At 36.6% G+C, this 115343-nt stretch carries 120 protein-coding genes and 1 pseudogene (2 of these 121 only partly in view); 49 read left to right on the plus strand and 72 right to left on the minus strand.

The features are described from left to right. The 28 genes from rplQ to rplC form a co-directional block, all read right to left on the minus strand. Positions 1 to 477: the 5' portion of a 50S ribosomal protein L17 gene (rplQ, locus tag NG809_RS07785; protein WP_262149512.1), read on the minus strand. The gene continues 42 nt to the left of window position 1, outside the view; only the first 477 of its 519 coding nucleotides appear in the window; the start codon lies at positions 475 to 477; the stop codon falls past the left edge of the window. Between the two features lie 6 nt (positions 478 to 483). Next, a complete protein-coding gene (locus NG809_RS07790; RefSeq protein WP_262149514.1) occupies positions 484 to 1479 on the minus strand; it encodes a DNA-directed RNA polymerase subunit alpha in 996 nt (331 codons plus the stop codon). A 33-nt stretch (positions 1480 to 1512) separates the two neighbouring features. Then, positions 1513 to 2121, minus strand: coding sequence for a 30S ribosomal protein S4 (rpsD, locus tag NG809_RS07795; RefSeq protein WP_262149516.1), 609 nt, complete (start codon positions 2119 to 2121; stop codon positions 1513 to 1515). 19 nt (positions 2122 to 2140) lie between these two features. After that, entirely contained in the window at positions 2141 to 2530 is a 390-nt protein-coding gene (rpsK, locus tag NG809_RS07800) for a 30S ribosomal protein S11 (RefSeq protein WP_034694697.1), read from the minus strand. 12 nt (positions 2531 to 2542) lie between these two features. Continuing rightward, positions 2543 to 2920: a 30S ribosomal protein S13 gene (gene rpsM, locus NG809_RS07805; protein WP_056026795.1), complete on the minus strand. Its 378-nt coding sequence runs from the start codon at positions 2918 to 2920 to the stop codon at positions 2543 to 2545. A gap of 9 nt (positions 2921 to 2929) precedes the next feature. Beyond that, the gene (gene rpmJ / locus NG809_RS07810) at positions 2930 to 3046 is read right to left on the minus strand and encodes a 50S ribosomal protein L36 (protein ID WP_007839480.1); all 117 of its coding nucleotides are present in this window, start codon (positions 3044 to 3046) and stop codon (positions 2930 to 2932) included. 109 nt (positions 3047 to 3155) lie between these two features. Next, entirely contained in the window at positions 3156 to 3371 is a 216-nt protein-coding gene (infA, locus tag NG809_RS07815) for a translation initiation factor IF-1 (protein ID WP_027387199.1), read from the minus strand. A 3-nt stretch (positions 3372 to 3374) separates the two neighbouring features. Beyond that, positions 3375 to 4754 (minus strand): preprotein translocase subunit SecY, encoded by a 1380-nt coding sequence (gene secY / locus NG809_RS07820; protein WP_262149531.1) that lies wholly within the window; start codon positions 4752 to 4754, stop codon positions 3375 to 3377. 8 nt (positions 4755 to 4762) lie between these two features. After that, on the minus strand, positions 4763 to 5212 hold the full coding sequence (gene rplO, locus NG809_RS07825; protein WP_056075989.1) for a 50S ribosomal protein L15: 450 nt from the start codon (positions 5210 to 5212) through the stop codon (positions 4763 to 4765). A 118-nt stretch (positions 5213 to 5330) separates the two neighbouring features. Beyond that, positions 5331 to 5507 (minus strand): 50S ribosomal protein L30, encoded by a 177-nt coding sequence (rpmD, locus tag NG809_RS07830; protein WP_007839493.1) that lies wholly within the window; start codon positions 5505 to 5507, stop codon positions 5331 to 5333. A gap of 10 nt (positions 5508 to 5517) precedes the next feature. Continuing rightward, positions 5518 to 6039, minus strand: a complete 522-nt coding sequence (gene rpsE / locus NG809_RS07835) for a 30S ribosomal protein S5 (RefSeq protein WP_056075986.1) — start codon at positions 6037 to 6039, stop codon at positions 5518 to 5520. A gap of 18 nt (positions 6040 to 6057) precedes the next feature. Continuing rightward, on the minus strand, positions 6058 to 6408 hold the full coding sequence (rplR, locus tag NG809_RS07840; RefSeq protein WP_056075982.1) for a 50S ribosomal protein L18: 351 nt from the start codon (positions 6406 to 6408) through the stop codon (positions 6058 to 6060). A gap of 14 nt (positions 6409 to 6422) precedes the next feature. Further along, positions 6423 to 6968 (minus strand): 50S ribosomal protein L6, encoded by a 546-nt coding sequence (gene rplF / locus NG809_RS07845; RefSeq protein ID WP_262149537.1) that lies wholly within the window; start codon positions 6966 to 6968, stop codon positions 6423 to 6425. A 17-nt stretch (positions 6969 to 6985) separates the two neighbouring features. Further along, the gene (rpsH, locus tag NG809_RS07850) at positions 6986 to 7384 is read right to left on the minus strand and encodes a 30S ribosomal protein S8 (RefSeq protein ID WP_056026813.1); all 399 of its coding nucleotides are present in this window, start codon (positions 7382 to 7384) and stop codon (positions 6986 to 6988) included. Between the two features lie 352 nt (positions 7385 to 7736). Beyond that, positions 7737 to 8006: a 30S ribosomal protein S14 gene (gene rpsN, locus NG809_RS07855; RefSeq protein WP_047442254.1), complete on the minus strand. Its 270-nt coding sequence runs from the start codon at positions 8004 to 8006 to the stop codon at positions 7737 to 7739. A 3-nt stretch (positions 8007 to 8009) separates the two neighbouring features. Continuing rightward, on the minus strand, positions 8010 to 8561 hold the full coding sequence (gene rplE, locus NG809_RS07860) for a 50S ribosomal protein L5 (protein ID WP_262149541.1): 552 nt from the start codon (positions 8559 to 8561) through the stop codon (positions 8010 to 8012). Between the two features lie 13 nt (positions 8562 to 8574). Then, entirely contained in the window at positions 8575 to 8901 is a 327-nt protein-coding gene (rplX, locus tag NG809_RS07865) for a 50S ribosomal protein L24 (protein ID WP_262149543.1), read from the minus strand. A 21-nt stretch (positions 8902 to 8922) separates the two neighbouring features. Then, positions 8923 to 9291 (minus strand): 50S ribosomal protein L14, encoded by a 369-nt coding sequence (gene rplN / locus NG809_RS07870; protein WP_002983226.1) that lies wholly within the window; start codon positions 9289 to 9291, stop codon positions 8923 to 8925. A gap of 2 nt (positions 9292 to 9293) precedes the next feature. After that, the gene (gene rpsQ / locus NG809_RS07875) at positions 9294 to 9548 is read right to left on the minus strand and encodes a 30S ribosomal protein S17 (RefSeq protein ID WP_034678021.1); all 255 of its coding nucleotides are present in this window, start codon (positions 9546 to 9548) and stop codon (positions 9294 to 9296) included. 11 nt (positions 9549 to 9559) lie between these two features. Continuing rightward, the gene (rpmC, locus tag NG809_RS07880) at positions 9560 to 9745 is read right to left on the minus strand and encodes a 50S ribosomal protein L29 (protein WP_262149547.1); all 186 of its coding nucleotides are present in this window, start codon (positions 9743 to 9745) and stop codon (positions 9560 to 9562) included. 12 nt (positions 9746 to 9757) lie between these two features. Beyond that, positions 9758 to 10183: a 50S ribosomal protein L16 gene (rplP, locus tag NG809_RS07885; protein WP_056075973.1), complete on the minus strand. Its 426-nt coding sequence runs from the start codon at positions 10181 to 10183 to the stop codon at positions 9758 to 9760. 97 nt (positions 10184 to 10280) lie between these two features. Continuing rightward, positions 10281 to 11048 (minus strand): 30S ribosomal protein S3, encoded by a 768-nt coding sequence (rpsC, locus tag NG809_RS07890; RefSeq protein ID WP_056026828.1) that lies wholly within the window; start codon positions 11046 to 11048, stop codon positions 10281 to 10283. Positions 11049 to 11056: 8 nt separating this feature from the next. Next, a complete protein-coding gene (gene rplV, locus NG809_RS07895) occupies positions 11057 to 11455 on the minus strand; it encodes a 50S ribosomal protein L22 (RefSeq protein ID WP_056075966.1) in 399 nt (132 codons plus the stop codon). A gap of 2 nt (positions 11456 to 11457) precedes the next feature. Further along, positions 11458 to 11736: a 30S ribosomal protein S19 gene (gene rpsS, locus NG809_RS07900; RefSeq protein WP_262149549.1), complete on the minus strand. Its 279-nt coding sequence runs from the start codon at positions 11734 to 11736 to the stop codon at positions 11458 to 11460. A gap of 2 nt (positions 11737 to 11738) precedes the next feature. Then, entirely contained in the window at positions 11739 to 12560 is an 822-nt protein-coding gene (gene rplB, locus NG809_RS07905; RefSeq protein ID WP_262149551.1) for a 50S ribosomal protein L2, read from the minus strand. Between the two features lie 22 nt (positions 12561 to 12582). Continuing rightward, positions 12583 to 12873 carry a 50S ribosomal protein L23 gene (gene rplW / locus NG809_RS07910; RefSeq protein WP_056026836.1) on the minus strand — a complete coding sequence of 97 codons (291 nt, stop codon included), beginning with the start codon at positions 12871 to 12873 and terminating at the stop codon, positions 12583 to 12585. 3 nt (positions 12874 to 12876) lie between these two features. Continuing rightward, positions 12877 to 13506, minus strand: coding sequence for a 50S ribosomal protein L4 (gene rplD / locus NG809_RS07915; RefSeq protein WP_262149553.1), 630 nt, complete (start codon positions 13504 to 13506; stop codon positions 12877 to 12879). Beyond that, positions 13497 to 14123, minus strand: coding sequence for a 50S ribosomal protein L3 (gene rplC / locus NG809_RS07920; protein ID WP_262149554.1), 627 nt, complete (start codon positions 14121 to 14123; stop codon positions 13497 to 13499). The genes rplD and rplC overlap by 10 nt, the downstream gene beginning before the upstream one ends. 700 nt (positions 14124 to 14823) lie before the next feature. Here rplC and NG809_RS07925 point away from each other — a divergent pair. After that, positions 14824 to 16557: a tetratricopeptide repeat protein gene (locus NG809_RS07925; protein WP_262149555.1), complete on the plus strand. Its 1734-nt coding sequence runs from the start codon at positions 14824 to 14826 to the stop codon at positions 16555 to 16557. Between the two features lie 68 nt (positions 16558 to 16625). Here NG809_RS07925 and NG809_RS07930 read toward each other — a convergent pair whose 3' ends face one another. The 15 genes from NG809_RS07930 to NG809_RS08000 all read right to left on the minus strand — a co-directional run bounded on the left by NG809_RS07930 (position 16626) and on the right by NG809_RS08000 (position 33740). Continuing rightward, complete coding sequence (locus NG809_RS07930) at positions 16626 to 17300, minus strand: hypothetical protein (RefSeq protein ID WP_262149557.1); 675 nt, start codon at positions 17298 to 17300, stop codon at positions 16626 to 16628. 9 nt (positions 17301 to 17309) lie between these two features. After that, on the minus strand, positions 17310 to 18170 hold the full coding sequence (gene rfbD, locus NG809_RS07935; protein ID WP_262149559.1) for a dTDP-4-dehydrorhamnose reductase: 861 nt from the start codon (positions 18168 to 18170) through the stop codon (positions 17310 to 17312). A 1-nt stretch (position 18171) separates the two neighbouring features. Continuing rightward, positions 18172 to 18657 carry an acyl-CoA thioesterase gene (locus tag NG809_RS07940; protein WP_262149560.1) on the minus strand — a complete coding sequence of 162 codons (486 nt, stop codon included), beginning with the start codon at positions 18655 to 18657 and terminating at the stop codon, positions 18172 to 18174. Between the two features lie 68 nt (positions 18658 to 18725). After that, positions 18726 to 19229 carry an OmpH family outer membrane protein gene (locus NG809_RS07945; protein WP_262149562.1) on the minus strand — a complete coding sequence of 168 codons (504 nt, stop codon included), beginning with the start codon at positions 19227 to 19229 and terminating at the stop codon, positions 18726 to 18728. Between the two features lie 73 nt (positions 19230 to 19302). After that, positions 19303 to 19842, minus strand: coding sequence for an OmpH family outer membrane protein (locus tag NG809_RS07950; RefSeq protein ID WP_262149563.1), 540 nt, complete (start codon positions 19840 to 19842; stop codon positions 19303 to 19305). Between the two features lie 2 nt (positions 19843 to 19844). Beyond that, entirely contained in the window at positions 19845 to 22382 is a 2538-nt protein-coding gene (gene bamA, locus NG809_RS07955; RefSeq protein WP_262149565.1) for an outer membrane protein assembly factor BamA, read from the minus strand. Between the two features lie 29 nt (positions 22383 to 22411). After that, positions 22412 to 23161: a polyprenyl diphosphate synthase gene (gene uppS, locus NG809_RS07960; RefSeq protein WP_262149566.1), complete on the minus strand. Its 750-nt coding sequence runs from the start codon at positions 23159 to 23161 to the stop codon at positions 22412 to 22414. 5 nt (positions 23162 to 23166) lie between these two features. Next, positions 23167 to 24060 carry a DUF6089 family protein gene (locus tag NG809_RS07965; protein WP_262149567.1) on the minus strand — a complete coding sequence of 298 codons (894 nt, stop codon included), beginning with the start codon at positions 24058 to 24060 and terminating at the stop codon, positions 23167 to 23169. 308 nt (positions 24061 to 24368) lie between these two features. Further along, complete coding sequence (locus NG809_RS07970) at positions 24369 to 26858, minus strand: exopolysaccharide transport family protein (RefSeq protein WP_262149568.1); 2490 nt, start codon at positions 26856 to 26858, stop codon at positions 24369 to 24371. 1 nt (position 26859) lies between these two features. Beyond that, complete coding sequence (locus NG809_RS07975) at positions 26860 to 27696, minus strand: polysaccharide biosynthesis/export family protein (RefSeq protein ID WP_262149570.1); 837 nt, start codon at positions 27694 to 27696, stop codon at positions 26860 to 26862. A 39-nt stretch (positions 27697 to 27735) separates the two neighbouring features. After that, entirely contained in the window at positions 27736 to 28860 is a 1125-nt protein-coding gene (locus tag NG809_RS07980) for a glycosyltransferase family 4 protein (protein ID WP_262149571.1), read from the minus strand. Between the two features lie 37 nt (positions 28861 to 28897). Further along, complete coding sequence (locus NG809_RS07985) at positions 28898 to 29905, minus strand: glycosyltransferase family 2 protein (protein ID WP_262149573.1); 1008 nt, start codon at positions 29903 to 29905, stop codon at positions 28898 to 28900. A 113-nt stretch (positions 29906 to 30018) separates the two neighbouring features. Beyond that, positions 30019 to 31089 (minus strand): formimidoylglutamase, encoded by a 1071-nt coding sequence (locus tag NG809_RS07990; protein ID WP_262149574.1) that lies wholly within the window; start codon positions 31087 to 31089, stop codon positions 30019 to 30021. 126 nt (positions 31090 to 31215) lie between these two features. Next, positions 31216 to 32304, minus strand: a complete 1089-nt coding sequence (locus tag NG809_RS07995; RefSeq protein ID WP_262149576.1) for a glycoside hydrolase family protein — start codon at positions 32302 to 32304, stop codon at positions 31216 to 31218. 287 nt (positions 32305 to 32591) lie between these two features. Next, a complete protein-coding gene (locus NG809_RS08000; RefSeq protein ID WP_262149578.1) occupies positions 32592 to 33740 on the minus strand; it encodes an alpha/beta hydrolase in 1149 nt (382 codons plus the stop codon). Positions 33741 to 34067: 327 nt separating this feature from the next. Here NG809_RS08000 and NG809_RS08005 point away from each other — a divergent pair. Beyond that, a pseudogene (locus NG809_RS08005) lies at positions 34068 to 34618 on the plus strand (REP-associated tyrosine transposase). Positions 34619 to 34740: 122 nt separating this feature from the next. Beyond that, on the plus strand, positions 34741 to 35418 hold the full coding sequence (locus NG809_RS08010) for a hypothetical protein (RefSeq protein WP_262149580.1): 678 nt from the start codon (positions 34741 to 34743) through the stop codon (positions 35416 to 35418). A gap of 300 nt (positions 35419 to 35718) precedes the next feature. Here the strand turns inward: NG809_RS08010 and topA are convergent, their stop codons facing one another. The 5 genes from topA to NG809_RS08035 all read right to left on the minus strand — a co-directional run bounded on the left by topA (position 35719) and on the right by NG809_RS08035 (position 45425). Then, the gene (gene topA, locus NG809_RS08015) at positions 35719 to 38292 is read right to left on the minus strand and encodes a type I DNA topoisomerase (RefSeq protein ID WP_262149581.1); all 2574 of its coding nucleotides are present in this window, start codon (positions 38290 to 38292) and stop codon (positions 35719 to 35721) included. Between the two features lie 45 nt (positions 38293 to 38337). Beyond that, positions 38338 to 39483, minus strand: coding sequence for a hypothetical protein (locus tag NG809_RS08020; RefSeq protein ID WP_262149582.1), 1146 nt, complete (start codon positions 39481 to 39483; stop codon positions 38338 to 38340). Between the two features lie 140 nt (positions 39484 to 39623). Then, positions 39624 to 43064: a T9SS type A sorting domain-containing protein gene (locus NG809_RS08025; RefSeq protein WP_262149584.1), complete on the minus strand. Its 3441-nt coding sequence runs from the start codon at positions 43062 to 43064 to the stop codon at positions 39624 to 39626. Positions 43065 to 43286: 222 nt separating this feature from the next. Beyond that, positions 43287 to 44426 carry an EpsG family protein gene (locus NG809_RS08030; protein ID WP_262149585.1) on the minus strand — a complete coding sequence of 380 codons (1140 nt, stop codon included), beginning with the start codon at positions 44424 to 44426 and terminating at the stop codon, positions 43287 to 43289. Then, positions 44427 to 45425 (minus strand): hypothetical protein, encoded by a 999-nt coding sequence (locus tag NG809_RS08035; protein WP_262149587.1) that lies wholly within the window; start codon positions 45423 to 45425, stop codon positions 44427 to 44429. Positions 45426 to 45572: 147 nt separating this feature from the next. On the opposite strand from NG809_RS08035, the gene NG809_RS08040 reads away from it, so the two are divergent. The 29 genes from NG809_RS08040 to NG809_RS08180 all read left to right on the plus strand — a co-directional run bounded on the left by NG809_RS08040 (position 45573) and on the right by NG809_RS08180 (position 70195). After that, a complete protein-coding gene (locus NG809_RS08040) occupies positions 45573 to 49226 on the plus strand; it encodes an MMPL family transporter (RefSeq protein ID WP_262149589.1) in 3654 nt (1217 codons plus the stop codon). Positions 49227 to 49268: 42 nt separating this feature from the next. Continuing rightward, a complete protein-coding gene (locus tag NG809_RS08045; protein WP_262149591.1) occupies positions 49269 to 50183 on the plus strand; it encodes a dialkylrecorsinol condensing enzyme DarA in 915 nt (304 codons plus the stop codon). Positions 50184 to 50185: 2 nt separating this feature from the next. Next, positions 50186 to 51325 carry a beta-ketoacyl-ACP synthase III gene (locus NG809_RS08050; protein WP_262149593.1) on the plus strand — a complete coding sequence of 380 codons (1140 nt, stop codon included), beginning with the start codon at positions 50186 to 50188 and terminating at the stop codon, positions 51323 to 51325. Continuing rightward, positions 51325 to 51756 carry a hypothetical protein gene (locus tag NG809_RS08055; RefSeq protein ID WP_262149595.1) on the plus strand — a complete coding sequence of 144 codons (432 nt, stop codon included), beginning with the start codon at positions 51325 to 51327 and terminating at the stop codon, positions 51754 to 51756. The genes NG809_RS08050 and NG809_RS08055 overlap by 1 nt, the downstream gene beginning before the upstream one ends. A gap of 166 nt (positions 51757 to 51922) precedes the next feature. Next, positions 51923 to 52366 (plus strand): ABC transporter permease, encoded by a 444-nt coding sequence (locus NG809_RS08060; RefSeq protein ID WP_262149597.1) that lies wholly within the window; start codon positions 51923 to 51925, stop codon positions 52364 to 52366. A gap of 86 nt (positions 52367 to 52452) precedes the next feature. After that, a complete protein-coding gene (locus NG809_RS08065; RefSeq protein WP_262149598.1) occupies positions 52453 to 52722 on the plus strand; it encodes a hypothetical protein in 270 nt (89 codons plus the stop codon). A 212-nt stretch (positions 52723 to 52934) separates the two neighbouring features. Further along, positions 52935 to 53339 carry a hypothetical protein gene (locus NG809_RS08070; RefSeq protein WP_262149600.1) on the plus strand — a complete coding sequence of 135 codons (405 nt, stop codon included), beginning with the start codon at positions 52935 to 52937 and terminating at the stop codon, positions 53337 to 53339. Between the two features lie 48 nt (positions 53340 to 53387). Then, positions 53388 to 54383 carry a BtrH N-terminal domain-containing protein gene (locus NG809_RS08075; RefSeq protein ID WP_262149601.1) on the plus strand — a complete coding sequence of 332 codons (996 nt, stop codon included), beginning with the start codon at positions 53388 to 53390 and terminating at the stop codon, positions 54381 to 54383. Between the two features lie 48 nt (positions 54384 to 54431). Then, entirely contained in the window at positions 54432 to 54641 is a 210-nt protein-coding gene (locus NG809_RS08080; RefSeq protein ID WP_262149603.1) for a DUF2683 family protein, read from the plus strand. Positions 54642 to 54712: 71 nt separating this feature from the next. Continuing rightward, entirely contained in the window at positions 54713 to 54904 is a 192-nt protein-coding gene (locus tag NG809_RS08085) for a type II toxin-antitoxin system YoeB family toxin (protein WP_262149604.1), read from the plus strand. A gap of 45 nt (positions 54905 to 54949) precedes the next feature. Then, on the plus strand, positions 54950 to 55705 hold the full coding sequence (locus NG809_RS08090) for an ABC transporter ATP-binding protein (protein WP_262149605.1): 756 nt from the start codon (positions 54950 to 54952) through the stop codon (positions 55703 to 55705). Continuing rightward, positions 55695 to 56957 (plus strand): ABC transporter permease, encoded by a 1263-nt coding sequence (locus NG809_RS08095; protein WP_262149607.1) that lies wholly within the window; start codon positions 55695 to 55697, stop codon positions 56955 to 56957. Before NG809_RS08090 ends, NG809_RS08095 begins: the two co-directional genes overlap by 11 nt. A 139-nt stretch (positions 56958 to 57096) precedes the next feature. Continuing rightward, positions 57097 to 57477: a GxxExxY protein gene (locus tag NG809_RS08100; protein WP_262149609.1), complete on the plus strand. Its 381-nt coding sequence runs from the start codon at positions 57097 to 57099 to the stop codon at positions 57475 to 57477. Positions 57478 to 57567: 90 nt separating this feature from the next. Further along, positions 57568 to 57987 carry an acyl-CoA thioesterase gene (locus tag NG809_RS08105; RefSeq protein WP_262149611.1) on the plus strand — a complete coding sequence of 140 codons (420 nt, stop codon included), beginning with the start codon at positions 57568 to 57570 and terminating at the stop codon, positions 57985 to 57987. A gap of 46 nt (positions 57988 to 58033) precedes the next feature. After that, entirely contained in the window at positions 58034 to 59185 is a 1152-nt protein-coding gene (locus tag NG809_RS08110; protein ID WP_262149613.1) for a beta-ketoacyl synthase N-terminal-like domain-containing protein, read from the plus strand. A gap of 43 nt (positions 59186 to 59228) precedes the next feature. After that, a complete protein-coding gene (locus NG809_RS08115; protein WP_262149616.1) occupies positions 59229 to 59828 on the plus strand; it encodes a Uma2 family endonuclease in 600 nt (199 codons plus the stop codon). Positions 59829 to 59881: 53 nt separating this feature from the next. Then, positions 59882 to 60124, plus strand: a complete 243-nt coding sequence (locus NG809_RS08120) for a hypothetical protein (RefSeq protein WP_262149618.1) — start codon at positions 59882 to 59884, stop codon at positions 60122 to 60124. Further along, on the plus strand, positions 60121 to 60660 hold the full coding sequence (locus NG809_RS08125) for a 3-oxoacyl-ACP synthase (protein WP_262149620.1): 540 nt from the start codon (positions 60121 to 60123) through the stop codon (positions 60658 to 60660). The genes NG809_RS08120 and NG809_RS08125 overlap by 4 nt, the downstream gene beginning before the upstream one ends. Positions 60661 to 60705: 45 nt before the next feature. Then, on the plus strand, positions 60706 to 61518 hold the full coding sequence (locus NG809_RS08130; protein ID WP_262149621.1) for a KilA-N domain-containing protein: 813 nt from the start codon (positions 60706 to 60708) through the stop codon (positions 61516 to 61518). A 54-nt stretch (positions 61519 to 61572) separates the two neighbouring features. Continuing rightward, entirely contained in the window at positions 61573 to 61830 is a 258-nt protein-coding gene (locus NG809_RS08135) for a phosphopantetheine-binding protein (RefSeq protein WP_034963026.1), read from the plus strand. An 81-nt stretch (positions 61831 to 61911) separates the two neighbouring features. Then, positions 61912 to 63108, plus strand: coding sequence for a beta-ketoacyl-[acyl-carrier-protein] synthase family protein (locus tag NG809_RS08140; RefSeq protein ID WP_262149624.1), 1197 nt, complete (start codon positions 61912 to 61914; stop codon positions 63106 to 63108). Continuing rightward, positions 63108 to 64169: a beta-ketoacyl synthase N-terminal-like domain-containing protein gene (locus tag NG809_RS08145; protein ID WP_262149626.1), complete on the plus strand. Its 1062-nt coding sequence runs from the start codon at positions 63108 to 63110 to the stop codon at positions 64167 to 64169. Before NG809_RS08140 ends, NG809_RS08145 begins: the two co-directional genes overlap by 1 nt. Positions 64170 to 64215: 46 nt before the next feature. Next, positions 64216 to 65982, plus strand: a complete 1767-nt coding sequence (locus tag NG809_RS08150; RefSeq protein WP_262149627.1) for a WG repeat-containing protein — start codon at positions 64216 to 64218, stop codon at positions 65980 to 65982. A 14-nt stretch (positions 65983 to 65996) separates the two neighbouring features. Beyond that, positions 65997 to 66773, plus strand: a complete 777-nt coding sequence (locus NG809_RS08155; RefSeq protein WP_262149629.1) for a polysaccharide deacetylase family protein — start codon at positions 65997 to 65999, stop codon at positions 66771 to 66773. Positions 66774 to 66930: 157 nt separating this feature from the next. Then, complete coding sequence (locus NG809_RS08160; protein WP_262149631.1) at positions 66931 to 67557, plus strand: LolA family protein; 627 nt, start codon at positions 66931 to 66933, stop codon at positions 67555 to 67557. Further along, positions 67523 to 68158: a hypothetical protein gene (locus NG809_RS08165; protein WP_262149633.1), complete on the plus strand. Its 636-nt coding sequence runs from the start codon at positions 67523 to 67525 to the stop codon at positions 68156 to 68158. The genes NG809_RS08160 and NG809_RS08165 overlap by 35 nt, the downstream gene beginning before the upstream one ends. Before the next feature lies 1 nt (position 68159). After that, positions 68160 to 68534, plus strand: coding sequence for a 3-hydroxyacyl-ACP dehydratase (locus NG809_RS08170; protein ID WP_262149635.1), 375 nt, complete (start codon positions 68160 to 68162; stop codon positions 68532 to 68534). Between the two features lie 2 nt (positions 68535 to 68536). Next, positions 68537 to 69022: a hypothetical protein gene (locus tag NG809_RS08175; protein ID WP_262149636.1), complete on the plus strand. Its 486-nt coding sequence runs from the start codon at positions 68537 to 68539 to the stop codon at positions 69020 to 69022. Further along, complete coding sequence (locus NG809_RS08180; protein ID WP_262149637.1) at positions 69023 to 70195, plus strand: DUF2062 domain-containing protein; 1173 nt, start codon at positions 69023 to 69025, stop codon at positions 70193 to 70195. A 457-nt stretch (positions 70196 to 70652) separates the two neighbouring features. Here NG809_RS08180 and NG809_RS08185 read toward each other — a convergent pair whose 3' ends face one another. The 7 genes from NG809_RS08185 to NG809_RS08215 all read right to left on the minus strand — a co-directional run bounded on the left by NG809_RS08185 (position 70653) and on the right by NG809_RS08215 (position 79116). After that, on the minus strand, positions 70653 to 72314 hold the full coding sequence (locus NG809_RS08185; protein ID WP_262149639.1) for a C45 family autoproteolytic acyltransferase/hydolase: 1662 nt from the start codon (positions 72312 to 72314) through the stop codon (positions 70653 to 70655). Beyond that, on the minus strand, positions 72304 to 73839 hold the full coding sequence (locus tag NG809_RS08190; RefSeq protein WP_262149641.1) for a phytoene desaturase family protein: 1536 nt from the start codon (positions 73837 to 73839) through the stop codon (positions 72304 to 72306). Before NG809_RS08190 ends, NG809_RS08185 begins: the two co-directional genes overlap by 11 nt. A gap of 318 nt (positions 73840 to 74157) precedes the next feature. Then, positions 74158 to 75042, minus strand: coding sequence for an LpxL/LpxP family acyltransferase (locus NG809_RS08195; RefSeq protein WP_262149642.1), 885 nt, complete (start codon positions 75040 to 75042; stop codon positions 74158 to 74160). A gap of 77 nt (positions 75043 to 75119) precedes the next feature. After that, the gene (locus tag NG809_RS08200; protein ID WP_262149644.1) at positions 75120 to 75371 is read right to left on the minus strand and encodes an acyl carrier protein; all 252 of its coding nucleotides are present in this window, start codon (positions 75369 to 75371) and stop codon (positions 75120 to 75122) included. A 6-nt stretch (positions 75372 to 75377) separates the two neighbouring features. After that, entirely contained in the window at positions 75378 to 76598 is a 1221-nt protein-coding gene (locus tag NG809_RS08205) for a beta-ketoacyl-[acyl-carrier-protein] synthase family protein (protein ID WP_262149646.1), read from the minus strand. Positions 76599 to 76649: 51 nt separating this feature from the next. Then, positions 76650 to 77381: a 3-oxoacyl-ACP reductase FabG gene (gene fabG / locus NG809_RS08210; protein WP_262149648.1), complete on the minus strand. Its 732-nt coding sequence runs from the start codon at positions 77379 to 77381 to the stop codon at positions 76650 to 76652. A 220-nt stretch (positions 77382 to 77601) separates the two neighbouring features. Beyond that, the gene (locus NG809_RS08215) at positions 77602 to 79116 is read right to left on the minus strand and encodes an HAL/PAL/TAL family ammonia-lyase (RefSeq protein WP_262149649.1); all 1515 of its coding nucleotides are present in this window, start codon (positions 79114 to 79116) and stop codon (positions 77602 to 77604) included. A gap of 93 nt (positions 79117 to 79209) precedes the next feature. Here NG809_RS08215 and NG809_RS08220 point away from each other — a divergent pair, with 93 nt between their 5' ends. Continuing rightward, entirely contained in the window at positions 79210 to 80451 is a 1242-nt protein-coding gene (locus NG809_RS08220; RefSeq protein ID WP_262149651.1) for an NAD(P)/FAD-dependent oxidoreductase, read from the plus strand. Between the two features lie 33 nt (positions 80452 to 80484). Here the strand turns inward: NG809_RS08220 and NG809_RS08225 are convergent, their stop codons facing one another. Both NG809_RS08225 and NG809_RS08230 read right to left on the minus strand, forming a co-directional pair. Next, the gene (locus tag NG809_RS08225) at positions 80485 to 81081 is read right to left on the minus strand and encodes a hypothetical protein (RefSeq protein WP_262149653.1); all 597 of its coding nucleotides are present in this window, start codon (positions 81079 to 81081) and stop codon (positions 80485 to 80487) included. A 95-nt stretch (positions 81082 to 81176) separates the two neighbouring features. Next, positions 81177 to 82469 (minus strand): phenylacetate--CoA ligase family protein, encoded by a 1293-nt coding sequence (locus NG809_RS08230; RefSeq protein ID WP_262149655.1) that lies wholly within the window; start codon positions 82467 to 82469, stop codon positions 81177 to 81179. Positions 82470 to 82866: 397 nt separating this feature from the next. Here NG809_RS08230 and ileS point away from each other — a divergent pair, with 397 nt between their 5' ends. The 8 genes from ileS (at position 82867) to NG809_RS08270 (ending at position 90313) form a co-directional block, all read left to right on the plus strand. Beyond that, complete coding sequence (gene ileS / locus NG809_RS08235; RefSeq protein WP_262149657.1) at positions 82867 to 86265, plus strand: isoleucine--tRNA ligase; 3399 nt, start codon at positions 82867 to 82869, stop codon at positions 86263 to 86265. 59 nt (positions 86266 to 86324) lie between these two features. After that, on the plus strand, positions 86325 to 86705 hold the full coding sequence (locus NG809_RS08240; protein WP_056027007.1) for a TraR/DksA family transcriptional regulator: 381 nt from the start codon (positions 86325 to 86327) through the stop codon (positions 86703 to 86705). An 87-nt stretch (positions 86706 to 86792) separates the two neighbouring features. Beyond that, positions 86793 to 87038: a DUF6576 domain-containing protein gene (locus NG809_RS08245; protein WP_262149660.1), complete on the plus strand. Its 246-nt coding sequence runs from the start codon at positions 86793 to 86795 to the stop codon at positions 87036 to 87038. A 64-nt stretch (positions 87039 to 87102) separates the two neighbouring features. Next, positions 87103 to 87300, plus strand: coding sequence for a DUF2683 family protein (locus NG809_RS08250; RefSeq protein WP_262149662.1), 198 nt, complete (start codon positions 87103 to 87105; stop codon positions 87298 to 87300). Next, complete coding sequence (locus NG809_RS08255) at positions 87300 to 87938, plus strand: lipoprotein signal peptidase (RefSeq protein ID WP_262149664.1); 639 nt, start codon at positions 87300 to 87302, stop codon at positions 87936 to 87938. The genes NG809_RS08250 and NG809_RS08255 overlap by 1 nt, the downstream gene beginning before the upstream one ends. A gap of 129 nt (positions 87939 to 88067) precedes the next feature. Continuing rightward, positions 88068 to 88712, plus strand: a complete 645-nt coding sequence (locus NG809_RS08260; protein ID WP_262149666.1) for a SanA/YdcF family protein — start codon at positions 88068 to 88070, stop codon at positions 88710 to 88712. A gap of 26 nt (positions 88713 to 88738) precedes the next feature. Continuing rightward, a complete protein-coding gene (locus tag NG809_RS08265; protein ID WP_262149668.1) occupies positions 88739 to 89449 on the plus strand; it encodes a hypothetical protein in 711 nt (236 codons plus the stop codon). Continuing rightward, complete coding sequence (locus NG809_RS08270) at positions 89450 to 90313, plus strand: hypothetical protein (RefSeq protein ID WP_262149670.1); 864 nt, start codon at positions 89450 to 89452, stop codon at positions 90311 to 90313. Here the strand turns inward: NG809_RS08270 and NG809_RS08275 are convergent. After that, complete coding sequence (locus NG809_RS08275) at positions 90310 to 91227, minus strand: helix-turn-helix domain-containing protein (protein WP_262149672.1); 918 nt, start codon at positions 91225 to 91227, stop codon at positions 90310 to 90312. The two genes, NG809_RS08270 and NG809_RS08275, sit on opposite strands and share 4 nt — an antisense overlap. Positions 91228 to 91320: 93 nt before the next feature. Further along, positions 91321 to 92676 (minus strand): hypothetical protein, encoded by a 1356-nt coding sequence (locus tag NG809_RS08280; RefSeq protein WP_262149674.1) that lies wholly within the window; start codon positions 92674 to 92676, stop codon positions 91321 to 91323. A 153-nt stretch (positions 92677 to 92829) separates the two neighbouring features. Between NG809_RS08280 and trpS the strand changes: the two genes are divergently transcribed. Continuing rightward, entirely contained in the window at positions 92830 to 93798 is a 969-nt protein-coding gene (gene trpS / locus NG809_RS08285) for a tryptophan--tRNA ligase (protein WP_262149677.1), read from the plus strand. Positions 93799 to 93855: 57 nt separating this feature from the next. Here trpS and NG809_RS08290 read toward each other — a convergent pair whose 3' ends face one another. From NG809_RS08290 to NG809_RS08310, 5 genes are all read right to left on the minus strand, one after another. Beyond that, the gene (locus tag NG809_RS08290) at positions 93856 to 94551 is read right to left on the minus strand and encodes a YjjG family noncanonical pyrimidine nucleotidase (protein ID WP_262149679.1); all 696 of its coding nucleotides are present in this window, start codon (positions 94549 to 94551) and stop codon (positions 93856 to 93858) included. A gap of 201 nt (positions 94552 to 94752) precedes the next feature. Further along, the gene (locus NG809_RS08295) at positions 94753 to 95340 is read right to left on the minus strand and encodes an RNA polymerase sigma factor (RefSeq protein WP_262149682.1); all 588 of its coding nucleotides are present in this window, start codon (positions 95338 to 95340) and stop codon (positions 94753 to 94755) included. Between the two features lie 191 nt (positions 95341 to 95531). Then, on the minus strand, positions 95532 to 96014 hold the full coding sequence (locus NG809_RS08300; RefSeq protein ID WP_396124838.1) for a hypothetical protein: 483 nt from the start codon (positions 96012 to 96014) through the stop codon (positions 95532 to 95534). Between the two features lie 87 nt (positions 96015 to 96101). Then, positions 96102 to 97382, minus strand: a complete 1281-nt coding sequence (gene metK / locus NG809_RS08305; protein ID WP_262149686.1) for a methionine adenosyltransferase — start codon at positions 97380 to 97382, stop codon at positions 96102 to 96104. 229 nt (positions 97383 to 97611) lie between these two features. Beyond that, the gene (locus NG809_RS08310) at positions 97612 to 98562 is read right to left on the minus strand and encodes a LysR substrate-binding domain-containing protein (protein WP_262149689.1); all 951 of its coding nucleotides are present in this window, start codon (positions 98560 to 98562) and stop codon (positions 97612 to 97614) included. Between the two features lie 109 nt (positions 98563 to 98671). On the opposite strand from NG809_RS08310, the gene NG809_RS08315 reads away from it, so the two are divergent. The 5 genes from NG809_RS08315 to NG809_RS08335 all read left to right on the plus strand — a co-directional run bounded on the left by NG809_RS08315 (position 98672) and on the right by NG809_RS08335 (position 102942). Then, complete coding sequence (locus NG809_RS08315) at positions 98672 to 100159, plus strand: catalase (RefSeq protein WP_262149691.1); 1488 nt, start codon at positions 98672 to 98674, stop codon at positions 100157 to 100159. 104 nt (positions 100160 to 100263) lie between these two features. Next, a complete protein-coding gene (locus tag NG809_RS08320; RefSeq protein WP_262149693.1) occupies positions 100264 to 101031 on the plus strand; it encodes an enoyl-CoA hydratase-related protein in 768 nt (255 codons plus the stop codon). Between the two features lie 31 nt (positions 101032 to 101062). Next, positions 101063 to 101491 (plus strand): deoxycytidylate deaminase, encoded by a 429-nt coding sequence (locus tag NG809_RS08325; RefSeq protein ID WP_262149695.1) that lies wholly within the window; start codon positions 101063 to 101065, stop codon positions 101489 to 101491. A 24-nt stretch (positions 101492 to 101515) separates the two neighbouring features. Beyond that, entirely contained in the window at positions 101516 to 102430 is a 915-nt protein-coding gene (gene xerD, locus NG809_RS08330) for a site-specific tyrosine recombinase XerD (RefSeq protein WP_262149697.1), read from the plus strand. Beyond that, positions 102427 to 102942, plus strand: a complete 516-nt coding sequence (locus tag NG809_RS08335; protein ID WP_262149699.1) for an NUDIX hydrolase — start codon at positions 102427 to 102429, stop codon at positions 102940 to 102942. The genes xerD and NG809_RS08335 overlap by 4 nt, the downstream gene beginning before the upstream one ends. On the opposite strand, the gene NG809_RS08340 is transcribed toward NG809_RS08335, so the two are convergent. Genes NG809_RS08340 through NG809_RS08350 form a run of 3 tightly spaced genes read right to left on the minus strand, consistent with a single transcriptional unit; the run spans position 102943 to position 106443 of the window. Next, positions 102943 to 103401: a heme-binding domain-containing protein gene (locus NG809_RS08340; protein WP_262149700.1), complete on the minus strand. Its 459-nt coding sequence runs from the start codon at positions 103399 to 103401 to the stop codon at positions 102943 to 102945. After that, entirely contained in the window at positions 103401 to 105158 is a 1758-nt protein-coding gene (locus NG809_RS08345) for an Ig-like domain-containing protein (protein WP_262149702.1), read from the minus strand. The genes NG809_RS08340 and NG809_RS08345 overlap by 1 nt, the downstream gene beginning before the upstream one ends. Before the next feature lie 25 nt (positions 105159 to 105183). Further along, entirely contained in the window at positions 105184 to 106443 is a 1260-nt protein-coding gene (locus tag NG809_RS08350; RefSeq protein ID WP_262149705.1) for a serine hydrolase domain-containing protein, read from the minus strand. Positions 106444 to 106834: 391 nt separating this feature from the next. Between NG809_RS08350 and NG809_RS08355 the strand changes: the two genes are divergently transcribed. Beyond that, on the plus strand, positions 106835 to 107287 hold the full coding sequence (locus tag NG809_RS08355; RefSeq protein ID WP_262149706.1) for a hypothetical protein: 453 nt from the start codon (positions 106835 to 106837) through the stop codon (positions 107285 to 107287). Between the two features lie 197 nt (positions 107288 to 107484). Here the strand turns inward: NG809_RS08355 and NG809_RS08360 are convergent, their stop codons facing one another. From NG809_RS08360 to NG809_RS08380, 5 genes are all read right to left on the minus strand, one after another. Further along, the gene (locus tag NG809_RS08360) at positions 107485 to 108417 is read right to left on the minus strand and encodes a 2-hydroxyacid dehydrogenase (protein ID WP_262149708.1); all 933 of its coding nucleotides are present in this window, start codon (positions 108415 to 108417) and stop codon (positions 107485 to 107487) included. Between the two features lie 52 nt (positions 108418 to 108469). Next, positions 108470 to 108997 carry an acyl-CoA thioesterase gene (locus NG809_RS08365; RefSeq protein WP_262149710.1) on the minus strand — a complete coding sequence of 176 codons (528 nt, stop codon included), beginning with the start codon at positions 108995 to 108997 and terminating at the stop codon, positions 108470 to 108472. Further along, on the minus strand, positions 108985 to 109764 hold the full coding sequence (locus NG809_RS08370; protein ID WP_262149712.1) for an HU domain-containing protein: 780 nt from the start codon (positions 109762 to 109764) through the stop codon (positions 108985 to 108987). The genes NG809_RS08365 and NG809_RS08370 overlap by 13 nt, the downstream gene beginning before the upstream one ends. A 126-nt stretch (positions 109765 to 109890) precedes the next feature. Next, positions 109891 to 111990: a TonB-dependent receptor gene (locus tag NG809_RS08375; protein ID WP_262149714.1), complete on the minus strand. Its 2100-nt coding sequence runs from the start codon at positions 111988 to 111990 to the stop codon at positions 109891 to 109893. Positions 111991 to 112244: 254 nt separating this feature from the next. After that, a complete protein-coding gene (locus NG809_RS08380; protein WP_262149716.1) occupies positions 112245 to 113039 on the minus strand; it encodes a WG repeat-containing protein in 795 nt (264 codons plus the stop codon). A 369-nt stretch (positions 113040 to 113408) separates the two neighbouring features. Here NG809_RS08380 and NG809_RS08385 point away from each other — a divergent pair, with 369 nt between their 5' ends. Further along, positions 113409 to 115343 carry the 5' portion of a bifunctional aconitate hydratase 2/2-methylisocitrate dehydratase gene (locus tag NG809_RS08385; RefSeq protein WP_262149718.1) on the plus strand. 846 nt of this gene lie beyond the right edge of the window, so 1935 of the gene's 2781 nt are visible here — the first part of the coding sequence; the start codon lies at positions 113409 to 113411; its stop codon lies off the right edge, out of view.

The raw sequence follows: 115343 nt of genomic DNA on the forward strand, positions 1-115343 counted from the left end.
CTTAGGCTCTTCAACTTTCTCTTCAACTGCTGGTGCAGCTTCAACAGCTACTTTTGCAGTATTTGATCTTCTACTTCTTCTTGTTGTCTTTTTCTCCTCAGCATTAGGATTGTAAAGTTCGTTGAAATCAACAAGCTCGATAAGAGCCATGTCAGCAGCATCACCTTTTCTGAAACCAGTTTTGATGATTCTTGTGTAACCTCCGTTTCTTTCTGCGATTTTAGGAGCTACTGATCTGAAAAGTTCAGTAACAGCCTCTTTACTTTGAAGATATGAAAAAACAATTCTTCTATTGTGTGTAGTATCTTCTTTTGCCTTTGTTAATAGAGGCTCAACATATACTCTTAAAGCTTTCGCTTTAGCTACAGTAGTGTTGATTCTCTTATGCTCAATTAGAGAACAAGCCATATTAGAAAGTAAAGCGCTTCTGTGTGAAGACGTTCTTCCTAAGTGATTGAATTTTTTACCGTGTCTCATTATTATTTAATTATCAGCGTCTAATTTATATTTTGCAACGTCAAAACCGAAGTTAAGACCTTTTGAATGCACCAATTCTTCTAGTTCTGTCAAAGATTTTTTACCAAAATTTCTGAATTTCATCAAATCAGACTTACTGTAAGAAACCAATTCTCCAAGAGTTTCTACTTCAGCTGCTTTCAGACAGTTTAGGGCTCTTACAGAAAGATCCATATCTGCTAATTTAGACTTAAGTAACTGTCTTGTGTGAAGTGTTTCTTCATCGTACTGAATAGATGCTTTTACAGCTTCAGTCTCCAGAGTGATTCTCTCATCAGAGAACAACATGAAGTGATAAATTAATATCTTAGAAGCTTCAGTTAAAGCATTCTGAGGGCTGATAGAGCCATCAGTTTCTATATCTAGTACAAGTTTTTCGTAGTCTGTTTTTTGCTCTACACGGTAATTTTCAATACTATACTGTACTTTTTTGATTGGCGTAAAGATAGAATCAATAGCAATAGTACCAATTGGTGCATTGTTTGATTTGTTTTGCTCTGAAGGAACATAACCTCTACCTTTATCAACATTGAAAGTAATTTCGAAAGAAACATCAGCGTTTAAGTTACAAATTACCAATTCCGGGTTTAAAACCTCGAAACCGCTCATTGATTTACCTAAATCTCCTGCTGTAATAACCGTTTGCCCCGAAACTTTAGCAACTACCTGCTCATTAGCCTGGCCATCTGCTGAAGCTTTCAATCTTACCTGCTTAAGGTTAAGAATAATTTCGGTAACATCTTCGATTACTCCCGGAATAGTTGAAAATTCGTGCTCTACACCTTCTATTTTGATAGATGAAATAGCGTATCCTTCCAGAGAAGAAAGCAACACTCTTCTCAAAGCATTACCGATTGTAAGCCCGAAACCTGGTTCTAAAGGACGAAATTCGAATTGACCTTTAAATTCATCAGAGTTTAGTAGGATTACTTTATCGGGTTTTATGAATTGTAAAATTGCCATATTGTTGGGTTGAGCAAAAATTTGATTAAAAAATTATTTAGAGTAAAGTTCGACGATAAGCTGTTCCTTGATGTCTTCCGGAATCTGGATTCTTTCAGGAGCAGCGATGAAGGTACCTTCTTTCTTCTCATCGTTGAATTGTAACCACTCGTAGTTTGATTTAGCTGCCAAAGCGTCAGCTACAACTTCAAGAGATTTAGATTTTTCTCTAATAGCGATTACATCACCAGCTTTTACCAAATAAGATGGAATGTTTAAGATTTCACCATTCACAGTTACGTGTCTGTGTGAAGTCAATTGTCTTGCACCAGATCTTGTTTTAGCAAAACCTAATCTGTAAACAACGTTATCCAGTCTTGATTCGCAAAGTTGCAATAGAACTTCACCTGTTACACCTTTACTTCTGTGTGCTTTTTCGAAAAGGTTAGCAAATTGTCTTTCTAAAATACCGTAAGTATATTTAGCTTTTTGCTTTTCCATTAACTGAACAGCATATTCAGATTTTTTTGCGCCTCTTCTTTTGTTAGGACCGTGTTGTCCTGGCGGTTGGTTTTTTCTTTTCTCGAAGTTTTTATCATCTCCGTAGATTGCAGCACCAAACTTTCTAGCAATCTTAGTTTTAGGTCCAATATATCTTGCCATAATGGGTAAATTCTAAAAATTAAACTCTTCTTCTTTTTGGTGGTCTGCATCCGTTGTGTGGCATAGGCGTCACATCAACGATTTCTGAAACTTCAATTCCTGAATTGTGAATAGATCTGATAGCAGATTCTCTACCTGCACCCGGACCTTTCACAAACACCTTTACTCTTCTTAAACCAGCTTCGTGAGCTACAGCAGAGCAATTTTCAGCTGCCATCTGAGCAGCAAAAGGAGTATTCTTTTTAGAACCTCTGAAACCCATTTTACCGGCAGAAGCCCAAGAGATTACCTCTCCGTTTTTATTTGTTAAAGAAATGATGATGTTATTGAAAGACGCCTGAATGTGCGCTTCACCAATAGCCTCAACTTTTACTTTTCTTTTTTTAACTACTTTAGTTTGTTTTGCCATAATTCCTAACGATTATTTACTAGCTTTTTTCTTGTTAGCAACAGTTTTTCTCTTTCCTTTACGTGTTCTAGAGTTGTTTTTCGTTCTCTGGCCTCTTAAAGGTAATCCAAGTCTGTGACGTATTCCTCGTTGGCATCCTATGTCCATTAATCGCTTAATGTTCAATTGCACTTCAGATCTTAGCTCTCCCTCCACTTTGATGTTTTCTGAGATATAATTTCTGATTGCAGCCAATTCATCGTCATTCCATTCGTTGACTTTTTTGTCTTCGCTGATACCGGCGTTCTTAAGGATTTCAGAAGATGTACTTCTTCCCACTCCGTAGATGTAAGTTAAACCGATAACTCCTCTTTTGTTTTTTGGTAAATCAATACCGGAAATTCTCGCCATAATTTAATGTTAACCTTGTCTTTGTTTAAATTTTGGGTTTTTCTTGTTGATTACAAACAGTACACCTTTTCTGCGTACTATTTTGCAATCAGCACTTCTTTTTTTAATTGATGCTCTAACTTTCATTTTGAAAATTTTTGTTTTTCTTTATTACCAAACGAAATCAACGACTTCACTTGTATATCTATTCTTTAACAATAGCCAAACGGAGTATTGCATCCGTCTGGCGTTTGTTTTAGTATCTAAATGTAATTCTCCCTTTCGAAAGATCGTAAGGAGACATTTCAAGTTTTACCTTATCACCAGGTAACAGTTTAATATAATGCATTCTCATCTTCCCTGAAATATGAGCGATAAGCATATGCCCGTTTTCCAGTTCTACACGAAACTGTGCGTTGGAAAGCGCTTCTGTAATCACGCCGTCCTGTTCAATATGTTTTTGTTTTGCCATAAATTAATATCCGGTTGTTCTTGACAATTTTGACTGCATCAAGCCATCATAATGATGATTTAGCAGATAAGTATTGATCTGTTGAACAGTATCTAATATTACTCCCACCATGATCAACAGCGATGTACCACCGAAAAACAGGGCAAAAGCATCTGTCTGAACAAAGCTTCCATGCACAATTGCCGGAAGGACTGCAAAGATAGCTAAAAATATTGAACCTGGCAAAGTAATTTTTGACAATATATCATCCAGATAATCAGCAGTCTCTTTCCCTGGTCTTACCTTTGGTACCAAACCACCTTGTCTCTTAAGGTCATCGGCCATTTGGTTTACAGGAATAGTGATTGCTGTATAAAAGAATGAAAAGATAATAATCAATAAGGCAAACAAAACATTGTACTGCCAGCTGAATACATTTTTAAAACCTGCAAGGAACGTGTTAGATTCGTCTACTTTTGTAAGCAAGCCAGGTACGAACATCAATGCCTGAGCAAAGATAATCGGCATTACACCAGCTGCGTTTACTTTCAACGGAATCCACTGTCTTGCACCCTGCATTAGATTTTTATTTACACCTCCTCTTGCCTGAGCTCTGCTTACATACTGAATAGGAATTTTTCTTACAGCCACCGATAATACAACAGCTAAAAGAACTACTACCATCCAGAATAGAACTTCAACCATGATCATGATAGAACCTAAACCTCCTTTACCATTCTGAACTGCGATTTCCTGTACGAATGCTTCCGGTAATCTTGAAAGGATTCCCACCATAATAAGGATAGAAATACCGTTCCCGATACCTTTGTCGGTGATCTTCTCACCCAGCCACATTGCGAATACGGAACCGCCTACCAGGATTACAATACTTGGTAACCAGAACATAATTGAATTAGGATCTACGAAATACGCAGACTGGAACTGAGCGTAAGGTAAGAACAGCTGAGTGATCGAAGTTAAATAAGAAGGTGCCTGTACAAGACAAACCCCAATTGTTAACCATCTTGTGATCTGATTCAGTGTGTTTCTACCAGACTCTCCGTCTTTCTGTAGTTTCTGAAGATAAGGAATTGCCATCCCCATCAGCTGAACAATGATTGATGCAGAAATATAAGGCATGATACCTAACGCCATCACAGAAGCGTGGCTGAACGCCCCTCCCGTAAATGACGAAAGCAAGCCAAGGAGTCCTGCTCCCTGCTTGTTTCCGCCTTGATTTTTATAATGCTCTAAGAGATCTCCCACTTCTGCAAGGTTAATCGCAGGGAGAGAGATGAAAGATGCGAATCTATACACAAGGATGATAAATAAAGTAAAGAGAATTTTTTCTCTCAGCTCTTTTAAGCTCCAAATATTTTTGAGGGTCTGTATAAATTCTTTCATTAGTATTATTATAAGGTAATTGCTTTTCCTCCTGCTTTAGAGATCAACTCTTCAGCAGATTTAGTAAACTTATCAGCAGAGATTGAAACCGCAGATTTCAATTCTCCTCTACCCATAATTTTCACTAATTCGTTTTTAGTAATCAAACCGTTCTCAATCAATACTTCTCTCGTGATCTCTCCAGTGATAGATTTGTTCTCGATTAAAGTCTGAATAGTATCAAGGTTGATTCCTCTAAACTCTTTTCTGTTTACATTTTTGAAACCGAATTTCGGTAATCTTCTTTGTAAAGGCATCTGTCCACCTTCGAAACCGATTTTCTGAGAATAACCAGCTCTAGCTTTCTGACCTTTGTGACCTTTTGTAGAAGTACCTCCTTTTCCAGTACCCTGACCTCTACCAATTCTTTTTGAATTGAAAGTAGATCCTGCAGCTGGTTTTATGTTGTTTAAATTCATTGTATTAAAATTTGATATTTGAAATTTGATATTTGAAATTTTAAAATTTCAAGTGAAAATAAGAAATTTGAAAAGAGATTACGAATCTCAAATTTCAAACTTCTAATTTCAAATCAATTTATTTTTGAACTTCAAGTAAGTGACTTACAGCAGCGATCATTCCTAAGATAGAAGGCGTAGCTTCGTGCTCTACAACTTGGTGAAGTTTCTTAAATCCTAATGCTTCAAGCGTTCTCTTTTGGGTTTTTGTTCTGCCAATAGCGCTTCTTACTTGCTTTACTTTAATTGTTGCCATTGTTTATTTATTAACCGTTAAACACTTTAGTTAGAGAAACTCCTCTCATTCTTGCGATTTCTTCTGGTCTTCTGATGTCTAACAATGCTTTGAAAGTTGCCTTTACCACATTGTGAGGGTTTGAAGATCCTTTAGATTTTGAAAGGATATCATGAATACCAGCAGACTCCAATACCGCTCTTACCGCACCACCGGCGATAAGTCCTGTACCGTGAGAAGCAGGTCTCATGAAGATATCAGCACCACCGTATCTTGCAGAAGTCTGGTGAGGGATTGTGTGATTCATTACAGGAACTTTTACCAAGTTTTTCTTAGCATCTTCTACCGCCTTAGCGATAGCAGAAGCAACTTCCTTAGATTTTCCTAAACCAAAACCGATAGTTCCAGCTTCGTCACCTACTACAACAATTGCAGAAAATCCGAAAGCTCTACCTCCTTTGGTTACTTTTGTTACTCTATTTACAGCAACGAGACGATCTTTAAGTTCTAATCCTCCCGGTTTTACTCTTTCTATATTATCTAGTCCTAACATATTTCCGAAATTTAATGATTAGAATTTAAGTCCTCCTTCTCTCGCACCGTCAGCCAGAGCTTTCACTCTACCGTGGTATACGAAACCGTTTCTGTCAAATACAATATTTTCAATTCCTGCAGCGATTGCTTTAGCAGCGATAGCTTTACCTACAGCAGCAGAAATTTCACTTTTTGTTCCGGTAGCAGCGCCCTTCTCTCTTGAAGAGGCAGATGCTAAAGTTTTTCCGTCTTTATCGTCGATTAACTGTGCGTAAATTTCCTTATTACTTTTGTATACAGATAATCTTGGCAAATCAGCAGATCCAGAGATTTTTCCTCTTACTCTTCTTTTGATTCTTATTCTTTTTTCTAATTTACTTAGTGCCATTTTCTTAATTTTTATTAAGCAGATTTACCAGCTTTACGTCTAACAATTTCTCCTACGAATCTTACACCTTTTCCTTTGTACGGTTCAGGTTTTCTGAAAGATCTGATCTTTGCAGCAACCATTCCTAAAAGTTGATTGTCGTGAGACGTTAAAGTAATAATTGGGTTTTTACCTTTTTCAGTCAATGTATCGATGATTACTTCCTTTGGAACTTCTAAAACGATACCGTGAGAGAATCCTAAAGCTAACTCAAGTTTTTGACCTGCGTGTGAAGCTCTGTATCCTACCCCTACCAGTTCTAATTTTTTTGTGAAACCTTCTGTAGTTCCCACAACCATGTTGTTGATCAACGCGCGGTACAAACCGTGTAGCGCTCTGTGTTGTTTAGCATCAGATGGTCTGCTTACAGTAAGCTGACCGTCGTTTTGCTCAATACTAACTCCACCAGTAAGCTCCTGAGAAAGTTCTCCCTTTGGACCTTTTACAGTTACTACACCTTCTTTTTCAGTGATTGTAACTCCTGCTGGAACTGTTATAATTGCTTTACCAATTCTTGACATTTTCCTTTGATTAAAAATTAATAAACATAGCAGATTACTTCACCGCCTACTTTCTCTTCTCTAGCTTTCTTATCTGTCATTACTCCTTTAGAAGTAGAGATGATAGAAATACCCAAACCGTTTAGTACCCTTGGAAGTTCACCTGAACCTTTGTACTGTCTCAAACCTGGTCTTGAAGCTCTTTGAATGCTCTTGATTGCCGGTTTGCTGGTTTGCTTGTCGTACTTCAAAGCGATTTTGATCGTACCCTGAACAGCGCTCTCCTCAAACTTGTAGTTTAAGATATAACCCTGATCAAATAAGATCTTAGTAATCTCCTTTTTGATTTTCGATGCAGGAATTTCCACCACTTTGTGGCCTGCGCTTTGTGCGTTCCTTACTCTAGTCAGGAAATCTGAAATTGGATCTGTTACCATTTCTTTGTTTTAAATTATTGGTTAATGACAGTCAGTATTGAAAAGACTTGAAGATTAAAGAATATATGGTTCCGAATGTTTCTTCACCTAATCTCTTTACCTTCAGTATCTCAACAACTTAATTGTCACTTTGATTTTTTTAATTTCATTTTATTCTAATAAACACAGACAAAATGAAGATTAGTCTCCCAGGGAAATAATAATTTTCCTGAGCGGGTGCAAAAGTACAAAAAAAATTTTAATAATATTATTTTTTTCTCTGTCTATGAGCTGACCTAATTCTGTGCTCTATTTATTAAAATACAGCTGACTTATAAAAATATAGAAGTCAGCTGTAAAAAAAAATTATTGCTTACCAACTCGCTTTTTTAACGCCTGGGATAAGACCGTTGTTTGCCATTTCTCTGAAAGTTACTCTGGAAATACCGAACGTTCTCATGTATCCTCTTGGTCTGCCTGTCAGTTTACATCTGTTGTGTAATCTTACAGGAGAAGCATTTTTAGGCAATTTCTGAAGTCCTTCGTAATCACCAGCTTCTTTAAGAGCTTTTCTCTTTTCAGCGTATTTAGCTACAGTAGCTTCTCTTTTGCGCTCACGCGCTTTCATTGATTCTTTAGCCATTTCTTAGTTCTTTTTGAACGGTAAACCGAAGTGAGTTAATAATGCTTTAGCTTCTTTATCTGTTTTCGCTGTAGTAACGAAAGTGATGTCCATCCCCTGGATTTTTTTCACTTTGTCGATTACGATTTCAGGGAAGATAATTTGCTCAGTGATTCCTAAGTTATAGTTTCCTCTACCATCGAAACCTTCAGCTTTGATACCAGAGAAATCTCTGATACGTGGCAAAGCAGAAGAAGTAAGTCTGTCTAAGAATTCGTACATTCTTGTAGCTCTAAGAGTAACCTTAGCACCTACAGGCATCCCTTTTCTTAATTTGAAAGCAGCCTCATCTTTCTTAGAGATAGTGCCAACAGCTTTCTGACCTGTGATGTTTGTAAGTTCTTCCACAGCATAATCGATAATTTTCTTATCTGCTGTAGCATCACCTAAACCTTGAGAGATAACAATTTTCTCTAATTTAGGTACCTGCATTACTGATTTGTAGCCAAATTCTTCCATCATTGCAGGAACAATTTTCTCTTTATAAGCTACTATGGGTCTTGCTATATATTCCATGTGTTATTTAAAATTATAAAGTTTCACCCGTTTGCTTGTTGATTCTCACTTTCTTATCTCCTTCGATTTTGTAACCGATTTTGATAGCTTTACCGTCTTTACCAACTAAAGCTACGTTTGAGATATGAATAGAAGCTTCTTTCTCAGTAATTCCTCCTTGCGGATTAGAAGCTGAAGGCTTAACGTGTTTTTTAACGATGTTAAGACCTGCAACGATAACTCTAGGGTCTCTTCCTTCTTTTTTGATCACTTCAATAACTTCACCTGTCTTACCTTTAAGATCTTTCTTACCGGTAGTTACGATTACGTTATCTCCTCTTTTTATTTTTAACTTTGACATTTTTTTTAAAAATTTTAAATATTAAAGTACTTCAGGAGCTAATGAAATGATTTTCATATATTCTTTGTCTCTCAACTCACGGGCAACCGGTCCGAAAACACGTGTACCTCTCATTTCTCCTGCTGCGTTTAGCAATACACAAGCATTGTCGTCGAATTTGATGTATGAACCATCTTTTCTTCTTACTGCTTTTTTAGTTCTTACTACTACAGCTTTAGATACCTGACCTTTCTTTGCGTTTCCTGATGGTGTAGAATCTTTGATTGTAACAACGATTTTATCACCAACTGAAGCATATCTTCTTCTGGTTCCTCCCAGAACTCTGATAACGAGTACTTCTTTTGCACCTGTGTTATCAGCAACTTTTAATCTTGATTCTGTTTGTAACATTATTACTTAGCTTTTTCAATGATTCTTACTAATCTCCATCTCTTGCTCTTGCTTAAAGGTCTAGTTTCAGAAATTAGAACTGTATCTCCTTCGTTGCATTCGTTGTTTTCGTCGTGTGCAGTATATTTTTTCGTCTTAAGAACGAATTTACCGTACATCGGGTGCTTTACTCTTGTAGTTTCGCTAACAACAATAGTTTTTTCCATTTTATTGCTGGAAACCACTCCGATTCTTTCTTTTCTTAAATTTCTATCCATTGTAAAAAGGATTATTGTTTGTTAGTTAACTCAGTATTTAGTCTGGCGATTGTCTTTCTCAAATCTTTGATTTGAATCGGGTTTTCAATCGGGCTGATAGCATGAGCCAATTTCAGTTTTGAATATTGAGCTTTTGCTTCAGTTAATTGATTTTGAAGATCACCCGCGCTTAAATTTTTAATATCAGCTTTTTTCATTGTATACAAAGATTAAAGAGGTTTAACAAAATCGTTAGCAACGATAAATTTAGTAACGATAGGTAATTTCTGAGCTGCAAGTCTAAGAGCTTCCTTAGCGATATCGTAAGGTACACCTCCAACTTCGAACATAATTTTACCTGGTTTTACTACAGCTACCCAATATTCCACGGCACCTTTACCTTTACCCATACGTACTTCGGCTGGTTTTTTGGTAATTGGTTTATCCGGGAAGATTTTGATCCATAGTTGACCTTCTCTCTTCATATATCTTGTAGCAGCGATACGCGCAGCTTCAATCTGTCTTGCCGTGATCCAAGCGCCTTCTGTAGCCTTGATCCCGAAAGTTCCATAAGCAAGTTGATTACCTCTCTGAGCAATCCCCTTCATTTTCATCTTATGTACTCTACGGAACTTGGTTCTTTTTGGTTGTAACATAATTTCTAAATTTTAGATTTTAGATTTTAGATTTTAGATGTTTTTTATTTTAAAAAAGTAACGGTAATTTAAAATGCAAAATTTCTAATCTAAAATTTTAATTATTATTGTTATTATTATTGTTCTTTCTAGGTCCTCTGTTGTTGTCTCTTCTGTCTCCTCCTCTATTATCTCTTCTATCTCTGTCTCCAGAAGGTCCTCCTTTTTTCTGCTGTCCTACTAATGGCATCAAGTCACGTTTTCCGTAAACTTCACCTTTCATAATCCAAACTTTCACACCTAATTTTCCGTACTGAGTCAATGCTTCACCGATGTGGTAATCGATATCTGCTCTGAAAGTAGACAATGGAATTCTTCCGTCTTTGAAAGATTCTGATCTTGCCATTTCAGCACCGTTCAATCTACCAGAGATCTGAACTTTGATACCTTCTGCACCCATTCTCATTGTACCTGCGATAGCCATCTTAACTGCTCTTCTGTAAGAGATTCTGTTTTCGATCTGCTTTGCAATGCTGTCTGCAACTAATACTGCGTCAAGCTCAGGTCTTTTGATTTCGAAGATGTTGATTTGAATATCCTTTTTAGTCAATTTCTTCAACTCTTCTTTCAGTTTATCAACCTCCTGTCCGCCTTTCCCGATAATTAAACCTGGTCTTGCAGTAGTGATTGTAACTGTAACTAACTTTAATGTTCTTTCAATATAAATTCTTGAAATACCACCTTTAGATAATCTAGCTTCAAGGTATCTTCTGATTTTGTAATCTTCAGCGATTCTGTCACCGTAGTTTTTACCACCAAACCAGTTAGAATCCCATCCTCTGATGATACCTAATCTGTTACCAATTGGATTTGTCTTCTGTCCCATACCTTGAATTAATTTTCTTTTGTACCTAAGATTAGCGTAATGTGGTTTGATCTCTTTCTGATTCTGTAACCTCTACCTTGTGGTGCCGGTCTCAGTCTCTTCAATTGTCTTGCACTGTCTACAAAAATTTCTTTAACGATAAGGTTTGCCTCTTCAATATCAGCACCTTCGTTTTTAGACTGCCAGTTTGCCATTGCAGAAAGAAGAACTTTCTCCAATTTATTAGATGCGTCTTTTTTAGAATATTTTAGAATGCTTAAAGCTTTTTCAACTTCTACTCCTCTGATGATATCAGCTACTAATCTCATTTTTCTTGGAGAAGAAGGGCAATCGTTGTGTAACGCTTTCGCTACATCCTGATTAGTTAATTTACGTGCTAATGCACTTTCTCTTTTTCTTGATCCCATGATTATCTGCTACCTTTGTTTTTGTTACCACCATGACCTCTGAAAGATCTTGTTGGAGAAAATTCGCCTAACTTGTGACCTACCATGTTTTCTGTAACGTAAACCGGGATAAATGCTTTCCCGTTGTGCACAGCGATAGTCTGTCCTACGAAGTCCGGAGAGATCATCGATGCTCTAGACCAAGTTTTGATAACTGTTTTCTTATTAGCTTCTATATTTGCCTGAACCTTCTTATCTAAAGTATGATGAATGAACGGTCCTTTTTTAAGTGATCTTGCCATAATTATTTTCTTTTAGATACGATGTAACGGTTAGACACTTTGTTTTTCTTTCTGGTTTTGTAACCTTTAGCAGGCATACCGTTTCTAGATCTTGGGTGACCTCCAGAAGAACGTCCTTCACCACCTCCCATTGGGTGATCTACTGGGTTCATTACTACCGGTCTTGTTCTTGGTCTTCTACCTAACCATCTGCTTCTACCAGCCTTACCTGATACAGTTAACTGATGATCTCCGTTTGAAACAGATCCAACCATTGCATAACATTCAGTAAGGATCATTCTGGATTCTCCTGAAGGCAATTTTACGATGGCGTATTTACCGTCTCTTGAAGTTAATTGAGCTGAAGAACCAGCACTTCTTGCCAAAATTGCACCTTGGCCAGGCTTCATCTCGATACAAGAAATCACAGTTCCCAAAGGAATGTTTTTCAGTTTCATTGCGTTACCGATGTTTGGTTCAACGCTTTCTCCTGATATGATTTTCTGATCTACTTTGATCCCGTTTGGAGCGATGATATATCTCTTCTCTCCGTCTGCATATTCAACTAAAGCGATGAAAGCAGTTCTGTTTGGATCGTACTCTACAGTTTTTACCGTTGCTTCAACATCATGTTTGTTTCTTTTGAAGTCGATAATTCTGTATTTCTTTTTGTGTCCACCTCCGGTGTAACGCATGGTCATTTTACCAGTTTGGTTACGTCCACCTGACTTACTAATACCAACTGTAAGAGATTTCTCTGGTTTGTTGGTAGTAATTTCCTCAAAATTGTTTACAACTCTGAATCTCTGTCCTGGGGTGATAGGTTTTAATTTTCTAACAGACATTACTATTATTTATAATTAATAATTAATTTACAGCGAAAATATCGATAACGTCACCTTCTACAAGTTTGATTACCGCTTTTTTCAATTTGTTGGTCTTTCCTACTTGAAGACCTTTTTTAGTGTATTTCGAAGAAACCTTCGGAGCATAAATCATTGTATTAATGTCTGCTACTTTTACACCGTAAGCCGCTTCCACAGCTTTTTTTATCTGGATCTTATTCGCCTTAGGATTAACCAAGAAAGAATAAGTACCTCTTAAATCTGTAAGGTAATTAGCCTTTTCTGAGATAACTGGTTTAATAATTAGTGACATGATTTATTTCTTTAAATTTTCCTGGAATTTTTCTACTGCACCTTCTAAGAAAACAATCTCACCTGCGTTGATAAGGTCATAAGAAGAAATTTCGTTGAATTTCATCACCTTAGTCTTAGGCAAGTTTCTTGAAGATAAATACACATTCTTGTTTGTATCAGGAAGAATGAATAAAGATTTTGTATCGTTTAATGACAATGCATTTAAGATTGTAACGAAATCTTTAGTTTTAGGAGCTGAAATGCTCAATCCTTCAACAATTTTGATGCTGTTGTCTCTCATTTTCTGAGAAAGAACAGATTTTTTAGCCAATCTCTTAAGAGCTTTGTTCAATTTGAATCTGTAGTCTCTTGGTTTAGGACCGAATACTCTACCCCCACCTCTGAAAGTTGGAGATTTAATATCACCGTATCTTGCAGAACCAGATCCTTTTTGCTTCTTAAGTTTCTTGGTAGAAGCAGTAATTTCGCTTCTTTCCTTTGATTTATGAGTACCTTGACGCTGTGCAGCAAGATATTGTTTCACTTCTAAGTAAACCGCGTGCTTGTTTGGCTCAATTCCGAATACTGTTTCGTCTAGAGTTACTTTCTTTCCGGTTTCTTTTCCTGATGTATTTAATACTACTAGTTCCATTTTCTGATAATTACATAAGAATTTTTAGCTCCCGGAACAGCACCTTTTACTACTAAAAGATTTTGTTCTTGATCCACTTTTAATACCTGAAGGTTTTGTACAGTTACCTGCTTACCTCCCATTCTTCCAGCCATTCTCATCCCTTTGAATACTCTTGAAGGATCTGATCCGGCACCGATAGAACCTGGAGCTCTAAGTCTGTTGTGCTGACCATGAGTTGCCTGCATTACACCTCCAAAGCCATGTCTTTTAACAACACCCTGGAAACCTTTACCTTTTGAAGTTCCTGTTACGTCAACAAATTCACCTTCTGTGAACAAATCAACTTTTACTTCTTCTCCTACTTTTACTTCGTCTACGAATTCTCTGTAGAATTCTACCAACTTAGCTTTAGGAGCAGAACCAGCCTTTTTAAAATGGCCAGCTAACGCTTTACCAACGTTCTTCTCACTCTTGTCATCGAAACCTAACTGAACAGATTTGTATCCGTCCTTTTCAATGGTTCTGACCTGTAAAACCGAGCATGGACCTGCCTGAATAACTGTACAAGGAATATTTTTCCCTGCTTCGTCAAACAAAGACGTCATACCGATTTTTTTACCAATAATACCTGACATTGTTTATGTTATAATAAAATTTATCCTTTGTTTATGCTCATTTTCGGGAAGTCTGAAGTAATTTCTACGTTTGATATAGGCATACTACGCTCCTAAAATGAGTGTGCAAATTTAGGAATATTTTTCAAATCACCAAACATTTACTACAAAATATTTTGATTTTTAGTGATTTACGGAATTTTGGGGGAAATCAGAAAGTAAACAACCTGACCGGTACGAATGATTCTAACAATTACTTTAGAAAAAATTCTTAAAAGTAAACCAGTTTTGTCCAGATATATTTTACCAAACTTCGAATAAACTTTGTGCATTATGTTAAGTAATAATGTCAGATTTAAAAATAAAAAAAACACTTACCCGGGAACGAATAAGTGCTGCAATTTCCATCATTTGTATTAGTAGAATCTACATGCGTAAAAAATAAACGTGGTTACTAGTTCATTATTTTTAGCAGGATTAACATCTTTTATTAAATTAAATTTCGTAAAATTAAATTTTAAAAGAAAGATATTCTACTCCTTTAAGCTGTTCCAAAATTATGTTAACTTTGCCACGAGCGCAAAAGTAGCGGGTGGACAAATGGGTGGACATTTTTTACAACATTGATTTTCACAATATTATAGATTTAAAATTTTAAAAATATTTTATTCTAAAACTTTAACCAGCGATATAAAACGACATCAGTAGATAAAATAATGGCATGAGTAAACTTGTAACTGTTCTGTTTTTTGTTTTTATTGGAATTTTTGCCAGCGCAGGCGTAACCGCGCGCAATAATTATTCGCTTTCAGACAAAAAAGCGATAGAGAAAATTGCAGAAAACAAGACAGCTTTTACAGATAAAACTACAAAGGAGTTTAAACTTTATCTCCATTCAGCAATAAAGAGAAACCGGTTTTCAAACAAAAACACCGAAATTGTAGTCAGTAATGTTTTTTCTGCTCTGAAATATGCACAGGAAAAAGATATGCTAAATAATACAAGTACAAAACTTTTTGAAAACGCACTCACTATTTCCAAAGCCGAAAAAAGATCAGACCTCACCATCTGGGTTTCTCTTAACTATGCATTTTATTTTTACACATACAGAAGATATGAGAAATGCTTTCCACTGTTTATGTACTGCATCGAAGCTCTGGATGAAAATACTGATGAACAGATCATTCAAATCAGCGAGACCTACAAGAAGATTGCTTACTTTCTGACTACTACAAATGACAATGCCAAAGCAGAAGAGTTCCTGAAAAAAGCTTTTCATTACGCCAATCCCAAAGCAAATGATGCTGCCGGCATTCTTAATAATCTTGGATTCTGCAGTCTGGAAAAGAAAAATTATGCAGAAGCTGAAATGTATTTTAAAAAAGCTCTTTCAACCGCTCTGAAATCCGGCGACCATGTGCGCTATGCCAAAGCATTGGGAAGTCTTGCAGATCTTGAACTGAGGAAGAAAAATTACGATAAAGCGATCTCCCTGCTTCAGAAGGATATTGAAATCTCCGAAAAACAGGAAAGTGATCAGAATACAATGTTTGCCTTAAACTTATTGAGTAATGTTTACTTTGAAAAAGGAGATCTTCAAAGTGCAGAAAAGTATCTTGAGGAAGCGAAAAAATATGCAAAATCAAAAAGTCATTTCAGAAGTTTTGAATATCAGATCATGGAAACAGTTCTGAAAATTGCCAAAATGAAAGGTGACGATCAGCAGGAACTCACCGCGAGACGAAGACTTGAAAAACTGAAAGATTCCCTGATGGATTTTGATGCGAAAGAAACTGTACTGCGCGTCGGATGGGAAGCGCAGAAAAAACAGCTCCAGCTGAAACTTGCCAAAGACAAAGCCGAACTTGAAAAAGAATCATATTTAAAAATCTCTGCAATCATCGTGGCTTGCATGCTTCTTATTCTGATGGTATTTATCATTCGGTCTTACCGTCATAAAATGCGGAGTAAAAAAGGTGAATACGACAAAAAAGTGCTCACGCTGATGATTGAAAAAATAAAATCTGAAAGCAAACTTAATAATACACACAAAACCCTTCAGTCTTATCAAACTTATCTTTCAGAAAAAAACAGACAGATCGAGGAACTTGAAATGGAAATGCAGAAGGTCAAAAACTCTTCGTTTTCTGAACTGGAGGAAAAAGCAGGCGACTTACAGAAACTGCTGGAATCTCATTTGATGACAGACGAAAACTGGAAAAACTTTAGAAATGCTTTCATCCAGAAATATCCAACACATTATAAAGAGCTGACCAGTCAGTTTCCTGACCTTACGGATTCAAACCTCAGAATTATTATTCTTACCAAATTAAATATGAATAATACCGAAATTTCGCGCCTTCTCGGTGTTACGATTGATGCTGTGAAAAAAGCCAAGCACAGACTGAGGAAAAAATACGAAAACGACCACGAAAGTCTTTTCGAACAGATTTAAAAAGACGATTTTTTACTTTGAGAAAAGTTTACAAAAAAACCCGAGGAAAATTCTTCGGGTTTGAGTTTTTATTTTCGGGTATAAATTAATCTTAAAAAATCTCCGTAAGAACTTTCGAGACCAACGATGTCTCCGGATTTTAAATTCAAACCGCCCACTCCCGATTCATCGGCTTTCACTTTTGAGGATGATGCCTGAAAATAATAGGATGAGCTTTGATCTTTCACCTGAAATTTCAAAGTGGAACCTAACAGTTTTTTAGTGGAGATTGTATAAACTTCCGCAGCGATCGCAGGAATTGTGAGATAGGATCTCGGTTCCAAAATATAATCTTTTCTGTTTACACTGATCTTCTGGTCTTTTTCTGAAGATGCAAATATGAAAATCGACCCATCCTTTTTTGGAAGGCTTGTTTTATTTACATAATATAAATTCAGTCTGTAATGCGCAGCATCAAATTTTGAAGGCGAACCGTCAACGGTTTCAAAAGGCTTTAATGAAAAACTGTTGGCACCGATTTCTTTTGCTTTTCTGTAGACAGAAGAAAATACAGCTGCATCATCATTAGAAAAACCTCTGACTTCCAGTTCGCCCAAATACTCGGCTTTTTCACTGTTTTCTGACAGAAATACAAGTGACTTGTCCGTATTGTCATTAACCTTTTCAACCTTGTTCAGAAGAACATCCTGTGAAAAGATGATTTGTGAAATCAAAACGAAAATCAGAATATGAATTTTATTCATTTATTGGAATTAATTTTTAAGAATTGTAACTGCATCCTGAAGACTGTTTTCCCAATGTTTAGGTTCGATCTTATATACTTTTTCGATTTTGTCTAAATTCATGGTGCTTCTTTTTGGTCTTTTTGCCGGAGTTGGATATTGCTCGGTTGTTAAAGGGTTCAATTTTACTGAAGATCCTGAAAATTCAGCAATTTTTTTGGCAAACTCAAACCATGTCGTTTCGGGATAGTTCGAAAAATGGAAAATTCCAAAGGTTTTTGGTTCGGTATCAATGATTTTTAAAATTGCCTCTGCCAAATCGTTTGCATTGGTTGGCTGGCCAAACTGATCGCCCACAATTCCCAATTCATCTTTTTGTGAAAACAGGTTAAGCATCGTTTTCACAAAATTCTTATTGAACTCAGAGTAAAGCCATGAAGTCCTGAGAATAACTGTTTTTGGATTATTCTCCAATGCCAGCTCCTCACCTTCTCTTTTAGAAGCTCCGTAAACTCCAATCGGGCTTGTGAAATCGTCTTCGGAATAATCTAAATTGGTTTCACCATCAAAAACGTAATCTGTAGAAACGTGAATTAATGTTGTTTTGTATTCTTTACAGACTTCTGCCAGATTTCCAACTGCAACAGCATTTACAGCAAATGCTTTCTCTTCTTCTTTTTCGGCCAGATCAACTGCGGTGTAGGCCGATGCGTTGATGCAGAATTCCGGTTTATTGTCGTAGAAAAAATCATCAATCTGATCTTTGTCTGTAATATCTAAAGTTTTTGAATCTGTAAAAATAAATTCATATCTGCTTTCAAAATCGAAAGCAAGTTTTCTGATACAGTTTCCTAACTGTCCGTTTCCGCCAATAACTGCGATTTTTTTCATATTAAGAATTTTTTGCGTTTTGTGATCTTAAAAATTTTACTCTCGACTGGAAATCTTTCTGCTCAAGGTCAACAAAGAATTTACCGAAAGTTTCGATGATTTCCGGAGGATGCGTTTCTGATCTTCTGGTTTTCATATTAAAATAAATAACGGTAACCCACATCACGGCGTGAATGGTTTTTTCGTCAGGACTTTTCATCAGAATCTCAACTTTTGCAGTACGCTCATTGATCTCTATGGTTTTACTGCTGATCACCACCTCATGATTGTAACGGACTTCTCTGAGATAAGCAATTTCGTTCTGAACCGTAATCCATGTACATCCTGTTTTTTTGGTATATTCTTCATAGGTAAAGCCATAGTAGGTTTCTACATGATCTTCTCTGGCATTGAACATATAATCCAGATATTTCACATTATTCAGATGACCTATCGGATCACAGTCACTGAATCTGACTTTTACCGTTGTTGCAACTTCTTTTTCCATGGCACAAAAATAAAAAAACCACCTTTAATAAAGAATAAAGGTGGTGATTATTATTTGGAATTAAAAAATTATTTAATAGCCAGTTCTTTTTTTACAGCATCTGTAATGTCCGGTCCGTTTTTATAAACCAGTGAAGTAGAGTTACCATCCATTACAAATTCGTAACCTCCAGCTTTAGAAACTTTTTCAATTGCAGCGTTTAGTTTTGCTTCAATTGGGTTGAAAGCTGCATTTTGTTTTGTATCAAGATCTTTTCTAGCTTTCTCTTGCATAGCAGTGATTTCGTCCTGAAGCTTCTTCATTTCGTCACCTCTCGCTTTGTTTTCAGCTTCAGTCTTAGTTTGAGCTTCCTTCATGTAAAGGTCATACTTTGTTTGAGCTGCTTCCATTTTTTTCTTGATTTCAGCTTCTTTAGTATCTGCAAAAGCTTTAAGATCTGTATCCGCCTTCTTTTTTTCCGGCATTGCATTCAATACTCCGAATACATCCAAAGTAGCAACTTTTTGCGCTTTAGCCATTCCGAAAGAGGCCATCATCAATATCGCTGCAAATAATACACTTAATTTTTTCATAATAGGTAAATAGATAATTTTGTTTTTTCTTTGATTGCAAAAATAGTAAAAAGTTAATTACTGCAACCGGAATTTATTTTTTGCTCTTTTTTTCTTTGTCTGTTCCTTTTAAAAGTATGTCTAAAACCTTATCGGTGTAATCATATCTCTTCTGAAGGAAAATTACATTGTTGTCTGTTTTATCAAGAACCATGCCCAGCCCGTTTTTTTCAGACATCCTTTGGATTGCTGCCCAGATCTGATCCTGAAAAGGCGTCATCAAATTGGCTCTAAGCTTACTGATTTCTCCGGTAGAACCAAATCTTAAACTTGTTGTGGTCTTGATATTTTTTTCTAAATCCAAAACTTCCTTTTCGCGAAGTCTCAGCTGATCGCCAATCAATAAAACTTTTTCGTTTTCAAAAGCTGCTCTTTTCCTTTCATATTCAGACTGCTGGTTTTGCAGGTCATTCTGCCAGGTATCAATCTGAGAATTCAATCTTGCCTCGGCTTCTTTGTATTGAGGAAGCATTCCCAAAATATATTCTGTATCAACGACACCTATTTTCTGAGCATTCACAAATGAAAATGCGGAAAATACGAATAGAAAAATAAAAGCTTTTAAAGTTTGCATAATTATAAAGATTGGTTCATTAAGAAGTGCGTCTTCCAACCTGCAGGTTCTGTTCCTAATACTGTTTTGTCGAAACCGTATGCGAAGTCGAAACCAATTAAACCAAAGGCTCCCATGTATACTCTAACACCCACACCTACTGATCTTTTCAGTGTAAACGGATTATAATTTGACCATGAGTTCCAAACGTTACCACCTTCTGCAAAAGTTAATGCATAAATTTTGGCCGTCTGATTCATTGAGATTGGATATCTTAACTCTAACGTAAATCTGTTGTAAATAGTACCTCCACCTGTAGGAGTAATATCATCTAACTGTCCGCCGTAAGTGGAAGCATTTTCATAACCTCTTAACGGAATAAGCTCTCTACCGTCAAATCTACCTCCGAAAAGACCGGTTCCACCAACGTAGAATCTTTCAAATGGCGGAGCTCCCAATGCTTTGTCATATCCATCCATAAAACCCATTTCTGCGGAAGATCTTAAGACAAGTTTGCCTAAAACTTCGTTGTAAACATCAGCTTTAAATTTAATTTTATAAAATTCCATCCACTTATATTTCTCTACAGGTGTCATAGAAGAATAGTTTCTGGACTTAAACAATGAATATGGAGGAGTAAATTTACCTGACAATTCAATATTTGAACCCATTGTAGGGAAGATAGGATCGATTCCGGCCGAGTTTCTGCTTAAACCTATATTTAAACTTAAGTTATTTGCCGTACCGTACAATTCTGTAGACGTACCAAATTCAAAAGGATAATTGCTGAAATTATACTTCTGGAACTGAAGACCTGTGTACAGTGAGAAATAATCATCCGGCCATCTTAAAAGTCTGTTAAGACCTACTGATGCCGAGAAAATATTCAATCTCTGATCCGGACCGTTGAACTGGCTGTAATTTACTCTTGAGTTGTTTAGACTTACAGAAAGTGCTGTAGGTTTTGTACCGAACAACCATGGCTCTGTAAATGAAATCCCGTAATTCTGGAAATACTGCCCCGCCTGAGCCTGAATAGACAAGGTCTGCCCATCACCCTGAGGTACAGGTCTAAAGTCTTTAAATTTAAGGAAATTTCTCAGTGAGAAGTTATTGAATGTAAGACCTAAAGTACCGATAAAACTGTTACCACCGTAACCTGCCTGAAGCTGAACCTGTGAAGATCCTTTTTCAACAAGCTTCCAGTTTAAGTCTACTGTATTGTCCTGCTGATTTGGGTTGATATCCTGCCCGATCTGCTGAGGATCGAAGAATGACATCCCTGCCAAATCGAAATAGGTTCTTTTGATTTCAGATTTTTTGAATAGCTCACCCGGTTTTGTTCTCAACGAACGGAGAATTACGTGGTCATGAGTGGTGGTGTTTCCTTCCCATGTAACACGGTTCCAGGTAGCCTGCTCTCCTTCATTAATACGGATTTCCAGGTTTACGGCATCTCCGCTTACTGATTTTTCTACCGGCGTAACGTTTGAGAAAAGGTAACCGTTATTCATGTACATCGATTTGATGTCTGAATCATCTTCTTTACCTCCGTCTTCACCAACTTTTTTGTTGAAACCTACCGCATCGTAGATATCACCTTTCTTGTACCCCAGAATTCTCTGAAGATATTCTGTAGGATACACTGTATTTCCGGTAAAAGTAATATCACCGATGTAATATTTTTTACCTTCAGACAATTTTACGTTGATTTCGTAATTATTCTTTTTATTTCTCCAGACAGAATCTGAAACAATTTTAGCATCTCTGTACCCCAAAGAATTGTAATAGTTCACAAGGCTCTGTTTGTCTTCAGTATACTTTTCTTCAATGAATTTAGACGATTTCAAAATTCCTCCAATCCCGAATCTCTTCTGTTTGGTTTCTTTGAATGCTTTTTTTCTAAGTTTAGCATCGGTCACGTTTTCGTTCCCTTCAAACTCGATATGGCTTATTTTGATTCTTTTGCCTTTGTCTACATTGATCGTCCAGTCTACCATATTCGGATCATTGGCATTCACCTTATCCTGAATGCTGATGCTGGCGTCTGCAAAACCTTTCTTCACATAATCTTTGGGAAGATTGGTTTTAAGACTTGAAACAAGGTTCTGAGTAATCTTCGTTCCAGGCTTCAGATTATTATCTTTTGCCAGTTTTTCGTTTTTAGATTTCCCGATACCCTTTCCTGTAAATTTAACTTCTCCAAGTTCCTTAAGATCCTGAAGATAAAATTTTAAAACTACAGTTTGTCCTTCAATGCTCTCTACATACACTTCAACTTCAGAAAAAGACTGCGTGTCCCAAAGCTTTTTGATCCCATTACTGATCTTCTGCCCCGGAATATCTACAATCTCTCCTTTCGACAGACCTGTGAATCTCAGAACCTGAGCAGGTGTGTATTTTTTTACCCCATCCACAACAATATCTTTAAGGGTGTAAGTTCCCGCTTGATTTTCTGCCAGTATGCTTGTATTCACAGCGGTACTGTCTTGTGGTGTTACTTGTCCATAAAAATGTGCAGAAGCTGCAAACATGATGATGGGTAATAATCTAAACTTCATTTTATCGTAGTCTTTCTTTTCTAAAAAATTTACTGGATTTTGATTTGCTCTCCCGTGAGGCCATATCTTCTTTCTTTGTTCTGATAATCTACAATACATTGAAAGAAAACATCTTTTGTAAAATCTGGCCAAAGAATATCGAGAAACTGCAGCTCGGCATACGCAATCTGCCAAAGCAGAAAATTGCTGATGCGTACTTCACCGCTTGTTCTTATCAACAGATCTACAGGAGGGAAATTTTTTGTATATAAGTAATTTTCGAATAGTTGTTCGTTAATATTTTCAACTTCAATTTTTCCTTCTTTCACATCGGTACCGATTTTCTTCACCGCATTCAGGATTTCTTCCTGAGAACCGTAGCTGATTGCCAGAATCAGGTTGCCTTTGGTATTATCTTTGGTAAGATCTACTACATGCAGCAATTGATCTCTTACCAATGATGAAAGCTTATCTACGTTTCCAATAACATGCAGACGCAGGCCTTTGGTGAAAATCTCTTCAGCTTCCAGAAGCAGTGTTTCGGTAAGCAGATTCATCAGTGTGCTAACTTCCTCTTCAGGACGCTTCCAGTTTTCTGATGAAAATGTGTACAGAGTAAGGTAAGGAATCTGAACTTCATTACATGCGTTAATAGCATTTCTTACAGCATCAATGGCATTTTTGTGGCCAAACGTTCTTTCTTCACCCCTCGATTTTGCCCATCTACCATTACCATCCATGATGATTGCAACGTGCTGTGGTAATTTTTCGGGGTCTATTTTATCTTTAATCAACGACATAATAATTAATCACAATAACAAGGCGGTCTTCCGAATGAATAGGTAAGACCAAGGCTGAAGGTATTCAACCAATCTCTTGATTCACCGTCACCTACATTTCTGTTTCTGATAAATTCTGCTTCTCTTTCTTTAGAAACAATAAAATAATTTCCTGTTTCAAGTAATGAACCTCCGGTGGAAGGACTCAAAATTTCTGCATTATAGCTTGAGTTTACATCTGTTCTAAGAACTTTACTGTGATCCAGCTGATCTGTAACTGCAAGTCTGAAAGTTGCTTCTGCAAAAACTGCCCATCCGTGGTTGAATTTATATTTCAAACCTACACCAAAAGGTACAACAGGTGCTATTTTTTTTCCTAAAGAATAATCTACAGTCGTTACAAAATCAAGTTCATCAATCGGTGCCTGAGCCACTCCGTTGGCATCTCTTCTGTAATCGTGTCTTACCGTAGCTTTTGGAGCATCAAACATAATCCCTCCGAAACCTGCAAATACATAGGGACTTAACATACTCATCTGCTCGTTGTTTACAGGGAAAAGATTGTATTCGAATAGTAAACTTGCTTCGTAGATATCATTTTTCCCGAAAGAATTACGGTTTCTTCTGTATTCTTCTTTTGCAGCCTTATCGCTGAACTGTACCTGGTTGTAACCAACGTCTAATCGGATAGTTTGATAAGGATTAAAATTAAATCTGTATAATAAACCACCGTAAAAAGGAAATCCCCATTCAGAAGCTCTGTCTAAATCCAAAGGTTTTTGCAGGATATAATTTGTTTTACCAATATCGCCAACAAGATTACTCATCCCCAATCGAATTCCCAATTCGTTTCTTTGAGCTTTCACTGATACCATTACACTAAAAATGGCAAGGAAGCTAAACAATAATTTTTTATTCATAAAAGAATACGGATTTATGGTTATTTTAAAATTTAATTTTTGCAAATATAAAACATTTTTATATTAATGATAATCTTAATGATTAGTTAAAAATAAACAAAAAAACATAATTAATATGTAACTAAACGGCAAAATGTTAAAAATATTCTTTTTCTGCTATTTTACACGGTTTTTTAAAAATTTTGCAGGGCTTTTTTATTTTCCTTAAAGATGATAAAAAAATAATTTTTTATTTAAAATCTTTTCATAATAAAACCCGCCCAGATCTACGACCAAAAGAGAAAACCCTCAAAAAAGAGGGTTCACATCTATTTTTTGTTAAAAAACTCACGCAGTTTATTCCTTACTCTTATTAACAGAGGCTCTTTGTAGTTTTTGTCTTCATCAAAATATCCGTAACCATAGCCATAACCGTAGCCATAACCATAGCCGTAACCCTGTTTGGTATTGTAATCATTATAAACAATTCCCAAATGCTTAATTTCGTTGTCGTTGTATTTTTCAGCAATCATTTTAAGCATATACTTTTCGGTATACTCGTGTCTTACCACATATAAATTGGCATCAGAATGCTTCATCAGTTCAAATGAATCTGCTACCAGACCTACCGGCGGCGAGTCGATTACAATAAAATCATACATTGTACGAAGCTCATCAATGAACTGCATATTCTTTTCGCTCATCAGCAATTCAGACGGATTCGGAGGAATAGGTCCGGATGTCGCTACGTCCAGATTCGGGATTCTTGTCTTATTGATGATCTTATCGATCCCTACTTCACCAGTGAGGTAATTTGAGATACCAAATTTATTATCGATGTTAAAATCATTGAAAATTTTCGGTTTTCTTAAATCCATTCCCAGCAAAATTGTTTTCTTATCACTTAATCCCAATACTGAAGAGAGGTTGATAGAAACATAGGTTTTACCTTCTCCACCGACAGATGATGTTATAAGAATAACTTTACTCTTATCGCTCTCACCAGACAGGAATCTCATATTCGCCCTGATTCCCCTGAAGGATTCTGATACAGAAGATTTCGGCTGCTCCAGCACAGTAAGCATATTGTCTCCACTGGCATTATTTCCGATAACTCCCAAAAGCGGAATTTTGGTAACACTAAGAAGCTCCTTTATATTTCTGATTTTTGTATCCAGGAATGCTCCGATACCAATGAAAAATAGAGGTAGCAACAGCAGCCCACCCATAATCATCGACTTAGTTCCTTTCACATTCGGTCCGATAGGTCCCTGACCAAGATTTTTTGCAGGGTCAATTACCGAAATATCAGATTTATTGGTCGCAAGTCTCAGCTGGCTCTCATTCTGTCTTGATAAAATGCTGTTGTATGTAGCTTCAATCATATTGTAGCCACGCTCAGCATCCAGATATTTTCTCTGTTTTTCAGGGTAAGTATCAAGATCCATGTTGGCATTGCCGATTTGCTGATCGATTTTTGAAATTTCTGTTGTGTAAACTGTATGGTAATTTCTCAAAGCACCGTTGGAATTCACTCTGGCCTCACTGATGAGTCTGTTGATTTCCTTCATCGGTTCAGAATTGGGTGTGTAAATCGCTGCCATCTCCCTTCTTTTGGCGTAAAGCGCCTTCATCTCAGAAATTGAAGCCTGAAAAAGCCCGTCTTCAAAACCTGCAGCAGTGGTGCTGATCATTTTCTCAAAATTCTGCCCGTCTACACTGTTTCTAATCGTGTTGAGGGAAGTAAGTTTGCTTAAAAGATCTGCTTTCTTGGTTTCAAGTTCTTTTATTCTTTCTAAAGATTTCTCATCTCTGTTTTTGATATCGTAGAGTTTCTCTGATGTCTTCAGATAGTTCATTACCTGAGCACTCGAATCCAGTTTTTTTCTGATTGCTTTCAGATTTTCTTCAAGATATTCTTTGGTATTTTCATCCAAAATATTTTTATCTGCAAACCTTTTCTTCTGAAGTTCAGCAACAGATTTATTCAGAAAATTCACCGTACTGTTAAGATTATAACCTGTTTTGGTAATAATCATTATGGTATTGATTTCTTTATCAAAATCTACCGCCATTGTCCCGATAATGTTATTTACAGCATCGTTTACGGTGGAAAGTTCTACAATTATATTATCCAGTTTTATCGCCAGAGTTTTAGGATTTGGTACCAATCTGAATCTGAGATTTGGCGTGGTGTACCATTCATTAACTTTAACAGTTTTGTTTGCAGGTCTCGTAAAGGCATCAACATTATGATAACCTTCATACTCGTAATTGTAGAGATTTGTAGATTCCCCTTCTTCCGGTAGTCGAACTTCGTAAGTGCCATTAGCTTTTGGCAGTAGAGTGATGGGATAGTTGACCTGCTGAAGATGCTTTTTGTCAATTTCTATAAAGACAGGTGAATCTTCCTTATCCAGATACGTTGCTTTAATGATACCTTTTGTTCTGTAATTCACGAAAAGCCCCAACTCCTTTACTAAAAATTCGTTGTGAGTACGCGAAAGCAACATTTTCTTCAGATAAATCCCGTCCTGATTTCCACCCTGTCCCCAAATGAAATTGATGGATTGATTAGGTGTAAAATAACTTGCTGTATTGTTTGAAACACTTAAGGATAAATTTGACGCATAAATATTCTGAGCGTAGTACTTTCCGTAAACATAGGCAATTCCGTAGCCCAACATCAGCATCAGCACAAACCAGTACCAGTTTCTGATTACTCTTCTTATAAAATGCTCAATATCAAAAATCGCAAATGAACCCGTTTTCTCCTTAGGCTGAATTTTATCTGTCTTATTTTCTCTTTCCGGAATCATATTATAGATTTTTGATAAGTAGATACACTGATAAAGCCGTAGTAAATACAGAAACTCCGCTTATAATTGTCTGTACCGGATCCTTTCCGAATCCGTTAAGACTTCTGCCTCTTGTGGTAAGATAAATTTCGTCCCCGTTTTGAACGTAAAAATATGGTGAATTCATTACATCTTCTCTGGTAAGGTCAATTTTTGCTCTTTTAATTCCCTCAGGTAATTTTCTAAGAATAACAATGTTTTTTCTGTCGATTGTTCTGTTTAAACCACCGTTGATCGAAATTGCTTCCGATAAAGTGAGCGTATTTTTCATCACGACTTTTTCACCTGTCATACCTGTAGTTTCTACATCACCTAAAACATAGTATGTGATTCCTGCAGTATTTAAACGAACCTCAGATTTGCCTTCCTGAAAATTTTCGTTTACTTTGTCCTGAATATCTTTAGCAATATCTTCAATGGTTCTTCCCTCTGCTTTTACAAAGCCAATCCCGAAAATATTGATATCTCCGTTGGAATCAACTTTTAATCCCGTAAAATATATCATCGCATTTCCACCTGTTCCTGCGCCTCCAGCAACACTGATGTTGTTTACAGTAGATCCAGGTGCATTCATGCTGCTGTAAAACTGCGCTGCATCTCCTTTAGGTGTAGTTACAATATCCAATTTCAGGATATCATTTTTAGTAACTCTATATATAGGGATATTATATGGTATGAGTCCTTCTTCATTGATTACCAGACTTTCGCTGGGCTGCATATACTTTACATCTTTCGGTGCTATGCAAGATGAAAGAAAGAATGGTAAAAGTAGAAACAGGTAATAATTCAAATTTTTCATTACTGAATAAAATTAATTTGCAAAAATAGAAATTTAAAGTTAAGATTGTGTTTTTAGTTTTTGAACCTTTGTGACAATATCCGGCAGGTATGCTCCTAAAAAGCCAAGAGACAAGACAACAAGCAGCAGAAGATTCACATCAATATGCCTCAGAAAATATGCAACAACGATAATAAAAAGATAATAACACATGATATAAAAGCTTGATCTCCGGTGCGTAAGATTCATCCTGATCAGTTTGTGATGAATATGATTCTTATCTGCCTCAAAAGGTGATTTTTTGTTGATGCATCTTATGATGATCACATTAAGCGTATCTACAATAGGCAAAATTAATATCGCCACAGCAATTGCCGGCGCAGATTTCAGATGATAACGAGGCATATTTGGAATCTCTCGATCAATAAAAATATCAATAAAACAAACTGCTGTAAATGCAAGCAAAAAGCCTAATAGCATAGAGCCTGTATCACCCATAAATATTTTGGTAGAGCGGTAATGTGAAAGATTATAATATAAAAAAGCCAAAACAGATCCTATAATACACACCGAAAGAATTACCAACGGATAGTTATATTCTCCTAAACGATAATAACTCATACCAAAAAGCGCACTGCAGAGAAGCGAATACCCTCCGGCCAAACCGTCGATGCCATCAATCAAGTTAAAAGCATTAATTAAAATAATAAAGGTAACCACAGTAAAAATAACGCTGATAAAATAATTGAGCTCATAAACACCAAAAATCCCGAAAAGACTTCTGATGCGCACGTCTGAACCCATCACCAATACCACCGAAACCAAAATCTGGGCAATCAGTTTTTTGTAGGCTCTCATCACCATAATATCGTCCATTACGCCTACGTAAAGGAGAATAACCAATGAGGCAAAAAGAAATTTATAAAGATCAAAAATCTCGTGGGCAAAAATCGAAGCGCAAATTCCTATAGAATAAAAAATAGCGATACCGCCAAGATTGGGTATTTTCCTGAGATGAGAACTTCGCTGTCCCGGCTCATCCATCAGGTTTTTTCTACGGGAAATTTTAATGATTGTAGGTACTGAAAAATAGGTAATGACGAATGAGAGCACTAAAGCCAAGCCTACTTTCAGATAAAAAAAGGGAAGTCCTGTTTGCAATAAGAACAATTCAAAATTCTTCATTCTTGTTTGTGTACAGCTTTTAAATCAGCAGAAGATCTTACAGTAATCTCTTTAAAACTCCGTAAAGACCGCTGAAATAAAGCAGATAATAAATTTTTTTTTTCAACGGCAAAGATAACAGATAATTTCTATCAAAACGATTGTAAATCAATATATCTTTAAATTTAACATTCCGTTCCTGCATAAAATCCCTAAGTTTTTTGCTCATTATTTTAAACAAATTCTCATCCTTTACAAATGCGAGATAGGCTAAAAAAGTATAAACCCCTTCAAGAATCTGAAAGTTCTTAAGTTCATTTAATTTGTTTGAATAGGAAGATTTTTGAAATTCAGTTTCTACATCTTCCACAGCCTTCAAAATATCCAAACCTTTTTCGGTATGGGTTTTTGAAATAGAATTGGTGCGCTCCAGATATTGATAGTGAAAATTCTGGGTCTGAGCCAGTGTTTTACATTCCAGTAATAGCTGCGGAATAAGCTGAATATCTTCAAAATGAACTCCTTTTTTAAATCTTTTAGTCTGAAAAAGTTCTCTTCTAAACAATTTATTACACGCAAAATAACTTAAATCTGAAAAAACGGAAAAATTCTTTTCCAAATCAATTTTCTCAGGCATATTCGGAATTTGGGTGAGTTTTTGAGTGACGTTTCCATGCTCATCCACTTTCTGAATATTGCAGATCACCATTTCGGCATTATGTTTTACAGCCAGATTCAGCATTTCTTCAAACATTTTGTCAGAAACATAATCATCACTGTCTACAAAACCTAGATAATCTCCGGAGGCGTGGTCTATCCCGAAATTTCGGGCGTCGCTTAAACCTCCGTTTTCTTTGGTGAAAGCTTTTATTTTTGAAGGAAATTCAGCAGAAAAACCATCGATAATTGTTTGTGAACCATCGGTGCTTCCGTCATTTACCACAATGATTTCAATATCCTGTAAAGTTTGATTCACCAAAGACAACAGGCATTTTTCCAGATATAATTCCACATTATAAACCGGAACAATGATCGAAACCGTGTTTGTCTTTGATTGATCTGTCATTATTTTAATTTGTCTACCAGCATTTCGCAGCTTCGCAGCTCAAAATTGTTTGTATATTCACTTTACTCTACCAATATTCCGCGACCTCGTCGCTTCGCTTTATATAATATACTTTAGCCCTTTGTAAATCTCGGACTCAACCAACCTTTTTTGGCATCGTCAAAATCTTTTCTTGAGCAGGGAATACAGTTTTCAATATTTTCATCATCGCCAAAATACCACAGACTGCTGAAGGTATCGCGTTTAAAAGCATACTGCCTGTCGTTGATCAGTACATAAAAAAGTTCATACTGTCTTTCTTTCGGATGAGATTTTTGGATATTGATTCCTTCAATCAAATACCAAATCATTTGAGCTAAAAGCTGATGATTGAGTTGATTTTCAGTGTAAATATTATAATTGAAGATTCCGACTGATTTTAAATTTTCACTTAAACCAATTTCTTTCATGTACGCACAAATTTCTCTTCTGTTTAAACCATTCACCTGCGGATTTACCGAAAAAGCATCACTAAAACTTTCAACAGCATCACAATTAACGGTTACCAAATCTGCTTTTCTGAAAAAAGGTTCAGTTTTCTCAGTAGAATTCATCATTTCAGCCAAACGGACGATATCGAACTCTACTTCCTTGATAAGTTTTACAGAATCTGCCTCATTTAAATGTTTCTGATAACCCAGATGATGATAATTTTTAATTGAAAAATTTTTAGAGCCGAAAATCTTTCCTAAAAAAGTATGTTCGTTGATTTCCTCGCCTTGTTTTAAGGAAATGATATTGCTGATCTGCGTATAATTAATATTTTGCTGATGAAAATTTAATCCTGAAAAGAGAGAAAAAGCAAAGTCGTTGGATCCGCCGATAATCACAGGAATTGCCCTGTTGTGATGGCAAGCCGACAACACTTCCTGAAGAATATAGTGTGAATCTTCCACAGATTTTCCGGAAACCAAATCTCCCAAATCCACAATCGGGATATCAAAATCCAGTTGAGACAGTCGGTAAAACTCTTTACGAATGGCTGTAAAATCCTGAACTTCAGTTTCGCCGCCCGCACCACGGTAATCTGAAATGAAAAGCAAAACAATACTGTCTTCCTTAATTTCTTTGGTAATTCTGTTTCCTATCTGCCAGTTTTCTGTTCTGAAATTGCGTGGCGAAATGATAAAATCTTCAAAATTCATGCTTCAAGCTCCTTTAATAGCCTCAAAAATATTAAAATAAAATGATTTTTACGATTAAAAAACCATCAACAAAACTTCGTTGATGGTTCTACAGTAATAAATATTAAGAATTAAGTATGATAAAATTTAATGTTTCAATATCTCAAAAACAAAAGTGGTAGAAGTTTCAAATTTCCCGCCTTGAGTAGCACCGAAAAGAAATTGTGGCTTTTCACCCGCTTTATCCATCAAAATCATCGGCCTTTCCAGTCTTCCGAATCTTTTCAGATGTTTCGGTGGTTCTGGCTCGGTAACGTATTTTTTTAAATCCAGATAGCCAACTTCAGGTTTCGTCCATTTGACACCATCTTTTGAGCTTAAGTGCAAACCATATTCATGATTAAAAAATCCCATATCTCTTGCAATCATATGGAATTTTCCTTTCTGCTTCCAGACAAAAGCATCTTCCAGTTGTGCATTATCCGGTAGATTTGAAAAATCAATCACTGGATTTTCGGAAACTTTTACATAAGGTCCTTCGGGTTTCAAGGCTTTTGCCAAGCCATATTTCCGGTTTCCGCGGACGGTTCCTTTTTGGTTTTCATATTCTTTGGTATTCCATGATTTGTAAAACAGCCAGTATTTTCCGTCGTTTCCTTTTACAAAAGCCGGATTGGTTGTGCAGTGATCATCCCAATCACCTTCTCTTCCATTGGGAAGCAGCGGCTGATCGGGTCTTATCCATTCGCCGTCCAGACTTTTTGCAGTAGCCAAACCAATTTTCTTTGTATTCGTTTTCCCATTGGAATTTCCCATGAAAAACAAATAATACTGATCATCAACCTTTTTAATTAAAGGATTATGACAGGTAGTGGCATCCCAAAAGCCTTTTCCTCTCGGACTTAAAATCACTTCCTTATGTTCAAACCTTTCAAAAGGAGAGTTGGCTTCTGCACGACAGATTTCAGAACCGTTGAGCCAGCCACCCATCCCTTTTTCTTTTTTCCATCGGGAATAAAAAAGATGTACTTTTCCATCTTCGCCCCAGATCGGAGACGAGCACCAAATATAATAACCCTCGAGTTCCAGCGAACGTCCGATAGGTTTTAATTTAAAATAAGGCTGATCTGAAAAAGAAAATGTTTTGGTAAAAGATGAACCTAAAAATGCCGCCGCCAGACTTAAGCCTGAAAGCTGTATAAATTCTTTGCGGGTAAGATTTTTAGATTGGCTCATATCATCAATATCGTCAGAGCCAATTTAGGAGGATTCATCTGGCAGAGCATCCTGCACTTTAGGGTGGCTTTAAAATAGAACTAAATTGATTTTAGAATTCGAAAATTATCTCTGAATTACCAACGCCGCTCAACAGTATCTTTGTCATTCAGTATGAATCTCAAAAAACTAAAAATATATCAGTGTAGATTCCTACGGAATGACAAAATGAATGCTTGTCTTCTATGATGGCTAAAAATGAAAAATCATACATTTTAATCTCAACATCAATTTTAAACCTCAAAATATTACCTTTTGGTCTGCGTCACAGCATAAAAAAACCGCTCCACAGAATACATCGAAAGCTGACCCGCAGGACCATTCAGGTTATACTCAAAACCATGCGTTCCCCAGGGAATTGTGAGTAAATAATTTTTCACATGATGTTTATCTAGTTCTTTTTTCAACATTTCACTTTGAATATGCCAAACGTGAGCATCAAGACAGCCGTGAGCCAACAATGTAGGAGTCGTATTGGCATTGACATGAAAAATTGGTGATTCGGCAATATATTTTTCAGGAACTTCTTCGGGTGTTCCTCCTAAGAAATCTCTCTGCACTTCTCTGGAATCCATGATCAAAGGATTGTCGGGATTTTTATAGCTCCATGGCATATCGATCGCTCCATAAAATGCCGCAACCCCTTTTACCCCGCTTTCGTGTCCGGTGTAAGCCATCGTTAAAACAATGGATGCGCCTGCCGATCTTCCCATCAGAACAATATTCGTGGTGTCAATTTTCAATTCTTCAGCGTGTTGACGAATCCATTTAAATGCAGAATGGAGATCTTCCTGCTGAGCCGGACTTGGGAATTTTGGAGCTAATCGATAATTGATCGTTGCTACCTGATAACCTGCATTGGCAAAATAATTATTGGCTGCAGCGATCTCACTGTTATCACCACGTTTCCACGATCCGCCATGCACAACGATCAGACACGGACGAACACCGGGAACGGCTGAAGGTGTGAAATTTAAAGTCAGATCAACGCCATCGGTTTTTGCATAATGATAGGTTTTAAAAGGAATATCTTTCGCCCCATTTCCGGTAAACATCTGTAAAAAGCTATATGGTTTCTTTTGATGAAAACCTTTCATATCTGCATCTTTTACTCCAAATGATTTTTCAAGATCTTCACTTAAGTGACTGCCAACATTATAAGCCCGCACAATGGGCGAACCGAGGATCACAAAAGTAATTATGCCTAAAATAAGCGACAGTTTTCTGAATCTTTTTGAATACCAACTCCAAACCAGCAATGCCAATGCAACCAGCATAAATACCCATGGAAATTCGGGAACGGCAATGCCAACATACCATGTGCTTTGACTTGGTACGGGGAAAAAATTCACTAAAGAAAGGATGAACAAAATGATAATCAGGATGAGACGGATCATAGTTATGGTTTGAAATAAGATACGATTTAATTTAAGGTTTAGATTTATTTAAAATTTTTGTGTCTTTAAATAAATTTCCTTCATAAAATCCAAGAAAACCAGTCGAATGCTCCCGCTATAAAAAAAATATAACCAGATAGTGTAATTTAGTTTTATAAACGGGAACGAGCGGGACGCTCGCACCAGCGAAAAAGAATGTTTTAAATATATGAGTATTATTTATATTTGATTAAAAATAAATAATGCTGGTCGAATAACTTTAAAAGTTTACGCTTAAACGCTAGCGCGAGCGTCACGCTCGTGCACGCACACTAAAACATAAAAAACATGAGCAGAAAATATAAGTTCCATGATAAAGAAGGCGCTTACTTCATCAGCTTTGCGACCGTATTTTGGATAGACCTCTTCAGAAGAATGGAGTATTTTGACATCATAATTAATTCTTTAGATTATTGCCGTAAAAATAAAGGAATGATTATTTTTGGATATTGTATAATGCCAAGTCACATACACTGATTGTTCCGTTCGGCGGATGGTAAGCCATCTGAACTCATTAGAGACTTTAAAGGCTTTACTTCAAAAAATTGATTGAAGCAATTAAGGAAAACAACAAGGAGAGCAGAAAAGAATGGATATTATGGATGTTTAATAAAGCTGGAGCAAGAAATTCAAACATTAAAAATCATCAGTTGTGGCAACAGAACAATCAGCCAATTGAGATTTGGTCTTTAAAAGTGTTTGAACAAAAATTAGATTACATTCATCAAAATCCTGTAGAAAGTGGTTTCGTTATAGAACCATGGGAGTGGAAATACAGCAGCGCAAGAAATTACTGTGATGATTTTGATGATGTTTTGAAAATTGATATTAATACTTGATGTTATTGGTGCGGACACGAGCGGGACGCTCGCGCCAGCGAGGAATTACAGCGTAGACAAGAAAATTGGTTAAATTATCTTAGAAAAAATAACCTAGGACTAATAAAAGCTTTTGAAATCAAATGAGAAAAATATTCACTACATCTATTGTATTAGTGTCATTTTTAAACTGTTACGGTCAATTAAAAAACGAAAAAGTTTATATAAATATTATTTCTATTTTAAACAGACCTGATAAAAAATATGATAAAAGGGTGTATTATGAAATAGTAAATTTAAATGATGAAGATATAAAAATTATTCTCGATCCCAATATTTTGAAAGGCAATAAAGATTATCAACTTTTCGGATCTGATGTGGATGAAAAGTTAAAAGTTAATCAAGTAAAAGCAATGATTTATGATTCAGAAAACAAATTGATTATAACTCAACATGCTGCTCTACCAAGCAGAATGAATGATGCTTTAGTTGAAAATGATCCGAAGAGATACGTTAGAGAAAATACCTTAACTATCAAAGCATGCTCAAAAGTTCAATTATCTGTGACAATTCCAATTGCAGATAATTGCTCACATTGCAAACTAAAGTTAGTATTTGCTGATTCCTATATTATTAAGCCAAATGAATTTTACAAATTACAAATATCTATTAATCCTAAAGAAATTTTGGAAAAATATCCTGATGCGATAGATCATGTAGACCGTTACTACTGGTCACAAATAGATTCCGAACTATTTGTTTTCAAAAATCAGATCAGATCTGACAATGATGGCTATGATATTGATGAGTACATCTTTTAAATCAATTATGAGTTATTTAATTAAATGATACACTGTAAAAGCAAATATTTAAAAACATCCTATGTATAACAAAAGACAACATCTAATGTATAAATAAGTTCAGTTTTTTTCAGCAATACTTTAATATGGTATTGATTGTCCCAGATAAAATGAGATTTTTTTTGCATTTCAAATGCAAAACGACACCATCCCAACGCTGGTGCGAGCGTCCCGCTCGTACCCACTGCACACAAATACAAGCAACCAACAAAAAAGCACAGACCAAAAAATCTGTGCTTTAATATTTTATAAAAGAGAATACTATTTCTTCGCCGCCGGCTTCTTCACCGCAGGTTTTTTAGCAGCAGTCGTTGCCTTTTTCGCAGGAGCTTTCTTGGCTGCAGGTTTTTTCTTTTCTGCAAAAGCTTTTGGATCCTGAGCGGTAATCCATTTTTTAACCTCATCGATGGAGACTTCTTTCAGGTCATCTGCTTCGTATTTGGTATCGTCTTTTTTCCTTGGAATTTTGTAGATGTTTTTTCCGTGTTTTACGATTGGGCCCCATCTCGCATTTTCAATAGAGATCTTTTCTGATTCCCAATGCTGGATGTAACGGTTCGCTTCTTTCTCTAATTTAGCTTCCACCAATTCGTTGATGTCACTCTGAGAAAGATTTTCGAAGTTATAACGTTTCGGAACGTTGATGAAAATACTTTGGTATTTAATGAAAGGACCGAACCTTCCCGTTCCTTTTGTGATCGGCTCGCCTTTGTAAGACGCAATTGGCGCATCTGCCAGTTTCTTTTCTGCAATGATTTCTTCTGCACGCTCCTGCTTAATAGCAAGCGGATCTTCTCCTTTCGGAATGCTGATGTACGTTTCGCCCCATTTCACATAAGGACCGAATCTTCCGACACCAATAGAAACTGGTAAACCATCGACTTCATTTAAATCAAATGGAAGCTTGAACAGTTCCAAAGCATCTTCTAAAGTAATCGTAGCAATGTTCTGTCCGGATAAAAGTGATGCAAAAACCGGTTTTTCTTCATCATCCTGCTCGCCAATCTGAATCATCGGACCAAATCTTCCGATTCTTGTGGTTACATTCTTTCCGGTTTTTGGATCTACACCCAAAAGTCTTTCTCCGTTGGCACGGTCGGCATTTTCTTCTACATCTTCTATTCTCGGATGGAATTTTGAGTAGAAATCAGTCATCATTTCTTTCCACTTCTGTCCGCCATTGGCGATTTCGTCGAAACTTTCTTCTACTCTTGCGGTAAACCCGAAGTCAAGAATTTCGCTGAAATTATCGGTTAGGAAGTCATTTACCACTTCACCGATGTCTGTAGGAACGAATTTATTTTTGTCGCCCCCGAATTTTTCGTCGAGAACTTCTTTTTTGATTTTGTCTTTTACAAGAGACATTTTCAAGATCTCACGAACCTGAGCGTCAATCTCTCTCTTATCAACATATTCACGGTTCTGAATGGTCTGAATAGTCGGTGCATACGTAGACGGACGACCGATTCCCAGCTCTTCAAGCTTTCTTACCAAACCTGCTTCGGTATATCTCGCACTCGGTCTTGTGAATTTTTCTGTTGCTGTAATTTTTTTATAGTCTAATACTTCGCCTACAGTTACTTTCGGCAATAGTTTTTCGTTGTTTTCTTCGTCGTCGTCTTCTGTTTTTACAATTCCGTAAGCTTTCAGGAAACCATCGAAAATGATAACTTCACCTTGCGCTTCAAAATGCTGAGGAAGTTTGGCATTACCAATTTCGATGACCGTTTTTTCGATTTTAGCATTTGCCATTTGCGAAGCCAGTGTTCTTCTGTAAATTAATTGATACAGTTTGCTCAACTGAACGTCACCAATAGTTTTTACAGAGAAATCTGTCGGACGAATTGCTTCGTGAGCTTCCTGTGCAGAAGATGATTTGGTAGTATAGTTTCTTGGAGAAGAATATTCTGCTCCGTATTCTGATAATATTTGCTTTTTTGCACCTTCAATTGCTTCCTGAGAAAGGTTGACAGAGTCGGTTCTCATATAAGTGATGTGACCTTCTTCGTACAGTCTTTGTGCAAGACGCATCGTGTTGGTAACATTGTAACCTAATCTTGAAGACGCTTCCTGCTGAAGTGTAGAAGTGGTAAAAGGTGCAGATGCAGAACGGCTTCCTGGTTTAGTTTCTACATTGAGAACTTTAAATTCAACCGTTTTTGCCAGTTCAAGGAATTTTTCTGCCTCTTCTTCTTTATCGAAATCTTTTTTGAGTTTTGCAGCGATTTCCTGAGAGGTTTTGTTTAAAAAGATTCCATCTAATTTAAAGCTTGCTTTCGGTACAAAAGCACGGATTTCTTTTTCTCTTTCCACCACCAAACGTACAGCTACCGATTGCACTCTTCCTGCAGACAATCCCGGTTTTACCTTCTTCCAAAGTACGGGAGACATTTCGAAACCTACGATTCTGTCGAGAACTCTTCTTGCCTGTTGAGCGTTGACTAAGTTCTGATCAATATCTCTCGGATTGTCGATGGCTTTTAGAATCGCATTTTTGGTAATTTCGTGGAAGACAATTCTCTTTCTGTTGTCGGGTTTCAGTTTCAATTCTTCTGCCAAATGCCATGCGATGGCTTCCCCTTCACGGTCTTCATCGGAAGCAAGCCACACCATTTCGGCTTTCTTTACGGCAGACTTTAATTCTGTTACCAATTTCTTTTTGTCGGCAGAAACTTCGTAATCCGGACTGAAGGTGGCCAGATCTATTCCCATTCCTTTTTTAGGCAGATCACGGATGTGCCCAAAGCTGGACTTCACCTCAAAATCGCTACCTAAATATTTCTGAATAGTTTTTGCTTTGGCCGGAGACTCGACGATTACTAAATTTTTCGACATTCCTGAAATTTTTGCAAAAGTAAGCCTTTTTTTATTAAAGCAGATTTACAGCATTTTATTTAACAGTTCCACGGGCGAAATAAAGACTCTGTACAGCAAACCTTCCCATGTAAAACCTCTTCCGGACATTTCAACTCTGTACATTAAAGAAAAAATGATAAATGAAACTATAATTCCGTTTTTTAAATTTAAACTAAAACCTTCTGCAACCTCATCATAATTGCGTTTTGGAAGCATTAAAGTGAAAAGAATGATCAGAAAAATCATGTGGATGTACAGCCATCTTCCCCAATCGATTGCGAGGTAAAAAAGAGGCAATGAAAACAGAAATGCGGGAATCAATAAAATAGACAGAAACTTTTGTGCCTTTTGAAATTTTAAATAAAAACCAACATGAAGAAGACTGATTAAGAAACTTAAAAAATACAATCTGTAGTCATTGAAATGATCTGAAATGTATCTTCTTTCATCAAAATTCCAGAAAAATATTCCTTTGGTTAGAATTACTCCACGGTTTTTCAGAATTTCCAATGATTGTCCTTCGTTGATTTCCTTTCCGAGGAGAAAAATTAATATCGCAGGGATCAGCGTGACAAGAATATATTTAATGTACTTTTTAGTTTCGAACTTTCCGCTTTTTAGATACAATCCAATCAAAAAATAGGGCATGAAAAAAAGTGTGATCTCATGGAAAAACATAGCGATCAGCAATCCGAAGCAGATTAAATATTCCTTTGAACGGTCGAGTTTTTCCTGATCTAAAAGATTGATGAAAACGGCGAAGATGAAAAAGACAATAAATTCTTTCTTTCCGACATAATCGACGCAGTTAAATATTCCTGTAAAACCGATGGAGGAAAGTAAAAGCGACAGATAAAGCAGATCAGGTTGCTTTCTCTGAATAATTTTAAAATACGTATAAAAAAATCCACAAATAATGATGACTTGGAAAAAATAGACAGCCAAATTTAATTTTAAACCTGTAAAATCCTGAATAATAAAAAAGAAGCTTCCGGAAAGCCCTCTTCTTTTAAAACCGCCATCCTGATAGTTGATGAGCCAGTCGCCAAGAATATATCCGTCAGAATTTTTGTTATGAATAAAGGTAAAAACCAATGCAAAAACTGCTGTTGCCACAATTAATAAATTGATCAGCAATCTTACGGTAAAAAGTTCTGCAGGTTTTTTCAAATGTGTAATTTTTTCCAAAATAAAAGAACCGAAATTGTTTTGAATTTGCTCTTCTTAAATTTGATTGTCAAAAATAGGAATTAAAGCGTATTCAAAAAACAATTTCGGTTCTGTTTTATGATGATTTAATTTTAAAGCAGTTACTTCTTCATAATTTTCACAACTACTTCCGCATCATTGATTCTTACAAGATAAAAACCTTGAGTTAAATCTGAAATATTGGTTTGATTATTTTCAAACTTCCCTTTTCTAACCATTTGCCCTGAAGCATTGTAAATTTGGTAATAATAATCTTTTCTCACATCCGCTTTGATATAAAGAATATCCTGCACCGGATTTGGGAATAATGAGATTTGATTTTTAACTTTTTTGTCCTCGATTTGTTTTTGCGTAAACACGTTGGTAGCCTTGAAAGCGCCCGCCTGCGTCACAGGAATTGCCGGAATTGGTCCCGCCTGATCGCCGGCTGCATTGGTGTTCACTTTTACACAGCGGCAGTTCATCCCGAAATAAGGATCATTATTATCATGGAAGGCAATCATTCTGTTGGAACTTGAGGCAGCATCAAAAAGAATGTTTACAGGTCTTCCGATGTAGTTTGAATTCAAAGCTCCTGTCCAGACTCCCGGATACTGATAATTGTTTACATTAAAAGTTCCTGAAGCCGTTTGATTTGCCGTCACACTTCTGAAACCTCTCGATCCTGAGTTCGGGAAATTGCCGACGTTGTACGCAGGATTGTTGTAGATATACCCGATTGTCGTCGTTGTGCTGTTTCTCACTCTAGTTCCCAGATAATCCGAAATTACGCTGTAACTTGTTGCTACTTTTTTATCTTTTTTGTACCATGGTGAAATTCCGAAATCTTTGTTGGAAATAATTGCAGTGCTCGTTAGATCCGGAATTCTCCAGCCTTCAGGACATGGATCGTAAACGGATTTTTCGCCACCTCTACCCCATCTGTCTGCAGCTAAATTGGGTTCATCTGAAATCCAGTCTGTACCGTTGGTATAGTTCGGAACTGCTGAATTGTAAGGTGCAAAAGTGCTTGGAATCATGTACACCAAAGGATTTCTCACCGAATAAGATAAAATTTTAGCTAATTTTTCCGGAACCGTGTCATTAGACAACAAGTTTGCATTGGTGGCGTTTGAATATGTGTTGTAAGGAACAATATAATTTCCTGATAAATTATTATAATTCGCATAACTCAATGCTGTGTAGGAAACGGATCCATTAGCAGCTACATTTCCTAAATAAATACTGTAGGAAGCTCTGTTATCGGCATGCTGAAACGGTGGGATAGGATCTTTTCTTCCCCACTGGTACTGCATTCCCGTAGAAGCTCTGATTTGCGCAAGCTCGGCAGCATTCGGAGTTAACGGATTTGCAACGACAGGAAAAGCATCGGTTGCACCAATGTTTCTGTCCATAAATTCTGTTTTTAATACATCACCTTTCTGAACATAATTAACATAGTTAGGCGCGTTTGAATTTGGCGTTTCCGTAGCATAAGTGAAAGATGAAATTGCGCTATCGGTCACCCAAATATGCCATGACCAATACACTGGACTTGTGATACTTCCGTTGTGAAGTGTGATCACTGCATTTCCACTTTGGTTTGGATTGATGTTGACCTGAATTTTTGTATTCGAAAGATCAGCCATGCTTGACGGAGACGGATTCGATAACGCCACAGAACCAATCAGCGACGTGTTGGTAGACCAAAGAACATTAGCCTTAAGACTGTTGAAACTTGCCGCATTTAAAATTGTCTTGTTATTCAACAACTGACTTTGAACCGAAAACGCCTTGGATACGGGGATTTCTACCAAAGTTGAAGTGGTATTTTTTACAATCTGATAGGTATTTGGATTTTTTAAACCATCTGTGTAATCGGTAGGCTCATCATAATATTCTGTTGGATAATTATAATTATGAACAATATATCCCGGATCCTGAATACATCTGCATGCATTGGCATCCGAAGTTTTCGCAGTGGATGTCGGCATGTACCAGTATCTACCTTTCACGGTAGCATCGCCCGGATTGGGTGTGTCACCCTGATATTTGTCCGGAACCATAAATAATGCTCTCGCAGAAACCGCTGGTGTTGTGTCTGATAACCTTGTCATTGTTGCTGTCCACAATCCCACCTGATGCTGGTCGGTGTACTGACCCTGTTGCGAATTGATTGCCAATTGACCTGTTCCAGGAAAAGTTCCCATATTGAAACCTCCGACAGAAGTCATATCGAAACCTACATTGGGATATATTTTAAAACCTGTCATAAATGAAGGAACTCCAGCATCGGATGGTTTGATAATATGATTTCCTGCACTTTCAAATGCTGTTTTTCCAAGATTAGTACGAACACCAAACGGAGAAAAATCTATTCTCACATCATCCACATACGTTGGCGAAGCTAAATTGGCAACCAACATCGATGGCAAACGCCATCCATTTGGGCACGGATCAAAAGGAGATTTTCTTCTATAGGGCTGCGCAGCATCGTCCGTATTATAATCTATACCGATATAACCTTCAGCATTATCAGACCAGAGATTCAGTTTAGGCAAATCCTGACCAAGAATATCCGAAGATGCTCCAAACCAATTGTACATCAGGTTGACATTGTTATTATAATAAGCCGGACCGGAAAGATCATCTTTGTAAACATAAATCGGGCTCAACGGATTGTTGATTGAAAGAGCCATATTGTTTTCCACAGTTGCTGTAGAAACAGGTGTGAAAAGTCTTAAATTATCAAAATTAGTAGCATTGGTGAAATTTTTTGAACCTCTGTGACGTACTCTGCCGACACTTCCGGAAACTTCATAAAAATCATCACCTCTCAAAACCAATGGCGGAATAGGATCTTTTCTTCCCCACTGATACAAAAGCCCGCCGCTTCTGTTCCATTCTCCGGCAGTGTTTGATGATGAAATCGCACCTAAGTTTCTGTCCATCCATTTCCATTCTCCTGCAGGAATAACTTCAGTGCTTCCGCTTGCAGTTTCTCTTTTGACATTATCAAAACTGCGGTATGTAGAACCGTCGGTAGGATCATCTGTCACCCAGATATGCCATGACCATGCGATTTTGCCATCAACTTTAAAGGCAATAACTGCATTTCCTTTTTTGCCTTTATTTACAGGAACTACAATCTTGCCCTCTTCTTTATTTCCCGTTAGCCGAAGCCTGAAACCTCCGCTCGTCTTAATTAAACCATGATTATCTTCCCAAAGAAGTTCTGCAGAAGTTTTCCCATCGTAGTTAAAATTGTCTTTATTTAAATATTTATAAAAAGTCCAAACTGCATAAGCCTTTTTAACTGGAATGTAGATTCCATCATTTGCGGTGGAAGGATCAAAAATATAACTGTTTGGGGCAAGAAGCCAAGGGTATGTGTAAACCCTTGAAGCGATCACATCAGAATCCATCGGTATTCTTGACGCGTTGACCACTGTTTTGGTGTCGTTCTCTGTTTTTGCAAGAATCTGCTGTGCATCTGTGCTGCAAAAACTTAACAGTACAAGACCTGCTGACATAAGGCCTTGAGAAATAGATTTTTGTTTCATAATAATACTTGGATACAAATTTTAGTCAATAGTTATTGGATTTCAATTGATTATATCAAAATAAGTTATAATAATGGTTTATGATTACAGACATAAATACAAATTATGATTATATATGATAATAATTCAACGATCGCAAAAATATGTATTTAAATTCACAATTTAGAAAACTGTGAATAATTTTTCATTATGAATCAAAGAATTTTTGTAAAATAGAGGATTTTAAGGTAATAAATAGTTATTATACCGCTCTATTGTGAAGTTTCCGTTAACAATGTTTTTAAAGCTTGAGAATAGAACAAAGTTGAAAATGAAAAGTGAGATGATAAAAGTATAGATTAACCTTTTGGTAGAATCATTCACCACGTACATAGAATTGATGATAATAATATAAGAAAAACCAATAAATGCACCCGCCAGACGAGATGCGAAAATAGGATTGTTTCTGAATATAAAATAGGAGCAAACACCTATAACAGCATAGTTTCTGTGGTATTCGTAGTAAGGAAACTTCTCTTTCATCTGATTATCAAAAAAGAAAAGGAAAAAAGTAAGAATAGCCATCAAACCTTCGGGCACACCAAAACCACCGTTCAGACGAGTTACAGATTCATCTACATATCCGTTGAATCCCTCTACAAGAACATTATCCGAAGCAACGCCCTCCAAAAAGCTTCCAAAAACACGGTAAACTTCAAAAGGAGAAAGGAAGATTGAAGTAATAATGAACCCCAGCATCACCGCCTTATTGATTGGAATTCTCGCAACCCAATACATTGGAAGAAAAACATAACAGACATTATGAATTCCCGCCCCAATCCAGATAAACAGGATATACATAAAAAGCTGTCTTGTTTTTATATATTTAATTGCATAATAGACTATAAACGATGCCAAACACTGCCTGATTTGTCCACTTTCTCCGATAAAAAAACCCGGAATGAACATAAACAGTATAAATGTAAAAGGATAAAATGTGTTTTCTTCGATATATTCTATCTTAAAATACATGGTAATTGCTGCAATCACCAAAGTAAGAATATAAAACGGCGCATTGAAAACATTCAGAATTATCTTATTGATGAGTATAAAAAGCCACTCCAGTTCAAAGGGTGTGGGAGGCTCCAGATACAAGGCCTTGCAAATAATGCTTACGTAATCTATCTGATCTGAATACACATATATACCTACATAACTTCCGTAATCGGGACCAACAAACTTTCTAAGCCCCGCAATTAAAATCAGAAAAATTGCCAGGTACCAAAGGTATTTTTTCTCTACCCTTCGGCCAAAAACTTCCTGCGCACTGAAAACCAGCAACACAACAAAAACAATCAGGTAATAGGGGTGAAATAAACTCATCTATGCTCTATGAAAATTTATGTTTTGTGAAGAAATCACCAAAACTCCCAGTAAAAGCGGAAGAAAAAGTCTCGTTTCCCAAAACAGCCCGACAAAAGTAATCATTCCAAGATAAGGAACGGAAAGTATCATAAAATTTTTGAAAATATTGCGTTCTGCAACACCACAAAGTTGGTAAATGAAGTATAAAAATACAAGTCCGAAAACCAGACCCGCAAGATTAAACGGACTGCTGAAATTCTGAACCAAATAAAAACCTTCCGCAAGCGAAGCCTCCTGAGGGATCATCAAACGTAAACCAATGTAAGGAACAACAAATGCCAAAACGGCCATCAGAATTTCTTTACAGAAAGCAAAATCTTTAATCTTAAAACTTCGGTAATCAAAAAATAACGCTCCAAAAAAAGCAATATTTAGGCAGGCAGTTTCCCGTACGAATGTTGAAATAAAAATAATTCCGCATAGAAAAAGCAAATCTTTATTCTGTCTTAATTTTGCAAATTTTAAACTGAAAAATATTCCGCCAAGAAAAAAGAATATTGCAATTGAGTCACAGTTTGTGGGCACATACTGAACGATAACCATCAGAAAAACTCCAAAAATATACAGCAGCTTTCTCAGTCTTGGATCTGAAGCAAAAAGGTTAGGATTAAATTTTAAAATTTTGTCCAAAACCAATGTTGAAGCCAAAAAAAAGATAACATTAATTAAAAAAATACTGTGATAAAAAACTGTTCCGCTTTTTAGAATGAAGGGTTTTAGCGAAACTAAATTTGAATTGATAAAATCAGTAAGAAAATCAGTGACATGAACCGTAAGGAAATTTGGAATTACCCTATACGCATACACTGAAGAAAACATAAAATCCGGAGCCTTCTCCATAGTTTTCAGCTTCACATAAGAAGATTCAAAACCATAATATGCCATGAAAAACAGCAAAAAGGGAAGTATTGCTGTAAAGAGAACCGAATTTATTTTTCCATCGCTGTTTTGAAACATACCCAGTAGAATGTCATGTTTTCGCCAAAGCCAATCGCTAAAGCGTTGCAAAAGTAGATTATTTTAATGATTATCCGCAAAACTTCACTTATAAAGTTTTGACCTTGAGTCTAAAAAATTAAATTTGCAACTTGATTTAACAGGGTAATGCATCGCTTTTTCATCCAATTATATTATCTGATTTCTAAAAACCGGATTCTTTCTATCGCTATAGCTTTGGGAATTCTTCTTGTTTGCGGATTTTTTGCTTCTAAAATTAATTTTGAGGAAGACATTAATCAAATTATTCCTAAAAACGAAAAATCAGATCTGACAGCGAAAGTTCTGAAGCAGCTCAATTTTTCAGATAAAATTATCGTCATCATCGAAAAAAAATCGAAGGACGAAAATTTTCAGCTTTCAGAAACGGCCGATGCCTTCTTAAATAAAATTGAGCCTCTTCAAAAATATATCGGTTCGGTTCAGGGGAAAGTTAATGATAATGAAATCTCCGAAACATTTGATTTTGTCAACCAGAATTTACCTTTGTTTTTAGATGATAATGATTATTCTGAAATTGAAAGAAAACTCAGTAAAGACAGCATTGCAAAGCAGGTTGAGAACAATTACGTTTCTTTGGTTTCGCCAACAAGTCTGGTGACCAAAGAATTTATTAAAAAAGATCCGCTGGGAATTACTTTTCTCGGCATTAAAAAACTGAACGCTTTAAACATCAGCAAAGATTTTAAGCTTGAAGACAATTACATCGTTTCAAAAGACGGCAAAAACCTACTTCTTTTCATCGATCCAAAAAATAAAAGCAACGACACCAAAAACAATGAAGTTTTCGTCGACAGTTTGAATAAAATTAAAGACGAAATCAACAAAAATTTTAAAGGAAAAACCGAAATCAGCTATTTTGGATCGCCTGTAATTGCGGTTGCCAATGCTCAACAAATTAAAAAAGACATTCAGAATACGGTGATTATTTCAATGACGGTTCTGTTGATTCTGCTGATTTATTATTTCCGGAATTTTTTCACGCCGTTGATTGTTTTTCTTCCAACCGTTTTTGCAGTTTTCATTTCGCTAATGATTTTGTATTTCATAAAAGATAAAATTTCAGCGATTTCACTCAGCGTCGGAGCGATTTTAATTGGAATTACAATTGATTATGCCCTTCATATTCTCACGCATTACAAGCACAACAACAATATTGAAGAGCTTTACAAAGAAATCACACAACCGATTATCCTGAGCAGTGCGACAACGGCAGTTTCTTTTTTATGCTTAGTTTTCGTTCGTTCTGAGGCGTTGAAAGATCTCGGACTTTTTGCAGCAATTACAGTTTTTCTTTCTTCATTTGCAGCATTGATTATTGTTCCGCAACTTTATTTTCCGAAAGAAAAATCAGGAAAAGTAAGCACGAATTTCATAGATAAGATTGGAAATTATCCTTACGAAAAGAACAAACCTTTGATTATTGGTTGTTCAATTATGATTGTTGCCTGTCTTTTTGGGTTCCGTCACGTTGGTTTTAATGAAAATATCGGTGATCTAAATTACATTCCGAAAGATTTAAAAATAAGTGAAGCCAAGCTGGAAAAACTGTCTGACATTACTTCAAAATCAATTTACACCATTTCTTACGGAAATTCTGAGAGTGAAGCATTGGCGAGAAATTCAAGATTGAGTAACTTTTTGGAAAAAGAAAAGCAGGAAGGCAAAATTTTAAGTTACAATTCGATTGGAAACGTCATTTTGTCTGAAAAAGACCAGCAGAAAAAAGTTGAAAAATGGAATCAGTTTTGGAATCAGAATAAAAAAAATCAGACGATTGCCGAATTGGTCAAAAACGGAAACGAGTTTGGATTTAATGCTTCGGCTTTTGATCAGTTTAATGAGAATTTAAATAAAACCTATTCCAGTTTAAGCTTAAAAGATTATGAAAAAATAAAAGCTCTTCAGATTTCCGAATTTCTAAGCAACGAAAACGGGTTTTTCACAGTTTCGAATGTTGTAAAAGTGGATGAAACGAAAAGAGACGCCTTCATCAAAGATGTTGAAAAAAGCCACGAAGCTTTGGCAATCGACCGTCAACAGATGAATGAAAACTTTTTAGGCTTACTGAAAAGAGATTTCAATACTTTGATTAACTATTCTCTTCTGGCAATTATTTTAACGATTATTGTTTTCTTCAGAAATTTCGAATTGTCTTTGCTGACGATGTTTCCGATTGTTCTGACGGGAGTTGTGACTGCAGGAATTCTTTATTTTTTAGGTTTAGAATTAAATATTTTCAGTACCGTTGTCTGCACTTTGGTTTTTGGCGTCGGCGATGATTTCAGCATTTTCCTGACGAAAGCAATGCAAAAAGAACATACGACAGGAAAAAACGAACTTCCAACGTATAGAATTTCTATTATTTTGGCAGTTTTCACAACGATTTTATCCATCGGATCTCTGATTTTCGCCAAACATCCTGCTTTACATTCATTAGCTTTGGTCGCCTTGATTGGAATGTTTTCAGTGATTGTTATTACATCAACTTTATATCCGTTCTGGTTTAGATTTTTAATCATCAACAGAGCAAAAAAAGGTTTGTCGCCAATTACTTTAAGACTGTTTTTAAACTCAGTATTTTCCTTTATTTATTATGGTTTAGGCGGATTGATTTTCTCTGCCATCGGAAGTATTTTCGTGAAAAAATCGAAAGGAAAAACTTTGGATTTCATTAAATTAATTTTAGCAAAATTTCTGGTATCGGTTTTATACACCAATCCTTTTGTCAGAAAAAAAATTATTGCAAATCCTAATGAAAACTTTACAGAACCTGCTGTAATCATTGCCAATCACACGTCTTTTCTTGATACATTGGTTATGGGAATGGTCAGCCATAAAATTGTTTATCTGGTCAATGATTGGGTTTATCATTCTCCGTTTTTCGGGAAAATCGTGCGGGCTTTGGGCTTCTATCCGGTTTCACAGGGCATCGAAAATGGGATGGAGCAATTGAGAGAAAAAGTTGCGCAAGGATATTCATTGGTTGTCTTTCCTGAATCTGAGCGTTCTTATAATAACAATGTCAAGAGATTTCACAAAGGCGCTTTTTATATCGCCGAACAGTTTAATTTAGACATTCTTCCTATTTACATTCACGGAAATTCTGAGGTGCAGCCGAAAGGAGATTTCATTATTTATGACGGAAGTATCACGGTAAAAGTCGGCGACAGAATTCTTAAAGAAGATTTAAGTTTCGGTGAAGATTATTCCGAAAGAACAAAGAAAATCAATGCCTATTTCCGAGACGAGTTTGCGAAACTGAGAAATGAAATTGAAGATGAAAATTATTTTAAAAAGAAATTATTTCTCAGCTTTTTATATAAAGAAAACGAAGTCGTAAAACCGGTAAAAGAAGATTTTAATCAAAACAAATCGGTCTATTTTGAGCTGAACAGACACATTGAGAATGACGCAACAATTTTCCACATCGCCGATGATTTTGGGCAAAAAGATATTTTATTGACGCTTCAGCAGGCCGGACGTAGAATTTTCAGTTTAATCAATGATTCAGAAAAAAGATCTGTGGCAAAAAACAGCTATCTTGTTCAGAAAAGAAAATTGAATTACATTGATAATCAGACACAAATCAATAAAAAGATTGATGTACTTTTAATTTCTGACGAAAATTTTCATCTTACTGATATCAAAGATTTTCCGGAGACCATTATTCTGCTGAATATTAAAAATCAGACTTTTGAAAACGCAAATTATAAACAATTGTTTAATTCAGAATCAATAAAAGTTTTTAGGCACGAATAATAAATATAGAAATCTTATTTTTGTAAACCATAAAATAGATTAATGCAAAAAAATATACTTGTCTTATACTACACTCAGACCGGACAGCTGGAGGATGTTGTGAAAAATATCGCCCAACCGTTTGAAGATAAAAAAGACGAATATAAAGTAACTTACTACAACATTCAGCTGAAAAAAGATTTTCCTTTTCCGTGGCCGTCTGATGTTTTTTTCAACACCTTTCCGGAATCTTATCTTCAGATTCCGAGTGAAATTCTGCCACCGCCTCAGGAAGTTTTAAATACAAAATTTGACCTCATTCTTTTCGGCTATCAGGTTTGGTATTTAACGCCATCAATTCCTATTATTTCATTTTTAAAGAGTGGATTTGCCGAAAATATCATGAAAGGCACGCCAATTGTTACAATAAGCGCGACCAGAAATATGTGGATGCTTTCACAGGAAAAACTCAAGGTTTATCTGAAAAATTTAGACGCAAAACTGGTCGGGAACATTGCATTGGTAGACAGGAGAGACAATTACACAAGCGTTTTAACGATTCTCCGCTGGATGACAACCGGACAAAAAGAAAAATCCGGAATTCTTCCTGCAGCCGGAGTTTCAGACGAAGAAATCAACGGAGCCGGAAAATACGGGAAGATTATTGAAAAGCATTTCAGTAATAATGATTTTACCAATCTACAACCCGAACTGGTAAAAAACGGAGCCGTAGAAATCAGAGCTTTTCTTGTGAGAGTGGAAAAAGTGGGCAACAAAATCTTCACGGTGTGGTCTAAGCTGATCATGAAGAACAAAGAAAAACGCCCGATGCTGATTAAGTTCTTTAAAGTATATTTAATGGCAGCAATCTGGATCATTTCACCCATTGTTTTGATTTTTCATATATTGCTTGCACCTATTTTATGGAACAAGAGACAAAAACAGAAAAAATATTTACAAGGAATTAATTTAAAATAGAAATGTACGACGTATTCATAACAAAAGCTTCAACATACTTGCCAAATGAGCCGGTTTCTAATGATGAAATGGAAAGCTATCTTGGCTTAGTCAACAATACTCCTTCTAAGGCGAGAGCTTTAATTCTGAGGAATAATAAAATTACAACCAGATATTATGCTTTAGACAAAAACGGAAAACCTACACATACGAATGCGCAAATTACTGCAAATGCTGTGGAAGGGCTTTTTGACGGGCATTTCAAAAAAGAAGATATGGAGCTGCTTTCCTGTGGAACCACTTCGGCAGATCAGATTCAGCCTTCTCACGCTTCTATGGTGCATGGAGAATTGAATATAGGAAAATCTGTTGAAATCAATACTTCGACAGGTCTGTGCAATTCCGGAATGAATGCTTTCAACTACGCTTTTCTTAATGTGAAAGCCGGTGTAAAAAACAATGCTGTCTGTGTAGGTTCTGAAAGATTTTCTGCATGGATGACAGCCGATAAATTCAATCACGAGGCAGAAAACCTTAAACTTCTGGAAGAAAAACCCATCGTTGCTTTTAAAAGAGAATTTTTAAGATGGATGCTTTCAGACGGTGCCGGAGCTTTTCTATTGGAAAACAAACCGAGAGAAAACGAAATTTCATTAAGAGTTGAGTGGATGGATTTCTATTCTTATGCGCACGAAATCGAAGCCTGTATGTACTCTGGTTGCGAAAAGCAGGAAGACGGAAGCCTGAAATCATGGGCAGAATATCCTGCTGAAGAATGGCTGAACCAGTCTATTTTTGCCTTAAAACAAGATACAAAACTTTTAGATAAATATATTTTAGTAAAAGGTGCTGAAAGTTTAAGAGCATCATTTACCAAACACGACCTAGACCCTGATTCTATTGATCACGTTCTGGCACACATTTCATCAGGCTATTTTAAAGAAGGTCTGAAGGAAGAATTTGCAAAAGTTGGTCTTGATTTCCCTTGGGAAAAATGGTTTTACAACCTTTCTGAAGTTGGAAACATCGGAGCAGGATCTATTTTTATTGCTGTAGAACAGCTTATGAATTCTGGTAAACTGAAAAAAGGCGAGAGAATCATGCTTTGTATCCCTGAAAGTGGAAGATTTGCTTACTCATGTTGCCTGCTAACGGTATGCTAATGAAAGATTCTTTACCAACAAACGATAAAAATTTTGTTGAAAGTTTAATTCCGCAGAAGTTTCCTTTTGTAATGGTGAGCGGGATTTCAGAATATTCTGAAGAACATTTGGTTTCAGGATTTGAAATTAAAGAAGACAATATTTTCGTTCACGACGGAGTTTTTCAGGCTTCCGGTTTAATTGAACATCAGGCGCAAAGCGTTGCACTTCATACCGGATACAAATTTTATCTTTTAGGAAAAGAAGCTCCGACAGGTTACATCGGCGCCATCAAAACTTTTGAAGCTGAAACATTGCCGAAACTAGGTGACCATTTGGTTTCTGAAGTGAAGATTATTAATGAAATGATGGGCGTGACTTTGGTTGAAATTATCACTAAAATTGAAGGTAAGGTCATTGCTAAATCTGAGATGAAAACGGTAGTTAAATAAGAGCCAGGGAAAAAGTAAAAAGAGCCAAGTGGAATAGTTGAAATACCATAATAAGCTATTTTGGCAAACGATATTTTCTGCCAAAACTTAAAACAACATAAAGATTTTAACATCGCAAGACAAACCTAACGGGTTTTTGAAACCCGTTAGGTTTTAAATATAAATCATGAATTTAAAAGAAGAAAACCTCATCAACATTCATCATTTTCTGCCTCATCGTGCACCAATGCTGATGACGGATTATATTCTGGAACTTACTCCGGAAAAGGTGGTGACTTCTTTTGAGATTAAATCCGACAATATTTTTCTTGAAAACAATCATTTTGTGGAAGCAGGTTTGATTGAACATTCTGCGCAGACTTCTTCTTCAATTCTTGGTCAAAGCTTTTTTAAAGGTCCTGATGTAGAAACAAAAGTGATTGGTTTTATTACCAATATCAAAAAAATTGAAATCTTTGATTTGCCGGCTATTGGTGATACCATTATTTCCAAGGCGACTTTGATTTCTCAATACGAAAACATCTGCCAGATTTTCTGTGAAACTTTTCTGGGTGAAAAACTGCTGATTCGTACGGAGATTTCTTTGTTTATTCAGGAAGTAGAATCATAAATCCATTAATTACAAAATGTGAAACCTTCAAATAATTTGATTTTTTCAGTGACAAAATTCTCAATATATTTGGTAAAAATAAAAGTATGAATGTAAAAGTTAGATTCTATTCCTACGATATCGAATTCAAGTTTGAAAACTTTGTGGAATTTCCGGTAGCGCCCGCAGTGGGCGATGAGGTCAATCTGATTTCATTTTTCAAACACAAAACTTCAGAAAGACAGGACTATACCAAACGTATGGAAGATCATTACCTCTACGAAAACGCTGTGGTAGTGGAACGTACATGGTGCAACGATTTGGAAAATAATGAAGTCTATCTTTTGGTTCAGCTGAAATACAAAAAGAAGAAGTAACTTTTTCTGAAATTCATTTTATAAAACGAAGCTATTCAAATTTCTGAGCAGCTTTTGTTTTTTTAAAACCTTTTAAAGAATTCAGTTTTATGTAAACATTTACTCTGGGGAGTAAACTTTCACCAATCATTTCAAAAATCTGCGCGCCATCATTTACCTCATTTATATTTTCAGTATTTTAGCACCTTGATTACGCTAAACTGGTTTTCGCAATGAAAAAACAAGACATTCCACAGGACGAAAGTAATTTGCAGTCAGCAAATATGACAGAAATGTTATACGTGACTGATGAAAATAACAACTACACCACCGCACAAAGCATTGGTTGGGAAGCAAAAAAAGCGGCTCTCGATGAATCGATGCAGCTCATCAATGAAAGAATTGAAGAAGCAAAACAGAATGTGGCGAATAATATAGTGAGTCCAATCGTCTATTTTATGGAATTCAATAAAATGGATCTGCAGGTTTTGGCAGCTTACGTCGATAAATGGCAATGGACGGTAAAAAGACATTCCAAACCACATGTTTTCAAAAAACTCAGTGATTCTACTTTGAAAAAATATGCCGACGCCTTCGGAATTTCAGTAGATGAATTAAAAAATTTCGACGGTAAATAAACCTTTCATCTTTCAATAATTTAAGGTTTAATAAAATCCAGAATCATCATGAAGATCAACTTTGAACACCACCAGACAGCCCACTGCGAAAACGGTGTTGCCTCCAACTTACTTTTAAATAAAGGACTAAAACTCAGCGAACCCATGATTTTCGGAATCGGTTCAGGATTGTTTTTCGTGTATCTGCCTTTTCTAAAAGTGAATTTTGCGCCGGGTTTCAGCTACCGTCCGATGCCGGGAGCTATTTTCAGCAAGGCCGCAAAACGATTAGGAATTAAAATCAAAAGAATAAAATTTTCAAATCCTAAAGAGGCTCAGGCAGCTTTGGAGAAAAATTTAGAACAAAATATACCGACAGGTTTACAGGTAGGCGTTTTCAACCTGACTTATTTTCCTGAAGAATATAAATTCCATTTCAACGCACACAATCTCGTAGTTTATGGAAAAGAAAACGGTAAATTCCTCATCAGCGACCCTGTAATGGATTTTGCAACCACTTTGACCGAAGCTGAGCTTGAAAAAGTTCGTTACGCAAAAGGTGCACTCGCTCCAAAAGGCCACATGTATTTCCCAACACACATTCCGGAAAATGTACATCTGGAAGAAGCCATCAAAAAAGGAATCAAAGACACCTGTAAAAACATGCTCGCTCCCGTTCCATTAATTGGTGTAAAAGCAATGCGTTGGGTGGCGAAAAGCATCCCGAAATGGACTGAGAAAAAAGGAACAAAAGTAACCAATCATTACCTTGGACAATTGATCAGAATGCAGGAAGAAATCGGAACCGGCGGTGGCGGATTCAGATTTATTTACGGTGCTTTTTTACAGGAGGCGTCTGTTATTCTTAAAAATGACGAGTTGAAAGAATTATCCAAAGAAATTACCGCTATTGGTGACCTTTGGAGAGATTTTGCCGTGGATATTGCACGAGTTTACAAAAACAGAAATTCGAAAAGCGATATTTACAATCAGCTTTCAAAATCGATGTTGCATATTGCTGATTTGGAGGAGGCTTTTTATAAGAAACTGAGGAAGGCGATTTAACTGTCAGCAGAATAATTTATCTAAATTTATACTTAAACACAATGACTTATGACAACATTCAGTTTCAAAATAGATTCCAGCGAGAGTAAAAAAATCAAAGCTATTCTCAAAGCTTTGGGCGTTACCGAATTGAAAATCAAAGAAGAAGAAATTCCTTCTAAAAAGTTTGCTGAAAAAGTAGAAAGAGCCAGAAAGGAATATTCTGAAGGAAAAACGGTTGCCGTAAATACAAAAAATATATGGGAAGGTATCAAATAGTCCGCACCAAGGAAGCGGAAAAAGACCTTGCTAAAATTTTAAAATCAGGTAACTAATCTGACATCAAAAAAGTGGAAATTTTCTTCACCGAAATCGAAGAACATCCCAGAACCGGCACAGGTTTACCAGAGCAATTAAAATACTTTGAAGGAGAAATCTGGAGCAGAAGGATTAATAAAAAAGACAGATTTGTTTATGAAATTTATGAAGAAGATAAAAATGTCATTGTTGTAAGTTCCTTGGGACATTACAGCGACAACTAAATTTTTCTTGAGCTATTTTCATTTATAAATCCTCAAAAACAAACAATGTCAAACCCCATCATCGAAATAAAAAACCTCTACAAGAAATACAAAAACTCGGAAGACTTTTCGGTTAATGATATTTCTTTGAATATCGATAAAAACGAAATCTATGGAATTCTCGGCCCGAACGGAGCAGGAAAAACCACGTTGATTTCTATGCTTTCAGGGTTAATTAAACCAACCTCAGGAAGTTTTACCATCAATGGATTGTCACCTAAAAAAGATAATTCAAAAATCAAACAAATCATCGGCGTTGTCCCCCAAGAATATGCGCTTTACCCGACTTTGACGGCGAAAGAAAACCTTTTGTTCTTCGGAAGTTTGTATGGTTTGAAGAAAGATTATCTCCACAAAGCCATCGATGAAGCTTTGGAATTAATGGGTTTAACTAAATTTGCCAACAAAAAAGTGGACCAGTTTTCAGGCGGAATGAAACGCCGTTGCAACCTGATTGCCGGTACACTTCACAATCCGAAAGTTCTGTTTCTGGATGAGCCGACGGTTGGAGTTGACGTTCAATCGAAAAAAGCGATCATCGATTATCTTTTAGATTTAAATAAAAAAGGTACGTGCATTATTTATACTTCGCACCATTTATCGGAAGCAGAAGAATTCTGTACAAAAATCGCCATCATCGACCACGGAAAAATCCACGCAACAGGAACACCGCAGGAATTGGTGGAAAAAGTTGCCAATGCCGAAAACCTTGAAGATGTTTTCATTTCATTAACCGGAAAAGAATTGAGAGATGTTGTATAAATTGTGGAGAAGTTTCATCAAGGAAATTCAGTTATTGAAGCGTGATTCGGGCGGAATTGTCATCATTTTCCTGATGCCGTTGCTGTTGATTATTACCATCACTTTAATTCAGGATTCGACATTCAAAAATCTGGAAGGCTCAAAAATCCCGATTATTTTTATTGATAACGACAAATCTGAAGTTTCCACAGTCATCAAAAAAGAACTGGAAACCAGCAAAACATTTGAGCTCGTCACAGATTACAATGAAAAATCGGCTGAGAAAGCGGTGTTCACGGGAGATTATCAAATGGCAATCGTCATTCCGGAAAATTTAACGAAAGATTTAAATTCGAATATTGATTCTAAAGTTCAGACCGTCGTAAGTTCGTTTGGCTTAGAAACCGATTCGACAGCGACAAAAGCTGTAGCTTCAAAAACGAAAGACATTCATCTTTATTTCGACCCAGCAACCAACGCTGGTTTCAAAAATTCTGTGATGAACGCCATCAACAAAATGGTTTTTGAAATCGAAAATAAAAAAATCTACAAAGCCTTCCAGGACCAACTCGGAACGACGGAAGACCTTGAAAATAAAAGCCTGATTACCTTCAAAGAAATCACCCCGAACAAAGGCGACAAAGAACTGATGCCAAATTCCGTTCAGCACAATGTTCCCGCTTGGGCATTGTTTGCAATCTTTTTTATTGTGGTGCCATTATCTATAAATTTAGTCAAAGAAAAAAGTCAGGGAACGAGCGTGAGAGTCCGCGTGAGTCCGACGCCCTATTACATTCATATTTTAGGAAAAACATTCACGTATCTCATCATCTGCGTCATCCAGTTTTTGCTGATGGTTGCGGTGGGAATCTGGCTTTTTCCGCTGATGGATTTGCCACAGTTTGATGTTTCCGGAAAAATGTTCCACCTTCTGATTGTAACTCTTTTTGCAGGATTGGCAGCGATTGGATTTGGGGTTTTAATTGGAACGATGTCTAATACTCAGGAACAGTCGGCGCCGTTTGGAGCAACTTCCGTAGTTGTTTTGGCGGCAATTGGCGGAATTTGGGTTCCGGTTTTTTTAATGCCCGAATTTATGCAGAAAATAGCGCAGTTTTCCCCGATGAACTGGGGACTAAACGCATATTACGATATTATTTTAAGAAACAGCGGCATTGGCGAAATTGCCAAAGAACTGATTTTCCTATTTTTATTTTATATTGCGATGGTAACGATTTCTTTATTGTATGATAGGAAACAGAACAGTGTTTGATTTGTTTAACCACAAGGGGCACTAAGGTTTTTCACAGAGAGCACAAGGATGAATCGAATAGTTTTAATTTGTGTCCCTTGTGAAAACCATTGTGATCTTTGTGGTAAAAAACAGAAAGATAACTTTAAACACAAATAATATGAATGAAAATGAGATTTCAAAAATTGTATTTGATGCAGGATTGAAAGTTCATCGTCAGCTGGGAGCAGGACTTTTGGAAAGTGCTTATGAAGAATGTCTGCACTTTGAGCTGAAGAAAACAGGATTACTGATAGAAAAACAGAAACCAATGCCTTTAATTTATGAAGATATAAAATTGGACATTGGTTACAGACTCGATTTTTTAATTGAAAGAAAAGTTGTTGTTGAAATAAAATCTGTAGAATCATTGAATGACATTCATATTGCTCAAATCTTAACCTACTTGAAACTAAGCAACTGTAAATTGGGTTTACTAATTAATTTTAACTCGGTTTTATTTAAAAATGGTGTCAAGAGATTAATCAACGGAAACATTTGATTCGCAATATTTAAAAAAAAGAGCAATTAAAAAAAATTGTGCCCTTTGTGAAAACCATTGTGCCCTTTGTGGTTAAAAAAAGAAAACAAAATGCAGTCTAAAAATTTAACCTGTACCGAAGAAGTACGCGTCCGCTTCAACGAGACCGACCCGCTGGGAATCGTGTGGCACGGCCATTACATCGTCTATTTTGAGGATGGAAGAGAAGCTTTCGGAAGACAGCACGGTTTGACCTATCTCGATATTCAGAAAGCCGGATTTACCACGCCGATTGTGAAAAGCACGTGTGAACATTTTCTGCCTTTAAAATATGGAGAAACATTCAATATTGTAACGACTTTCGTGAATTCTGTTTCGGCGAAACTGATTTACAAATACGAGATTTTTAATCAGCAAAATCAATTGGTTTGCAGCGGAGAAACCATTCAGGTTTTTCTGGATTCTGAAAATAATTTATGCCTCTACAATCCCGAGTTTTTTCAGGTCTGGAAAGATAAAATGGAATTGTAGTTGCCTTTTGGCTTTCCAAAAAAAGATTCAAAAATTTTAGTAACTAATGAACAAAGAAATTTACATTACAGATTACAACTGCGTCACACCTTTGGGTTTTGACGTAGAATCAAACTGGAAAACACTTCTGGAAGGAAAATCTGGTGTGGCTTTACATAAAGTCATCGACAGTCACGAAGCTTTTTTTGTTTCTAAAATTGATTCTGAAAAACTAGAAGAAGAATTTAGAAAACTCTTCTACTCCGCTCAGAGTGACAATCAAAATTTCACAAGACTTGAAAAAATGTTTTTGTTGAGTTTAAAACCTTTAGTAGAAAGATATCAGATTTCAGATGAAACGGCTTTTATTCTTTCAACAACGAAAGGAAATATCAGTTTATTAAAAAACGAAAACACTTTACCGGAAGGCGTTTACCTTTCAAAATTAGCTCAGAAACTCGCCGATTTTTTAGGATTTAAAACAAAACCGATTGTCGTTTCCAACGCCTGTGTTTCCGGAGTGATGGCAATTTCAGTGGCGAAAAATATGATTCAGGCAGGAAAATTTAAAGATGCTTTTGTCGTTGCCGGAGACGAGATTTCTGAATTTGTGATTTCGGGTTTCAATTCTTTTCAGGCAATCGAAAGTGAACCTTGCAAACCTTATGACAAAAACCGAAACGGAATTAATCTGGGTGAAGCAACAGCTAGTGTTTACATAACTTCAGAATTAAATCAGAACGAAAAATTCAAGTTTAAAGTTCTGGGCGACTCCGCAATCAACGATGCCAATCATATTTCCGGACCATCAAGAACCGGCGACGGATTATTTGCCAGCATTCAAAATGCAATGAAAGAAGCGAAAGTTTCTTCAGAACAAATCGATTTTATTTCCGCTCACGGAACGGCAACCCTTTACAACGACGAGATGGAAGCCATCGCCTTCAACCGAATGAATTTGCAAAATGTTCCCCTCAACAGTATGAAAGGTTTTTACGGACATTGTCTCGGAGCGTCAGGACTTTTGGAAAGCATTATTTCTATGGAATCTGCTTTGAAAAATACTTTAATTCCATCTAAAAACTTTAAAGAAATGGGCGTTTCTCAGGATTTGAACATTATTAAAGAAAATCAACCTGCAGAAATTAAATATATTTTGAAAACAGCTTCCGGTTTTGGAGGATGTAATGCAGCGATAGTTTTGGAGAAAAACGTTTAGAAAAATATCATTAAATTTGTTTATTGTCCTAAACTCAGAAAAAATGGAAAATTTTATCACAGACATTAACGATTTAGATTTAAACAAAAAGTATTCGTATGCCGACTATATTTTGTGGAAATTTAAAGAAAGAGTAGAATTGATAAAGGGTAAAATTTTTAAAATGAGTCCTGCTCCGAATGTATCACATCAGGAAATTTCACGTAATATCAACAGAGTTCTCGATTACTATTTTTTAGACAAACCCTGTAAAGTTTTTTACGCTCCTTTCGACGTTTTGCTTACAGACAAAAAAAAATCTTCCGCCGACAACGATATCCAAACCGTAGTACAGCCAGATCTCTGCGTGATTTCTGATCTGGAAAAAATCGCAGATGGCAAAAAATGTGTGGGAGCACCGGATTTAGTTATTGAAATTCTTTCACCAGGAAATTCAAAAAAGGAAATGGACTATAAATTTGATTTGTATCAGGAAGCCGGTGTTTCAGAATATTGGCTTGTTTATCCCGAAGAGAAATCAGTCAATATTTTTGTTTTAAAAGAAGGTCAGTACATTGGTTTAAAACCTGCATCTGAGGGACAAATTTTCAACTCCCACCACTTTCCTGAGCTTACAGCTGATGTTGATAAAATATTCATTTAGGTAATAGTTTCAAATGACAAATTCGTAATATTATACACTAAAAGTTTTAGAAAATGGAATCTGTTTTAGATATAAGAAAAAGAATTCACGAGTATATTGATATCGCTGACGAAAGAATCCTGCGTATTTTTTCAGGTATTATTGATGCAAAAGAAAAGGAAAATGATGATCCTTCTATTTTAGATTATGTAGATCAGCAGATTGACGAAGAACGACAAAAACAATTAAATGGTGAATCTGATTCTCAATCCTGGGAGGAGGTTAAAGAAAGATTAATGCAGAAGTTTAATCAATGACGAAAACAGACATCTGCACAATAGAACACTCAAAAATAATTCTCAACCAACAAATTATTTTTGAATCCAAAACCGAAAATTTCTCAGACTTCGCGAAAGAAGCTTATAAAACTTTAGAACTGAATTATCCAAAGTTTCATAAAATGGATAATCTCAGCAAACTGGCTTTTTTAGCATCCGAAATGATTTTGAAAAACGATGACCACAGCAAAACTGCATTGGTTTTTGCCAACAAATCCTCAAGCCTCGACACCGATTTTAAATATCAGGAAAGCATCAATTCTCAGGAAAATTATTTCCCGAGTCCCGCTGTTTTTGTCTATACTCTACCCAACATTTGCGTCGGCGAAATCAGTATTAAACATAAAATGCAGACTGAAAACGCGTTTTTCGTCTTGGATGAATTTGATGAAGAATTTTTAAACTCATACGCGGCACAGATTCTGCAATCAGGGAAAGCTGAAAAAGTCTTGTGTGGCTGGGTCGAACTATATCAGGAAAGTTATAAAGCTTTTGTATATTTGCTAAGTTTGTGAAAACTATGAGATTCAGTAAATAAAAATCAGCTATTAAAAGTTCGAATGGCAAAAATTAGTGTAGAAAATTCAGAAATAACGATAGTATCCGTCGGGAATATAGATTTCATCTCGCTTACTGATATGGCTAACGCAAAAGAAAGCGAAAGCCGTGCTGCGGATATTATTAAAAACTGGATTAGAACACGATATGCACTGGAATTTTTAAGTACTTGGGAACTCATCAATAATCCAAACTTTAAAGTGGTCGAATCTGACCACTTTAAAATGCAGGCAGGATTGCCTAGTTTCACGCTGAGTATTTCGGAGTGGATTGAAAAAACAGACGCAATAGGAATTATTGTAAAAAAAGGAAAATACGGTGGAACTTTTGCTCATAAAGACATTGCTTTTGAATTTGGTTCGGCAATAAGTGTTTCGTTTAAATTATATTTGATAACCGAATTTCAAAGGTTAAAAGAAGAAGAGCAAAGGCAATTTGGATGGTCTGCAAAACGGGAATTGGCAAAAATAAATTATAGAATTCATACAGATGCCATCCAACAAAATCTGATTCCTAAAGAATTATCTTCAAAAGAAATATCTATTATTTATGCAAATGAAGCAGATGTCCTTAATGTGGCATTATTTGGAATTTCAGCACGTCAATGGCGAGATTTCAATCCGGAGAAGAAAGGAAACATTCGTGATTATGCAACTTTGAATCAACTGATTTGTCTTTCAAATCTGGAAAACATCAATGCTATATTCATTCAAGAGAATCTAAGCCAAAGTGAACGTTTGCAAAAACTTAATAAAATTGCAATTCATCAAATGAAAGTGCTTGAAAATATCGAAGAAAAACATTTTTTGAAATAGAAACAACTTAAAAAATATTACTTTAAAAAGTAATTTACATATTAGAATAAAATTATGGAAGATTTAAAATTAGAATTAAAAAACAAAATCATAGAAGTTCTTAATCTTGAGGACGTTGCAGTAGAAGAAATCAAAGATACAGACCCACTTTTCGGTGGCGGTCTTGGTTTGGATTCTATCGACGCACTGGAGTTAATCGTGCTTTTGGATAAAGACTACGGAATCAAATTATCTGACCCGAAAAAAGGAAAAGAAATCTTCCAGTCCATCGAAGTGATGGCAAAATACATCGAAGAAAACAGAACAAAATAATTCAATCTAAAAATGTATCAATCTAGCAATGTACCAATATTATTACACTGTTAAATTGATAAATTGGTATATTATTAAAAGATGGGTCAAAAAATTGCCATTACTGGAATGGGCATCATTTCCTCCATTGGTAACAATGTTGAGGAAAATTTTATTTCGCTGACGACCGGTAAACACGGCATTTCAGACATCGAACTGTTTGAAACGCGCCACGCCGGAAGCATCAAAACGGGTGAGATAAAATTGTCTAATGAAGAGCTTGTGCAGAAACTTCAGCTAAATGAAGACAATAACGTCACAAGAACCGCTTTGTTGGGAATGGTTGCCGCAAAAGAAGCTGTAGAAAGTGCCGGAATTTCGGATATTAATGAATATAAAACCGGACTCATTTCCTCCACCAGCGTGGGCGGAATGGATATTACCGAAAAATATTTCTACACCTACGAAGATTTTCCTGAAAAGCAAAAATACATTGACGCTCACGATGCCGGAAATTCATCTTTAGCAATTGCAGAATTGTTGGGTCTGAAAGGAATGGTTTCTACCATCAGCACCGCCTGTTCGTCTGCTGCCAATGCGATTATGATGGGTGCAAAACTCATCAAAAACGGCGTTCTTGACCGCGTGATTGTCGGCGGAACAGATTCGCTTTCAAAGTTTACTTTGAATGGATTTAATACGTTGATGATTCTGACGGATTCTTACAACACGCCTTTCGACAACGACAGAAAAGGCCTAAACTTGGGCGAAGCTGCCGCTTACCTCGTTTTGGAATCTGACGAAATTGTGAAAAAAGAAAATAAAAAAGTCCTCGCCTATCTTTCAGGTTATGGAAATGCGAATGATGCACATCACCAGACCGCTTCTTCGGAAAACGGACAAGGTGCATTTTTGGCAATGGAAAAAGCTTTGAAAGTTTCAGGTTTAAATAAAGAAAACATCGATTACATCAACGTTCACGGTACCGCAACTCCTAATAATGATTTATCTGAAGGCATTGCAATGATTCGGATTTTTGGTGAAAATCAGGTGCCGGAATTCAGTTCTACGAAAGCATTTACGGGTCACACTTTGGCGGCGGCAGCGGGAATTGAAGCGGTTTATTCGATTTTGGCGATGCAGAACAATGTGATTTTTCCAAATTTAAATTTCAAAAATAAAATGGAAGAATTTGATTTGACGCCGGTTACCGAACTGAAAGAAAAAAGCATCAATCACGTACTTTCCAACTCATTTGGATTTGGCGGAAACTGTTCAACTTTAATTTTTTCCAAATAATGAGTGCAGTTTACATCAACAGTGCCGCCTGCATCTCGGTTCAGGACACTTTAAACGAAAATTTCTCCGAAACTTTAAAGCCCGAAAATTCGGTTCATATTTTAAAAGCCATTGAGCCGAATTACAAAGAATTCATTCCGCCAGCGATGAGCCGAAGAATGTCTAAAACGGTAAAAATGAGTTCCGTAGCTTCCACAAAAGCGTTGAAAGAAGCAGGAATTGAAAAACCCGATGCCATCATCGTCGGAACCGGAATGGGTTGCTCTCAGGATTCGGAAAAGTTTCTGAAAAATGTATTGGAAAATAATGAAGAGTTTTTGACGCCAACATTTTTCATTCAATCGACACACAATACAGTTTCCGGACAAATTGCTTTAGGATTGCAATGTCACGGTTATAATTTCACTTATGTAAATTCTTCTTCGTCTTTGGAATTTTCAATGCTGGATGCGAAACTTCAGATTTTAGATGGCGAAGCTGATAATGTTTTGGTGGGTTCAACAGACGAGCAAACCGAACGAACAATGGAGCTTTACAAATTGAGCAATTCCATTAAAAAAGAAGAAAATCTGCCTGTTGATTACTTGAATTCAACAACGGAAGGTGTAATTTGGGGTGAGGGTTCGAGCTTTTTTGTTTTGGGAAAAGATAAAACAGAAAATTCTTACGCTCAACTGAAAGATATTCAAATTATTAACTCATTAGAATTAGACGAAATCACAAAATTTATTGAAGATTTTTTAGCTAAAAATAATTTAAAAAATGAAGATATCGATGCTGTTATTTTAGGTTTCAGCGGAGATTCAAAATCGGATACTTATTATCAAAAGGCTTCAGCACTATTTCAAAATTCGTCGTTATTATATTACAAACACTTAAGTGGAGAATTCAATACAGCAAGTGGTTTTTCAACATTTATCGCTTGTCAGATTTTGAAAAATCAGCAGATTCCCGCGATGATGAAGATTAATGAAGTTGAAAAAGAAAGTATCAAAAATATTCTTCTTTACAATCATCTTGGTGGAAATGACCATAGTTTGCTTTTGCTGGAAAAAGCATAAAAACGACAGATACAACTCTTCAAATAAAAACACAAATAAAGGTGAGATGTCACACAGAATTTACATTTACAACGCACAAAATCATTCTGAGGAAAGTGAAAGCGATGTGATGATGGTAGAATGGGGCTACGAGGTTCCTCTGCTTCTTCAAAGTCTCTTTACCGGCGAAGGTTTTGTTGCAGGAAACATTTACAATGACCATACAGAGCCTGATAATTTCGGGCTTTATTTTGACGCACAAGCCGGCGTCGCAAATTTTAAAAAATTCTATCAGTTTTTAGAAAATTCAAATCTGATTGATGATTTAGAAAAATTTTCCGAAGCCAAAGAGAAACTTTTTAATTATCTTGATAAACTGAAACATCGTTATTTCCACATCGATGCCTGGGATGTTTTCAATATGGATGATGTTTCGCACGAGGAACAGGCAAAAGAGCTTTTAAAAGACATTCAGCAAAACAATCAGGTTTTCCAACAAGCAATGGAAGCTAATGATGCAGGTTTGCTGGACTCTAAAAATTTTACCAGTGACTCTCTTTTAGGTTTTACCAGTTTTAAAGAATTGTTGAATTATGTGGACTATGATTATGGCTGGGAACATATCTGGCAGGAATATATCGAGCCTAATCAAGTAGAAATTTTCGAAGAAAATGAACTTTGGGGACTTAAAGATGAAAATGGCAACGTATTAATTAAGCCGGTTTACGAAGCATTTTATGCTTTTGATTACTATTCAGACCTTGCCGTTGTTGTGAAAAATGAAAAGTTCGGCTATGTAAATAAACAGGGTGAAGAGATTATTCCTCTGATTTTCGACGATGCCTATGATTTTGAAACTTCACAAACAGCCATTGTAAAGACCGGCGAAAAATTTGGACTGATAAATTTGAAAGGTGAAATTATTTTGGAAGCATTGTATGAAGAAATGATTTTTTTGCAAAATGACGGTAACAACGAACTGTTCACTGCAAAACTCAACGACAAATACGGCCTGATTACATCTGACGGCGAAGTGAAAATTGATTTTATTTCCGACAATCCGTTTGAATCGAAAACGGGTTATTTTGATACAAAAGTAAACGGTCAAAAGGCGCATAATATCTTCACCAGAAATTTCGTCTACGTGGGCGATTATCCTGAAAATGCACTTGAAGGATTGAGCCATAATCATATTTTGGTAAAGCCACACAAAAATCAGCAAAAACACAAAATATATAATTCAAACGGAAATCTTTTGGTGGATGACTTTGACAAAATCATCAGAACAGATTATCTTCACGAAGCTTTGGTCATTCTTAAGAACAAAAAGAAAGCTCTTTTACATCTTGCGACAAGTGACTTACGCTTAGATTTTGAATATGACCAGATTGCGGAAATGGTAATCCTGAACAATAGTTTTGACTCAGATAAAATCCTTAAAGTTGAAAAAAATGGTTTGCTTGGTGTAATCGATTCTGGCGTTCCTCAAGGGTGGATTATTGAATTGGGAAATTATGATGACGCTCTGTTTTTATCTAAAAATATTTATGCTTTAAGAAGAGGCGATTTCTGGGCTCTAAAATATTTGAACGAAGATGAGCCATTAACTTTTGAATACGATTTAATTTACAGAAAGCCTCTATATCAGAGCGTTGCATACGCATTTTTTGGCAATGATGTGTATGTCGTAAAGGAAGATGGTTTGGAGTTTGCAAATGCTTACGAGGTTTTGGAGGATGTGAAAGACGATTATTCAATATATTATTTTGATGCGTATGCAAAAAAGAAATTGTCTGATTACGTGAAAAGAGAACTTGGCGAACAGCCAGATTAACTGACAATTAAAATATGAAACACTACCCATTCATCATCTTCTATCTTTTCCTGAACGCTGTTGTTTACGCATTCCAGGGAACAGTTTGGGTTTACATCTTCTGTTTCATTCTTTTTTCTTCAGTTGTCATTTGGGGTTCTTTTGATATTCAGTTGGGCTATTTCGTAAAAAGTTTTACACACAAACGAACAAAAATTAAAGAAATCGCTTTGACTTTTGATGACGGACCGACTGAGTTTACACCGAAGTTTTTAGATATATTAAAAGAAAACAACATCAAAGCCACATTTTTCTGTATCGGAAAACAGATTGAAAAACATCCCGAAACTTTCCAAAGAATCATTGCGGAAGGTCATTCAGTTGGTAATCATACCTATTCACATTCCAACAACACAGGATTTTTGTCGACTTCAAAAATGATTGAGGAAATTGAAAAATGTGACGAAGTGATGCTGAAAATTGGCAGTATTAAAACCAATTTATACCGTCCACCTTTTGGTGTAACCAATCCGAATATTGCCAAAGCCATCAGGAAAACCGCGAAAAAAAGCATCGGCTGGAATGTCCGTTCGCTTGACACAGTGATTGATGACGAGAAAAAAATCTACAAACGCATTACCAAAGATTTAAGAAAAGGTAGCATCATCCTGCTTCACGACACTTCCGGGAAAACCTACAATGTTTTGGTAGATTTATTGCTATTTTTGGAGCGTGAAAAATATTCAACTTTTGTTTTAACCACAAATCAAAGATTCGACGAAGTCAAAAGGCACAAAAGTTTTTTGCACTAAGTTCGTTGAAGGTAGAGATTCAATGTTATGAGAGAACAAAAAAGGTTTTTGAAAATTTAAAATTTGCCTTATTTGAACTTTTATTTTCAAAGACAATAAACTTTAAAATGGAACTTATCTTTTGTGACTTTTGTGGTCAGAATTTAAACAGTTAACAATGATTAAAAATATAGTTTTAGTAACATTTTTATTAATTTCAGGTTTTCTTTTCGCCCAAAATACGGCAATGACAAGCGCGGAATCAAAAGCATTTGTCACAAAAATTTCTGCAGAAACAAAGGAAATCAAAACCTTGCAAAGCGATTTTGTTCAGACAAAAAAAATGGATTTTTTAGACAAAAACATTGTCACTCAAGGCAGAATGTCCTTAAAATCTCCAAATGTGCTAAGCTGGAAATACACAAAACCTTATCAATACAGCATCATTTTCAAAGACAACAAAATTTTCATCAACGACCAGGGAAAAAAATCTTCGGTAGATGCGAAAAGTAAAACGTTTGAAAAAATCAATAAACTGATTGTTGGAAGCTCGAACGGAAAAATGTTCAGCGACCCTGAATTCTCTGTAGTTTATATGAAAAATTCAAGTTCGAACATTGCGAAATTCACTCCGAAATCTGCACAGTTGCTGAAGTACATTAAGCAAATCGAACTTCATTTTCCAAAAAATCAGACGACAGTTTCGCAGGTAAATATGACGGAAGCTTCGGGAGATACAACAAATATTGTTTTCAAAAACACCAAAATCAATGCGCCGATTCCTGTTGCAGAGTTTACTTTATAGTTCGGTTTTTCTGCTGTTGATTTCTTGCAAAACGTATCAACTGAAAGATGCTCAACCAGTTTCAAACTCCAAAACAGAAGTTGAAAATTTGTACTTTTCTTCAAACGAAGATTACGTCTACAAATGCCAGATGGAAGTTTACGGCAACGACATCAGCGGAATTCTTATCATCAAAAAAACCTCAGAAAACACACACAGAGTTGTGATGACCTCAGATTTTGGGAATAAAATGATTGACTTTGAAATTTCTGAAAACGATTTTAAACTCAATTACGTATTAGCAGATTTAGATAAAAAAATAGTCATCAATTTTCTGAAAAATGATTTTCAGGAATTACTAAGACAGAAATATGCTGTCGCCGAAAGTTTTGAAGATGAAAAATTCAGAATTTTCCGCTCTAAAGTTGGCAAGAAAGACTACTTCCTGTATTTTAACAAAGAAAATGCGCTGCTTCAACAAATGGTTTACACCAAAAAAAGGAAAGAAAAAATCAATTTTACTTTTGAAGCTAAAAAACCTACTTTTGCAGAGACGATTCATCTTGAACATAAAGATTTCAAGATAAACATCAAACTTTTTAAAATAACAGAAACTGAATAAAATGCAGACTATACTGACAGACTTTTACACATTGGAAGGCTACGAAAAATCAGAAAACGGGAGCTTCTCGGCTTGCATCACGCTGAATCAGAACCACGAAATTTTCAAAGGCCATTTCCCTGGAAATCCGGTGACGCCAGGCGTTTGTATGATGCAGATTGTAAAAGAACTCACAGAAGAATTTACAGGAAATAAATTATTCCTGAAATCTGCCTCCAACGTAAAATTCATGGCCATCATCAACCCTTTTGAAACGCCAAATCTGACGATGCAGCTTGATATTAAGGAAGTCGAAAACGAAGTGAAGGTAAAAAACACAACAGCTTTTGGCGAGACTATTGCATTAAAAATGTCTGTTAATTATACAAAGATTTAAATATGAAATTTTTATTTTCATTCATAACAGTATTATTTTTATTTTTCCAAAGTGGCGATTTGGATGCTTTGAGAAACGCTTACTCCAAAGCCAACGCCTCCAACGAAGGCGCAAAAAACTTCATTGAACTGGCCGATAAAAATTCCTCTTCAGACGCATTAGTCAAAGGCTACAAAGCAGCTGCAGAAATTCTGGAAGCCAAGGTGACGACCGAGAAAAACAAAAGAAAATCTTTCGTAAAATCCGGTGCAACACAACTGGAAAGCGTGATAAAATCAAATCCAAATAACGTAGAATTACGTTTAATCAGAATGAGCGTTCAGGAGAATATCCCGAAAATTGTGGGCTATTCTAAAAACCTGAAAGAAGATAAAGCATTCATTATCACTAACTATTCAAAGCAGAATGCCGCACTGAAAACGTACATCAAAAAATTCTCAATGCAGTCTAAAACAATGACCGCAACCGAGAAAAATTCGTTGAAATAAATGACACTTTCTGAAGTACAGAATGCAATTGACGAAAGGAAAATCTGCGTTTTAATACCAACTTATAACAATGCAAAGACGTTAAGAAGAGTCATTGACGGCGTTTTGGACTACACCCAAGACATTATCATTGTCAACGACGGTTCCACAGATTCTACTTCAGAAATTTTAAAAACCTATCCGCAACTCACCGCCATCCACCTTCCCGAAAACAAAGGAAAGGGAAACGGACTGAAAATCGGTTTCAGGAAAGCAAAAGAACTTGGCTACCATCACGCCATCACGATTGATTCTGACGGACAACACTATCCCAACGATATTCCCGTTTTTGTGAATGCTTTACTTGAAGAAAACGAAGATGTTTTACTGATTGGCAACCGAAATATGTCGCAGGACGGCATTCCCAAAAAAAGCAGTTTCGGAAACCGCTTTTCCAACTTTTGGTTTTGGTTCGAGACCGGAATTAAGCTTGAAGACACACAATCCGGCTATCGTTTATATCCTCTACACAAAATTCCGAAGAAATATTTCACACCAAAATTCGAGTTTGAAATTGAAATCATTGTTCGAACCGCCTGGCGTCATATTCCCGTAAAAAATGTTCCCATAAAAGTGCTGTATGACCCTGCAGAACGGGTTTCCCACTTCAGACCGTTCAAAGATTTTACGAGAATCAGCATTCTCAATACGATTTTGGTCACCATCACGCTCCTCTACATCATTCCGCGGAATTTCATCAATAATTTCAGAAAAAAAAGCTTTAAAAAATTCATCAAAGAAGATGTTCTGGAAAGCGACGGCAGCAACCGCACCAAGGCCTTTTCCATTGCGCTGGGCGTGTTCGTGGGCTTCTCGCCGTTTTGGGGATTTCACACGCTGCTGGTGATTTCGCTGTCCGTGCTTTTTAAGCTCAACAAAGTGCTCGCATTCATCGCATCCAACGTGAGTCTGCCGCCGTTTATTCCTTTCATCATCGTGGCTTCCCTGTTTTTGGGTTCACCTTTCGTAGAAGGAGACAGCGACATTTTCAATCAGGAATGGAATTTTGAACTGGTAAAAAATCACTTTTTACAATACATCATCGGAAGCATGATTTTGGCAATTTCAATGTCAGCCATTTTGTGGATTGCCACGTTTCTGTTCTTAAATAAAGTCAGTCCAGAAAATAATTAAAATAATTTGGGCAGCTGTATCCGCCTTCCGTTCCCGCTTTTTTTCTGTCATTGCGAAGAAATGGTAACCTAAAAAAAACTTTTCGTCCACGCAATGCCAGAAAAAAGAGCTCCACTCAAGTCGGGCTGCGAAGACGTTTCGTCTTTTTTTTCAATATTTCGAACAACTATAACTCAATAAAATATCTCAATTTTTCGTCCCCGCACCCTTCCACGAAGTGGCTGAATAGGAATAGCCGTGGCTAAAACCATGGAAACAACAGTAAAGCAATCGAACCACAAACTCTTTAAATTTAAATAGCTCTTGGTTAAATCGAGCAACCAGATTAGGCGAAGACAATCTAAGGATAACAAATAATACAACAACAGAACCACGAAGTGGTTCAATTTGAATAGCCGTGGGTGAAACCCATGGATGAAAACAACACAGAAACTGAACCACGAAGTGGTTCAACTAATCATTTCAATCTCTTCCCCGTTTTCTTCAAAAATTTCTCAACATTTTTTCTATCCGGCACTGTTGTAATCTCCTTCGTCAACGCTTTTTCAAATTCAAACTTAGCTTTTGAATATTCTTTTTGTTGAAAATAATATCTGCCCGCCTGATAGTAGACTACCCAAAAATCAGGATTCAAAGAATGATAATGCGGAATAAAACCGTCTGACAAAACAACGTCATTGCCATCAATTGCATTTTGAACTTCACCGTTCGCAAATTTAAATTCTTCATAATCTTCAAACGCCTGAGAATCTAAAAATGAATCTTTCGCAATATTCAGTTCCGGTTTTGAAAAATCACCATCTTTCAATCTTTCATTCGAAAAAATTTCATTCAAATCATAACAGACAAATTCTCCCAGCTGATACGGACTTGAAGACACCCAAACCAATCTCTTCTCGGGCGAAAAAATCACGGCATGATGTGCCAGCAACTGATTGATTGCTTTTTCATTCCCATAACCGATACTTTTATCTTTCAAACCAGACTTATCTCTGAGAATGGAAGCCATTTTCTCAGGATTAAGCTTTTTATTCTCTTGCAAAAGCTCCTGAAGCTTTTCGTATCGGTATGCGGAATGGCTTTCTACAATATGTTTTTGATTTCTTTTATCATTTTTATACGCATCCGACTGAAAATGATTCGTACAGAAAACCCTGCTTGAATTAGCGACATCATAAACACCGAAATTTTTAGGTGAAACTTCAATGATGACTGCTTTTTTATCATTTGCACTTCCAACCAAAATAGATTCAGAGACAAAAACCTTCCGCTTCTTTGCAATTTCAACTGCCTCATCAATGTTCTTTGCATATTGCAAAATCTCTCTCGTCACCAAAGAAATCGGCGTTTTTGCCGTTAAGGGAATTTTAGATTTTCCTGCGTTAATCGTTACTGTAATTCCTTCCTTATTCATTCCGGAAACGACGCCAATCATTCCGGGCCAGCTCACCGACAGGTATGGAATTCCATTTTCCGGTTCAACAAATTCAATCAATTTATTTTTTGCAAAATCATCGCCGACGTAAAAATCGAAATTTCTTCCGATTAATAAATCTCCATCTTCCGTATTTTCATTCCAGACTGCGAGAGAAGTACAGCCAACGACCATCAAATCCTGCATGGCGTGACCGATGTCGTGAGCACCGTGCAGATACATCGCTCTTCTGAATTTCGGTGCGATATAATCATATCTGTCTGATGAATATTGAGATAATCCGTACAATTCTGCCTGAAAATCATCTCTCACATTGAGATACATTTTCCTGTTGTACCATTTAAGAAAACCTCGCAACAGATTTTGTTTAAATTTCGATGGAACAAATGTTTCTACTTTTGAAAAGAAAATTTCTTCCTGCTTCTGCATCAGGTTTTGAGTTAGTGCTCCATTGTTATAACCGAGTTGTAAAGGATTTCCTTTGATGTACAATTCCCAAAGCTGCTGCTTATTTTTGGTTAAATAATTTTGTTTAAATGAAAAAGTAGAATCATTCATCTTCTGAACTTTCGGAATTTCCAAAGCATATTGTTTAATTTCCGGAATGTGTTTTACAGACTTTCTTGTTCCGCATGAAAGAAGACTTAAAATACAAAATATATAAACTAAAATTCTATTTTTCATCAGTTTGATTTAAAACCTGAGTCAAACGTTCGTCAATTAATTCCTTCCCTAAAATCTCAGCGCAAGTGTTAAACGCACCAATGGTACAGCCCAAAATCCCATGCATATTTACAGATTGGCCAGTCAGGAAGAGATTATCAATTTTAGTTCTTGGTGAAACCATCGTTTTTAAAGGATTTTCTGAGCTTTTGATGTAACCGTACATATTTCCCTCGAAACTGCCGATGTAATCGCGATACGACAAAGGTGAAGATGTGTAAATACTTTTTATTGAATCTCTCAGATTTGGGATTTTCTTTTCTAAGGCCTGAATCATTTTTCCAGCTTTTTCCAGTTTGAATTTTTCGTATAATTCATCTCTTTCCTGCTGATTTGCGATTGTGTTGAATGTATTTTCCCATTCTTTTACTTCCTCAAAATCCATGTAGGAAATGGCTGTCAGACTTTCTGCAAATTCGGGCTGATGCTTCGAAGGTGTGGAAGACAGCATATACGTTTCCGGCCAGTTTTCTTTTTTATATTGAGAAGCTTTCCAAACTAAATCTTTAGATGAAAAGTGGTACACATTGTAATCAAAATTTGAAATAGCACTTGGTTTTAAAACCAGATACACGCTAAAACATGATGAAACCGGCTCCCAGCTTAATATTCTGTTGAGGAAAGACTTTTTCAGTCGGTTTTCTCCAATCAGTTTTATGGCAGAGCGGATTTCAATATTTGAAATAAACTGTTGGGCAAAATATTCTTCCCCATCTTTGGTTTTAGCAGACTTTAACACATTGTCTTCATCAAAATTAAACTCAGTCACTTCAGAATGTTTGAAGACATCCGCTCCGTATTCCCGTAATTTTTTGATGAGTAGTTTTGAAATCTGGCTTCCACCTTTCACACATTTGTAAGCACTTTGAACATAAGAATTGATGGTCAGCGCATGAACGTAAAACGGTGTATTCTCAGAATCTCCGGCATAGAGAAAATTTGAACCCAACAAAACCGCTTGAAGTTTTTCGTTTGAGGTAATTGATTCAATGAATCTTTTGGTGTTGAGATGCAGAATTTCTTCACTGTAACTGTTTTGTCCGACCACATTATATCTTGGAAAATAGTTGCAAACCCGCTGGATTTCCTCACAATAATTTTCCAGATTTTCTTTTTCGTCAGGAAAATATACTGAAAGCTGTTTTACAAAATTGTCGTAACCCTGAGCGTGAGGATACTCAATCTCATCGTCTTCAAAAGTGATTTTATCGTAACCGTCTTCATCCATTTTCTGGAGCTGGAGGTCATCCATAATTTCTAAATACGAAAAGAACTGATGCAGATTTTGCCCTTGTGACAGTCCGCCAAGATAATGGACGCCTGTATCAAAAATGAGTTTGTCACGTGAAAATGTCTGAAGGTTTCCGCCATATTGATTGTTTTTTTCGAGAACGCAGACTTTCAGACCATCTTTCGCCAAAATAAGCGCCGAAACAAGACCGCCGAGACCGCTGCCAATGACCAATATGTCGTAGTTTTTTTTCAAATTCTGATTACAGTTTTTAAGGGGAAAAGGTACAAAAGTTTATCAAATTGTTTAGAATAAATGTGCTTATTTAAACAAAGGTTTGCAAAGATTTCTGCGAAGAAAGCGTTAAAAGATTTCCCACAGATAGCACAGATTTTCACAGATGAGAAACTGTCTCTTTTTACTTTTTATTTGGCTCTTTTAAAACATAGAATTGCCCGCAGCCCGACTTGAACGGAGCTCTTTTTGTGAGGAGGTACGACGAGCAAAAAAGCGGGAGTGGAAGGCGGAAAAGCTGCCCAAATAAAAATTATGAACTCAGTATCAAATAAGAAATCAATCTACATCGTCCCAAAAGTCGAAGTAATTGAACCATTGGAGTGGATATTTTCTGACCATCGATTCGAGATTTTGGGTGTAGGAATTGAGAAGTCCCTGTGCATCGCGTTTTTTAACCTGCTGAGCGACTCTTGCGTACAAATGATAATGTAGATTTTTCTCCTTCATCACATAAACATAAACCACGGGAACGCCCAATCTTGAGGCAATGAGAAAAGGACCCGCCGGAAATTTTGCGGATTTCCCAAGCAAATCGGCTTCAAGGAATTTTGAACCTTCGAAGTAACGGTCGCCGGTGAAACAGATGAGTTCGTTTTTTGACAGCGCTTCGTTGATGTCGAAAATGTGCGACATATCGTCTTTTACGTAGATGAATTTGATGTTGCTCTGCTTCACAGAAACGCTTTCGAGGTATTCTTTGATGACGGTAACCTCTTGGTCTGTCGTCACTAAGTTAATCTGACAATCGAAATCAATGTCGGCGAAAAAATGTTCGGCAATTTCGAAATTTCCGATGTGGGCGCTGATGAGAACGCCGCCTTTTTTCTCGGCAAGAAGGTTACGAAGGTTTTCGATTCCATCGAATTCGTAAGTATATTTTTCACGTAAACCTGCTGAGATGGCGGTTTTGTCGATTAAAGTCTGACCGAATGTGAAGTAGCTCTTATAAACCGAAATTCTCGTTTTCCAGGAACTGAAGTTGAGCCTTTTTTTGAAGTAATATGAAATGTATTGGTTGCTCTTTTTTTCGAATAAAAAGTAGTAGGAAGCAACAAAATAAAGTACAAAATACGAACTGCGGATTCCAATATTCCTAATGCACCAGACGAAAATTCTGTACCCTAAGATGGTGCCTTTAGACTTGCCTTTCCACTTGTTCATAGTTTCAATTTAACAATGTATCAATGTAACAGTGTAACAATTTTTGTGCATTGGTACATCGCTATATTGTTATATTGCTACATTTTTAAGGAGATTTTGTTTTCGATTGTTGAGTAAAAATCGTCGAAAGTGATGATGTCTTTGAAATCGGCTTCGCCTAATTTCACACCAAAATTGGATTCGATGACCACCACCAAATCGATATAATCTAAACTGTCTAAGCCCAAAGTTTTCTTGAAGTGGGCGTCATTGCTGATTTCGTCGGCATCTACCTCAAATTCATTGATTAAAAAATCATTAGCAACGGCAACAATTTTTTCTCTTTCCATGTTTTTTTATTCAAATTTTTTAACGATTAATGCGGAATTGGTTCCCCCAAATCCGAAAGAATTCGACAAAAATACGTCAATTTTTTGATTTTTAGTTTCGGAGATTAAATTTATCTTTTTTGCGTCTTCATCGGGATTTTCCAAATTGATGTTGGGAGCCACAAAACCGTTCTGCATCATCAGAATGGAGTAAATCACTTCACTCGCACCTGCCATCCAGCATTCGTGACCGGTCATTGATTTGGTTGAGCTTACCGGAACTTCACTTCCGAAAATTTCGTGAATTGCTTTTGCCTCGTTGGCATCGCCGATGGGTGTGGAAGTCGCATGAGCATTGATATAATCGACATCTTTCACTTCAAGACCGGATTGTTTCAAAGCCCGGTTCATTGCTAAAGCCGGCCCGTCGATATTCGGAGTGGAAATATGTCCGCCATTGGAAGAAAAGCCGTAACCAACGATTTCTGCAATGATATTGGCACCTCTTTTTTGGGCTGATTCCAAACTTTCAACAATTAAAGTTGCGGCACCACCGCTTGGAATTAAGCCGTCTCTGTCTGAATCGAAAGGTCTTGAAGCTTTGGTTGGTTCATTTTCTCTTGTTGAAAAAACGCCCAGTCCATCGAAGCTCGCCATTGAATATTTGTTGGTTTCCTGCGCACCACCGCAAACGATGATGTCCTGAAAACCGTTTTTAATCATCATATACGCCAATCCCAGAGAGTGCGAACCGCTTGCACAGGCTGCGCTGATGGTTAAATTGATTCCTCTTAATTTAAAAATGGTGGAAAGATTCATCGTTACTGTGGAGTTCATCGATTTGAAAATCGCTCCTGAACCCATCAAAGTGGTGTCTTTTTTTTCTCTTGCGATGTCGATTGATTCTACGACTGCTTTGGAAACGCTGTCGTTTCCATATAAAATTCCGACTTCATTCTGGTCGAGAAAATCCTGATTGATATTGGCTTGTTGTAAAGCATCAAGTGTTGCGATGTAGGCATACTCGCTTTCTTCGCCCATGCTTACACGTTGTCTACGATTCAAAAGATTCTTCAAATCCGGCTTGGGAACAACGCCGCTAAGGCCGGACCTGAAGCCGAATTCTTTTCTCTCATCGACCAAAACAATTCCGGATTTACCTTGATACAGGGATTCTTTCACTTCCTCCAAAGAAGTGCCGATGCAAGAATAAATTCCCATTCCGGTAATGACTACCCTATTTTCCATTCTATAAATTCAAGATTTAAAATTCAAAGTTCAAAATTACTGCTCTAAATTTTAAGAATAAATTCCTCCGTTAATATTAATAATTTCTCCTGTGATGTAGGAAGATTTTTTTGAGGCTAAAAATGCGACCAAATCTGCCACTTCTTCTGCTTCCCCGAAACGGTTGGCCGGAATCATCGCTTTCAGTTCGTCTTCATTGAAATCCTGTGTCATATCGGTTTTGATGAAGCCTGGCGCCACAGCATTTACTGTGATATTCCTTTTGGCAACTTCCTGAGCCAACGCTTTTGTAACGCCAACCAAAGCACCTTTTGCTGCTGAATAATTTGTCTGTCCGGCCGTTCCTTTCACTCCGGAAACGGAAACCATATTGATTATTCTGCCGTATTTGTTTCTTAATAATTTCTGAATGAAAAAATTGGTTACGTTATAAAAACCGTTTAAGCTCGTGTTAATCACCGAGTTCCAGTCTTCGCTTGGCATCCACATAAATAATCCGTCTCTTGTGATTCCGGCATTGTTGACAATCACCTCAACGATAGATTTTGGATTATTTTCCTGCCATTCATTTAAAACTTTTTGAGTTTCTTCAGCATTTCCTACATCGAATTTAAGAATTTCTCCGGTAGAACCCAACTCTTCAACTTTGGTTAAAGTTTCCTTTGCTGCGACTTCATTTGAAGTGTAGTTGATGAGAATATGGTAATTTTTTTCTTCAGCCAGTTTGATACAGATTGCTCTTCCGATACCTCGGGAACCACCTGTTATGATTGCACATTTCATGTGTAGTTTTTATATTTTATTGTTGAACCCTTTCAGGGTTCGGATTGTATTTTTCCTATTTATTTCCATAGGTTTCACCTACGGCTATTCATATTGAACCCTTCGGGTTTTGATTGCATCTTCCAGTTTCCTTGCCCTAGGTTTGGCTTCGCCGAAGTTTGTATCAAAATTTTATCTACGACTGTTTATATTGAAACCTTCGGGTTTTCTGATTTCCAAATTAGTTTTTCAGATATTCTTTTACTTTCTCTACAAACGGATACATAATCAAATCTTCTTTGAAAGCTGGAACAATTGCCCGAACTTCATCGTATAATTTTTTTGTATTTGATGAAATTTCGTTCTGACATTCTAAAAACTCTATCGCCTGAACAACCGTAATCAATTCGATTGCCAAAACCTCGAAAGCATTGTTAATAACCTTGCTACAAATCACCGCAGAATTGGTTCCCATACTCACGATATCCTGATTATCATTGTTATTCGGAATACTGTGAACATACATCGGATTCGACAGCATCTGACTTTCTGCTGTTGTGGAAGTTGCAGTGAACTGAACGCCTTGCATTCCGAAATTCAATCCTAATTTTCCGAGATTGACAAATGGTGGGAAAATCTCGTTGATTTTTGCATTGAGAAGATAATTCAACTGTCTTTCTGCAAGCATCGTCAGTTTTGTAATCACGATTTTCAGCTTGTCCATTTCCAGAGAAATATAATCGCCGTGGAAGTTTCCGCCGTGGTAAACGTGTTGGTCTTCGGGAATGATAATCGGATTATCATTGGCAGAATTAATTTCATCTTCCAGGATTTTTTCCGTGAATTCCAAAGTATCTAAAACCGGCCCTAAAATCTGAGGAACACAACGTAATGAATAATACTCCTGAACTTTATCTTTGAAGATTTCCTCTTTATTTTCTTTGTTATAGAGATGATCTTCTCTTTTTCTGATTAATTTGCTGTCAGAAAGACTTTCGCGCATTCTGGACGCGATTTTTTGTTGGCCTTCATGTCTTTTTGTCGAGTTCAAAGCTTCAGAAAAATGGTCATCGTAGGCTTTAACAATTTCATTGATTGCACACGAAAGTTTCACTGAAATATCGACTAACTTTCTTGAATAATAGGCGTTGATAATTCCAATTCCCGTCATTGTGGAAGTTCCGTTCATCAATCCTAGACCTTCACGGATGTGAACTTTTATCGGTTCAAGATTTAATTCGGCAAAAACATCTTTGGTTGCGCGTCTTTTATTATTATAGAAAACTTCTCCTTCTCCAATTAAAACCAAAGCCAAATGCGCCAACTGAACTAAATCGCCACTTGCGCCAACGCCACCGTGTTCGAAAATCAACGGCGTAACATCTTTGTTAATCAATTCTTTAAGTAAAAAAACAACAGAAGGATGAATACCGGATTTTCCTAAACTTAATGTGTTCAATCTCGCCAACATTACCGCTTTTGCAGATTGAGGCGAAAGTGGATTTCCCACACCTGAAGAGTGGCTTCTAATTAAATTATACTGAAGCTGATTTCTGTTTTCTTCACTGATTCTATACTGCGCCATTGGCCCAAAACCAGTGTTTACGCCATAAATAACTTTATCTTTGGAAAATTCTTCTAAAAAACTGAAACCGTTTTCTACTTTGGAAATCAGTGTTTCACTTAATTCAAGCGTTTCTTTATCAAAAATAATTTTATAAAAATCCTCTAATTGGAGGTTAGCCGTTAATATCATCTATCAATATTTAAAAAAAGAAAAAAAACTGATTTGGAATCAATTTTTTGTGATTAATTTTGTGACGCAAATATAGATAGAATATCACACAAAATGAAAGAATTTGTAGATGTCCTTGTGATTGGCGCCGGACCTTCCGGTTGTGTCTCTTCCGCATATCTTCATAACAACGGCGTAAAGGTGAAAGTGGTGGAAAAAACCATGTTCCCAAGATTAGTTGTTGGTGAAAGCCTGATTCCGCGGGTGATGGATCATTTTGAAGAAGCCGGATTATTTCCGGCATTAGATAAAATGGGCTTCGAAAAGAAACTTGGTGCACGTTTTATGCGGGGTGATGAAGTCTGCATTTTCGATTTCAGCAATAAATTCGGCGAAGGCTGGGACTGGACGTGGCAGGTTCCAAGAGCTGATTTCGACAATACTTTGGCTCAGGAAGTGATTAACAAAGGAGTTGATCTTGAATTTGAAACTGAAGTAATCGGCATTGAATTTAACGGAACAGATTCTATAACAACTGTAAAAAGCAAAGACGGAAAAACCAAGGAAATCCATGCAAAATTTGTGATTGATTCCAGCGGTTACGGAAGAGTTTTACCGAGACTTTTAGATTTAGAAAAGCCTTCAAAACTTTCTCCGCATTCGGCAATTTTTGCTCACGTGGAAGACATTAACAGAGAAGAAGGTGAAGAAGGAACTTTAATTTCTTTTGATATTATTGAAACGGAAGTTTGGCTTTGGGTAATCCCATTTTCGAATGGAAACACAAGTGTCGGAATTGTTGGTCCGACTGAATATATTGAAAAACTATCTGAAAAAGGCGATACTGCTGAAGCTTTGAGAAAAGCAATTTCACTTTCCGATTATTATGTAAAACGTTTCGGAGATGTAGATTTTCTTTTTGAACCAAAACATCTGAAAGATTATTCCTGTTCCGTTAAAAAATTATTCGGAGACGGATTTGCTTTAACAGGGAACGCTTCAGAATTTCTTGATCCTGTTTTTTCTTCAGGAATGGCATTTGCAACAGAAGGAGGGATGACTGCCGCAAAACTGGCAATAAGACAGTTAAACGGTGAAAAAGTCGATTGGCAGACAGAATTTGCAGATTATATTTTATATGGCGTTAACGTTTTTACAACATACGTAAAAGAATGGTACACGGGAAATCTTCAGGAATTATTTTTCCATCAGCCGGAAAATCCTGATGTGAAAAGAAAAATCTGTGCAGTTTTGGCCGGATATGTTTGGAACAAAAAAAATACATTTGTAAGAATTCACGACACGGCAATTGTTAATTTAGCCAATTTCATTAAAACAGAAAAAATGCAATCATAAAAAACGGTCTGAGAATTTCAGACCGTTTTTGTTCTATTTTAAGGCTTTTTTCAGTTCTTTTCCGAATTCTTTTCCTGTTTTTTCGTAGGCTGCAGAGATTCTTCCGTATTCCATTCCGTAATCGACTTTACTTCCCGTACCTTCAATTTTATCGCCTTTTATTGTTGCTAAAATGTTTGAGGGATTTGCTGTTTCAACAATCGTAATATCAGCAGATAATTTTGCGGGCTGCGTGATAAAACCCGTCCATCCTGCGTACGTCCATTTTGGATGAATGATTAAAGTGTATTTCGTCTCAACATTCTGACTGAATTTTATTTTCTTTGATTTGTTGAGACCCTCGATGAATTTTTCTGTCCAAACAGTTTCCACGTGCTGTTCCCAAAAATCAATCCAGGTTTTCCATGCTGCTTCGCCTTTTTTAGCTACAGTTTCTTTATGTCTTCTGTCTAAATATTCAGTTTCCGTGAAATTTTCAGCCTGGAAAAGCGGACTTCCGTAATTCCGTTCAACATTCACTTCGGTCTGACCTTTCAGAAAACTCAGGTTTCCCAATTCGACAGATAATTTGTCTTGAGCGAAAATTGTCGTGATCATTGCAACGAACAAAAAGAGAAATATTTTTTTCATAGTATAAAATTTAGATCGTAAAAAATAATATCACCAAAGAAAATTAACTTTAACTGAACGATAATATTTCTAACTTATTTGAATAACATTTAAATTTATCTTAAATCTAAAAAATTAATCGGCTTTCTGCTGTTCGGATTAAATACCGTTTTCGACAAAACATCAAAATCTACCATTTCAATTTTCGGACTTACCCTTAATTTTGCTCTGAAATGGTCACGTACTTCGCCTTCAAAACTTTCGTCATCCCGTTCTGTGCTGAGTTTAATGATAATTTCATCCAAACCAATCTCATTCGACTGAATCACAATCTGGTAACATAAAATTCCGTCAAAATCATTCAGAATATCGTTCATTGCCGGGGGATACAATGTCGTTCCTTTATATTTTATCATTTGCTGTTTTCTGCCCACAACCGGGCCTAATCTCATCGTATTTCTTCCGCATTTACAAGGTTCATAATGAGCTTTAACTAAATCTCCCGTTTTGAATCTTAACAATGGTAAAGCTTCAACTCCCAACGTCGTAATCGTCAGTTCGCCGCTTTCTCCATCTTTCACAGGATTTTCTTCATCATCGAGAATTTCGGTAATAATTAATTCCGGATGCTGATGTCCGCCAATCTGAAATTCACATTCAGTGAACGCCGTGCTCATTTCCGTAGACGCATAAGTTGAATACAGTTGAATATCCCATTTTTCTTTAATTTTCTGCGAAAGAATATTGTCGGAAAAATCCTGATTTTTGATACTTTCACCAATGCAAACCGCTCCGTAAACGCTTGAATTTTTATAATCAATCCCGTTTTTCTCAGCGTAATCGATCATTTTTAAAAGAAAAGATGGAACTGTAATTAAATATTTCGGTTTATATCTGAAAATAGAATCCCATTGAAGTTCCGGAATCCCCGGTCCCATTCTGATGACACTTGCTCCCATTTTTCTCAAACCTAAAAGATAAGCAAGTCCTGCAATAAATCTTTTGTCAATGGTTGTAATCATCTGTACGACGTCGCCCTTCTGAATTCCTGCGCAGGCGAGCGAGATTGCTTCGTTGTAAGCAATTCGTTCCATATCATTTTCAGACAGACCGAAAGTCACAGGATCGCCCAATGTACCGGAAGTTGTGCTGTAATCAACGATTTGAGATTGTTGAACACAGAAAAATTCATCATTATTCTGCTGGATATCATTCTTCGAAGTCGTTGGAATTTTTTTCAAATCTTCCAAAGTCTGGATATCAGAAACGTGAATATTATTTTCTTTAAATAATTTCTGATAAAAAGGTGAATTTGCTTCCAGATATTTCAAAAGATCCCGAAGTTTTTCTTCCTGAAACTTTTTGATGTCCTGAATGTCTGATTTCTCGATGAGCGGGAAGAGTTCCAATAGTTTAAATTTAGATGACAAATTTATTTAAATTAAAATTAAAAGTTGGATGGAAAGTTTTGTTCCCACAGATCGCACAGATTTTCACAGATAATTGTTTTAAACTAATTTGAAATCTGCTTAATTTGTAAAATCCGCGAGAGAAATAAGTTTTGGCTAAAGCCAATTTCATTTGGTAATTGTGAAAGTAGGTTAAAGTCCGCTCCTATTGATATAATAGAAAAGTTGATATAGTAAACTGTGAAAATTCACATTTGACCATTCACAATTCACAGCTTAAACCTTCTTTATTTTCCAAACTTTTCAATAAACCCAATCAAAATAAAACATATATTATAAACCAACAAAAATCACTAATTTTGCCAACTTGATTAATCAACGAAATTGAGAAATTACAATGAGCCAGTTTAAAGAATATAAAAACCTCAACCTGATAGACGTAGCCGAGAATGTTGCGGAATTTTGGAAAGCCAATAAAACCTTTGAAAAAAGCGTTGAAACCCGTGAAGGAAATCCTGAGTTTGTGTTTTATGAAGGTCCGCCTTCCGCAAATGGGATGCCTGGAATTCACCACGTTATGGCAAGAGCGTTGAAAGATATTTTCTGTCGTTACCAAACTCAAAACGGAAAACAGGTTTTTCGTAAAGCGGGCTGGGATACGCACGGACTTCCTGTGGAATTAGGAGTTGAAAAAGAACTCGGAATCACGAAAGAAGATATTGGCAAAAAAATTTCGATTGAAGATTACAACAAAGCCTGTCGTGAAGCGGTAATGCGCTACACGGATGTCTGGAATCAACTGACCGAAAAAATCGGGTATTGGGTTGATCTTGAAGATCCGTACATCACGTACAAATCAAAATACATGGAAACCGTTTGGTGGTTGTTGAAGCAGTTGTACAGCAAAGATTTGTTGTATAAAGGCTACACGATCCAGCCTTACTCTCCGAAAGCGGGAACCGGACTTTCTTCACACGAAGTTAATCAGCCGGGAGCCTACCGTGATGTGACCGATACAACGATTGTTGCACAGTTCAAAACACTTCCTGAAACATTGCCTTCGTTTTTACAGGGATTTGGAGATGTACATTTCTTAGCATGGACGACCACTCCATGGACATTGCCTTCAAATACTGCCTTGACTGTTGGGCCGAAAATCGATTATGTTTTAGTAAAAACATTTAACCAATATACTTTTGAGCCGATCAATATTGTTTTGGCTAAAGCTTTAACCGGAAAACAGTTCGGTAAAAAATTCGTTGAGGGAACTGACGAAGATTTTGCCAATTACACTTCATCAAGCAAAACCATCCCTTTCCAAATTCTTGGAGAGTTCAAAGGTTCTGATTTGGTTGGAATTAAATATGAGCAGTTATTGCCATACACTCTACCTTACCAAAATCCGGAAAATGCGTTCAGAGTAATTTCAGGAGACTTCGTGACGACTGAAGACGGTACAGGAATCGTTCACACGGCGCCAACTTTCGGTGCTGACGATGCTAAGGTTGCTAAAGAAGCAACTCCTGAGGTTCCGCCGATGTTGGTTTTAAATGAATTTGGAAATCCGGTTCCGTTGGTAGATTTGCAGGGGAAATTCACTTCTCATATGGGAGATTTTTCCGGTAAATATGTGAAAAATGAATATTATGACGCAGGAACAGCACCGGAAAAATCTGTTGATGTAGAAATCGCTATCCGTTTAAAAGAGGAAAATAAAGCTTTTAAAGTTGAAAAATACGTTCACAGTTACCCACACAGCTGGAGAACTGAAGAACCGCTTTTATATTATCCGCTGGATTCATGGTTTGTGAAAATGACCGCAGTAAAAGACCGTTTGGTAGATTTAAACAAAGAAATCAACTGGAAACCAAAATCAACCGGCGAAGGACGTTTCGGCAACTGGCTTGAAAATGTCAACGACTGGAATTTATCGCGTTCAAGATACTGGGGAATTCCGTTGCCAATCTGGAGAACAGATCCTTCGACAGGTTCAGCTCAGGAAGAAATCATCATTGGTTCTGTTGAAGAATTATACAATGAGGTCGAAAAATCTATCGCAGCCGGATTGATGACAGAAAATCCGTTTAAAGGATTTGAAATCGGAAATATGTCTGAAGAAAACTATTCTTTGGTTGATCTTCACAAAAATATCGTTGACAAGATTGTCTTGGTTTCAGAATCTGGAAAAGCGATGCACCGTGAGAGCGACCTGATCGACGTTTGGTTTGACTCAGGTTCTATGCCTTACGCTCAGCTACATTATCCGTTTGAAAACAAAGAATTAATCGATAATAATAAAGCATTCCCTGCAGATTTTATCGCAGAAGGAGTTGACCAGACCCGTGGATGGTTCTACACACTTCACGCAATCGGAACAGCAGTTTTTGATTCAGTTGCTTATAAAAATGTGATGAGTAATGGACTTGTTTTGGATAAAAACGGTCTGAAAATGTCAAAATCTAAAGGAAATGCGGTTGACCCGTTTGAAACTTTAGCGGTTTACGGACCGGATGCTACACGCTGGTACATGGTTTCGAATGCAAACCCTTGGGAAAACCTGAAATTTGACATTGAAGGAATTGACGAAGTAAGAAGAAAATTCTTCGGAACTTTATACAACACGTATTCATTCTTTACTTTATATGCAAATGTTGATGGATTTAAATATTCTGAAAAAGATATTGAAAACCGTCCTGAAATTGACAGATGGATTTTATCTGAATTGAACCTTTTAATTAAAGAAGTAAAAGCTTTCTACGAAGATTACGAACCGACAAGAGTGGCAAGATCGATCAGTAATTTCGTGAATGACAATTTGAGTAACTGGTACGTAAGGCTTTGTAGAAGACGTTTCTGGAAAGGAGATTATTCTGATGACAAAATCTCTGCTTACCAGACTTTGTACACTTGCCTTGAAACTGTTGCCAAATTATCTGCGCCAATTGCTCCGTTCTTCATGGATCAGTTATATCAGGATCTGAATGCAGCCACTGGAAAAGAAACATTTGAATCTGTTCACCTGAGTGATTTCCCTGTTGCCGATGAAAGTTTAATTGATCAGGATTTGGTTGAGAAGACGCATTTAGCTCAGAATATTACGAGTATGGTTTTCTCATTGAGAAAGAAAGAGAACGTAAAAGTGCGTCAGCCATTACAGAAAGTTTTGATTCCTGTTTTGGATAAGAAAACGGAAGAGCAAATCTTAGCGGTTTCAGAATTAATTAAACAGGAAGTTAATGTTAAAGAATTGCAGTTAATCAACGCTGAAGAAGCTTCACATTTAATTATAAAACAAATCAAGCCGAACTTTAAAACTTTGGGTTCAAGACTTGGAAAAGACATGAAAGTTGTTGGTAATGAGATTTCTAATTTCACACCGGAGCAAATCTCATCTTTAGAAAAGGAAGGAAAAGCAAACGTTCAGGGATATGAAATTACAACAGCGGATGTGGAAATTTCAACGAAAGATATTCCGGGATGGACGGTAACTTCTGATGGGAAAACAACTGTGGCATTAGATTTGACATTGACAGAAGAATTAAAATCAGAAGGTGTTGCGAGGGAGCTTATCAACAGGATCCAGAACATCAGAAAAGAAAAAGATTTTGAGTTAACAGACAGAATCAGAATTTCTGTAGAAGAAAGTTCGATATTTATCAATGACATACGCAAAAATGAAGCTTATATTTCAGACGAAGTATTGTCGGATAAACTAGAAGTTGTATCTTCACTGTTAAATTTTAACGAAATCGAAATAGATGACGTTAAATTTAAGATAAATGTTGAAAAAATTTAACGTTTAGTTATTGTTTTTCAAATTCCATTTCATAATTTTATTAAAAAAGAAAAAGAACCATGTCAGACGAAAGAGTACGTTACAGCGATGCTGATTTACAGGAATTTAAGGCAATTATCAAAGATAAAATAGAGAAAGCTGAGAATGATTTAAAACTGATTAGAGAAAGTTTCATCAACGACCAGAATAATGGAACTGATGATACATCTCCTACTTTTAAAGCATTTGAAGAAGGAGCAGAAACTTTGAGCAAAGAGCAAAACTCAATTTTAGCAGGAAGACAGGAGAAATTTGTCCGTGACCTGAAAAATGCCTTGATAAGAATTGAAAACAAAACTTACGGTGTTTGCAGAGTGACAGGAAAATTGATTCCTAAGCCAAGACTTTTGGCAGTTCCTCACGCTACACTGAGCATTGAAGCTAAAAATATGCAGAAATAATATTTTTTATCTTATTTTTGTAAATAATTAATTGGGTTTATATGATGTTTTTAAAACATTATGTAAACCTATTTTTTAATTATATCTATGAGTGAATATCTGATTTTAGGAATCATCCTTGTGGCAGTTTTGTGGTATTTTAACCGAGACAGAATCAAAAACAGATTCCATCCGGATAAGCCTAAAAATCTCACAATCGATCAGCAATTCAACTCAGATAAACGGGACAGAGAAAAGGAAATCGACAGACTTCTCAGTAAAATAGGAAAGAATGGCATCAACGATTTGTCCGCCAAAGACAGAAAACGGTTAGACGAACTGTCGAAGCATTAATATTAAAACAGAAACGTTGTAAAAGACTTTAGTTAAGACTTAAACACGACGCAAACAAAGAAAAATGGAAGCATTAATTGTACACCCAAAAAACCAGATGGAGCTGAATGCACTGAAAAGTGTAATGAAAGACATGGGAATCCGATACGAAAAATTTCACACCAGAGGTGCAAAAACTCAGAATTTTGAGCCAAGAACCCCAGCAGTAAAGAAGGAAAAGCCTGCAAGAAATTTTAAAGACAAACCAAAGACTGACCAATAATGAAGAAGATAGCACTTATCACTTTTCTTATATTGTTGATTGATCAGGCATCAAAAATTTATATTAAAACTCACTTTCCACTAAATGGTTACGAAGATGTCTTTCCAGGATTTAAATTAACCTTCGTTGAAAATCCCGGGATGGCGTATGGCTTTCATTTTGGCGGAATGCTCGGGAAATATTTTCTGGTCATCGTCCGCGTTTTTCTGATTGGCGGAATGATTTATCTGTTTAGCAAATGGCTTAAAAGAGGTGAATCAAACTATCTGATCATCCCAATGTCAATGATTTTTGCCGGTGCCATCGGAAATTTAATTGACGGAATGTTTTACGGATTGATTTTCGACAGCGGAATGGTTTACGACGAAAACATCAAACAATGGATTGGCTACGGCGGAGTTTCGAAACTCGTTCCTTTTGGTCAGGGTTATTCCACATTTATGAAAGGCTGCGTGGTCGACATGCTACACTTCCCGTTGGTAGATTGGAACGTTCCAGAAAGCTGGCCTTTAATCGGAGGAAGACATCTTGAATTCTTCAAATACATTTTTAATGTTGCAGATTCTGCCATTACTGTTGGCGGTGCACTTTTGATAATTTTCAGAAAAAAAGCTTTCCCGAACGGGCTTGAGTTTTAAGATATTTGATATGTCGATCTTTATTGTCTTTCAAAGGACATATTTGATCCAATAATTTTTTACCGGGTTTTGTGTTTCAAACTCATGGGAATTTCATACTTTTATGGAACCTTCAAAGGTTCAAACTGTATGAAAAAATTGATAAAAAATACAATCAAAATATTCCTGCTGCTTTTTGTGGTGGGAATTGTTTTTGTGATCTGGTCCAACTTTACCATCAAAGATCAGTCGGAAAATTTCGTCACTTCAGACATTTCAAAACTTCCTTCCGAAAAAACCGGATTGCTTCTGGGAACGAGTAAAACCTTATCCAACGGAAATCCAAACGCTTACTTTTTTAATAGAATAAGAGCTGCAGCAGAGCTATTTAAATCAGGAAAGATTCAAAACATTATCGTAAGCGGGGATAATTCTCAAAAAGACTACAACGAGCCTGAAGAAATGAAAAACGAACTCATCAAAGCCGGAGTTCCCGCAGATAAAATTTTTGAGGATTTCGCAGGCTTCCGAACTTTGGATTCTGTGCTGAGAGCGAAAGAAATTTTTGGACAAAATTCCTACATCATTATTTCTCAGAAATTCCACAACGAAAGAGCGGTTTATTTAGCAAGAAAAAACGGCATTCAGGCATTTGGCTACAACGCTGAAGATGTCAATAAATATGCAGGTTTTAAAACCAATGCAAGAGAAAAACTGGCAAGAGCAAAGGTATTCTGGGACTTTGTGTTTGGTGTGGAACCGAAGTTTGGCGGGGAGAAGATTTTGATTCCCTAGTTTTATAATTAAATTTAAAACTGAAAATGAGCATCTTCACCTATCATTTAGTAAAAACAAATTACTTTTCTGCACTTAAAATTCTTTTGTTTCCACCAAAATCAAAGCGAATTTCAGGGTTGATCCATGCAGAAATAATGACGGCGATGACGCTCGGCTCTCCTATTTTTTCGCCATCCCGAATGCTGATCAGACAAATCGCAGTGTTTGCCCAATGGGAAAATGAAAGTGACATAGATTATTTTTTAGCTGAAAATAATTTAGGAAAAATACTTTCGAAAGGCTGGCACACGAGATTGTTTTTTCTGCGAAAGTGGGGTAAATTCAACAAATTTGAAATTCCGGACGAAACTTTAGAATTTGAAAATCCCGATTCTCCTGTTGTCGCAGTAACAATTGCCCGAATGAAATTTCCGGAAATTCCAAGATTTATCCGTTGGGGAAGACCTGTTGAGAAATTGGTTCGCGACCATCCTGCAACGACTTTGTCTCTGGCTTCCATTAAATTTCCAAACACCGTTTCTACATTTTCAATCTGGAAAACTCAGAAAGAAATGACCGATATGTTGCATGGTCACGGTAATGTTCCGAAACCTGAAAGACATAAAAATGCAATGAAAGAAAGAGACCGGAAAGATTTTCATTTTGAATTTACAACGTTGCGTTTCAAGCCGATTTCGGAATCTGGAGAATGGAACGGACGACAAGACTTCATTCCCAATCTAAAAAACAATTAAATGAGATTCGCTTATCCGATGCAGAAATTTCAGGATTGGGTGACTCAGCAATGGGTGATTCTGCGGGGAAGAAAAATCAAGCCGGAAGATTACCCTTGGCTGATAGGACCGTTTGGAAATCTGGATGCAATTGGCGAAGAATTTATTCATCAGTTTGCAGAAAAGGAAAATTTAATTGTTGAAAAAGATTCAAAATCAAAAGGAATCATCCCGTCAATGTCTAAATTGAATTTATCCGAAGCAGAATTCATCAATTTATCTAAAAAAGTTATTGGATTTTATGAAAACACAGCCAATCACAATTTGGATTTTTCTGTAAAATGGAATCCTTTTTTTAAATTTTTTGGAATTTTAATCAACAAATTATTCAGCAACAGAATCAATCAGCTGAATATTCCTACCAAAAATATTTACAATTCCGAATCGTTAAAAAGCGAGATTATCAATCTTATCGATCCAAAAACCAATGAAATCAAATATACATTTTGGTTTCGCTCAATTGAATCTACCGGACAGGTAATCTATTCCGGCGTTTATGGAATCTGTCAGTTGCCTTCCGGAAAAACCTGTGTGAAAGCTGTTTTCCCTTTACCGAATGGGAATGCAACGGTTCTAATGAATCCAAATGTTGGAAAAAATGGCGAATTGATTTTAGATTCTTCAGGCAAAAAATTTGGTGACGCCGGATTTTATTTTCTATTAAAAGATTCGAAGGGCGACTATTGGTCGCAATTCATCAGTTCGTTTCGGGATAAATTAATTATTGGTTCTGAAAAAGATTTGATTCTTGCAGAACAAACTTTGACGCTTTGGCATTTGAAGGTTCTGACTTTTAATTATAGCATTGAATTAAAAAATAATTAATAAGTTTTTCTAAACTCATTCGGCGTTTCAGAAGTCTGCTTTTTAAAGAAATTCACAAAGTGCGAAGATTCTTTGAAATTCAATTTGAAAGCAATTTCTTTTATCGAAAAATCGGTCTGCTGCAATAAGGTTTTTGCGTTGTGAATCAGTTTTGCGTCTATGTGTTCCTTGGCCGTTTTTCCTGTTTCGGTTTTTAATTTTGAACTGAGATAATTGGGATGAACTGCCAGTTTTGAAGCGAAATACGAAATGTTATAATTTATATTTTCTTCGTGCTGCGAATCTTCGTGAAGCAAGGTCAGGAAACGGTTGCTCAGAGAATCTATTTTTTTCGATTCACTATTTTCTTCCTCATTTTCTAAAGAGTACTGATTGTACAGACGCTTTATTTTCATAAAAAAAATAAGAATTGCCGATGCCATTATTTCCAGCGAGTCTTCTTTTTTCTCCATTTGAAACTCATCATAAATGTAATCGAACACTTTTACCAAGTCTGTCATCTCATCATCGGCAATTACGATAGGCGTTGACTTATCTGCCTGAAAATATTCAAATACCGAAATAAAATGTTTTAATTTCAGATGTTTGTCAATAAAATAATCATTAATAATTACGGTATATTCCAAAATATCGTCATCAACCATTTCGCAGGAAACAATCTGATTGGGTGGCGAGATAAAGATTGCAGGGGCTTTCAGATTCTCTTTCCACTGGCCAATTCTCATCACACCTTCACCCCTCAAAAGCAATTTGATGGCATACGAATTATGTTTAAACGGTGGAACAGTGAGTGACGGATGCGTCCAAAGTCTATCCATCATATCCACATAAAGGCCTTCATACTTAGACGGGGGCATATTGACAGCACTGAAAAACTCTTCAAATGTTTTGAAATACGGAACCTCATTTTCCATAATAATAGTTTTTGGTAAATTTAAAAAATATTAATAAAACAGAAATATGAGCGACAATTCATCACTCATATTTCAAAAAAAACACATTTACACTTATTTAGACAATACTTTCTCTATTCTATTCAATCTGGTTTTCAGCTCCTCAAGTTCCAATTTCTGTTGTTTAATTGTTTCATCCTGTTCAAAAACGTACAGATACAGTTCCTCCAATTTTTCGAGATTAATCTCCAAAGACCTGTTGAGAATAATCCCGCCTTGCTCATCGATATCTGCAGCAGAGGGAACACCGGGAAGATGCTTATTAATTTTAATAAAATCTTTTACTTCAGTAAGCTCCATCCTTTGATAATCGGGCTTCAAAGCAGAATATCCATCAAAATATTTTTGAAAAACATAGTCTGGCGTGATGGTTCCCGATGCCAGAATATTCCCGATAACGTGCAGTTTTTGCGATGGATTATTTGTGCCAATACCCAAATTCCCTGTGTCTTTTGCAAACCTGGCCCATTCTGTATAATTTGTTGGCGAAGTATATTTCCCAAAAGAAATATGACCGGGAACACCAGATTTTCCCGATGTGTAAATCCTTGTACCTGGGGAACTTGCCGATCCTGAAGTCGGAAAATATCCACTTTGTGTTAATCCGTACTTCTCCCCATTGGTATCATCGAAAACCTTACCCACTCCATAATGAGAATCAGGCTGAAACTGTATAAAGCCATCCACATTTAATTTTGCCAGCTCATCTACTCCGCCAATGCCCACGTGTGCAGAGCCTTCAAAATTCAGATATTTGTCGCCCATAGTTACCGTTCGATCATCAGTGAGAGTTCCGTCGTTAGTATAAATATTAGTGTTGTTAAGCGAAATCGCATTACTGTTCACACCATTGATTGTAGTCGTCAATTGATTGGATGCAGAAAGGGCGTGACTCACAGATTTTACAAGATTGATGCTGTTGCCACTGACACCATTTACCGTCGTCGTCAAAGTATTGCTGTTTGTTGCGGAAGTATTGGAAACCGTATTCACAGCATTGGTTGTGGAAGAAATCCCGTTGACTGTAGATGTAATAGTGTTGATGGGATTTGAAATTACATTCGTTGTCGTTCCAGCCCCAGTTGAAGATTGGAAGGCAACCCATTTTCCTAAAACCGCATCGTAATAATAGTATCCCGCTTTGGTGACCTCTGCTGTTTTTGCCGTTGTGGGAGAAGCTGCGGAAGTAGCAAATACAAAAGTCGCATTTTGGGCACTTCCGTAAATATTATCTTTAGCTTTTAACTCATTTCCGGTTAATCTTGGTGCGATAATTCCGTCAACCTTTAGGAGATCGGAAGGTTTTGCGACCACATCTAACGTTGCTTTGGGCTCGGATGTATCAATTCCCACCTGTGAAAATAGGATAATGAAGTTTAGACTTAGTACAGTAATAAATATTTTTTTCATAATTTTGTTTAAGTCGCAAATTTCCTACAATCAACCGCTCAGAACGTTGCAATAATCATATTGAAAATTGCAAATTTTAAAGATTTAGAATTGCACTTCAGAACATCAGTGTTCTAAATTTTCCCTATTTTTGTGAAAATATATTTCTATTAAATGTCAAGAATTCTTACCGGCATACAAGCCACCGGAACGCCGCACCTTGGTAATCTTTTAGGTGCTATTATTCCTGCAATTGAGCTTTCAAAGCAAGCAGGAAACGAGTCATTTTTATTTATTGCGAATCTTCATTCGCTGACGCAGATTAAAGATGCAAAAGAATTAAAAAACAACACCTACGAAATTGCCGCAGCGTGGCTTGCCTGCGGATTGGATACTGAAAAAACATTCTTTTACAGACAGAGCGACATCCCTGAAACCTGTGAACTTTCCTGGCATTTATCCTGTTTTTTTCCTTATCAGAGATTAACGTTAGCACATTCATTTAAAGATAAAGCAGACCGTTTGCAGGATGTAAATGCAGGTTTGTTTACCTATCCGATTCTGATGGCTGCAGATATTTTACTTTACAACGCGGAAATTGTTCCTGTAGGAAAAGATCAGCTTCAACATTTGGAAATTGCCCGTGATGTGGCTTCAAGATTCAACAATCAGATGGGTGAAGTTTTGGTTTTGCCTCAGGCTGAACTGCAGGAAGACACCAAATACGTTCCAGGAGTTGACGGACACAAAATGTCTAAATCCAGAGGGAACATCATCAATATTTTCTTACCTGAAAAAGAACTGAAAAAACAGGTGATGAGCATCGAAAGTGATTCTAAATCTTTAGAAGAACCAAAAGATCCGTCTACAGATAAAACTTTTGCGATTTATGAATTAATCGCAACGCCTGAACAAACCGAAGAATTAAGAGCTAAATATCTAGCCGGAAATTTTGGTTATGGTCATGCTAAAAAAGAGCTTTTGGATTTAATTTTAACAAGATTTGAAAAAGAAAGAGAGTTATTTTCTTACTACATGAACAATCTTGATGAACTGGAAGCCAAACTTCAGGAAGGAGCGGCAAAAACGAGAGTGATTGCTACTGAAACGATTAAAAGAGTGAGAGAGAGTTTGGGAATTTAATTCCAAAACATTTCTATTGAATACAGTTTCGGCGACAACTTAATGTCGCCGAATTTTTTATAAATAATCCTTTATCTGTAAAAGATGTTCAATAACTTTCAAATTTTCCTGCTGTGGATTTTCCTTTAAAACATCAAAGAAAATAACGTCCATACCAAATTGCTGAGCTCCAACTACATCAGCAATCCAGTCGTCGCCAATCAGAATACTTTCTTCGGTTTTAGCATTGGCAAGTCCGAGAGAATATTCAAAAATCTCACGGTTGGGTTTTCTTACGCCCACAGAATCTGCGCTGGTAATGGTTTGAAAATAATGATCAATTCCGGAAAGAATACATTTTCTCTCAGTCACTTCCTGAAAGCCGTTTGAAATGATGTGAAGGGTGTAATTTTTAGCTTTTAAATATTCCAAAATAACATCGGCACTTTCTACAAGATGATTGAAATTTAAAATTTTATCTAAAAAATGTTCTTCAAAGTACATTGATAATTCCAAATCATCAATTCCGAAATGATTGAATGTATCGTAAAATCTGTGCTTTCTCAAATATTCCTTATCAATTTCACCATCTCTGATCTGCTCCCAAAGTCTTTCGTTGATTTCATGATAGACAGAATGAAATGCTTCAAAATCAATGTCATATTTCAAAGTGATTTCTTCTTTTTCGAAAAGGCTTTTGATGGTTAAATAAGCGTTTTTGCGGTGATCCCAAAGGGTATTGTCGAGGTCAAAAAAAATGTGCTGAATTTTCATACAGCACAAATTTACTAATTTTAATTTTTTGAAAGGTGGATGTGTGCATCCTTCACTTTAATTACTTCAAGACTTTTTGAGAAATTAAGCAAAAAATCAACAGTTTGCTTTTTTGGTTTCAAACTTTTGGATTTTAAAGAATCGTTATTTTTCATAGGCGAAAATTATTGTTTCCTTAAAAACGAAAATTGTTCCAAAATATTATCTTGTAAGAATAATATTCTTTTCTTCCATTATTTTTCTGAGATTAATCAACGCATAACGCACTCTTCCAAGTGTTGTATTGATGCTCATATTGGTATGTTCAGCGATTTCTTTGAAGCTTAAACCATCAAAAAATCTCAGTTTAATCACTTCCTGCTGATTCTCCGGCAGAAACTGTAGCATTTTAATCAAATCTTGCTGAATCTGAAGGCTTACCAACTGATCTTCAATATTTTCTGAAGGTTCTCTGATAAGATCAAATATTGAAAATTCATCATTATCAAAAGTGGTTTCAGATACTTTTACATTTTTTGCTCTTGCACGAAAATGGTCGATAATTAAATTCTGTGCAATTCTTTTTGCCCAAAGAATGAATTTTCCTTCTTCATTGTAACGCCCTTCCTTCAGCATCACAATAATTTTCATAAAAGTATCCTGAAAGATATCGTTGGCAAGATCTTCATCATTAATCTTGTAAAGAATAAATGTGAAAAGATCACGCTGATGTCTGTAGATAAGGGTAGATAATGCTTCTTCGTTGCCGGTCTGATAAAGGGTAATCAGGTTGCTATCTGTAGGTTTCATAACTTTTCTCTTCTCTATAATTATTATTCTGCAAAACAGCTTTCGCCAGAAAAAATCTGGTTTTGTATACGGATGTTTTGCAATTTCAGAGTAAAGTCTTTTCTATAGCATTGAATTATGCTGTAAATATAAATAAATTTTTAATAAATGTTAAACTTTTAACAATTAACATTAAAAAAAATTAAACATATCTACTTAAACATATCATAAATAGCCACCGTTGGTATATTTAGTGTGAAATTAATATTTAAACCCTTCAATTCTTTGCCGTTCAGTTTAGAATCTGCAACCGGAAAAGCATAACCTCCCGTCAAATCAACAATTCCAAATAAACTGAATCCTACTTTCGGAGCAACATATTTATTGGTTCCTTCTGCTCCTAAAATAAAGTAATAAGAATGATAAAAATCTACATCTTTCTGGAAATTTAAAAGTACATCAGCCTGCAGTTTCGGCATTATGGCAAACTGAGAATTGGTCGATCCCATCAATGCAGAAGCGCCCAGTCTGTAAATCACATCATCAGTCTTAAGAAACATCAGCTTCCCTCCTACTTCCCCAAAACTTTGATTCTGATAGACATACCCCACACTGACAACTTTATGAACAGTATACTGTGCCTGAGCGAAAATTCCGGTAAAGAAAACAAAAAGGATAGTGATTGCAGATCGCATGTTCATCATAAAATATTTAAGTGTAAAAATAAAAAAAACTGCTTTAGCATTTTCATGTTAAAGCAGTTTCTATACCGAAAAGAAGAATTATAAACCGAAAGCCGATTTAATCTCTTCTACTTTGTCTAATTTTTCCCATGTGAAGAATTCCAGACCTTCAAGAGTCAACTCATTTTTATGACCTTTATTGAACGTTTTATCAGCAACAAAATGCTCTCTTCCCATGTGACCGTAAGAAGCAGTTTCCTGATAAATAGGATTTCTCAACTTCAAATTCTGCTCGATTGCATAAGGTCTAAGATCGAAAACCGTAGATACTTTTTTAGCAATTTCACCGTCTGTCAAATCTACTTTTGATGTACCATAAGTTGTGATAAAAAGACCACAAGGCTCAGCAACACCAATTGCGTAAGAAACCTGTACCAAAACCTCATCTGCAACACCAGCTGCAACTAAGTTTTTAGCAATGTGTCTTGTAGCATACGCAGCACTTCTGTCTACTTTTGAAGGATCTTTTCCAGAGAATGCACCCCCACCGTGAGCACCTTTCCCACCGTACGTATCAACAATGATTTTTCTTCCTGTCAAACCTGTATCTCCGTGAGGACCACCGATTACAAATTTTCCTGTTGGGTTGATGTGATATTTAATCTGCTCGTTGAATAAAGCTTTGATTTCTTCAGTCTGCAAAGCAACCACTCTTGGAATCAGAATATTTTTGATATCTTCTCTGATTTTAGTCAGCATTTCTTCTTCAGCCCCGAAATCGTCGTGCTGAGTAGAAACTACGATAGAATCGATTCTTACCGGCTTGTGATCGTCAGAATATTCAATAGTAACCTGAGATTTTGCATCAGGACGAAGGTATTTAATTTCAGAATCTTCTCTTCTTAAAGCAGAAAGTTCTTTCAGAATTGTATGAGCTAAATCTAAAGCCAAAGGCATATAATTAGCGGTTTCGTTGGTTGCATAACCAAACATCATCCCCTGATCACCCGCTCCCTGCGCGTTTGCTTTTGCTTCAAAAGACTCGTCATTTACCGCTCTGTCAACACCCTGGTTGATATCCGGAGACTGCTCGTGAATTGCAGAAATAACCCCACAAGAATCACCGTTGAACATGTACTCACCTTTTGTATAACCAATTCCGTTGATCACCTCTCTTGCGATAGTCTGTACATCAAGATAAGCATCAGATTTTACTTCTCCAGCCAAAACAACCTGTCCTGTTGTAACCAAAGTCTCACAAGCAACCTTGGAGGTTTTGTCGTAAGCTAAAAAGTTATCGATTAATGCGTCGGAAATCTGATCTGCGATTTTATCCGGATGGCCTTCTGAAACTGATTCAGATGTAAATAAATAAGACATATTCTTCTTTTGTTTTTTTAATTTAAAACTAAGAGGATAAAAAATGAATAATTGCCGGAAATAGCTGAAATAGAATACTGTTTTAGCATATTTTTAGAGAGGTTGCAATCAGGTCAAATTTTTCCTCGTTATCAAACGTCTGCAAATGTAAGCACTATTTTTCTAATACTCAAAACTTTTGACTTTGAAAATAAATGAAAAAAATCAGACTTTCATCTGATTTCTAATTCTATTGCGGCTTAATACTCACATAATCTTTCGGATTTTCGTAGTAATTAAGTTTGTCTTTCAGTGATTTTTTGATTGAATTCCCCAACTCATCAATGATTTTTTGTTTGAAGGTCGGCTTATAATAGATAATACTGATTTCACGATACGGGAAAGGCTTTTTGAATTTAAAAACCTTCGTTTTCTGCTCATCTGAAAGTTGGTTTAGGGCAAGCTCAGGCAAAATACTGATTCCTCCCACTTTATCCACCATGTGCACCAAAGTCTGAATATTTGAAGCAAGGAAATCCAGATTTTTAGGCTTTAAAGTATTTTCCTTTAAATGACAGATGTTTTCAAACTGATTTCTCAAACAGTTACCTTCCTCCAGAAGCCATACTTTTTCGGTATTCATTTCTTCGGGAACAATAAAGGTATTTTTCTTATTCGCTTCTGTATCTGAGCTGTAAATCATCAACTCTTCATTGAAAAGAAAATCTTTGTAAAACTCATTGGCATTGTCGTAAGGTGTGGAAATAATTCCCGCATCAAGCTCACCGGATTTTAATGCTTTGATGATATTTTCCGTCGTCATTTCCTTCACATTCATCTGAATCTTAGGATTTTCCTGTAAGAAATTAAAGATCTCAGTCGGCAAAATAAAAGATGAAACGGTAGGAATAATTCCTAAATTTATGGTACCTCCTAAAATATTATTTAATAAATTCGCTTTGTTTTTAAGCTCATTTACACCCTCAATAACTGTCTTGGCTTGGTCTATAATTTGCAGTCCAACGTCGGTTGTGCGGATGGGATGTGTGGTTCGGTCGAAGACTTTTACATCCAGTTCATCCTCAAACTTCTGAATCATAGCGCTTAAGGTCGGTTGGGTAATAAAGCAGGCCTGTGCAGCTTTACCAAAATGTTTGTACTTATCTACAGCGATAAGATATTCCAATTGCTGAATGTTCATTCGATTAATATTATCTATTACAAAGATATGACGTTTTTGGTTTAGTAAATTAAAAATTCATCTAAATTTGAATCTAAAAAATGAAATTATAACTACAAATCATAAATAAATGGATACTAAAAAGTTAACCACAGGAAGTGGAGCTCCTTATTTCGAGCACCAGGATTCACAAACTGTAGGAGCAAGAGGTCCTGTTTTGCTTCAGGATTTTATTTTGCAGGAGAACCTTGCTCATTTCGTACGAGAAAGAATTCCTGAAAGAATTGTGCACGCCAAAGGCAGCGGTGCGTACGGAAAATTCACAGTGACTCACGATATTTCAAAATATACAAAAGCGAAACTTTTTTCTCAGGTTGGCAATTCATGTAAAATGTTTGCAAGATTTTCTACAGTAGGTGGTGAGAAAGGTAGTGCCGATACAGCAAGAGACCCAAGAGGTTTTGCCTTAAAATTTTATACTGAAGACGGCAACTGGGATCTGGTTGGAAACAATACACCCGTTTTCTTCATCAAAGATGCCAAAAAATTTCCGGATTTCATCCATACTCAAAAGAGAGTGCCTAAAACCAATCTGAAAAGTGCTACGATGATGTGGGACTTCTGGAGCTTAAATCCTGAATCTCTGCATCAGGTTTTAATTTTAATGTCAGACCGTGGTACACCCTACGGTTTCAGACACATGCACGGTTTTGGATCACATACTTTCTCAATGATTAATGCCGGCAACGAAAGAACATGGGTTAAATTCCATCTTCTTACAAAACAGGGAATTAAAAACTTCTCTAATGAAGAAGCGGTGAAAATGGCAGGCGAAAATCCTGATTTTGCTCAGGAAGATCTTTGTAATGCAATTGACAACGGCGATTTCCCGAAATGGACGATGTATATTCAAACGATGACCGAAGCTCAGGCCAACGAGTTCCGCTGGAATCCTTTCGACATCACAAAAGTTTGGTCACATGACGATTTCCCTCTAATTGAAGTCGGAGAAATGGAATTAAATGAAATTCCTGTCAATTATTTTGCCCACGTTGAACAGTCAATATTCTCACCAAGTAATTTAATAAACGGAATCAGTTTCTCACCTGACAAAATGCTTCAGGGAAGACTTTTCTCTTATCCTGATGCCCACCGTTACAGAGTTGGGGTAAATGCACATCATCTTGAAGTCAACCGTTGTCCGTTTGCCGTAAACAATTACCAGCGCGACGGTTTTATGGCAGATTCAAGTCATTATCAGGACAAACCGAATTATCATCCCAACAGTTTCGATGACATCAAACCAGATTCAAACTATAAAAACTTTGAGTACGAACTGGACAGCAATCACGTTGCGAATTACAACCGAAACGAAAATGATGATGATCACTACACTCAGCCCGGCTTACTTTACACCAAAGCAATGAAGCAGGAAGACCGTGACAAACTCATTCATAATATCATCGAAAGCATGAAAGGAATCGATGGACCGAAGAAAGACGAGATCATCAACAGGCAGTTATGTCACTTTTTCAGAGCCAATATTGAGCTCGGAATGAAGGTAGCATCGGGACTTCAGGTAAGCATTGATGCCAACATGATGAATCACAATAAATAGTTTACGTTTCAAAATAAACTGTTAAAAGTGGAAAAAAATTACATTTTTCCACTTTTTTATTAAAAAAATTTATAATTTGCGTATTCTTAAATGATTAAGCCAAAATGACGTTCGAAAACATTATTGTAGACAGAGAAGATAAAATTTCAGTAATTACAATCAACAGACCCGCGAGCCTTAACGCCCTGAATGCCAAGACAATTCAGGAACTAAGTGAGGCATTTGACAGTCTTGACAAAGATGCTGATGTACGCGTAATTATTATTACAGGAAGTGGTGAAAAGTCTTTTGTAGCTGGAGCTGACATTAAAGAATTCACAGATTTTAGACAAAAAGAAGCAGAAGAATTAGCGAGAAACGGTCACAATTCTCTTTTCAATAAAATCGAAAACCTTTCAAAACCTGTAATCGCTGCGGTGAATGGTTTTGCACTCGGAGGTGGCTTGGAACTTGCAATGGCCTGCCACATCAGATATGCATCAGAAAATGCAAAACTTGGGCTGCCTGAGGTGACTTTAGGTTTAATTCCCGGTTATGGAGGAACGCAGAGACTTCCGAAACTGGTAGGAAAAGGTCTGGCTAACGAAATGATCTTTTCAGCGAAAATGATCACGGCGCAGAGAGCCAAAGAAATCGGCCTTGTGAATGAGGTTTACACAATAGAAGAATTATTAAATAAAACGAAAGAACTTGCAAAAACTATTGCCAACAACTCGCCAATGGCGATTGCAAAAGCGATAAGTGCGGTAAATCTTTCAGATACAGACAGAGGATTTGATACCGAAATTCAATATTTCGGAGAGGTTTTTGAGTTGGACGACAAAAAAGAAGGGGTAGCTGCCTTTCTTGAAAAAAGAAAACCCAACTTTTAAACTTAGGATTACCTAATTATTTCAAAAAACGATGAAGATGTACAGTAAGTTTGATAAAGCTTATCTAAAAATGGCTCAGGAATGGGCAAAACTATCTTACTGTAAAAGAAAACAGGTAGGAGCAATCATTGTGAAAGACAGAATGATCATTTCGGATGGCTACAACGGTACACCATCAGGATTTGAAAACTGCTGCGAAGACGGGAACGGGAAAACGCACTGGTATGTTCTGCATGCCGAAGCCAATGCCATCCTTAAACTTGCAGGGTCTACACAATCTGCAAAGGGCTCTACACTTTATCTCACACTTTCGCCATGTAAAGAATGCAGCAAGCTGATTTTACAGGCCGGAATTGAGAAACTGGTGTACATCGACGCATACTCAGATGATGAGGGAATTGCGTTTTTAAGAAATCATAATATTGAAATAATACAGGTAAGTGAAGATGATTTAAATTAAAAAAAACAATTAAAAAACACACAAATGACTTGGGAAGAAAAAATTAAGGATTTTGAAATATTTCTTCGTTTTGAAAGAAATTTTTCAGAAAACACACTCGACGCCTACGTACGCGACATCAAAAAACTAAAAGATTATTCTGAAGAATCTTTGGAAAATACGGGACCTGACAGAATCAGCTATGAAAATCTGCAGGAATATATTTTCAGACTCAGCAAACAGAAATTCAGCGAAAGATCACAGGCAAGATGGATCTCATCGATAAAAGCATTTTTCAGATATTTACTGGAAGATGAAGTGAGAGATGACAACCCTTCCGCTTTACTTGAAGGCCCAAAACTGGGACTTTATCTGCCTGACACTTTAAGTCTTACAGACATCAATAAAATTATCGAGGCAATTGAAATTTCTTCCAAAACAGGGAAAAGAAATCACTGCATTATTGAAGTACTGTACGGATGCGGACTTCGTGTATCTGAACTGATTGATATTAAAATTTCCAATATCAATTTTAAAGAAAACTACATTAAAATAAATGGTAAGGGAGACAAAACGAGATTCGTCCCGTTGGCTCATTACACTGCAGATCTTATCAAAGATTATATTCACGAAGTAAGATCTGAATATAAAGTAGCTAAAAAACATGAAGACACGCTGTTTCTGAACAGCCGCGGTACTTCAATGTCGAGAGTAATTGTATTTTTAATTATTAAAGAACTGACAGATAAAGCGGGAGTGAGCAAGAAAATTTCACCGCATACTTTCAGGCATTCTTTTGCTACACATTTGCTTCAGAATGGTGCTGATCTCAGGTTTATTCAGGAAATGCTGGGACATTCAAGCATCACGACTACTGAAGTGTATACGCATTTGAAAAATGAAGAATTGAGGGATGTAATTTTGAATTATCACCCGAGAAATGCTAATATTGCACAATGAAAAATCTAACTTTCTGCCCAGGTTGTGGCAACGAAACACTTATCTGGGATCAGGAAAAAAAATGGAGCTGCAAAAACTGCAGCTTCGTTCTTTACAATAATGTAGCAGGTGCCGTTGCGGTCGTAATCCGTTGTGGCGATGAAATATTTCTTACCAAAAGAAATCAGGATCCAAAGAAAGGAAAACTGGACATGGCCGGCGGATTTATCGACCCTAAAGAATCTGCCGAAAACACATGCAAAAGAGAATTGTACGAGGAACTGAAACTCAATATCGATGTTTCAAAACTAAAATATCTGGCGAGTCTTCCAAACGTTTATCAATACAAAGAAATTGACTACAACACAATTGATCTTTTCTTTGAATACAGTGTAACCGAAAAGTTTGCCGTAGATCTTGAAATCTCTGAAATTTCTGACACAGTATGGATTCCTTTAAATGAAATCAATCCCGATGATATCGCTTTTGATTCTCAGAAAAAGTTTCTTGAAACGTACATCAAAAACTTTTAATTAAAACTTACCGGCTTTTAAAACAGACTCAAAATAATTTTTGAGTATTGTCTGCTGTGCTGGTGTAAGGTTGGCTTCATCATGATAAACACTGTATCCCGGAAGGGGCATGGTTTTGTTTTGAATGGTTTGAACGGATTTTTGCAACATACTTTTTTTAAGGTCGGAATTATAAGATTTCCAGACTGAAAAATTGAGATGTCTTCTGCCGTCGTTCACGTGAGATTTTATTGACCATGAAACAGGCGCAATCTGTGCATATTTTGGGTAAACTGTTTCATCTGAATGACAGTCGTAGCAGGCATTTTTTATCAGCACAGCCACTTCAGCAGGTGTGTTTTGCACAGTCACAAAATTAAGCTTTTGATCTACCGGTTTATTAACCTTATCGATCGGAATAAACTGAATCAGAGCAAAACCTACCAAAATCCAAAAGAATACTTTTTTAGCTGTTTTCATTATCTTCTGTCTTGAAGATTCAGGTTAGTATCATTCTGCAAACGTCCTCCGGTACCGGTACGGTTCAGCGGATTAACCGTCTGTTCTTTTTCCACTGGAGCTGCCGGTTTTATCGCTTCTAAATCCAATGTCTTTGTATCTTTCAAATCCCAGTTTTCAATGGAATCCCAAAGCGGACGTGAAAGAGCCAGTTTGTAATAAGCATAGGCATCTTCGGCAAACGTTTCATTCCTAAAATCAGCAGGATCCCAGAATTTATTTCCGTTGTTATCTACCAGAATTCTTACGATGTATTCGCCGGGTTTCACAATATCAAACTTGACTTCAGAGCCTGATGTGTATTTCGAGTATGTAACTTTTTCACCGGAATCTAAGAGCTGAATCCAGTAGCTGGTTGCCGGAGCATTGACAAGTTTAAAGGTCAGACTTCCGTAGTTTTCTATTTTATCTGCTTCAAAGTCAAACCTTTTTGAATCTGCATTTTTCTCATAATACGATAAAACAGTGGTTTTAGGAACGGTAAGAGAATATTTTTTACCTTCTTTAAAATCAGAATTAATCAGAATTTCATAAGGATTGGTTTCGGAGATTCTGGCTGTGAAATTCTGCGAAATACTATCCGATTTCAAGGTCCACTTTTCAGGCTGAATTTTATCTACAATATAATTGGAAATAATCTTAAAATCTGATTTTGGAGCCAGTAGATTACCACCGATACCGTTTTCCACAGACATTTTATTCTTCGTATTATACTTGTAGAAAAGCGATGCGTTAAAAAGCGAATCTTTAATCACACCCGCATCATAGGTAAACTTCAGATTTTCTGTAATTCCCTGCCCGATTTCATTTTTTACGGCATCAAACCAGATTTTTACCGTATCAGATTTTGGCTTGTGGGTTATTTTGAAATCTTTCATTTTTTCGCTCAGCGGGTTTACTTTTACCGAATCCGGATTGCCTTCAAAAGTCATCAGAATTCCGCCCGGCATTTCTTTCATTTCAAGATATTTCACAGGCTTTTTGGAAGGATACATTCTTAAATTTAAACCTGAAATAGATTTCTCTATAACAACTTCTTCTTTCTGGAAAGCAATTTTCTCCTTTCCGGGATCATAGACAGAATTGGTGTTTTCATCTTCAAAGGCGATGATTTTGTATCTGCCGGGAGAGAGATAATTCAGTTCGTAATAGCCATCATCGTCTACTCTTGAAATGTAGTAAGGTTTTTCGCGGTAGTTTATGGTGTCTGAAACTTTATACAGACCCACTACTTTTTTGTTTTCAGAAGTGGCCGTTTTCCTGATGGCCATTCCATCTTTCACTTCACCGGAAATGTAGAGATCATCCAGCTTTTCGCCTGTTGAGAAAGCGAAATTGTAGTACCTTAGAATATTGGATTCGTTGTTATCTGCAATGGAGTTTCCGAAGTTGAAATTGTAGGTGGTATTGGCCTGTAAAGTATCTGTCCACTGAATCAGAAGCGATGTATTGGCAATATTGGAAGGCAGAATTCTCTTGATACTTTTGATGGGCGGAGAGATAATCAGATTTTTATTGATGTCTTTCAGCGTGATGTATTCATCAAAATCTATCCTTAATTCTTTAATATTTCTTGAAACATTAACTCTTGTCGTATCGATATTTGAACCGATAACGTTCGGCGCCAATGTATCTTTAGAACCACCGATTGGCGAGCCCACTCTTGCACAGGAATGCAACAGAAAAAGCACCGTTAAAAATAAAAAAATTCTTTTCATGAATATATTTGCGCAAAAATACTCATTATTCTCCTAAAATTTCAGTTCCATTTTTCAGAGAGTCCTGATTTTCATTCATTATGTGGTGCAGCTTGTCTTTCTGAGGTGGAAAATCTTCGAAAAGACCAGCTAAAGCGAGCGCAGTATACACTCTTCCAGAATACTTATTTCCGATAGCGACAATCGTTACTTTGGATTTCAGTAAATGGGCAAAAACTGAGTTTGTTCCGTGCCACCAGCCGTTGTGGTAGGTCAGTTTTTCACCGTTATCAAAAATTTTCATTCTGAAACCTAAACCGTAATTATTCTGTCCGGCCTTTTCGTTGCTGTACGGTTCAAAAATCATGTTTTTCAATTCAGGTTTAAGGAAATCTTTTGAGAATAATGCTTTTGAAAAATTATAAAGATCTCTCGGCGTGGTGTAGACATTTTTATCTCCATAAATGAGATCCAGACGGTCCAAAGGATACAGCCTGTTTCCGCCAAAATAGAAAGATTGTGAAGCGGTAGGAATATCTTTTTCCTCAAAAATATAGGAATGCTGCATTTTTAAAGGTGCGAAAACCATTTCTTTCATCGCTTTCGGGAAAGGAGTTTTGGTCACTTTCTCAATGATCAAAGCCAAAAGTGCGTAGTTGGTATTGCAATACATAAATCCGGTGTCGGTATCTCTTGCCAGCTCGGGTTTGTATTTTATGAGCATGTTGAGCACATCCTGATTCGTGATGTAATTTTTGGAAAGCTCTGCGGGTGCAGGTTTAATTTTATCGATGAAATATTCGTATTTGGGAAGCCCGCTTCTTTGATCCAGCAATGTTTGTATGGTCACATTGGGGTAAGGGAAACCGGGGAAATGATCTGTTAAATGATCCGTCAGCTTTAGTTTTCCGGCTTCAATTAATTTTAAAACCGCCATCGCCGTCATGGTTTTTGAAACAGAAGCCACATGAAGCGGAGTATCTTTATTGATGGGATTCTGATTTCCTTCTCTTGCAAAACCTCTGTAGCCTTCGAAGAGAATTTCATCACCTTTGGCGACCAGAATTCCACCACTCAGGTTGCCTCTGTCCCAAACCTTGTCGTAATATCCTTTGATGTATTGAATCGTAGCATCTTTACCGGAAAGGTAAGAATCTTCTTTGCTGAAAACCTCATCTAAATTGACATTTCCATAATTGGGAAGTTCGGAAGAGTATGCCTGTGCCTCCTTCTTTTCGGATTTATTTTTACATGAAATATTCAACAAAAAGACGGTTGCCGCCAGTAGCAATTTAAACTTCCTCATACCCAAATTAAAAAATGAACGGCAATTTAATAAAACTGAAAAGAATGACTGAATGCGGTTTGTAAATTATGAATTATTTAACATAATTGAAAAGGAAATCCGCTTCCACCTGAAAGCCCACGTTTCCCAAAAAAACTCCCTACTATGAGCAAGATTTTCAAAAATGTGGTAAAACATGCCGAAACACAGTAATTGATCAATTACGTAAGAGCGAATTGGTGGTGAGTGTAGTTGTCAAATTTTCAGTATCTTTATAATAGAGCAGTAACTGTCTCAAAGTCGGGATACTTTGCGAAGCCAATTAATATTATAAATGATGCATCAAAAATAACTCTTATACGGTTATATGAAATACAAAAAAGAATACTGACAACTACAAAAATCCAGGTAAATGAAAATAAATAATTCACATCCTTTTCAAATGAATCATTATAAGTTAAGTTATTTTTTATCCCTATTATTTTTATTTTTTGTTTTTTGTAAATCCCAAGGTATTGAGTATGTTTATGAAAACAGAAATATAGTTTTAAACGAAATGGAAAAGAGATTTGATATAAAAGAAAAGTTAAATATATTTTTTGAATCAGGCTTTAAAGATGAAAATATAAGAATTTCCGTAGATTCCAGGGAAAAATATAATGATAATGTAATAACAGATAATGTTATCGGATTGGCAAAACATTATTCTATCAAGCAACCGAAAAAAGATATAGAAATTACTTTACCAGACGCAGTTATTAATTTACAAGTAGTAAATTTAAAAGATTACAAATATATTTATATAAATAAAAAAGAAAAAAAATATTCTGTTCTAATCTCTAATAAACCGCACTTTTATTATTAACAAGACTGGTAATGTATCAAAATTTGTGGTGCCGCATTTTTAAAATGTAAATCATTGATTTTCACCCCGCTGCTCAAAGCCTCCTGACTTTGCGCAAGGTTTTCACAGAAGACAATATACTGCTAAGATTTCTTCGTCATTTTAACTACCTTCCCAGAGGATGAGTCTGTTTGCAAATAAAAAAAATGATGTGCGAATCAATTTATAAACTCAGCCACAATCTTATCCACAATCACCTGCGCCAGCTTTTCCTTGCTTTGGTGCGTCCATCCGGCAATGTGAGGCGTTACGATGGCTTTTTCAGAGTTTAAAAGGTAATCTAAATCATCATTTTCAGATTCTAATTTTTCAAAAGAAGCCTTTTCGTATTCCAAAACATCGAGGCAGGCACCTTTTACTTTACCTGATTTTAAAGCTTCAACTAAATATTTCGTTTCAACGTTTTTACCTCTGGCTGTATTGACAAAATAAAAACTGTTTCGCATTTCTGCAATGAAGTTTTCATCAATCAAATAATGCGTTTCGTTATTTAAAGGAATGTGAAGACTCAACACCTCAGCTCTTTCTTTCAGTTCTTTCAGACTGACTTGAGTGGCAAACTCATCTGAAAGATTGGGAAGAATATCATGAAAGATTACCTTACAGCCAAACCCTGAAAGTCTTTTGGCAGTGGCTTTCCCCATATTTCCATAGCCAATTAATCCCACGGTTTTACCAAGCAGTTCGTCGCCACGGTTTTCTTCACGCAGCCAGATTCCTTTTTTCACTTCGGTGGAGGCGATGAAAAGGCGGTTCATTAAAATCAACAGCATTCCAACCACATGCTCGGCAACAGAATCACGGTTCCCTTCGGGTGAGTTAATGAGTTGAATTCCCAGTTTTTCAGCAACAGGAATATCAATATTTTCCATCCCCGCTCCTACTCTTGCGATGAATTTGAGATTTTTACCGTGCTCAAGAAAGTTTTTATCCAAAGGAATTCTGCTGCGGATAATGACCCCGTCGTAGTTTTTAATTTTAGCACAGACCTCATCGTAGGAAGAAGTGAAATCTTCTTCGAGAATACAGTTTTTGGCTAAAAGCTGCTCGGTAATCAGGGGATGGTTTTTGTCTAAAAGTAAGATTCTCATGATCTCAGATTGCATTTAAAAATAAACGGAAGAAAAATTCTTCCGTTGTTATTTATGATTCGATTTCTCCAGAAAACAATTTCTTCAGTTCCACAGAATCTGTTGGTTTCATTCTTCCTGAAAGAATCAGCGAAAGCTCTTTTCTTCGCAAAGCGGCAGCGTGTCTTTCTATTTCAATTTCGGTTTCAGGTTCCATGTCCGGAATTGGGATGGGTCTGTTGAATTCATCCACTGCCACAAAAGTGTAAATCCCTTTGTTGGTTTGAATTTTTTTGTGATTAATCGGATCATCCAACCAAACATCCACATAAATTTCCATTGAAGTTGAGAATGCGCGGGAAACTTTAGATTCCATGACCACAATTCCGCCTTCTGGAATTGGATGGTCGAAAGAAACGTGATTTACAGATGCCGTTACTACTCTTCTTTCGCAGTGTCTTGTTGCGGAGATGGATGCACATCTGTCCATTCTTGCCAATAATTCACCACCGAAAAGGTTTCTCAGTTGGTTGGTGTCGTTAGGAAGAACGATATTCGTCATCACCGTAAGAGATTCTGACGCTTTTTTTATTTTTGCCATTTAGATTTTCTTTTTTTAGGATACCATTTTCTTGGTGTATGTTTGCGGACAGAGTCCTTTCTGATAGAATCTATTTTCAGAGAATCTGCTTTGAAAGCGGCTCTTTTAATAGAATCCGAGATTTTCAGTTGAGCGGAATCCAGTTTTGTGGGAACTGTTTTTTCTATTCTTCGGGTTTTGGTCTGTGCGGAAAGACTGTCGAAAGATTTATTACCGAAGATCAGTTCCTTTTGTGTAATTCCCAGATAAATCAATCCTGCAACAGGAATTGCGATAAGGAAAATCCACAGAATAGATTTGCTGAATTGATAATCTTTTTCTTTTGTGCTGGCTTCAATTAATTTTTCACCATCGCTGATATCTGAAAAACGGATCTCTTCCAAACCATAAAAATCCGGATGATCTGAGGCTAATCTTTTACCGAAAAACGCAATCCCGTTGTCGCCCTGCTCGATCTGTCCGAAGTTTTGGATTTCAAGAGAATGGTCTGCCTGAAGTTTTTTCTTCCAGAAATCAGTCTGAATCTGGAGTTCGTTTTTTGCTGCCTCAAAAGTAATTCCTTTTTGGGAGGCAATATAATTGATAAGCTCATCAGACTCCGCCAGATAATCTACTTTAAAAGCAATCTGGCTGGATGGCGGAAGGATGCTGCCGTTTTCAGGATCTAGTTTTGCCTTGGAATTTTCGAGGTAAAAAACGCCAAATCCCGCTACGGTAACGCTTCCGTGCTTCTTCAGATATTCTAAAATGTATGCTGAAATATTCATTTGGCGACAAATTTATGACTTTTTCGTGACTTTTTTAAGTTTTAAATGAAATGAAAAAGACTGCCGAAACAGTCTCTCAAATTAATTCTAAATTACTTAGAAAGGTATAAAAAATGATTTGGTGTTTTATTGAATTTTCCAGCTTATGCCAAACATAAAGTTGGTGCCCGCTTGAGAAAAGTAAACCGGACCGTTGTAAACATAGCCATTGTTAACGTATTTCTGATTTAAAATATTATTAACTAAAAGCTTCAAAGCAACTTCTTGTTTTTTGATCTTAAAATCATATTGTGCATTAAAATCTGTCAGCAAATAATCGTTAAGCTGTAAATCCTGAGTTTGGGTATTGTCTAAATATTGCTTTCCGACATATTGATTCGTCAGGATAAACTGGAAATTTTTTACCGGACTGTATTTCAGAGTTAAATTGGCAATTAAGTTCGGAGAAAAAGAAATTTTCGTATCTCCCAGATTCTGAATCCCCGATGTGTTTTCAATCTTAAAATCCAAATTCTGATTCTGGCTTGCACTCACATTCGCAGAAATTTCAAACTGTTTTGAAACTTTCGCCAAAGCCCCAACCTCAATCCCACGTCTGTAACTTTTACCGGAATTGGTTCTGATAAACTCTCCGATATTGCTGATCTGTCCGTTTAAAACCAACTGATTCAGATAATACATATAATAAAGATTGGCCGTAAAAGCAACTTTACCAAACTGCTTTTCAAATCCTGCTTCAAAGTCGTGAAGTTTTTCAGATTTCACATCGTTGTCTGAAATTAAATCATCACGATTCGGTTCGCGCTGAGCGTGGGCGTAAGAAATAAATACTTTTCCGCCACCGATTTTATAATTTACACCGGCTTTAGGATTAAAAAACAGCCAGTTTTTGTTTAAATCAGCACCTTCAAAATCGCCTGCCTGAAGAATTTTTGTGTCGTAATCTATATTTCTCAGTTGAAGATCTCCGAAGAATTCAAAATTATTGACAGTAACTAAAGCTTTTGCAAAACCTGCCACTTCATTCTTCACCGAACGGTTTCGGTAATATTCAGATTCTACAATCTGAGGATTGAAAACATCAGTTACATTTCCGTAATGTCTTCCGTAATATTGATTTCCGACAACACCAAAATTCAGATCTAAATTTTCAAATTTTCCATACAATGTAGAAACAACGCCGTAGAAATCATTATTCAGCCATTTTTTTCTGATAAAATCTGAATACTCTTCGCCATTAATATCCGGAAGATTGTATCTCGCAAAAGGATCGCCCTGTTTGTAATTTTCATAGTAACCACGGCCTTTCGTGTAGTGAAGTGTCGTCTCAAGACTCCAGTTTTCATTTAAACCCTGTTCCCAAAGTAACTGATAGTGGTTCTGTCGGTAGTTATCTGTTTCGTTATCGTAAAATCCAACAATATTTTCCCAGTTGGCATCATAAATTGCACCTGAAAAATTATATCTCGGATTGGTTTCCCATGTTTTTCTGTCTACCCCATTCCATGCCTGATAGGTTTTTTCCTTTCCTCCAAAAGTCATCAGACGGAGTTTTGTCATTCCTTCTTCAAATAAAGCTGTAAAATTATAGGAATGTAAATCAGATGAAGCGCGGTCGATAAATCCATCGGAATGAATGTGAGAATAGCGTCCCATCACAGAAAGACGGTCTTTCCAGAATTTGCCCGAACCTATTTCCGCTGAATATTTATACGTATTAAATGAACCGTAACTGTCATCAGTTTTAAAATAAAACTTCTCTTCAGGCTCTTTTGAAATGATATTAATACTCGCCCCAAACGCTGAAACTCCATTGTTTGAAGTTCCCACACCCCGCTGAATAACAACCTGCGACGCCGAGCTCGTAAGATCCGGAACATTCACAAAAAAAGTTCCCTGACTTTCAGAATCGTTAAACGGAACACCGTTCATCATCACATTAATTCCTCTTCCGGCAACCCCACGAATCCTGAAACCCGTGTATCCAACGCCATTTCCGGCATCTGAAGTAGAAATTACTGAAGTCTGGTTTTTCAGCAACATCGGAAGATCCTGTCCGAGATTTTTGCTGTCGAGATCCCGCTGTACACTGATAATTTCTTTTGCAACGGGAAGTCGTCTGGTAAAGCTTACTGCTTCGATTTCTCTTACAGCAACGGTGTCTGCAGTCTGAGCATTTAGAAAATTGGCGGCTACGGTAAGCCCTAAAAAAACAAATCCTTTCATTCTTATAAATTTTTAAAATTTAACTGAATAAAAGGGGCGATTATCGAGTATAAATGATGTTTGATTATTGATAAATGATTTTCCTCAAAAATGTTATCAATTATCGCTTATCATTCATCAATCATAATGAATGTTTCCCTAAACAGCATTACCTGTTCCAGGTTCATTGGGTATAATCTCAGCTCCGGTTGGGGCACCCCTTAAATTTCATCGGCAAAAGTAATACTTTTTCAGATAATACTGAAAACTATTTTTTATCTGTACGATTTGTTGTGAATATCGATGTAGTAATAGTTGACATCATCCTTGGTTACTTCAAACATATTCCCGAGTTTCCAGCTGTAATTTCTTTTGATATCTCTGTATTCAAAAGGGATTACAATTTGGTTTTTGGTATCAATAATTCCGAATTTATCGTTATTGGCGGCGATAATCATTGGGTTTGCCACGTCATTGGTTTCCATTACAAACAGAAAATCGTAGGCAGGATAGATCGTGAACTGTTTTTTATCAGCAGGATTTACAAACCGACCGTCTTCTATTAAACCGTACTTTCCATTCAGGCGGTAGGCATGGAATCGGGCTTTTTTATATTCTGCCCTGCAAACTCCCAAATCTGCAGGTTTGTAGGTGTACACAATTTTTCCGGACATATTAATTCGGTAAGAAACCCCACCTTTGTCGACGGTTGCATAGTTTTTTGAACCAAACTTTTTTACTTTTTCGTTGGGCGAATACAAAAGATTGCAGTCTTCACCAAAAAATAGGGCAATGTGGTATTCCGGCTGAATGATGAATTTCCCGTTTTGATTTACATAACCATATTTCCCGTCTTTTTTCTGCGGAATAAGCAGAGGAACTTCCTCATCAAGGGCTACAACACCCTTTGGTAAAAAATTGTCGGGTACAGATTTCTGAACTGCAGTTTTTTTCGCCACAGACTTTGTCACAGGCTTGGATTTTAGAGCTTTAGATTGAGAACTGATGAGTAAACTCAACAGAGTAAATGCCATTAAGGTCATCTTAGTAGAAATTTTTAGAGTCATCATGTTAGTTTTTGTGTTCCAAAAATACTAAAATAGAATTTATAAAAAGTGTATTTATAAAGAATCTAAATAACGATGCTTTAAAAAAATATTTAAAATTCGTAAATTTGAGCACATTTTTAAATGTTTGATAATTTTATGCAAAACATTTTACGGAAAGCCTCCTGAGTATCTGCAATACTGAAAAGGATATCCAAAACCTGTCTGAAGAAATTAAAGTGAATTCATTTTCTTTAGTTTAAATTAACATTATCTCACATCACAACTGTTTGAATACGAAACAGATTCAGCAGTATAAAAATTCACAGGAAATAGTTTCAGTATCAAAAACTGTAAACATCTAAATAAAAGATTGAAAAGACTTCTAGAATTATGAATATTTATCAGGATTACATCCAGGAAATCGAGGAAAGAAAAACACAGGGGCTTCACCCCAAACCAATTGACGGCGCAGACTTACTGAGCGCAATTATTGAGCAGATCAAAGATACAGCAAACGAGTACAGGGCTGATTCTCTTAAATTTTTCATCTACAACACTTTGCCCGGTACAACAAGTGCAGCAGGTGTAAAAGCTAAATTTTTAAAGGAAATTATTCTTGGTGAATCTGCAGTCGCAGAAATTACTCCAACTTACGCTTTTGAATTGTTGTCTCACATGAAAGGTGGACCTTCAATAGGTGTTTTGCTTGATCTGGCTCTGGGAAATGACGAAACTGTTGCAAAGCAGGCCGCTGAAGTTCTTAAAACTCAGGTTTATCTGTACGATGCTGATACAGCCCGTTTGAAAGAAGCTTACGAAGCAGGAAATGTAATCGCTAAAGATATTTTGGAAAGCTATGCAAAAGCAGAATTTTTCACTAAACTTCCTGAAGTTGCAGAAGAAATTAAAGTGGTAACATTTATCGCTGGTGAAGGTGATATCTCTACCGATTTATTGTCTCCGGGAAATCAGGCTCACTCGCGTTCAGACAGAGAATTGCACGGAAAATGTATGATTACGCCTGAAGCTCAGGAAGAAATCAAGGCTTTACAGGCTCAACATCCGGATGCAAGTGTAATGCTTATCGCTGAAAAGGGAACAATGGGAGTTGGTTCTTCCCGTATGTCCGGTGTAAATAACGTTGCACTCTGGACGGGGAAACAGGCAAGTCCTTACGTACCTTTCGTGAACATTGCTCCAATCGTAGCAGGAACAAACGGTATTTCTCCAATTTTCTTAACAACAGTTGACGTAACCGGAGGTATCGGAATCGACCTTCAGAACTGGGTGAAGAAAACTGACGAAAACGGAAATCCTGTGCGTAATGAAAACGGCGATATCGTTTTGGAAGAAAAATATTCTGTGGCTACAGGAACTGTTCTTACCATCAATACCAAAGAAAAGAAATTATACAACGGAGAAACTGAACTGAAAGATATTTCAAAATCATTTACTCCTCAAAAATTAGAATTCATCAAAGCGGGCGGATCATACGCTATCGTTTTTGGTAAGAAAATCCAGACTTTTGCTGCAAAAACTTTAGGAATTACAGCTCCAACGGTTTTCGCTCCTTCAAAAGAAATTTCTATCGAAGGACAAGGCTTAACTGCCGTTGAAAAGATCTTCAACAGAAATGCAGTAGGAGTTACCGATGGCAAATTATTACACGCAGGTTCAGACGTACGTGTAGAAGTAAACATTGTAGGTTCTCAGGACACAACAGGTCTGATGACCGCACAGGAACTTGAATCTATGGCTGCAACCGTGATTTCTCCAATTGTTGACGGAGCTTATCAATCAGGTTGTCACACTGCTTCAGTTTGGGATAAAAAAGCGCAGGCCAATATTCCTAAATTAATGAAATTTATGAACGAATTCGGTGTGATCACAGCACGTGACCCGAAAGGTGAATACCACGCAATGACAGATGTTATTCACAAAGTTCTAAACGATATTACGGTTGACGAATGGGCAATCATCATCGGTGGAGACTCTCACACAAGAATGTCTAAAGGTGTTGCTTTCGGAGCTGACTCCGGAACGGTAGCGCTTGCTTTGGCAACAGGTGAAGCTTCAATGCCGATTCCTGAATCTGTGAAAGTGACTTTCAAAGGAGACATGAAAGAGCACATGGATTTCCGTGATGTTGTGCACGCAACTCAGGCTCAGATGTTGAAACAATTTGACGGTGAAAACGTTTTTCAGGGAAGAATTATTGAGGTCCATATCGGAACACTTCCTGCTGACCAGGCCTTTACATTCACAGACTGGACTGCAGAAATGAAGGCAAAAGCTTCTATCTGTATTTCTGAAGATGATACTTTA

This window comes from Chryseobacterium foetidum, assembly GCF_025457425.1.
In the GTDB taxonomy this organism is placed as follows: Bacteria; Bacteroidota; Bacteroidia; order Flavobacteriales; family Weeksellaceae; genus Chryseobacterium; species Chryseobacterium foetidum.

Excerpts from the sequence above, each read along its gene's own strand:
- NG809_RS08300 (WP_396124838.1), bottom strand. The coding sequence starts at position 96,014 with ATGCGATCTGCAATCACTATCCTTTTTGTTTTCTTTACCGGAATTTTC.
- rpsQ (WP_034678021.1), bottom strand. The coding sequence starts at position 9,548 with ATGGATAGAAATTTAAGAAAAGAAAGAATCGGAGTGGTTTCCAGCAAT.
- NG809_RS08315 (WP_262149691.1), top strand. The coding sequence starts at position 98,672 with ATGGATACTAAAAAGTTAACCACAGGAAGTGGAGCTCCTTATTTCGAG.
- NG809_RS07925 (WP_262149555.1), top strand. The coding sequence starts at position 14,824 with ATGAGTAAACTTGTAACTGTTCTGTTTTTTGTTTTTATTGGAATTTTT.
- NG809_RS08140 (WP_262149624.1), top strand. The coding sequence starts at position 61,912 with ATGGGTCAAAAAATTGCCATTACTGGAATGGGCATCATTTCCTCCATT.
- rpsH (WP_056026813.1), bottom strand. The coding sequence starts at position 7,384 with ATGGTAACAGATCCAATTTCAGATTTCCTGACTAGAGTAAGGAACGCA.
- uppS (WP_262149566.1), bottom strand. The coding sequence starts at position 23,161 with ATGTCGTTGATTAAAGATAAAATAGACCCCGAAAAATTACCACAGCAC.
- rpsN (WP_047442254.1), bottom strand. The coding sequence starts at position 8,006 with ATGGCTAAAGAATCAATGAAAGCGCGTGAGCGCAAAAGAGAAGCTACT.
- NG809_RS07790 (WP_262149514.1), bottom strand. The coding sequence starts at position 1,479 with ATGGCAATTTTACAATTCATAAAACCCGATAAAGTAATCCTACTAAAC.
- rfbD (WP_262149559.1), bottom strand. The coding sequence starts at position 18,170 with ATGAAAAAAATCGCAGTTATTGGCGGAAACGGACAGTTAGGAAACTGT.
- NG809_RS08325 (WP_262149695.1), top strand. The coding sequence starts at position 101,063 with ATGAAGATGTACAGTAAGTTTGATAAAGCTTATCTAAAAATGGCTCAG.
- rplW (WP_056026836.1), bottom strand. The coding sequence starts at position 12,873 with ATGTCACTAATTATTAAACCAGTTATCTCAGAAAAGGCTAATTACCTT.
- NG809_RS08360 (WP_262149708.1), bottom strand. The coding sequence starts at position 108,417 with ATGAGAATCTTACTTTTAGACAAAAACCATCCCCTGATTACCGAGCAG.
- NG809_RS08090 (WP_262149605.1), top strand. The coding sequence starts at position 54,950 with ATGTCAAACCCCATCATCGAAATAAAAAACCTCTACAAGAAATACAAA.
- rplR (WP_056075982.1), bottom strand. The coding sequence starts at position 6,408 with ATGGCACTAAGTAAATTAGAAAAAAGAATAAGAATCAAAAGAAGAGTA.
- rplV (WP_056075966.1), bottom strand. The coding sequence starts at position 11,455 with ATGGGATCAAGAAAAAGAGAAAGTGCATTAGCACGTAAATTAACTAAT.
- bamA (WP_262149565.1), bottom strand. The coding sequence starts at position 22,382 with ATGAAGTTTAGATTATTACCCATCATCATGTTTGCAGCTTCTGCACAT.
- rplE (WP_262149541.1), bottom strand. The coding sequence starts at position 8,561 with ATGGAATATATAGCAAGACCCATAGTAGCTTATAAAGAGAAAATTGTT.
- NG809_RS08045 (WP_262149591.1), top strand. The coding sequence starts at position 49,269 with ATGCAAAAAAATATACTTGTCTTATACTACACTCAGACCGGACAGCTG.
- NG809_RS08355 (WP_262149706.1), top strand. The coding sequence starts at position 106,835 with ATGAAAATAAATAATTCACATCCTTTTCAAATGAATCATTATAAGTTA.
- NG809_RS08335 (WP_262149699.1), top strand. The coding sequence starts at position 102,427 with ATGAAAAATCTAACTTTCTGCCCAGGTTGTGGCAACGAAACACTTATC.
- NG809_RS08275 (WP_262149672.1), bottom strand. The coding sequence starts at position 91,227 with ATGGAAAATGAGGTTCCGTATTTCAAAACATTTGAAGAGTTTTTCAGT.
- rplF (WP_262149537.1), bottom strand. The coding sequence starts at position 6,968 with ATGTCAAGAATTGGTAAAGCAATTATAACAGTTCCAGCAGGAGTTACA.
- NG809_RS08250 (WP_262149662.1), top strand. The coding sequence starts at position 87,103 with ATGGAAGCATTAATTGTACACCCAAAAAACCAGATGGAGCTGAATGCA.
- NG809_RS08170 (WP_262149635.1), top strand. The coding sequence starts at position 68,160 with ATGCAGACTATACTGACAGACTTTTACACATTGGAAGGCTACGAAAAA.
- NG809_RS07985 (WP_262149573.1), bottom strand. The coding sequence starts at position 29,905 with ATGACAGATCAATCAAAGACAAACACGGTTTCGATCATTGTTCCGGTT.
- NG809_RS08180 (WP_262149637.1), top strand. The coding sequence starts at position 69,023 with ATGACACTTTCTGAAGTACAGAATGCAATTGACGAAAGGAAAATCTGC.
- rplB (WP_262149551.1), bottom strand. The coding sequence starts at position 12,560 with ATGTCTGTTAGAAAATTAAAACCTATCACCCCAGGACAGAGATTCAGA.
- NG809_RS08340 (WP_262149700.1), bottom strand. The coding sequence starts at position 103,401 with ATGAAAACAGCTAAAAAAGTATTCTTTTGGATTTTGGTAGGTTTTGCT.
- NG809_RS07990 (WP_262149574.1), bottom strand. The coding sequence starts at position 31,089 with ATGAATTTTGAAGATTTTATCATTTCGCCACGCAATTTCAGAACAGAA.
- xerD (WP_262149697.1), top strand. The coding sequence starts at position 101,516 with ATGACTTGGGAAGAAAAAATTAAGGATTTTGAAATATTTCTTCGTTTT.
- rpsC (WP_056026828.1), bottom strand. The coding sequence starts at position 11,048 with ATGGGACAGAAGACAAATCCAATTGGTAACAGATTAGGTATCATCAGA.
- NG809_RS08125 (WP_262149620.1), top strand. The coding sequence starts at position 60,121 with ATGACGAAAACAGACATCTGCACAATAGAACACTCAAAAATAATTCTC.
- NG809_RS08000 (WP_262149578.1), bottom strand. The coding sequence starts at position 33,740 with ATGATCCGTCTCATCCTGATTATCATTTTGTTCATCCTTTCTTTAGTG.
- secY (WP_262149531.1), bottom strand. The coding sequence starts at position 4,754 with ATGAAAGAATTTATACAGACCCTCAAAAATATTTGGAGCTTAAAAGAG.
- NG809_RS08055 (WP_262149595.1), top strand. The coding sequence starts at position 51,325 with ATGAAAGATTCTTTACCAACAAACGATAAAAATTTTGTTGAAAGTTTA.
- rplN (WP_002983226.1), bottom strand. The coding sequence starts at position 9,291 with ATGTTACAAACAGAATCAAGATTAAAAGTTGCTGATAACACAGGTGCA.
- NG809_RS08030 (WP_262149585.1), bottom strand. The coding sequence starts at position 44,426 with ATGAGTTTATTTCACCCCTATTACCTGATTGTTTTTGTTGTGTTGCTG.
- rplO (WP_056075989.1), bottom strand. The coding sequence starts at position 5,212 with ATGAATTTAAACAACATAAAACCAGCTGCAGGATCTACTTTCAATTCA.
- NG809_RS07930 (WP_262149557.1), bottom strand. The coding sequence starts at position 17,300 with ATGAATAAAATTCATATTCTGATTTTCGTTTTGATTTCACAAATCATC.
- NG809_RS08160 (WP_262149631.1), top strand. The coding sequence starts at position 66,931 with ATGATTAAAAATATAGTTTTAGTAACATTTTTATTAATTTCAGGTTTT.
- NG809_RS08105 (WP_262149611.1), top strand. The coding sequence starts at position 57,568 with ATGCAGTCTAAAAATTTAACCTGTACCGAAGAAGTACGCGTCCGCTTC.
- NG809_RS07940 (WP_262149560.1), bottom strand. The coding sequence starts at position 18,657 with ATGGAAAAAGAAGTTGCAACAACGGTAAAAGTCAGATTCAGTGACTGT.
- NG809_RS08135 (WP_034963026.1), top strand. The coding sequence starts at position 61,573 with ATGGAAGATTTAAAATTAGAATTAAAAAACAAAATCATAGAAGTTCTT.
- NG809_RS08110 (WP_262149613.1), top strand. The coding sequence starts at position 58,034 with ATGAACAAAGAAATTTACATTACAGATTACAACTGCGTCACACCTTTG.
- NG809_RS08080 (WP_262149603.1), top strand. The coding sequence starts at position 54,432 with ATGACAACATTCAGTTTCAAAATAGATTCCAGCGAGAGTAAAAAAATC.
- NG809_RS08345 (WP_262149702.1), bottom strand. The coding sequence starts at position 105,158 with ATGAAAAGAATTTTTTTATTTTTAACGGTGCTTTTTCTGTTGCATTCC.
- NG809_RS08035 (WP_262149587.1), bottom strand. The coding sequence starts at position 45,425 with ATGTTTCAAAACAGCGATGGAAAAATAAATTCGGTTCTCTTTACAGCA.
- NG809_RS08215 (WP_262149649.1), bottom strand. The coding sequence starts at position 79,116 with ATGATATTAACGGCTAACCTCCAATTAGAGGATTTTTATAAAATTATT.
- NG809_RS08025 (WP_262149584.1), bottom strand. The coding sequence starts at position 43,064 with ATGAAACAAAAATCTATTTCTCAAGGCCTTATGTCAGCAGGTCTTGTA.
- rplC (WP_262149554.1), bottom strand. The coding sequence starts at position 14,123 with ATGTCAGGTATTATTGGTAAAAAAATCGGTATGACGTCTTTGTTTGAC.
- NG809_RS08200 (WP_262149644.1), bottom strand. The coding sequence starts at position 75,371 with ATGGAAAGAGAAAAAATTGTTGCCGTTGCTAATGATTTTTTAATCAAT.
- NG809_RS07975 (WP_262149570.1), bottom strand. The coding sequence starts at position 27,696 with ATGAAAAATTTGAATTATTACCTGTTTCTACTTTTACCATTCTTTCTT.
- NG809_RS08050 (WP_262149593.1), top strand. The coding sequence starts at position 50,186 with ATGTACGACGTATTCATAACAAAAGCTTCAACATACTTGCCAAATGAG.
- rpmJ (WP_007839480.1), bottom strand. The coding sequence starts at position 3,046 with ATGAAAGTTAGAGCATCAATTAAAAAAAGAAGTGCTGATTGCAAAATA.
- NG809_RS08245 (WP_262149660.1), top strand. The coding sequence starts at position 86,793 with ATGAGTGAATATCTGATTTTAGGAATCATCCTTGTGGCAGTTTTGTGG.
- NG809_RS08370 (WP_262149712.1), bottom strand. The coding sequence starts at position 109,764 with ATGAATATTTCAGCATACATTTTAGAATATCTGAAGAAGCACGGAAGC.
- NG809_RS08115 (WP_262149616.1), top strand. The coding sequence starts at position 59,229 with ATGGAAAATTTTATCACAGACATTAACGATTTAGATTTAAACAAAAAG.
- NG809_RS07945 (WP_262149562.1), bottom strand. The coding sequence starts at position 19,229 with ATGAAAAAATTAAGTGTATTATTTGCAGCGATATTGATGATGGCCTCT.
- NG809_RS08010 (WP_262149580.1), top strand. The coding sequence starts at position 34,741 with ATGAGAAAAATATTCACTACATCTATTGTATTAGTGTCATTTTTAAAC.
- NG809_RS08255 (WP_262149664.1), top strand. The coding sequence starts at position 87,300 with ATGAAGAAGATAGCACTTATCACTTTTCTTATATTGTTGATTGATCAG.
- NG809_RS08375 (WP_262149714.1), bottom strand. The coding sequence starts at position 111,990 with ATGAAAGGATTTGTTTTTTTAGGGCTTACCGTAGCCGCCAATTTTCTA.
- NG809_RS08095 (WP_262149607.1), top strand. The coding sequence starts at position 55,695 with ATGTTGTATAAATTGTGGAGAAGTTTCATCAAGGAAATTCAGTTATTG.
- NG809_RS08260 (WP_262149666.1), top strand. The coding sequence starts at position 88,068 with ATGAAAAAATTGATAAAAAATACAATCAAAATATTCCTGCTGCTTTTT.
- NG809_RS08320 (WP_262149693.1), top strand. The coding sequence starts at position 100,264 with ATGACGTTCGAAAACATTATTGTAGACAGAGAAGATAAAATTTCAGTA.
- NG809_RS08155 (WP_262149629.1), top strand. The coding sequence starts at position 65,997 with ATGAAACACTACCCATTCATCATCTTCTATCTTTTCCTGAACGCTGTT.
- NG809_RS08120 (WP_262149618.1), top strand. The coding sequence starts at position 59,882 with ATGGAATCTGTTTTAGATATAAGAAAAAGAATTCACGAGTATATTGAT.
- NG809_RS08165 (WP_262149633.1), top strand. The coding sequence starts at position 67,523 with ATGCGCCGATTCCTGTTGCAGAGTTTACTTTATAGTTCGGTTTTTCTG.
- rplD (WP_262149553.1), bottom strand. The coding sequence starts at position 13,506 with ATGGAACTAGTAGTATTAAATACATCAGGAAAAGAAACCGGAAAGAAA.
- rpsS (WP_262149549.1), bottom strand. The coding sequence starts at position 11,736 with ATGGCAAGATCACTTAAAAAAGGACCGTTCATTCATCATACTTTAGAT.
- NG809_RS07950 (WP_262149563.1), bottom strand. The coding sequence starts at position 19,842 with ATGCAAACTTTAAAAGCTTTTATTTTTCTATTCGTATTTTCCGCATTT.
- ileS (WP_262149657.1), top strand. The coding sequence starts at position 82,867 with ATGAGCCAGTTTAAAGAATATAAAAACCTCAACCTGATAGACGTAGCC.
- NG809_RS08175 (WP_262149636.1), top strand. The coding sequence starts at position 68,537 with ATGAAATTTTTATTTTCATTCATAACAGTATTATTTTTATTTTTCCAA.
- NG809_RS08075 (WP_262149601.1), top strand. The coding sequence starts at position 53,388 with ATGAAGATCAACTTTGAACACCACCAGACAGCCCACTGCGAAAACGGT.
- NG809_RS08280 (WP_262149674.1), bottom strand. The coding sequence starts at position 92,676 with ATGAAAAAAATATTTATTACTGTACTAAGTCTAAACTTCATTATCCTA.
- fabG (WP_262149648.1), bottom strand. The coding sequence starts at position 77,381 with ATGAAATGTGCAATCATAACAGGTGGTTCCCGAGGTATCGGAAGAGCA.
- rplX (WP_262149543.1), bottom strand. The coding sequence starts at position 8,901 with ATGTCAAAGTTAAAAATAAAAAGAGGAGATAACGTAATCGTAACTACC.
- NG809_RS08350 (WP_262149705.1), bottom strand. The coding sequence starts at position 106,443 with ATGAGGAAGTTTAAATTGCTACTGGCGGCAACCGTCTTTTTGTTGAAT.
- NG809_RS08130 (WP_262149621.1), top strand. The coding sequence starts at position 60,706 with ATGGCAAAAATTAGTGTAGAAAATTCAGAAATAACGATAGTATCCGTC.
- topA (WP_262149581.1), bottom strand. The coding sequence starts at position 38,292 with ATGTCGAAAAATTTAGTAATCGTCGAGTCTCCGGCCAAAGCAAAAACT.
- NG809_RS07965 (WP_262149567.1), bottom strand. The coding sequence starts at position 24,060 with ATGAATAAAAAATTATTGTTTAGCTTCCTTGCCATTTTTAGTGTAATG.
- NG809_RS07970 (WP_262149568.1), bottom strand. The coding sequence starts at position 26,858 with ATGATTCCGGAAAGAGAAAATAAGACAGATAAAATTCAGCCTAAGGAG.
- NG809_RS08295 (WP_262149682.1), bottom strand. The coding sequence starts at position 95,340 with ATGAAACCTACAGATAGCAACCTGATTACCCTTTATCAGACCGGCAAC.
- NG809_RS08185 (WP_262149639.1), bottom strand. The coding sequence starts at position 72,314 with ATGAAAAATAGAATTTTAGTTTATATATTTTGTATTTTAAGTCTTCTT.
- rplP (WP_056075973.1), bottom strand. The coding sequence starts at position 10,183 with ATGTTACAACCAAAAAGAACCAAGTTCCGTAGAGTACATAAGATGAAA.
- NG809_RS08060 (WP_262149597.1), top strand. The coding sequence starts at position 51,923 with ATGAATTTAAAAGAAGAAAACCTCATCAACATTCATCATTTTCTGCCT.
- NG809_RS08220 (WP_262149651.1), top strand. The coding sequence starts at position 79,210 with ATGAAAGAATTTGTAGATGTCCTTGTGATTGGCGCCGGACCTTCCGGT.
- rpmD (WP_007839493.1), bottom strand. The coding sequence starts at position 5,507 with ATGGCAACAATTAAAGTAAAGCAAGTAAGAAGCGCTATTGGCAGAACA.
- rpsD (WP_262149516.1), bottom strand. The coding sequence starts at position 2,121 with ATGGCAAGATATATTGGACCTAAAACTAAGATTGCTAGAAAGTTTGGT.
- NG809_RS08380 (WP_262149716.1), bottom strand. The coding sequence starts at position 113,039 with ATGATGACTCTAAAAATTTCTACTAAGATGACCTTAATGGCATTTACT.
- rpsM (WP_056026795.1), bottom strand. The coding sequence starts at position 2,920 with ATGGCGAGAATTTCCGGTATTGATTTACCAAAAAACAAAAGAGGAGTT.
- NG809_RS07980 (WP_262149571.1), bottom strand. The coding sequence starts at position 28,860 with ATGAAGAATTTTGAATTGTTCTTATTGCAAACAGGACTTCCCTTTTTT.
- NG809_RS08270 (WP_262149670.1), top strand. The coding sequence starts at position 89,450 with ATGAGATTCGCTTATCCGATGCAGAAATTTCAGGATTGGGTGACTCAG.
- NG809_RS08150 (WP_262149627.1), top strand. The coding sequence starts at position 64,216 with ATGTCACACAGAATTTACATTTACAACGCACAAAATCATTCTGAGGAA.
- trpS (WP_262149677.1), top strand. The coding sequence starts at position 92,830 with ATGTCAAGAATTCTTACCGGCATACAAGCCACCGGAACGCCGCACCTT.
- NG809_RS08195 (WP_262149642.1), bottom strand. The coding sequence starts at position 75,042 with ATGAACAAGTGGAAAGGCAAGTCTAAAGGCACCATCTTAGGGTACAGA.
- NG809_RS08145 (WP_262149626.1), top strand. The coding sequence starts at position 63,108 with ATGAGTGCAGTTTACATCAACAGTGCCGCCTGCATCTCGGTTCAGGAC.
- NG809_RS08365 (WP_262149710.1), bottom strand. The coding sequence starts at position 108,997 with ATGGCAAAAATAAAAAAAGCGTCAGAATCTCTTACGGTGATGACGAAT.
- NG809_RS08100 (WP_262149609.1), top strand. The coding sequence starts at position 57,097 with ATGAATGAAAATGAGATTTCAAAAATTGTATTTGATGCAGGATTGAAA.
- NG809_RS08040 (WP_262149589.1), top strand. The coding sequence starts at position 45,573 with ATGCATCGCTTTTTCATCCAATTATATTATCTGATTTCTAAAAACCGG.
- NG809_RS08310 (WP_262149689.1), bottom strand. The coding sequence starts at position 98,562 with ATGAACATTCAGCAATTGGAATATCTTATCGCTGTAGATAAGTACAAA.
- NG809_RS08065 (WP_262149598.1), top strand. The coding sequence starts at position 52,453 with ATGAATGTAAAAGTTAGATTCTATTCCTACGATATCGAATTCAAGTTT.
- rpsE (WP_056075986.1), bottom strand. The coding sequence starts at position 6,039 with ATGTTAGGACTAGATAATATAGAAAGAGTAAAACCGGGAGGATTAGAA.
- metK (WP_262149686.1), bottom strand. The coding sequence starts at position 97,382 with ATGTCTTATTTATTTACATCTGAATCAGTTTCAGAAGGCCATCCGGAT.
- rpmC (WP_262149547.1), bottom strand. The coding sequence starts at position 9,745 with ATGAAAAAAGCTGATATTAAAAATTTAAGCGCGGGTGATCTTCAAAAT.
- NG809_RS08225 (WP_262149653.1), bottom strand. The coding sequence starts at position 81,081 with ATGAAAAAAATATTTCTCTTTTTGTTCGTTGCAATGATCACGACAATT.
- infA (WP_027387199.1), bottom strand. The coding sequence starts at position 3,371 with ATGGCAAAACAAAAACATATTGAACAGGACGGCGTGATTACAGAAGCG.
- NG809_RS07995 (WP_262149576.1), bottom strand. The coding sequence starts at position 32,304 with ATGAGCCAATCTAAAAATCTTACCCGCAAAGAATTTATACAGCTTTCA.
- NG809_RS08290 (WP_262149679.1), bottom strand. The coding sequence starts at position 94,551 with ATGAAAATTCAGCACATTTTTTTTGACCTCGACAATACCCTTTGGGAT.
- NG809_RS08240 (WP_056027007.1), top strand. The coding sequence starts at position 86,325 with ATGTCAGACGAAAGAGTACGTTACAGCGATGCTGATTTACAGGAATTT.
- rpsK (WP_034694697.1), bottom strand. The coding sequence starts at position 2,530 with ATGGCAAAACAAACTAAAGTAGTTAAAAAAAGAAAAGTAAAAGTTGAG.
- NG809_RS08205 (WP_262149646.1), bottom strand. The coding sequence starts at position 76,598 with ATGGAAAATAGGGTAGTCATTACCGGAATGGGAATTTATTCTTGCATC.
- NG809_RS08070 (WP_262149600.1), top strand. The coding sequence starts at position 52,935 with ATGAAAAAACAAGACATTCCACAGGACGAAAGTAATTTGCAGTCAGCA.
- NG809_RS08265 (WP_262149668.1), top strand. The coding sequence starts at position 88,739 with ATGAGCATCTTCACCTATCATTTAGTAAAAACAAATTACTTTTCTGCA.